Here is a 114,139-nt window from a genome sequence, read left to right as displayed (position 1 = left end):
CGGCGGCGTGTCTGTTGCGGTCCCCTTAGTTGTTCATCGAAGGCGCTCCCTGATTGCGGCCCCTTTCATAGCGGAGGCACGGCGCGCGGGCAACAATGGCAAAACGTCAGGAAGACGCCGCCATGACGCCCGCTCCAGCGTGGCAAGAACGGCCAATGCAAAGAGCGGACGGTCATGACGGCGTCCTCATCAGGTTTGCGTCGAGCGTGGATCAGGCGACATCCCAGACGCCGGTCTGCGCCGTGCGGCGGACAAAATCGGAGAAGTCGCGCGGCGGGCGACCGAGCAACTTCTCGACATCGTCACTCACGCTTTCATTGCGCCCGTCCAGAACCTCGGTGAACAATTCGCGCATGAGGGCCACAAGCGGCTCCTCAAGCCCCTGCTGGCGCGCGCCTTCCACGAAAACGTCGACGGGGATCTGAATGAAGTGGATGTCGCGCCCGCAGGCCTGCCCGATCTCGCTCACCATATCGTCAAAGCGCATGGAGCGCGGACCTGTGAGCGTGTACGCCCTGCCCGCATGACCTGGCTGCGTGAGCGTGACGAAGGCCACGTCGGCGATATCCTCAACGTCGATGAAGGGCTCGCGCACGTCGCCGACGGGCAAGGCGAGTTCGCCGGCCAGGATCGCATCGAGAAAAAAGGCTTCGCTAAAATTCTGGAAGAACCAGTCCGCGCGCAGGATCGTCCAGTCGGCCCCGCTCTGCATCAGGAGCTGCTCTGCGTGCTCGGCTCCTTCTTCGCCCCGGCCCGACAGAAGCACCAGCCGCTTTAAGCCTTTCTCCAGCGCGCGCTTCGCAAACGCATCGACCGTCTCGGCAGCGCCCGGCACCGCGAGGTCCGGATAATAGCTGACATAGGCGGCGCCCACGCCATCAAGCGCTGCATCCCATGTCTCCGGCTTTTCCCAATCGAACGGGATCTCACTGCTGCGCGAGACGGCGCGGACGGGAATGCCCGCCTCGCTGAGCCGCGCCGCAACGCGGCGACCGGTCTTGCCCGTGCCGCCGGTCACGAGAATGGGTCGGGCTGTGTCGATCTGCTGGTCTGTCATGCTGGCCTCCATAAAGTGATAAACTCTCACATTTGCAAATGTGATAAATCCTCATATTATTGATGTCAACAGCAATGTGAGCATCCCTCACAAAAGGATTTCGATGTCTGAGACGGAAACCGGCCACGGCGCCAGCATTCGCAAGAGGCCCATGCAGAAACGCGCTCAGGAGCGCGTGGAGCGCATTCTTGCGGTGGCGACACAGATGATTGCGGAAGCAGGAAGTGATCAGCTCAGGATGAGCGATGTGGCCGCGCGGGCGGGCATCTCCATCGGCTCGCTCTACCAGTATTTCCCGGACAAGGCCGCCATCGTCCGCACGCTGGCCGAGCACTACAACGAGGCGGGCCGGGATTGTATCTGTCAGGGGCTTGATGGCGTCTCCAGCCCGAGCGAGCTGGAACAGGCTTTCACGGAGCTGATCGACGAGTATTACGCGATGTTCCTCTCGGAGCCCGTGATGCGGGACATCTGGTCGGGCACGCAGGCCGACAAGGCGCTTTGCGATCTGGATCTGGAAGATGCGCGCGCGAATGCGCAGGAACTGGCTGCCGCGATGCTGCGCGCCAAGCCAGCGCGCGACCCGGACGCCACGGCCTCCACCGCCCTTCTGATCATCCATCTGGGCGAGGCGACCATGCGGCTGGCGATCCAGATGCCTGAAGCGGAAGGCCGCCGTCTGGTGGACGATTACAAGCGCATGGCGCTGCGCGAACTGCTCGATTAAACGCGCCGGACCTCCAGCATCCGCGCACCGACGGATGAAGCGCGGCGGCCAATCGCCCGAAAACAAAAAAGCCCCGGTCGAACCGGGGCTTTTTCTTTGATTACCGCCTATTCGGCAGGTTTTGGCTTCTTCTTGAACAATCCGGCCAGATTGTCCCAGAGCTCGATCTTCGCGCCCTGGCGCTTCATGATCACGCCCTGCTGGACGATGGAGAGGAAGTTGTTCCATGCCCAGTAGATCACCAGACCGGCCGGGAACGTGGCCAGCATGAAGGTGAAGATCACCGGCATCCAGTTGAAGATCATGGCCTGCGTCGGATCCGGCGGCGTCGGGTTCATGCGCATCTGCAGGAACATGGTGACACCCATGATCAGCGGCCAGACGCCGATCATCAGGAAGGCCGGGACGTCGTAAGGCAGCAGACCGAACAGGTTGAAGATCGACGTCGGATCGGGAGCCGAAAGGTCCTGAATCCAGCCGAAGAACGGTGCGTGACGCATTTCGATGGTGACGTAGAGCACCTTGTAGAGCGAGAAGAACACCGGAATCTGGATCAGGATCGGCCAGCAGCCGGCCAGCGGATTGATCTTCTCTTTCTTGTAGAGCTCCATCATCGCCTGCTGCTGCTTCATCTTGTCATCCGCATATTTCTCGCGGATTTCGAGCATGGCAGGCTGAACCTTCTTCATGTTCGCCATGGACTTGTAGGACTTGTTGGCGAGCGGGAAGAAGATGAGCTTGACGACAACCGTGGTGGCCAGGATGGCCAGGCCGAAATTGCCGAGCAGTTTGTACAGCCAGTCGATGAGGAAGAACATCGGCTTGGTGAGGAAGTAGAACCAGCCCCAGTCGATCAGAAGCTCGAACTGGCGCACGCCATCGGCCGTCTCGTAGGCGTCGACAACATTGACCTCTTTCGCACCGGCGAAAACCATCAGCTCAGAGGTGACCGAAGCGCCATCGGCGACCACGATCTCGTCGGTCAGATAATCGGCCTGGTAGCGCGGGGTGGTGTCGCCGGAATAGGTGTAGCGCGGCTGGAAGTCCTGACCGGTACGGGGGATCATCGTGACCGCCCAGTACTTGTCGGTGATGCCGAGCCAGCCATCGGACGACTTGCCGGGCGTGATGCGCTTTTCTTCCTCGACGTCGGAATAATCGATTTCCTGCAGGCCTTCCTCGCCGGTCACGCCGATGAGGCCCTCATGCAGAATGTAGATGCCGGAGGTCGCGGGCGTGCCGATGCGGGTGGTGCGGCCATAATTGCGCAGCGCAACCGGAGCGCCGGAAGCATTCTCCACCGCGTCCGACACGGTGAACATGTAATTGCCATCGACCGAGAAGGTACGATTGAAGGTCAGGCCCTTGTCGTTGGTGAAGGAGACCGTGACAGGCGTATCGGGGGTGAGAACCTCGCCCTCGGTGATGGTCCACTGGGTGGACGGACCCGGCAGCGCGCCAGCGGCTTCCGAACCCACATAGCCGGTCTCGACATAATAGCCGTCAGGACCGGTCGAGGGGTTGAGAAGCTGGATGTTCGGCGAATCCTTGTCGACCGTGACCCGGTAATCCTTGAGGAGCAGGTCGTCGAGACGTGCGCCGGTCAGATTGATGGAGCCCGAAATGCGCGGCGTGTTGATCTCCACGCGCTCGCTGCCGGCAATCGCCGTCTCGCGGTCGGCAGGCACGGCCGCCTGACCGGCAGTTCCCGGCACCGCACCGGCTCCGCTGGTCGGGGTGGGAATATCGCTGTTCTCACCGTTGGATTGCGCAAGGGCCTGTGCGGCTTCCGCGGCCTGCTGCGTTTCGATCTGCGCGATCTCGCGCTCCGACTCAATGCGCGGGTTCATGTAGAACACCTGCCAGAGCGTCAGGATCACCACGGAGAGCGCGATCGTGATGAGAAAATTGCGATTGTTATCCATCAAGGTCCTTGCCCTTTCCGCGCCGGTTCTCGGTTTCTCCGATACGGCGGGAAAGCTCGTCTTTCAGGGAGGCGAACGGTGCATCAAGCACAGAACGCCGCGCCACGATCACATAATCCTTGCCGGCGGCCATGTCGTGGACCGCGTGGAGGCGGCAGGCTTCTTTGAGCCGCCGGCGCACGCGGTTTCGAACAACCGCGTTGCCGACTTTTTTCGTTACCGTAATGCCCAGCCGCGGCGGATTTTCATCCCCACGATCAAGCACTTCCAGCAAAAAAAGCCGCCCGCGCCGTTTTTCACCGCGACGGACAGCCAGAAATTCGGCGCGCTTTTTAAGACGCGCCGGGGGTGGGACGGCTGGCCGGTCCGTCATCTTTCCGGCCTCGCCTCCGAACCTTATGCGGACAGCCGCTTGCGACCACGGCTGCGACGCGCTGCAATAACGCGGCGACCGCCCTTTGTGGCCATGCGGGCGCGGAATCCGTGCCGACGCTTACGAACGATCTTGGAAGGCTGATATGTACGCTTCATTTATTTAATACCGCGGAGTGCGGCCCTTCTTTATTCTGTTTCTTTGAACAGGAGCTTCGCTTTTTCGGGCATGTCCGAAGGCGTGACAACACGCCGCCAGACGCAAGGCCCAAGCGTGGCGGGCTTATAGGATTATGGATGCGTTGAGTCAATCAAAACGGCGCTTCACAGGCATTACCGCGTCAAACGGTCCCCATGTGAAATGCGGGACGGGGCTTCATTCCACCGGGATCTTCCCTGCAACCGCCCTCTCGGAGGCGTGAGAACTGCCGGCCATTCCTTCTGCGACACCGGCCCGGTCTGCGGCGCTGCGGTTCTGGCTCATCTTGTTCTTGCCCTCAAGACCGGTGATGGGAAGCCGCAGCCCGATGATCCCGCGCAGCTGCCCCCTGAGGAAGGGTGCGGGCGCATCCGACACCGACCAGACCTCCGGCCGTTCGGCCTCATGCAGATTGGTCAGCCGCTCCACCACATCGCGAAGCCGCGCCTCATCATCGAAGAATTCGATCGGGCCGCGCGCGTGAACCGCACTGTAGTTCCAGGTGGGAACGACCTTTCCATGCTCCTTCTTGGAAGCATACCAAGAGGGCGAGACATAGGCGTCAGGCCCCATGAAAATCGCCAGCGCATCACTCAACGGTGCATCCTTCCACTGCGCATTGGCGCGCGCGAAATGGCCGTAAAGCGTGCCAAAAGGACCTTCGGTTTCGTCAAGGAACAGGGGAAGAGGACTGGCATGCAGCCCGTTGGCCCCGAAAGTGACGACATTGGCGAGCCGCGCCGCACGCATCAGACCGTGAAGCGATGCGAGTTCTTCAACGCGAAAGGCGGGCGGACAATACATCAAGGCTCATCTCCTCCGGGAATGAACCAGACATAGAACGCTTCGCCATCGCGCAAAAGAACCGCGGCCACCTTGCACAACCGGAAAGCCACTGTGGCGTAACAGGCTGCAGAGAGATTAGCGGCGGCGCTCCATGCCCTGCCGGAACTGCTCGAAGATGTTTTCGACGCCACGCTCATAATCGTCGCGCGTCTGGCGTCCGGTCTCGAACATCTGGCCGAACAGATCGTCATAGGGATTGCGCGGACGCCCGCTCGGATTGGGCTCGGGTTCCGGTTCGCGGCGGGTCTGCGATGCGCCCTGACCGCCCCTCAGGAACTGATCGAAAATATCGCCAAGCGGGTTGTTGCCCTGCCCGCCGGAGGGAGCGCTGCGCCCGGAAGAACCGCCTGCGCCACCACCGAACATGCCCTCAAGGATCTGCCCGAACGGATTGTCTGAAGGGCTCATGCCCGAAGGCGCGCGGCTGCGCGACTGCGTGGAACCCGGCTGCTGCCCCATCTGGCGCATCATCTGCTCCATCAGGTCACCCAGCATACCGCCACCGCCGGCCTGCGTCTGCGCCTGGCGCGGCTGCGCGCCGGGCATCTGGCCCGTCGACTGTTTGAACAGACCACCCATGATCATGGAGGCGAGCACCGGCAGCATCTGCTTGATCATGTCTTCGCCAAGCCCGGTCGCCTGTGCGGCGTGGCTGGCCACGGCGCGGCTCACATCCTTGGAGCCGAAGAGATGGCCAAGAATGCCATTGCCCTCGGTCATGCCCTGCGCGCTGAAGGCGCTTGCCGCATCCTCGAAATATTTGGCGTGCTGGCCCGACGCCAGCGCGCCAAGGAAATTGCCCGCGCCATAGGGGTCGGCGGCGTTGCGCTTCAGCCCCTGACTGAAAGCCGGCAGAAGCGCTTCCATGGCCTGCTGGGCCTGATCCTGCGAAATGCCGAACTGCCGGGCGAACTGGTCCACGCCCTGTCCCTGACCGGCATTGTTGAGCATCTCGAACAGCGGAAGCATGGGCATCTCCTTAGTAATCCCGCCAGTCCCATCCCAAGGGTGACAGGCGGATAGCAAACCATTGTTTCAGGAAGATAACCCGACAAGCGCGCTTTGTCTTTGCCGACCCGAAAAGCCGGTCCGAAAAAACGCCGGTCCGGGCAGGCTTAGTAGGCCTGCTCGAGGAACACCGGTTCGATGGAGCGGTCCCAGCGCGTGTTGAACGCGTTGGCGAGCTCCTGCGCGCTCGTGGTGCCGCGGGCCACGATCTCATCAAGCGGGCTGAGGAAGCTCGCCTCGTCATAGCCTTCCGGATTGAGACATTTGCGGGCGGAAAGCCCCTTGCGCGAAATGGCCAGAACCTCGCGCGCAACCTCGCGCAGGTCGTGATTGCGGAAACGCATGGCAAGACCTTCCGTCGGCACGGCGTTGCGCATCACCTCGATCTCCTCGAACGACCAGTCCGAAGTCAGATCATGGGCGGCGTCGAGCGCGGCCTGATCGTAGAGCAGACCGACCCAGAAGGCCGGGAGCGCGCAGATGCGCCGCCACGGGCCGCCATCGGCGCCGCGCATTTCCAGGAAACGCTTGAGGCGCACATCCGGGAACAGGGTGGAAAGATGGTTCGACCAGTCGCCAATGGTGGGCAGGCCGTCGGTCACCTCATCCTTCAGCGCGCCATTCATGAACTGGCGGAAGGTGACATGCGTACAGTCGTGATAGCGGCCGTCGCGGATGATGAAATACATCGGCACGTCGAGCGCCCACTCGACGTAATCGGCAAATCCGAAATTATCGGAGAACACGAAGGGCAGAAGGCCCGAACGCTGATTGTCGGTGTCGCGCCAGATCTCGCCGCGCCATGACTGGTAGCCGTTCAGCCGGCCTTCGGTGAACGGAGAATTGGCGAACAGCGCCGTGGAAAGCGGCTGCAGGCGCTGCGCGACCTGCATCTTGCGACGCATGTCGGCTTCGGTCTCGAAGTCGAGGTTAACCTGAATTGTGCAGGTGCGGTACATCATGTCGAGGCCCTGTGTGCCGACCTTCGGCATGTAGGCGGTCATGATCTTGTAGCGCGATTTGGGCATCTGCGGCGTTTCGGCCAGCGTCCATTTGGGACTGCCGCCGAGACCGAGGAAGCGAATGCCGAGCGGCTCTGCGATCTCGCGCAGCTGCGCCAGATGGGCATTGCCCTCGCGGCAGGTCTGGTGGAGCGTCTCCAGCGGTGCGCCGGACAATTCGAACTGTCCGCCCGGCTCCAGCGAGATGGCGCCCTGCCCCGTTGGCTCGACAAGGCCGATGATGTTCCCGTCATCATTGATCGGGTCCCATCCGAGAACGCGCTGCATGCCTTCCAGAACGGCCTTGATGCCGCGCTCGCCCTCATAGGGAACGGGGCGATTGCCATCGACATAGAAGGGGAATTTTTCGTGCTCGGTGCCGATGCGCCATTTCTCGCGCGGCTTGCAGCCCTTCGCGAGATCGTCGGCAAGTTCTTCGACCCGCTCGATCGGCCGATTGTCGGTGGTGTCACGGGCCATAACTGCTCTCCTGGCAAACCATCAGCGATCTGATGGACCATGCTGACAATCCGCTTCAAGTAAAAAGTGCTGACAGGAGCGTCAACCTCTCTTCACAAGCGCTTTACTACTCCACTCACTCCCAGTCGCCAACGCTCGCCTGAATGACGGCGAGCGCGGCAACGGCTGCCGTGTCGGCGCGCAGAATGCGCGGGCCGAGCGGAATGGATGTGACGAAGGGCAAAGCGCGCAATTGGGCGCGTTCCGCGTCGGAAAACCCGCCTTCCGGCCCCACAAGCAGCGCAAGCTTCTTCTCGGTGACGCCCGAAAGCGCCTGCATGGGATTGTTGGTCGCCGCATCCTCATCGCAGAAAATGAGACGCCGTTCGGGATCCCAGTCGGCAAGAAGCCGGTCGAGTTTCACCGGCTCCAGCACCTCGGGCACGGCCAAAATGCCGCACTGCTCGGAAGCCTCCATCACATTGGCCTCGAGGCGCTGCGTTCCGGGTTTGGCCACCTGGGTGTGCTGGGTGATGACCGGCTGGAGACGCCCTGCCCCCATTTCCACGGCCTTCTGCACCAGATAATCGAGCCGCCCCTTCTTCAGGGGAGCGAAACAATAAAGCAGGTCGGGCAGCGGGGTTTGCGGCCGGGCCTGTTTCGTCATGCGCAGGCGCACCGACTTGCGGCCGGCTTCAATGAGCTCCGCATGCCATTCGCCATCGCGGCCATTGAAGACGAGAACCTCGGCTCCCTCGCGCAGGCGCAGAACATGGCTGAGATAGTGGGCCTGTTCCCGGCTGGTTTCCACCTCGGCGTCGGGGGCGAGTGCGGCATCGATGAACAGCCGCTGCAATTTGTAATTCGCACGCATGGCGGTCTGATGGTGGATCGGCGATGCCGCGTCAAGAGGCGATGGCCTCGTGCCAGACCGGCGCGTAACCGGCCTCAAGCGCCGAAATGCTCAAACGCGGCGTCAGCAGCTGGACGACGGGTGGCAGGCTTTCGAGGGTGCGGGCCGCGCCATATCCCGCGAAGCCCCATTCGTGAAGAACACCGGAACGCAGCGCATGGGCTCTTTCACCAATGGCGATCATTGCCCCGTCGGGCAGCTTTGCGACCTGCGATGCGGAGAGCTCCACGGGTGTTCCGGTGACGGCATAGCGCTGCGCATGCAGGATGGCGTCCGCCTCCGGTGCTTTCATCTGCGGAGACCGGCTGGCCTCGCGCGCGCAGTTCATGAAGCGCGTGGCGGGCTCCCTGCGGCAATGGAAGCAGGGCCGATGGCCTGCCGCCAGCGCCGTGACCTCATCGAGAAAGAAGAGCTCGGTCCAGCCCGCCCCGCCGGAGGGCCCGTTGCGGCCCATCACCTCGCGATGCCGCCCCCTGAAACTGCACTGACAGATGATCCACGCTTTGGTTGTCCAGCGGCGGCGCAGGAGCGTCTTTGTGTCAGGATCATGAATCACCCCACGATTGCCGGTGAAGAGGCCGCGCGCATGGGTTGCAATCAATTGCCCGAATGGATTAACGCGATTCTGCAGACTCATTCGGTTTTCCACCAATTTCGGGACCTGTCATAAAGTATGTGGGTATTGGCGTATAATTTGTTTCAATCTTAAGCTGTTTTCGTTTATAGCAGCCTCCGCAGCATGGGGAGCTGCTTTTTGTTGACCTTCAAGGGGACTTTGGCCGGATGACAATCGGGCGTGCAACTGTCGTGTTTCTGATTACCGTTTCAGCGTTCACACTGATTGGAGCAAGACTCCTTTCGGCAGGCGCCACCGGCGACCACCATCCCGTGGATGGCTACGGCATCTCCACCGCCGTCGACTAGACTTCAATCTGAACGCAGCCAAACAGCGCGCTCAGTCGTGATCCCACAGGCCGCCTTCCTCAACAGGCGGCCTCGATCAGCACTTTCTCCCGACCTTCCATTCTGAGAGCCGTCAACCGACCGGTGTGCCATGCGCCCGTGTCGAGATTGACCCGGTTGCTGCAAATCTCCGGCGCGCGCACCGGCGTGTGCCCGTGTACAATGAGCTTGGGGTGCAGCCCCTCATGCGCGTGAAATGCACGCCTGATCCAGGTGAGGTCGTCGGGCGTCTGCTCTTCCAGCGGAACGCCCGGACGAATGCCGGCGTGGCAGAAGAAGAAATCACCGAACGAAACGGAATATGGCAGGGTCGCGAGCAAGGCCCTGTGCCGCTGCGGCACCGCGCGCACCAGGGCCGCATGCCCCGGCTCCATCGCTTCGCGTGAGGTCAGATCGATTTCCACGCCATAGGACAGCGCTGTCTCGAACCCGCCATGGCAGGAGAAGAGACCGAACGGATCGGGGTTCGACAGGAACTCGAGGAACCCCACATCATGATTGCCGGCAAGCGCGATGACACGCGGGTCGCTCTCGCGCAGATTGGCGAGATATTCGAGCACCCCGCGCGAATTGGAGCCGCGATCCACGTAATCGCCCAGATAGATGATGCGCCAGTCGGCAGGCCTGTCATGGAGAATTTCCTCCATGAGCCGCGCATGCATCGCGGCCAGCAGATCATGCCGGCCGTGAATGTCGCCCACCGCATAGAGGCGCATGCCCTCCGGCGTCGAAGCCTCATTGCAGGAGACCCCGACCGCCATGGATCACCCGTCGACGACGATGATGTGCAGGGCGCGCGGACCGTGCGCGCCAAGCAGCATGGTCTGCTCGATATCGCCCGACCGCGATGGCCCGGTGATGAGATTGAGAACCCTGGGCATTTCACCTCTGCCGTATTTGCGCCGCACGCGGGAAATCACAGTTTCAAGATCGCCGGCAATGTCCTTCGCATCAACGACGATGACATGGTGATCGGGCACAAAATTGACCGTCGTGGGATTATCCTTGCCCGAAGGCAGGGCAAGCGTGCCGCTTTCCGCAATGCCGGCGAGTGCGTGGCTGACGCCCACTTCATCCTGCGGCTCGGCGCGCCCGTGCTTCACCTCAAGGGACTTCTGGCTCGCCCAGTCCATGCGTTTGAGGCGCTTGTCGTCGCCCATGCGCACGCTGGGCGCAAGGTTCCTGGAGCGCAGATAATGGGTGACGGCTTTCGGCACGTCATCGGCGCTGCCGACCCGCTCGACGGTAGCCGTCACGGCCTCGGCCATGCTGCAGAACAGGGCAATCCGCGCCTCGCCTTCCAGCTGGCCGCGCGCCGGGATCAACCCGCGGGGCGGCTTGGCGAGGCGTTTTTCAACGGCTTCGCGCCGCGTATGATCGCTGGCGGAAACAGACGCTGCCGAACGCAGCTTGCCCAAAATGGCTTCGCGCGCACTCATACCGCGCTCCTTTCAGATTTTCCGGCCTCGCGGTCGCGCCATTGCTGCATGAATGTGCGGCTTTCGGGCGCCGGCAGATCGCGGTGCCGCGTCCAGCCGCCCGCAAAGGGCAGCGAACGGAACCAGCCGCGCCGTCCGGCAAACCCCGAAAGCGTCGGGATCGCCATCGACGTGGCCAGACGATAGAGCTTCGGACGGCGGGCGAAGAACGCCCAGAAGCCGAGGCCGAAGCGCTGCGCCGCCGGGTTGAGCCCCCGCTCGAACTCGCGCTCGCGCCAGTTGCGCATCATGCGCGGCAGCGGGATGTGCATCGGGCAGACGGATTCGCAGCGCCCGCAGAAGGTCGAGGCGTTGGGCAGATGCCCCGCCTTGTCGACGCCCACAAGCGAGGGCGTGAGCACCGAGCCCATCGGCCCCGGATAGACCCAGCCATACGCATGGCCGCCAACCGCGTGATAGACCGGACAATGGTTCATGCACGCGCCGCAGCGAATGCAGCGCAGCATCTCATGGAACTCCGTGCCGAGCATGGAGGAGCGCCCATTGTCGAGCAGGATGACGTGATACTCGTCCGGCCCGTCGGGATCGTCCGGGCGGCGCGGCCCGGTGGAGAGCGTGGTGTAGACGCTCATGTCCTGACCGGTGGCCGAGCGGGCCAGCACGCGCAGGATCTGGCTTGCATCCTCCAGCGTCGGCACCACCTTCTCGATGGAGGCGACGACGATGTGAATGCGCGGCAGCGTCTGTGTCAGATCGCCATTGCCCTCATTGGTGACAATGATCGACGTGCCGGTTTCGGCCACCAGGAAATTGGCGCCCGTGATGCCGACATCGGCCTGAAAATACTGCGGCCGCAGAATGTTTCGCGCCTCGCCGAGCAGGGATTCGGGCTGCGACAGGTCGCGCTCTGGCGGAAGCTCTGTGTGAACGCGGCGGAAATCCTCTTCCACCTGTTCCTTGTTCAAATGCAGCGCCGGGCCAATGATGTGGCTCGGATGCTCGCCGCGAAGCTGGATGATGTATTCGCCCAGATCGGTTTCGACCGGGCGCACGCCTTCCTTTTCGAGGAAATCGTTGAGCGCGATCTCCTCCGTGATCATCGACTTGCCCTTGGTTACCGTGCGCGCACCGGCCGCCCGGCAGATACTGAGCACCGCCTGGCGCGCATCCTCGGCCGTTTCGGCCCAGTGCACCCGACCGCCCGACGCAATCACCTTGCGCTCATAGGCTTCCAGATAAAGGTCGAGATGTTCGAGCGTGTGATCCTTGATCGCGCGCGCCGAGGAGCGCAGCTCGTCGAACTCAGGCAGTGCGTCGACCGCCTTCCTGCGCTTGGAGACAAAGCCGACCTTGGCCTTGCCCATGGCGCGCTGCAACTGCTCGTCGGCCATTGCCTTGCGCGCTTTTTCCTTGAACTGCGGAGACTGTACCTCCATCAGCGTCCTCCCCCGCCGATTGCCGGCTTGTCGGTCATGCCGGCCAGAACCTCGGCCACGTGACGAACCTCAACCTTGCTGCCCTGACGGTGCAGCTTGCCTGCCATGTTCATGAGACAGCCCAGATCGCCCGCGAGCAGCGTGCCCGCCTCGGCTCCCTCGATGCTGGCCGTCTTTTCCTCAACGATCTTGTTGGAGATGTCGGGATATTTGACGCAGAACGTGCCGCCGAAGCCGCAGCAGACATCGGGGTTCTGCATCTCCTTCAGTTCCAGCCCCTCAATGGAAGACAGAAGCTGGCGCGGCTGCGTGCGGATGCCAAGCTCGCGCAGACCCGAACAGGAATCGTGATAGGTGACGCTGCCCTCATGGCTGACCGGCACCGACGCGACGCCCAGCACATCGACCAGAAAGCTCACCAGCTCATGCACCCGGCCCGAAAAGGCTTCGGCCCGCGCCTCGAAGGGCGTGCCCTTGAGCAGCGCGGGATAATGCTTCTTGAGCATGCCGGCGCAGGAGCCCGAAGGCGCGACCACATAATCGAAATCTTCGAAGGCCTCGATGGTCTGGCGCGCAATGGCGGCTGCGTCTTCCCTGTCGCCGGAATTATAGGCCGGCTGGCCGCAGCAGGTTTGCGCCATGGGCACCTCGACGGTGCAGCCGGCGTCTTCCAGCAGCTTCACGGCGGCAAAGCCGACGCTGGGCCTGAACAGGTCCACCAGGCAGGTGACGAACAGGCCGACGCGCTTCGGTGAGGTGCTTTCTTCTTTCAACGGTTCTTCTTTCGCTGGCTTGAATTGTTCGGCAGGGCCGGTTGGCTTGCTCATTGTTCCGCAACCTCTCCGCCGCGCTGATGGAGACGCAGCCGCGAGATGCGCTGCCAGTCGCCCGATCGCTCGGCCTGAAAGGTGGCTTTTTCGACGAAATCGATATGCGCGACCGCAGCCGCACGCGCTGCCTCGGGATTTCCCGCGACAATTGCGTCATGGATCGCCCGGTGCTGGGCAAGCAGCGTGTTGCGCGCATCCGGCAGTTCGTAAATGCGGGCGCGGTTCAGAAACACGCCATCCGACAGAAGCCGGTAGCAGGCGCGCAGCGTGTGCAGGAGCACGATGTTGTGCGCACACTCGCCCACCGCATTGTGAAACTCGACATCGCAGGCCGCTTCCGCCTCGAAATCCTCAGAAGCATGCGCCGCATCCATGCGCTTCATGATGGCCTGCAGGAGAACCAGATCCTCCGGCGTCGCGCGCCGCGCCGCAAACTCGGCGGCGACGGCCTCCATCTCACGGCGATATTCCAGATAATCGGCGGTCGCCTTGCGATGGGTGGCGATGAGTTCGCGCACCGGCGTGGTGAAAACCTGCCCGATAATGTCGGCCACATAGGTGCCGCCGCCATGGCGGGTGAGGATCAGGCCGCGCTCTTCAAGCATCTTCAGTGCTTCACGCAGGATCGGACGCGACACGTCGAGCTGACGCGCAAGATCGCGCTCGCCCGGCAGCCTGTCGCCATCGCGCAGAACGCCTTCGAGGATCAGCGTCTCGATCTGCCGGATGACGCCATCCGCCGTGCGGGCATGCTCAATTCTGGAAAAAACTGCTTCCACCGGCCCTTGCCGCTCTCGTATGCCGTTTTCGTCTGCCGTTCTCGGCGCTCAAACGCTTTCGTGAGACGGAGAATAACGCAAGCCCGCCAAACTGGTCAATTTCTTTGTCCAATAATTAGACTATCAGCCAATGGCATTCGCGCATTGCGCCCTGTGCAAAGCCGGTAGCATACTTGCGAAAGGTCCATCCTGATGCAGACGGCAAGGCGCAATGAGCCAAAAAAATGGGGAACAGCTTGTCGCGATAGGCGCAGACAAGACAAGGCAAGACAAGACCGGGAAAGACAGGACTGGGGAATCGTCGCTCGAAACACTGGTGACCGGCAGTGTTCTGGGCTTTCCCGCCCATGACGGGCGCGCTGGCGCGCTGGGCGAAGTGCATGCGCGCCCGCACGCGCTTCTGGAAGCTCCGCGGCTGATAATCCAGCTCTCCTTCATGACCGAAGGCGGCTCGGCGGTGGATCAGGCCGTGCTGGCCGATCTGTCGCGCCGGCTTGGCGTGGCCCCGCCACAGACCAATGCGCGCCACCACGCCATGAAGTGGGGCAAGGGCACGCTGCGCTGGGAGCGCCACACGGAATTTTCGAGCTATCAGTGGGATTGCCCGATTTCGCCGCGCACCGGCAAGCCGCTTGAGGAATCCCCCTTCGGCAACGGCTTCAGCCCGCCCGGCACGGCCATTTCCGGCACGCGCGTGGAGATCCGCAAATGGACGAGCGCGACGGAAAAGCTGGTCAGCGCCTTCGATCCGGCAAGCCTTGGCTATTCGGTGGTGGAAGGCGGACGCGCTGCCGTGGCCACGGATTTCCGGCAGGATGGCGACGGGCTGACCCGCATCCTGATCCTCGAAAAGGATCTCGCCCCGGCCCGTATCGGCGCGCTCTCGCAGCGCCTGATCGACATCGAGACCTATCGCACGCTCGCCATGCTTGGCCTGCCGCTGGCGCAATCGCTGTCGCCGCGCCTGCGCCGCATGGAAGACCAGCTGGCCGCGCTGACCGCGCGCATGCGCCAGCGCGACAGGCATGACAGCCAGGAGCTTCTGGGCGAACTGACGGAACTTGCAGCCGAGCTGGAAGCGGACGCCGCGGCCAGCCTCTATCGCTTTGGCGCAAGCCGCGCCTATCACGGCATTGTCGAGGAGCGGCTCGAGACACTGAGCGAAGCCCCCATGGCCGGCTACGAAACCTGGGCCGCCTTTTTGCAGCGCCGCGTTGCGCCCGCCATGCGCACCTGCCGCTCGGTGGAAGAGCGCCAGGCCAATCTTTCGCGCAAGCTGACGCGCGCCGCAAACCTGCTCAGAAGCTGGGTGGACGTGGAAGTCGAGCGCCAGAACCGCGATCTGCTCGCCTCCATGAACCGCCGTGCGCAATTGCAGCTTCGCCTGCAGCAGACGGTGGAAGGCCTCTCCGTGGCTGCCATCTCCTATTATGTGGTGGGGCTGGTCGGCTATGTGGCCAAGGGCGCAAAGCCCGCGCTCCCCGGCATTTCGAGCGAGGTCATCACCGCCGCCGCCGTTCCCGTGGCCGTTTTGTGCATCTGGCTTCTGGTGCGGCGCATCCGCCGCCACCACGCCCGCGAGGACGCCAGCATCGGCACCGAGGCGGATTGACGCAGGCACGCTTTCCAAGCAGCATTTACAGAACCATCAACACACTGGTAAATTGATTGAACCAGTGAGGGAGTTCTGATGTCCGGCCTGAAAATGCCGCAGGCGAATGCGGCAACCCTGAAGAAGCGTGCGGAAATCATTGCCGACATGCGCATCATCGTGCCCGGCGAGGGCGTGGTGGATGCACAGAACGAAATGCGCGCCTTCGAGAGCGACGGGCTGACCGCCTATCGCCAGATGCCGCTTGTCGTTGTCCTGCCCGAAACGACGGCGCAGGTGTCGCGCATCCTGAAATATTGCCATGAGCGCGATATCCGCGTCGTACCGCGCGGCTCGGGCACCTCGCTTTCCGGTGGGGCGCTGCCGCTTGAAGACGCGGTGCTTCTGGTGATGAGCCGTTTCAACCGCATTCTCGACATCGATTACGCCAACCGCGCCGTGGTTGCGCAGCCGGGCGTCACCAATCTGGGCATCACCCACGCGGTCGAGCAGGCGGGCTTTTATTATGCGCCGGACCCCTCTTCGCAGATCGCCTGCTCCATCGGCGGCAATGTGGCGGAGAATTCCGGCGGCGTTCACTGCCTGAAATACGGTTTGACCGCCAACAATGTTCTGGGCATCGAGATGGTGCTGATGAATGGCGACGTGATCCGGCTCGGCGGCAAGCATCTGGATGCCGAGGGCTATGACCTGCTTGGCCTGATGACCGGCTCGGAAGGCCTGCTAGGCGTCGTGACCGAGGTGACCGTGCGCATCCTCCAGAAGCCGGAGACGGCGCGCGCGCTTCTGATCGGCTTTCCCTCAAGCGAGGAAGCGGGCCAGTGCGTGGCGGAGATCATCGGTGCGGGTATCATTCCAGGCGGGATGGAGATGATGGACGGCCCGGCCATCCGCGCCGCCGAGGACTTTGTTCAAGCGGGCTACCCGCTCGATGTTGAAGCGCTTCTGATCGTCGAGCTTGATGGACCGCAGGCAGAAGTCGACCACCTGATCGACCGGGTGGAAACGATTGCCCGCCAGAACGGCGCGACCACCAGCCGCGCCTCCACGTCCGACGAGGAACGCGCCGTGTTCTGGGCCGGGCGCAAGGCCGCCTTCCCGGCGGTGGGCCGCATCTCGCCTGATTATTACTGCATGGACGGCACGATCCCCCGCAAGCAATTGCCACGGGTTCTGGCGGGCATGCGCGCGCTGTCTGAAAAATACGGGCTGCGCGTCGCCAATGTGTTCCATGCCGGCGACGGCAATCTTCATCCGCTCATTCTCTATGACGCCAACAGGCCGGGCGAACTGGAGAAGGCCGAGGATTTCGGCGCGGACATTCTGCGTCTCTGCGTCGAGGTGGGCGGGGTTCTGACCGGAGAGCACGGCGTCGGCGTGGAGAAGCGCGACCTGATGCCGGAAATGTTCACCGAAGATGACCTGAACCAGCAGATCCGCGTGAAATGCGCGTTCGATCCGGGCCACCTTCTGAACCCGGGCAAGGTGTTTCCGCAATTGCACCGCTGCGCCGAGCTTGGCCGCATGCACATTCATCGCGGCCAGATGCCGTTTCCGGAACTGGAGCGGTTCTGAGCATGGCCTTCATGGAATTGTTTGACGCAGGCGCCGGCATCCGGCCCTGCCCGGCCCTTTTCGGGAGTGTGTCGCCGTGACCGTTTTTCTGCCCAACACTGCCGAAGAGGTTCTGGAGACGGTGCGCTGGGCCGTTTCGGAAGAAGCGCCGCTTGAGGTGGTCGGCCATGGATCGAAACGCGGCATCGGCCAGCCGGTGCAGACGGCGCACACGCTCGACCTGTCGAGGCTGACGGGCGTGACGCTTTACGAGCCGGAAGAGCTGGTGCTCTCGGCGCGCGCCGGCACGCCCGTTGCCGAGATCGAGGCGCTGCTTCGCGAGCACAATCAGGAACTCGCCTTCGAGCCCATGGATTACGGTCCGCTTTTTGGCGGAGAACCGGGACGCGGCACGCTGGGCGGACTGCTTGCGGCCAATCTTGCCGGTCCGCGCCGCCTCAAGGCGGGCGCCGCGCGCGACCACGTGCTTGGCGTTCATGCGGTTTCGGGCCGTGGCGAGGGCTTCAAATCGGGCGGGCGCGTGGTGAAGAACGTGACCGGCTACGACCTCTCCAAGGGGCTCGCCGGCTCCTGGGGCACGCTGGCGGTGGCAACCGACATCACCATGAAAGTTCTGCCGGCTGCCGAAACGGAAACGACCTTCTGCATCGCCGGGCTGGACGATGCGGCGGCGACGCAGGCCATGGCCATCGCCATGGGGTCGAGCGCCGAGGTTTCGGGCGCTGCCCATCTGCCAGAAGGCGTGGTGGGCCGCTTCATTGATGGCGGGTTTTCCGGAGGCGGGCAGACCGTGCTGCGGGTGGAAGGGTTCGGCCCTTCGGTTGCCTATCGCATCGACCTTCTGTCGCGGCTTCTGGGCAACCATGGAAGCGCCGAGACGCTCGATGAAGCTGCTTCGCGCAGGCTGTGGCGCGAAATCCGCGACGGCCATCCCTTTGCCGACGGCTCGCCGGCCCCGGTCTGGCGCGTTTCGGTCACGCCGTCGCGCGGGCATGAGTTGGTGGACGCCTTCCGGCGCGCTGCCGGCGCCAATGTCTATTATGACTGGCAGGGTGGCCTGATCTGGATGCGCATGGAAGCGGCCCCCGAAGCGGAGATCCTGCGCAAGATGATCGCTCATCTGGGTGGGGGCCATGCAACGCTGGTGCGCGCGCCGCTTGCAATACGCGCTGCGACGCCGGTTTTCGAGCCTCAGCCGGCCCCGCTTGCCGCCCTTTCAGCGCGCCTGAAAGAACAGTTCGATCCTCAGAAAATCCTCAACCCCGGTCGCATGGATTTCACCTGAACCCGTGATAGATTGCCGCCGAAACGCAACGAGGGCGAAAAACATGAGCGATATGCAACCACAACAGAATGAAGGCCGCAAATCAGATGGCTGGCTCGAGCCGGGGCCAACCAATGTGCAGGTTATCTACATTCTCTATCTTGTCGGCTTCGTGATCGGCATCTCCACCCTGGTGGGCATCGTGCTTGCCTATCTGAACCGCGGCAAGGCAACCGGCTGGGTGGAAACCCACTACACCTGGGCCATCCGCACCTTCTGGATCGGCCTGCTCTTCGGCTTCGTTTCCGCGCTGCTGATGGTGATCGGCATCGGCTTCCTGCTGATGATTGCGGTCGCAATCTGGGCCGTGGTGCGCTGCGTCATCGGCCTGCAGGCGGTGGGCCGCAACGAACCGATCAAGAACCCGCAAAGCTGGCTGATCTAGATCGCCCCTGCGTCCATCCGGACGCATACTAGATCGCCAGGCGTCCATCCGGACGCATAAAGGACGATCCAAACCATGGAGAGAGCATCGGAATAGCCGAAAACCGGTTTCCACTTTTCGGTCTGATGCTCCAGAAGGCGCGCCGTGCAGACCAATTTCACCCCTGAGCAGCTTTCCGATCCGCATGTCGCGGAGGCGGAATCGATTCTGCGCAAATGCGTGCATTGCGGCTTCTGCACGGCCACCTGCCCGACCTATGTCACGCTCGGCAATGAGCTCGACAGTCCGCGCGGGCGCATCTACCTGATCAAGGACATGCTGGAAAATGGCCGGGCGGCCGACCGGGAAATCGTCACCCATGTCGACCGCTGCCTTTCGTGCCTTGCCTGCATGACCACCTGCCCTTCGGGCGTGAACTACATGCATCTGGTGGATCACGCCCGGACGCATATCGAAAAGACCTATCGCCGGCCTTTGTTCGACCGGCTGACCCGCTCCCTTCTGGCGCAGGTCCTGCCCTATCCCGCACGCTTCCGCGCGGCGCTGAAGCTCGCCCGCGTCGGGCGTCCCTTTGCGGGCCTCTTTCGCAGGCTTCCGGGCATGAAGCCTGTCGCGGCCATGCTCGACCTGGCTCCGGGAAGCCTGCCGCAGGCAAAAGATGAACACGTGACCGTTTCGGGAGAGAAGCGTGGCCGCATCGCACTTCTGACCGGCTGCGCGCAATCCGTGCTTGATCCCGGCATCAACGCAGCAACGGCCCGGCTGCTCTCACGCCTCGGCGTCGAGACGGTGCAGAACCCCGAAGGCGAAGGCTGCTGCGGCGCGCTGGTGCACCATATGGGCAAGGAAGACGCAGCGCTTGAAGCGGCGCGGCGCAATGTCGACGCCTGGATGCGCGAGATCGAAGGCGGCGGGCTTGATGCGATCGTCATCACCGCGTCCGGCTGCGGCACCACCGTCAAGGATTACGGCCACATGCTGCGGCTTGATCCGGACTATGCTGACAAGGCAGCCCACGTGGCCGCACTTGCCATGGACATCACCGAATATCTTGCAACGCTCGACCTGCCGGAGCCGATGATCGCGCCCGGCATCACGGTCGCCTATCACTCCGCCTGCTCCATGCAGCATGGGCAAAAAATTACCCGCCAGCCGCGCGAACTCCTGCGCAATGCCGGCTTTGTGGTGCACGAGCCGCGCGAGGGGCATCTGTGCTGCGGTTCGGCGGGCACCTACAACATTCTCCAGCCGGAGATCGCCGCGAAACTGCGTGACCGCAAGGTCTCGAACATCGAGGCCACCGGCGCGTCCGTGATCGCCACCGGCAATATCGGCTGCATGACCCAGATCGGCTCCGGCACCGACACGCCCATCGCGCATACGGTGGAGCTTCTGGACTGGGCCTATGGCGGCCCGAAACCGGCCGGCATTCGCGATGTCAGCGCGCCAGCGGCAGAGACATCGGCAGAGACATCGGCAGAGACTGGGGCCGAGACTGGGGCAATGACTGCCGCTGAATGAGAAAAGGGCGATGCTCCCCCAAGCACCGCCCTTCTCCATGAGCCCGGCAGTCCCCTTGCCAGGCGTCCCCCATTCCTGAGGAGCATCGGAGCAGTCCGATGCTCTAGATCGCCGTGCGTCCATTTGGACGCACTAAGGACGATCTACATTTTTACTGGAGCATCGGAGCAATCCGATGCTCTGCCGGTCAGATAACCACCACTTTGGCGCCGACCGGAATGCTCTCGTAAAGCTCGATCACATCCTCATTGCGCATGCGGATGCAGCCGGATGAAACGGCGCGGCCGATGGTCCACGGCGCGTTGGTGCCGTGAATGCGGTAAAGCGTCGATCCGAGATAGAGCGCGCGCGCGCCCAGCGGGTTGGCCGGTCCGCCCTTCATATGCGCTGGCAGGATGCGCCCCTTCGCCCGCTCACGGGCGATCATTTCGGCAGGCGGCCGCCAGTCCGGCCACTGACGCTTCTGGGAAACGGTTTCCGTTCCCGTCCAGCCAAAGCCTTCCTTGCCCACGCCGACGCCATAGCGCTTCGCCTTCCCGCCCTTCATGACGAGATAGAGAAAGCGCTGCTTGGTATCGACCACGATCGTGCCCGGCGCCTGGCTGGTGCGATAGTCGACGATCTGGGGCAGCCATTTCGGATCGCTCATGCGCCAGGCGCGCTCGCTGGCCCGCGGCGTGTAGGCGACCTGCTGCCCGGGAGCCGCCTGTACGCTGGGCGCGGGCACGACGACACGCTGCCGGTTCGCCTGATAATCGCGGCGGGCATTGGAGCGGCGCGGCGTGTTGCGCGCACGCTGATAGGTCCGATACTCCTGTGCCTGATGTGAGCGCTGGGCGGTCTGAACAGGTGCGCGACGCAACTGCATGACCCAGGGCGCGGAAAGATCAGGACTGACGAGAACCGGCGGCGGCTCCACATAACGGTCCTGGGCATGCGCCCCCCAGGAAAACAGCAGCGCGACAGCAATGCCTGCCGCAGACATCATCGACTTCATGACAAGTTTCTCTCTACCATTCGTCTTTGACTAACGTATCCACATCGTTTGCAGGAAACGGGTGGCGGCGATGAGCAAGCACAACCTAGGCGCTTGTTCGTGTCAGGATGCTGACTCCAAGCAGCAACCGAATGGTGAATCCAGGTCCGTAAAATGCCATGTTTCGTGAAAACCATTTGGCGTGGTTACCGGCACGTTCAGAATGCTGGTGAACTTTGCGTTAAACCGGGCTGATTTCACATTAACCAAAGGATTTCGAGGCAGATGAGCGAAGAGAAGACGGGATTGATCCAGAGCGCCGACGGCAAGACCCGCTGCTTCTGGCCAGGCGAACTGCCCGACTATCTGGAGTATCACGACCGCGAATGGGGTCGTCCCGTGAGCAACGACCACCGCCTGTTCGAAAAGATCTGCCTCGAAGGTTTCCAGTCCGGCCTGTCCTGGCTGACCATCCTGCGCAAACGCGAGAATTTTCGTGAAGCCTTCGACGGGTTCGACTTCGAGCGCGTTGCCCGCTTTACGGAAAAGGATGTGGAACGGCTTCTGGGCAATGCCGGCATTGTGCGCCACGGCGGCAAGATCCGCTCCACCATCAACAATGCGCAGCGCGCCATTGAAGTGTGCGAGAAGGAAGGATCGCTTGCCCGTTATTTCTGGAGCTTTGAGCCGCAGCCGGATGAACGCCCCGACCTCGTCGACTACAAGACGCTCATCGCCAATCCCAAGACCGAGATCTCGACGCGGATTTCCAAAGATCTCAAGAAAAGAGGCTGGTCCTTTGTCGGCCCGACCACGGTCTACGCCTTCATGCAGGCGATGGGGCTCGTCAACGATCACATAGAGGGCTGCGCCTGCCGCGCAGAGGTGGAAAAGGAGCGGCAGGCCTTCCGCAGGCCCGTCTGAAGCGCGATCCCTGCCTGCCAGCCTCCGATAAAGACGGGCGAGCGCAAAAATTGTGTCGCTCAGCCTGATCGAAAATCTTGACTCACCAGCAGGCGCTTACTATCTCAAAGCCGCGTTAGCACTCTCCAAGAGGGAGTGCTAATGACGTGTCCGGCACCCGCCGGACGGAGGAAAAGCCTAATTCATCATCCGAATCAAGGGTTCAGAGAACATGGCCAACACGAACTTTCGCCCGCTTCATGACCGTGTGGTCGTCCGCCGGGTAGAGTCTGAAGAAAAGACCGCAGGTGGCATCATCATCCCGGACACCGCCAAGGAAAAGCCGCAGGAAGGCGAGATCGTCGCTGTCGGTTCCGGTGCGCGTGACGAGGCTGGCAAGCTGGTCGCGCTGGACGTCAAGGCAGGCGACCGCGTCCTGTTCGGCAAGTGGTCCGGCACCGAAGTGAAGCTCAATGGCGAGGATCTCCTGATCATGAAGGAATCCGACATCATGGGCATCATCGGCTAACCCACGCCACCAGATCGAAACGGTAACAGAGTTTCTCCAGAAGCTCAGGAGCTAGAGAAATATGGCTGCAAAAGAAGTAAAGTTCGCCCGCGACGCGCGTGAGCGCATGCTCAAGGGCGTGAACATCCTCGCCGACGCTGTGAAGGTGACCCTCGGCCCGAAAGGCCGCAACGTTGTCATCGACAAGTCCTTCGGCGCACCGCGCATCACCAAGGACGGCGTGACGGTTGCCAAGGAAATCGAGCTTGAGGACAAGTTCGAGAACATGGGCGCACAGATGGTGCGCGAAGTCGCTTCCAAGACCAACGACATCGCTGGTGACGGCACGACGACCGCTACGGTTCTCGCTCAGGCAATCGTTCAGGAAGGCGCCAAGGCAGTTGCCGCCGGCATGAACCCGATGGACCTGAAGCGCGGTATCGACAAGGCCGTTGCCGAAGTCGTCGAGTACCTCTCTTCCTCCACGAAGAAGATCAACACCTCCGGTGAAGTTGCCCAGGTCGGCACCATCTCCGCAAACGGTGAAGCAGAGATCGGCGAGATGATCGCCGAGGCCATGCAGAAGGTCGGCAACGAGGGTGTCATCACCGTCGAGGAAGCCAAGACCGCCGAGACCGAGCTTGAAGTGGTCGAGGGCATGCAGTTCGACCGCGGCTACCTCTCCCCGTACTTCGTTACGAACCCGGAGAAGATGATTGCCGAGCTCGAGGATGCATACATCCTGCTCCACGAGAAGAAGCTCTCCAACCTGCAGGCCATGCTGCCGGTTCTGGAATCGGTCGTTCAGTCGTCCAAGCCGCTCATCATCATTGCTGAAGACGTGGAAGGCGAGGCTCTGGCCACGCTCGTCGTCAACAAGCTGCGCGGCGGCCTGAAGATCGCTGCTGTGAAGGCTCCGGGCTTCGGCGACCGCCGCAAGGCCATGCTCGAGGACATCGCGATCCTCACCGGCGGCCAGGTCATCTCCGAAGACCTCGGCATCAAGCTTGAGAACGTCACGCTCGACATGCTCGGCCGCGCGAAGAAGGTTGCGATCTCCAAGGAGAACACGACCATCGTTGACGGTGCAGGTCAGAAGGCTGAGATCGAAGGCCGCGTTGCCCAGATCAAGGCACAGATCGAAGAGACCTCTTCCGATTACGACCGCGAGAAGCTGCAGGAACGCCTTGCGAAGCTCGCAGGCGGCGTTGCCGTGATCCGCGTCGGCGGCTCGACCGAGGTCGAGGTGAAGGAGCGCAAGGACCGCGTCGACGACGCGCTCAACGCGACCCGCGCTGCAGTCGAGGAAGGCATCGTCCCCGGTGGCGGCACCGCGCTTCTGCGTGCATCCGCTCAGATCAAGGCGAAGGGCGACAACCCGGACCAGGACGCTGGCATCAACATCGTGCGCCGCGCCGTTCAGGCTCCGGTTCGCCAGATTGCTGCCAACGCAGGCGCCGAGTCCTCCATCGTTGCCGGCAAGATCCTCGAGAACGAGGGTGTTACCTTCGGCTACAACGCCCAGACCGGTGAGTATGGCGACATGATCGCCATGGGCATCGTCGACCCGATGAAGGTTGTCCGCACCGCGCTGCAGGACGCCGCTTCGGTTGCCGGCCTGCTCGTCACCACCGAGGCCATGGTTGCCGAGCTGCCCAAGAAGGACGCTCCGGCAATGCCCGGCGGCGACATGGGCGGTATGGGCGGTATGGGCGGCATGGGCTTCTAAGCCAGTCGCACATCGCTACGACAAAAGAGGGCGCTCCTTTCGGGGCGCCCTTCTTTGTTTGGGACAGTCTTTTTGGGGGGTGCTCAGGGCACCGCCGCCAGAAGCACGAAACAGGCGAAGATCACCAGATGCACCGCCCCCTGCATGATCGTCGTGCGGCCCGTGGCGAGCGTCAGTGTTCCGACGAAGAGCGTCAGAACCAGAAGCACGATGTGCTCGGGCTCAAGCCCCAGCGTGATCGGCTTGCCCAGGAACATCGACATGACGGCGATGGTGGGGATCGACAGGCCCACACTGGCGATGGCCGAACCGGTGGCGACATTGAGACTGGTCTGAAGACGGTTTGAGGCTGCCGCGCGCAGCGCCGTCACCCCTTCGGGCAGCAGCACCAGAACGGCGATGATCAGGCCGACAAACGCCTCTGCCAGACCGAGCCCCCGCACGCCCTGCTCCAGCGGGTGCGCCAGCGCCTCTGCAAGCACGATCACCATCAGCAGGGAAAGCGCGAGCATGATGCCGGCGACGGCAGTCTGCCGCCCCGTGGGACGGCTGTGCATCACCTCGTCCACCACGGCAATGTCGACAAAGTCGCCCCGGTGCCGGACCGTCTGCACGAACAGGAAGACGCCATAGAGCACCAGAGAGACGACCGTGACGAAGGCGAGCTGCACGGTCGAGTAATACGGCCCCTTCACCGCCAGCGTGAAGTCGGGTAGGATCAGCGTCAGCGTGGCCAGCGTGCCAACGACGCTGAACGCGGCAACCGCCCCCTGGCTCTGGAAGGACTGCTCGTGATGACGCAATCCGCCAATGAGCAGGCACAGCCCCACCACGCCGTTGAGCACGGTTATCACCGTGGCGAACACCGTGTCACGCGCCACCGTGCTGTCACCCTCCGAGGGCGAAAGCATCATCGAAATGATGAGCGACGCCTCGATGACGGTCACTGCCACGGCCAGAACGACGGAGCCGAAGGGCTGACCGAGACGCAGCGACAGGATCTCTGCGAAATGGACCGATGAGAAAACGGTCGCGATCAGCAGAACGGCTGCCGGAAGGATGAAGTAAAAGCCGCTCTCGCCGATCAGGTGAAAATGTGCCGCAGTCGCCAGAAGGGCGGCAGCCACGGGAGGTCCGGCGGTTCGCCAGAACCGGGAATGATGCTGGTCTTTCAAAACGTCGTCCCCAAGCAACTCATTATGAAACAAAACGAAATTCCGCCTCGCCGGGCGAGACCTTATGGCGCGTGATAATTCATCGCCGGAAAGAAGAGCAATGGACAGTTTGTCAAAATGGCGGTCGATAGCGCACGGCCTGACCGCCAGCCCATTGCCAAATCCCCTCGCCCGCGCCATTAAACGGCAGCACTTTTCGGGCAGAGCCGGATCAGCACCGCTGCCCCCTTCCCGACGCGCGAATTGACAATGGAGCACGATCGCATGTCCAAGACCCGTACCGAGACAGATACATTCGGCCCGCTTGAGGTCGCCGCCGACCGCTATTGGGGCGCGCAGACGCAGCGGTCGCTGGGCAACTTCAAGATCGGCACCGAGAAAATGCCGGTGCCGCTCGTGCATGCGCTCGGCATCGTCAAGCAGGCAGCCGCCGAAGCCAACATCGAAAACGGCAAGCTCGACCCCAAGCTGGGCGAAGCCATGGTTCAGGCAGCCCGCGAAGTGGTCGAGGGCAAGCTCGATGATCATTTCCCGCTGTCCGTCTGGCAGACCGGTTCCGGCACCCAGTCGAACATGAACACCAATGAGGTGATCTCCAACCGCGCCATCGAGATCCTGGGCGGCGAGATGGGCTCCAAGAAGCCTGTCCACCCCAATGATCACGTCAATATGGGTCAGTCCTCCAACGACACCTTCCCCACCGCCATGCACATTGCTGCGGGACGCGAGGCAGCGGAGAAGCTTCTGCCGGCGCTGCAGTATCTGACCGAAGCGCTCGACGAGAAGGCGAAGGCCTTTGACGGCATCGTCAAGATCGGCCGCACACACACCCAGGACGCCACCCCGCTGACGCTGGGCCAGGAGTTCTCGGGCTATGTGGCGGCGCTGAAATACGGCGCACGCCGGATCGAGGAGAGCCTCGCCGACGTCTACGCGCTGGCGCAGGGCGGCACTGCCGTCGGCACCGGCCTCAACGCACCCGTCGGCTTTGACAAGGCGTTTGCCGAAAAGGTCGCCAAGATCACCGGCCTGCCCTTCCGCACCGCCGAGAACAAGTTCGAGGCGCTGGCAAGCCATGGCGCGCTGAACGCTTTCCACGGCATGCTGAATGCGCTGGCAGCCGATCTCTTCAAGATCGCCAACGACATCCGCTTCCTGGGCTCCGGCCCGCGTTCGGGCCTTGGCGAACTGAAGCTGCCGGAAAACGAACCCGGCTCCTCCATCATGCCCGGCAAGGTGAACCCGACCCAGGCCGAGGCGCTGACCATGGTCGCCACGCAGGTGATGGGCAACCAGACCACCGTCAGCATCGCCGCAAGCCAGGGCCATTTCGAGCTCAACGTGTTCAAGCCGGTCGTGGCCAATGCCGTTCTGCAGTCGATCCGCATTCTCACCGACGCCATGCAGTCCTTCGCAGACAATTGCGTGAAGGGCATCGAGGCCGACGAGACCCGCATTGACGACCTGATGCAGCGTTCGCTCATGCTGGTCACCGCGCTGGCTCCGGCCATCGGTTATGACAATGCGGCGGCCATCGCCAAGTCGGCCCACAAGCACGGCACCACGCTGCGCGAGGAAGCGCTCAAGAGCGGCCTCGTTTCCGAGGACGACTATGAGCGTCTCGTGCGCCCGGAACTGATGATCGCGCCGGCCTGATCGCCGCCGATCGCTTAAGCTCTCTCACCGGCCTGAAAACAAAGAATTTTCGGGCCGGTGACCCGCAATGAGATCACGGCGCTCGCGCTCATTGTCGTCTATTTTGAGAACACAGCGTCACCACTGGGGCAGTTTTTCTACACAATCGCGTCGCGTATATCAGCGTCAACGCATCGTTTGAAAAACACGGAACCCCAGCAATGTCCCAGAACGCAATCATCCTCATCGGCCGTATCCTGATTTCGGTCATCTTCATCATGTCCGGCTTCGGCAAGATCACCGATATCGGCGGCACTGCCGGTTATTTCGGCGCGGTCGGCCTGCCGCTGCCCGTCGTCACCGCCTGGCTCGTCGCCCTTCTCGAACTCGTTGGCGGCCTCGCCATTCTGGTCGGCTTTCAGGCCCGCATCGCCGCCCTGCTTCTGGCGGTCTTCTCCATTGCTTCCGGTCTGGTCGCGCATTTCGACTTCTCCGACCAGATGCAGACCATCATGTTCATGAAGAACCTCTCCATGGCCGGTGGCCTGCTTCTTCTGACCGCTTTCGGCTCCGGCGCTCTGTCGCTGGAACGCGCCAGGGCCTGAACCGGCTACAATCCGCATCTCAGGGAGCCCGCTTTCGAGCGGGCTCTTTTGTTTTTGCCGTTATCCCGGTCTCTTCACGGTTCGGTGAGACCGGCGCGAGATCATCTCAAAAGGCAGTGAGACTGTGTATCTTGCGTTGCACAGACCGGTCTCAACACGCATGTACGGCCATACGCCGCACAAAATGCGTAAGCCCCGCGGAGATCGAAAGATGACGGTGATGCAGACGACAGCGAATGACAGGAACGAGAAACCAAAGCGCTCCCTGCTGAAGCGCCTGGCTCCGCTGTTTGTCGTGGCCGGCGGTCTTCTGGCCGGCTATGCGCTGGGGCTGCACGAATATCTCTCGCTCACCTTCCTTTCGGAGAGCCGTGACGTTCTGCGCGGTTTCGTGGCGCAGAACCCGGTTCTGGCGCCGCTCGGCTTTGCCGTTCTCTATGCGCTCGCCGTCGCCTTCTCCTTTCCCGCCGCGTCCATTCTGACCCTCTTTGCGGGTTTTCTCTTCGGCTGGCTTCTGGGCGGGGCGCTGGTTGCGGTTGCCGCCACGATTGGCGCGTCCGCCGTGTTTCTGGCCGCGCGCGGCGCGCTCTCCGGCGTTCTCGCGCAAAAGATCGGCGGGCGCGTCTCGCGCATGGCCAGGGGGTTTGAGGACGACGCCTTCAATTATCTTCTGGTGCTGCGGCTCGCGCCGATTTTTCCCTTCTGGGTGGTGAATATCGCGCCTGCATTGTTCAACGTCTCGTTGCGCACCTATGCAACGGCAACGTTTCTGGGCATTCTGCCGGGCACCTTCGCCTATGCCTATCTGGGCCACGGACTGGACAGCGTTCTGGTCGCCGCAGCTGAAGCCGGGCGGGAAGTGACGCTCGGCGATCTGGTAACGCCGCAGCTAACCCTCGCCTTTGGCGCACTGGCGCTGGTCGCCGCGATCCCGGTCGTGGTGAAGAAACTGCGCCGCTCGCCCGACGCCTGACTGCCCTGAACAAGCAAGAGACTGCCTGAATGACCCTCCTCACTCCCGATATCTGCGTCATTGGCGCCGGCTCCGGTGGCCTGAGCGTTGCGGCAGCCGCTGCCGCCTTCGGCGTGCCGGTCGTGCTGATCGAGCGCGGCAAGATGGGCGGCGACTGTCTCAACTATGGCTGCGTGCCCTCCAAGGCGCTGATCGCCGCGGGAAAGCAGGCCCATCTGATGGGCAATGGCGCGGCCTTTGGCATCGCGCCGGCCGAGGCGGAGGTGAATTTCCGTCAGGTGATGCAGCATGTGGAGGCGACCATCGCCGCCATTGAGCCAAACGATTCCGTCGAGCGCTTCACCGCGCTCGGCGTTCAGGTGATCCAGGAAGAGGCGCGCTTCAAGGACGCCCGCACGGTCACCGCCGGCGATTACGAGATCCGCGCCCGGCGCTTCGTGATCGCGACGGGCTCGTCGCCGCTCGTCCCGCCAATCCCCGGTCTGGAGGATGTGCCCTTCCTCACCAATGAAACGATCTTCTCGCAAACCCGCAAACCATCCCACCTGATCATCATTGGCGGCGGCCCCATCGGCATGGAGCTGGCGCAGGCGCACAGGCGTCTGGGCTGCAAGGTGACGGTGGTGGAAGCGCTTTCCGCCCTCGGCAAGGACGACCCGGAGCTCACGGCCTTCGCGCTCGCCAGGATACGCGAAGAAGGCGTGACCGTGCTGGAACACACCAGGGTCACGCAGGTGAGCAAGCGCGGCCGCACGGGCGTGCGCGTTCATATCGAAGACGCCGATGGCGCGCGCACCATCAATGGCTCACACCTGCTGATCGCCGCCGGACGCACGCCCAACATCGATGCGCTCGACCTCGACAGGGCCGGCATCACGCATGACCGGCGCGGCATCACGGTTTCCGACAAGCTGCGCACGAAGAACCGCCGGGTCTACGCCATTGGCGATGTGGCGGGCGGGCTGCAGTTCACCCATGTGGCCGGCTATCATGCGGGTCTGGTGCTGCGCGCCCTGCTGTTTCGCCTCAATGCGCAAGAGAACCGGACCATCATCCCCTGGGCGACCTATACGGACCCCGAAATCGCCCATGTGGGACTGAGCGAAGAGGAAGCGCGCAAGCACCACCGCAGGATCAGCATTCTGCGCTGGCCCTATTCGGAAAACGACCGCGCCCAGACGGAGCGCAAGACCGAAGGCCTGATCAAACTTGTCACCGACCGCAAGGGCCGCATTCTCGGCGCGTCGATTGCCGGGGCCAATGCGAGCGAGATGATCAGTTTCTGGGCGCTCGCCATCTCGCAAAAGCTCGGCGTGCGCGATGTGGCGGGCTATATCGCCCCCTACCCGACCATGACCGAGATTGGCAAACGCGCGGCGATCACGTATTTCACGGAGACGACACGCAAGCCTCTGGTGCGCGCTCTGGTGCGGTTTCTGCGTCGGTTCGGCTGATCAGCCTTGAGAGCGCCCACGACCAACAAAGCCGCATCCGGCCCGGAGAGACGCTGAGCGATGGCAGAGAAAATGGCGGGCGATACCGGCGAAAAGCCGCGCGAGACCGACACGGTGCCGCTGACGCGCGGCCTCTCCACCAAGCTTCTGGTTCTCACCATCCTTTTCGTGATGATCGCCGAAGTGCTGATCTTCATCCCTTCGGTCGCCAATTTCGGCATGCAGTGGATGATGCAGCGGCTCGAGAACGCGGCCTCCGTGAGCATCATCCTGATGGAAGGCGAAGACGAAAAACTCGCCCCGCCCATCCGCGACGAGCTGTTGATGGCCACCGGCGTGAAAGCCATCGCCGTGCGTGATGCGGATGTCTCCCGCATTCTCGTCGTGACCGACATGCCGCCCATGGTGGACGAACATATCGACCTTGACGCCATCACGCCGACGGCCGCCATCGCACAGACCTTCTCCACCCTTTTCTTCGGCGGCGACCGTGTGTTCCGCATCTACGGAACCGTGGGCGACACGGGCAAAATCTTCGAGATCCTGATACCCGATGCCGGCTTGCGCGACGCCATGCTCACCTATGCGCGCAATGTGGCGTTTCTCTCGCTGATCATCTCGCTCTTCACGGCCACACTGGTCTTCTACGCGATCAACCGGATCATGATCCGCCCGATCCGCGCGATGACGCAGTCCATGCTCTCCTTCGCCGCAACGCCGGACGATCCGCGTCGCGTCATCTCGCCGGAAGAACGCGGCGACGAGATCGGCGTTGCAGAACGCGAGCTGGCGCGCATGCAGTCGGCGCTTCAGAAAACGCTGGGCGAACAGAAGCGGCTTGCCGATCTGGGACTGGCCGTCTCCAAGATCAACCACGACATGCGCAACATGCTGGCCTCGGCCCATCTGATGTCTGACAGGCTGAGCACGGTGGATGATCCGGCGGTGAAGATGCTGACGCCGCGCCTGCTGCGCACGCTCGACCGCGCCGTGATCTACACGGAAGGCGTTCTCAACTATGGCCGCACGCAGGAAGCCCCGCCGACCCGCCGCCGTCTGCGGCTGCATGCGCTGGTGGACGAGGTGCAGAGCGTGCTGCCGCTCGAAACCGATGACCGAATCGAATTCGTGAATGCGGTGCCGGAGGATTTCGAGATCAACGCCGATTCGGAACATCTCTTCCGCGTGCTGGCGAATCTCTGCCGCAACGCGATTCAGGCGATGGCGGGCGACAGCGAACCATCCGTCATCAAGCGCCTGACGGTCGCTGCCGACCGGGAGGACCACACGGCGCGAATCCATGTGACCGACACCGGCCCCGGCCTGCCGCAAAAAGCACGCGAAAACCTGTTTGCGCCCTTCCGCGGCTCCGCAAAAAGCGGGGGGACCGGGCTTGGCCTGGCAATTGCACAGGAATTGGTGCGGGCGCATGGCGGCGCGCTGGAGCTTGTGGAAAGCACTGGCGGACATACGGTTTTCGCGATCAGCATCCCCGATCAGCCGCGTCTGGGCTGACCTTAAATGACGCTAATTGGACAAGCTGTGCAGATATCCAGAAAATTCCTTCGATAGCGCTTGCAATTCTACGCCGCACTCGCTAGTTAACCGCGGTCGGCGGCAGCGAACACTGCTTCGACAGTCGCCAAGGCGGCACGCGCCCGTAGCTCAGCTGGATAGAGCACCAGACTACGAATCTGGGGGTCAGAGGTTCGAATCCTTTCGGGCGCGCCATTTCCTTGAGAAATCGATACACGACTAAGTGCCGCGCAGCATTGCGCTGGACAGTCCGTCTGTTCGATTGTTCGCCTCCCCAATCCGCACAAAACACCCCGCTTCGCATCGCGAAAGCACGGCCTGTCTTTTGAGACTGGAAACAAGGCGCTCTTACCGCCCTACAGCGCGCAATCAGGGGAGCGTGCGAACAAAGTCGCGCCACTCCCCTGACCGGCTCTCAGAGGCGCCCTGTGCGGGCGTTACGCGGCTGCGGGGGCTGCCTGCCCCTTCGCACCCACATCTTTCTTCTCCATGAAACCATCGATCTGGTCGAAGGCCGCGCAGATGTTCGAAGCGAAGGCCATGAACGGGTCGCCATTCACTTCATCCTTCACGATGCCGGCGCAGCCGTCCGGTTTGCTTCCAGCGATTCTGGCTGCGAGCGCATCGACAATGGCTTCCTGATTCTCGGCCACCGTATATCTGGCTGACCATGCGCCGATACCGTCGCAGACGCGCTCCGCACCCGTTACGAGCGGGTACCATGCAGCGGCCTCGGGGCCCGCCGGGGCGGGTTCGAGCATGGCTGCGTTGATCTTCTTGCGCATCGCGGCAAGCGCCACATAGGCCTGCCGTTTTTTTGCGCCGATCTGGGGATCGGGCTGCGAAGCGTTCACAGGCTTCAGGGCGAGAAGATAGGCGGCGATCTTTTCCCGCGCGCTCTGGAAGCTGCGCTCCAGCTCATGCGAATGCGTGCGCGGCCAGATGAAGTAGCCGAACACAAGAATGATCGCTCCGCCAATCAGCGTGTCTACCAGCCGCTGCAGACCGTAATCGGTTGTGCCAGCGCCCGGCGACGTGATGTCGATGAGGATCAGCACCATCGGCGTGGCCACAAATGTCGCCATCCAGTAGGCGCGCTGCGCCGCCCACGGAAGAATGCCTGCAAGAACCGCCAGAACGCAGACCAGCGCGATGCCTTTCGGGAACAGGGCAAAGGCAGCAACCCCGACCAGTACGCCCAGAACCGTTCCGATGACACGGTGGACGGACCGGACGAAGATGGAACCCAGATCGGGCCTCAGAACGATGATGACCGTGAGGGGCGTCCAGTACCAGTGATTGCCATCGTTCACCCAGCGGGTGGCGAACGCGATGCAGACGCACAGCGCCAGAACGGCAGCGGACCTGATGGCCTCGTGATCGAACTTCAAAGCCTCCGCGAACCCGACGCGCTTCGACACGGAAACCGCGCCCGAAGCCACGTGTGGCGGCGCGATTTTTTCTGAAGAGCCTGCGCTCCAGTACATCGCGGTGAAGTGCTCTACCGAACGGCTTAGCAGCGTATCGGCGAATGCGCCGTCGGCGGCCGGTGCAGGTTTTTCATCGCGCACCAGCGCTGCGAGACGCTTGAGTTCATGCGCAGCCTGCTCAAGGTTATCCGGCTTGTTCGACGCCAGCGTCGCGGTGAAAATGCGGCTGAGCCCCTGAAGAACGGACGACTCCCAATCGAGATGCGCCGAAGGCCGCCCATGCTGATGATAGCGGCCGGAAAGCAGGCTGGCGAAGCCCGTGGACATCTTGTCCGTGATCGTCCGGCGAATGGTTTCCTCTTCGGCGGCTTCGGCATTTTTGGAACGCGCCAGCGCAAGCCTCGAAAGCCCTTCAAGCAGGTTGGCGACCAGAACGATGAAGGGACGCTTGCGGAAGAAAAGCGCCTCCACGCCGAGCAGAACGGCGTAGAAGCCGCAGCCCGCGAGGAAATAGGCAGCCGGCTTCCAGAAAGGCGCAATCGCGGGAAGCGCGATAGCGATACAGCCCATGAGCAGCGCCTGAACCAGAGCGGAAGCGAGAACCGATCCGTAAGAGCCGATGAGCCCGACCACAAACGCCACCACGGTCATTGCGGCGACGACAAAGGCCCAGTCGAGATGCCCCACATAGCCCAGAAAAAAGCCAAGCGCTCCGATCGGCGCGATGATCGCAACCTCGCGGAACCGTTCGATATAGGGGCTGTCCTTCTCTCCCAGACACAGGCCTAGAGCGCCAAGCGACATGACCATGAAGGAGCCGGCGGAGCCCGACATGATCCCCGCCAGAATTGGCAGGGCCACGGACAGGGCGGCCCTCAGGCAGCGCCCGATGGGCCAGTGCGCCGGCTTCAGGCGCGTCAACTCACGAAGCCAGGAGTTTGGCCGGGTCTGCGCCGCGTGCGATCGTGTCGACATTTCTGGATTCCCGTGCGTTTCAATGCATTTGGCAGCGAAGGCGCGCGGGATAAAAACCGAAGACGACGCCCTTCCTGCAGCGGAGACAGTTCAAGCGAAGATCGACTCAGCTCTTTGAAGGCGTCGTGTCTTTCTTGGTGATGAAATAGGGCAGATGCGCCTGGAGGACGTAGATCAGCACGGCCGCAGCCCAGCTGAACATGAGAATGCCGCTGGCCGCCGCCATCGGACCGACAAGCCGGGTTTCGCTCATCTGGGAGGCGTCGCCGAAGCCGAGCGTGGTGTAGCTGACCAGCGCGGAATAGAAGCCATTGCCGAAATTATCGACCAGGCCGAGCCAATAGAAGAGCAGCCCCCATACCGTGACGGATGCAAACAGCGCGACCGAAAGAATCAAATACATGATCGTCAGGGAGAACGATAAAAACAGGTTCCCTTTTTCATCAAAATCCGACTTCAGCGCATAAACCACCTTGGCGATGATGATCGTCGCCAAAAGATGGATGAACATCGAAATGAGGCTGACGATAAAACCGACCGTAAAATCAAAAACCATGGATTGAAATACCTTATATTAAAATACAACCATCAATATAACCCATCTATATGTTATTATTCATAGAATAAGAATTTCAAGTGAATTCCATGGGAAAGTAACAGCCGGCGCACTGATTTCCCCGAAAATCACCCCGGGACCACCGGCTTTCAGGCGTTTTCGGCAGGCGTTTTCGGCAGGCGTTCCCGGCAGGCGTTTAACCGGCTGATTTTCTGGCTTCGCGCGTGATGCGCTCCAGTTCCTGCGCCAGAATGTCATAGACAAGCCGGATGCGTTTGCTGGTGCGCAGTTCGCGGTGGGTGACGAGCCAGACCGGAAAGCGCACGGCCTCGAGCGCGGGGAACAGCTCGACGATGCCAGAGGCGCGCTCGGCGATCTCGCGGCTCATCAGGCTGACGCCCTGCCCGCGCCGCACCAGCTCCCAGATGACCACCGAGTTCTTTGAGACCAGCCGAAAATCCTCCGCGCCAATCTCGGCTCCCACGCCCCTCAGGAATGCGGCGAAACGCTCCGCATCTTCGTAGCCGACGAACGCGTGCGGCGCGATGCCTGACACCGCACCGGGATGACCATGTGCGGCAACCCAGCTCTCGGAAGCATAAAAATGCGCCGTGCTTTCACAGACGAGCCGCCCGATCAGGCCATCCTCTTGCGGCCGCACATGGCGGATCGCGATATCCGCCTCCCGCCGCCGCAGATCGCTCAGACTGTCGCTTGAGATGACGGCAATGGTGATCTGCGGCGCTTCACGGCGAATGCGCTCCATGATTTCGGGCAGGATATAGGCGGCATAGGTGTCGGTCGCTGAAATGCTGACACGCCCGGCCACCTCTTCCGCCCGCCCCGAAGCGGCGACACGCATGGCGAGCGCGGCCTCGCCCATGGCGCGCACATGCTCCAGCAGGCTTTCGCCCGTTTCCGTCAGAACCAGCTTCTTGCCGACCCGCTCGAACAGGGTGACGCCCAGATCCGCCTCAAGCTGCGCAACCTGTCTGGAAAGCGTGGGCTGCGTGAGCCCCAATTCACGGGCCGCAGCGGAAAGAGAGCCTGTCTCCGCCGTGGCGAGAAAGGCGCGGGCGCGGTTCCAGTCAATATTCGTCATGCAAATATGTATATTGGATCTGCAGTGTTCCGCAATTTTCAATTTTTGCGCATATGATAGGGAACGCGCCAAAGGAGACGATCATGTTTCGCACTGCCGACAATGCGCGTTTTTGGGATCGCATCGCACGCAAATACGCCAGCGACCCCATTTCAGACATGGGTGGATATGAACGGACGCTGGAGCGTGTGCGCCATTATCTGCGGCCTGGCGACCGGGTGCTGGAGTTTGGTTGCGGCACGGGCACCACGGCGCTCAAACTCGCGCCTTCGGTTGAAAGCCTGCTGGCGACCGACATTTCCAGCGAGATGATCGCGATTGCGCGTGAGAAGGCCCACAGCGAAGGCATCGGGAATGTGACATTCGAGGTGGCCGCACCTGAAAGCGCGGACTGGCCGGCGGAAAGCTTCGACGCCGTGCTTGGCTTCAATGTCCTGCATCTTCTGGAAGACAGCGGCCGCGCGCTGGGCAACATCCGCCATGCGCTGAAACCGGGCGGGCTCCTCCTCACCAAGACGCCGTGCCTCAAAGACATGAACCCGGTCTTTCGCGTCGTCGTGCCGCTCATGCAGATGGTTGGCAAGGCCCCGCATGTGGACTTCCTGTCTGCTGCGGAGGTCGAAAAGCTGCTGAAAAGGGCTGGCTTCGAGGTCATCGAATGCGCCTATCATGCATCTAACGGCCGTGACGCCCGACCCTTCATCGTGGGGCGCAGGCTTTAGAACAGGGCTTATTTCTGGACCACCCGCCCCCAACCGGCTAACCATCCCGTTTGAGAGAGTGTGGCGGGGCCGGCGATCATGAACCTTGTGCACAAGACCGACAGCCAGAACACGGCCGGATCAGACCCGGATCGCGGTGTCCGCACGGACATTGGCGGTTACAGGCTGAACAGCCTGCATCTGGGCGCTGACAACGCCGACCTTCCGCCCGTCGTCTTCATCCACGGGGCGAGCGCCAGCCTGCTCGACCCGCTCTATTCTTTCCGCACTGCGCTCGAAGGGCGCGCACGCCTTCTCTTCATCGACCGGCCCGGCCACGGAAAATCCGACTGCGGGCCGGAAAGCCTCATCCTGCCGGACGGACAGGCCGAGGCAATTGCGGCGCTGATGACCGCACGCGGCATCGAGAAGGCAATCATGGTCGGCCATTCCTATGGCGGTGCGGTCGCTGCCGCCATGGCGCTGAACCACCCGGACAGGCTCCTTGGAACCGTCTTTCTTTCGCCGGCTCTCTATCCGTGGCCGGGCGGGATTGCCTGGTATTATCACGCAGCCGGAAACCCGCATCTGGGCAGCCTGTTCAGCAGGCTCATCGTGCCGCTGGCCGGACGGCTTTCGATCGGCAGCGCCGCGCGCGGCGTCTTTGCGCCCAACCCGATGCCGGACGACTATCTGCACGCCACCCGCGCCCATGAAGCAATTGAGCCGACAGCGTTCCGGCACAATGCCCGCGAAATATGCGCCCTGCTTGCCTGGACCGAACGCACCCACGCCCGCTACCGCACCATCAAGACGCCATCCGTCATCATTACCGGTGCAATAGACGATGTGGTCTCGCCCGACATTCATTCAGAGGCCCTCGCCCGCGACCTGCCCAGCGCGGAACTGCTGCGCGTGGAAGGGCTTGGCCACAAGCCCGATTATCACGCGACGGATCTGGTGGTTGCCGCCATCGAAAAACTCGCCGGCCAGACGCGCGACCTGAACACCCTGAAAACGGAAGTCGAGCAGCGGCTTTAAAACCCTCCTCCATCCCCTTTCCCGTTTTGCACAGCGCTGTCAGCAAACTGACATGCTTGCGTAGCGTGGCTGTCATCTGAGCCGGCTATTCGGATCGCGTTCACTCAAACGACGGTCCGCCCCCATGGTCAGCGCGTTCTTCATTTCAGCCCTGGTAATACGTAGTACCGTCTCCACACCGGTGGAGGACTGAGCGATGTCGCGGCGCAAATCCGGCACGGCAACCTCCCATGACGTGGCGCGCGTGGCGAATGTTTCGCAGGCGCTGGTCAGCCGCGCCTTCACCGGCAATGGCCGCATTGCGCCGGAAACCCGCGAACGCATCCTGAAGGCGGCTGAACAGGTTGGCTGGCAGCCCAATGCGCTTGCCCGCTCCATGGTCACGGGCGACGCCCCGCTGGTCGCCGTCATCACCACCCGCCTCAATTTCGACTGGCGCGCGCAGGTTCTCTCCCGGCTTCTGAAGGCCATTCAGGAATGGCATCTGAAACCACTTCTCTTTTATGCCGAGAGCGACGCAGAAGTTGACCGGCTGCTTGAAGAGGCGCTGAGCTGGCGGGCGCGCGGCGTCATCGTGACCGCCGGTGTCGTGCGCGAAAACCGCGCCGCCGCGATCATCGAGAAAGGCCAGTTTCTGGTCGCGCTTAACCGCCCGGCCAATCATGAAAAGGGCTTTTCCGTCGCCACCGACAATCCGCTTGGCGGGCGCATGGCAGCCGGGCTCTTTGTTGAAGAAGGCCGCAGGCGGCTTCTGGTTCTGGGTGGTCCGCAGGGAAGCTGGGCGCCCTCGCTGCGCGCCGAAGGTTTTTCCGAGGCAGCGCGCGAAGCAGGGCTGCACGCCGCCATCTGGAACAATGACGCCATGTCCACCGAGGCAGGCCGCGCCTGCGCAGAGCGTCTGCTCGCCCTGCCGGGCAACGAACAGCCCGACGCCGTCTTCGCCACCAACGACGCCATGGCGCTCGGGTTTCTGGATGGCCTGCGCGGCCACCGTTCGATCCCCGACGACATTGCGCTCATCGGCTTCGACAACCTGCCCGCCGCCGACTGGCCGCCCTATCGCCTCACCACCTTCGAGCAGCCGCTCGAGGAAATGATGCGCCGCCTGATCGCCCATGTCGACGTCCATGGCGATGGGCATTCGGGCGGTCAGGCAGAAGACCAGCAACCACAGGAAGAGAGCGAGCCACGCGCCCGCCTCATCCACTGCAAACCCAAACTCATCACACGCATGACTGCCGGAAAGACAGAATGACCCTGAATGCCCCCTCCCGCCTCGCCCTTGGTAAGACGCTTGCAGAAAAGGCGGGCCGCATCGCGCTCGACTATTTCCGCGCGCCCGATCTGAAAACAGACAGCAAGGGCCCGGGCGACGTGGTGACGGAAGCCGATTTCGCGGTCGAGCGCATGCTGCGCGCGGCCATTCTCGAAGCGTTTCCGGAAGACGCGATCATCGGCGAGGAGCTGGGCGGCAAGGCCGTGGCCAAGGGCTACACCTGGCTTGCCGACCCCATCGACGGCACGGTGAACTTTGCCCGTCGCCTTTCCTATTTCTGCGTCTCGCTCGCGCTTTTGAAGGACGGCCAGCCCATCGCCGCCTGGGTGTTCGATCCGGTAACGGACGAGCTTTTCTGGGCAGACGAAGAACATGGCGCGCGCCTTGGCGACACGCCCATCGCCTGCTCGCGCAATGACAGCATGGTGGATGCGGTGGTCGGCCTCGGCTTTTCGGGCCGGCACGAACCGGAGCTTTACCGTAACTGCGTCGCAGCGCTCAGCGACCACGATGTGGAGTTCCGTCGCCTCGGCGCGGGCGCGCTGTGCCTGGCCCATGTCGCCGCCGGTCGCCTCGACGCCTATGTCGAGCCGCACATGAACCCGTGGGATGCCGTGGGCGGCCTGTTCATCGCCGCCACGGCCGGCGCTGTCACGAAAGATTATCTGGGCGCGAATGGTCTGGAGCATGGCGCTCCGGTCTTCGCCGCCTCGCCGGCAACGGCAGAAAGATTGCTGGCAATCCTGCCAGCGATGGAATCCGGCACCCCGCAGCATCGGCAAAATGACACGCGGAGTGCCGGAGAAGCCGCGACCTAGGTCGCGCCCTCAACCCCTTGCGGAGAAGACACCAATGAAGGCTCTCACTGCTGCAATCGCCGCCACCCTCATGAGCACCGCCGCCTATGCGGTCACGCCCATCGGGTCGGAAGAATTCAACATCCAGCCGGGCTTCGAACTGGCCGAACTGACGTCTGAAAATTTTTATGACGTCATCGTTCCCCAGGCCAAGGAAGAAGGCAAGCTGACTTTCTTCGACTTCACCAACTCTTTCGGCCCGCTCTTCACCGACCGCCTTCTGCCGGCGTTCGAGGAAGAATACGGCATCACGGTGAACTACATTCGCGGCAACAACGAAGCTGCCGTGCAGCAGCTCATCGCCGCCAACAATTCGGGTGTGGCCGCGCCGGCCGACGTCTACTTCGTCGGCTCCAGCACGACCGGCCTGCTCCTGCGCGAGAATGTCATGGCCAACGTGCCGCTCGCCGATCTTCTGCCGAATGCGGATGGCTTCAATCAGGACATCGCGCGGGTTTCCGGCGGCGTGGACCACGGCGGCGCCTATGTGCCTTTCCACCGCAACCAGACCAGCATCATCTATGACACGCGCACCGTTTCGGGCGATGACGTGCCGACGACCGCCGACGCTCTGCTCGCCTGGGCGGAAGCAAATCCGGGCAAGTTCGTCGTCACCTCGCCGGCCGGCGGCGGTTCGGGCAACGGCTTCATGCAGTCCGTCGCCTACGCCAAGGTGGAAGGCGATGGCTGCCGCGCCGAGTTCTCCAACTTCTCCATGACCGAGGACGAAGCCAAGGCCTATGTCGAGGGCGCGTGCCTGAACCCGGTCTGGGATTACTACAAGAAGCTCATCCCGGTTGCCGAGATCACCAATGGCAACTCCGACACGCTGAACCTCGTCGCCAATGGCGCGGGCGCGATCGGCACCGCATGGGAAGACATGGCCTATGACTTCATCGGCCGCGGCCTCCTGCCGCCGACCGTGCGTCAGCAGATCATCGAATCCGGCCAGGTGGGCGGCGGCGACGGCATGTTCCTGCCGGTCGGCAGCGAGCATCCGGCGGCGGCCCTGCTGTTCCTCGACTTCATGAGCCAGCATGACATCCAGCTCGAGAAGCTTGGCGTCAACGGGTCGCGTTCGGCACGCACGGACATCGATCCGGGCAAGAGCTTCACCGAAGAGCAGGCCGCACGCCTGATCCCGACCAACGAGTTCGCCGAGCGCGCGCTTCCCAGCCTGCCCGCGCCGCTTCGTGCAGCCATGCGCGACTACATCGTCGCCAATCTGCTGCGCGCCACCAACTAACCTTCGCACACCATTCGGGCGGCGCTGCCTCGCGGCGCCGCCCATGCGTCAGGATGCATCGTCATGGACACGACACTTTCCATTCGCCGCTTGACCAAGCAGTTCGACAACACCCGCGCACTGAAAGGGATCGACCTTGAAGTGCCGGCCGGCCGCTTCGTCACGCTTCTGGGCCCATCGGGCTGCGGCAAGACCACTCTCTTGCGTTCCATTGCGGGCATCACCGACCCGACCACGGGCGAAATCTGGCTCGCCGACAGGCGCATCGACGCGCTTGCGCCGGAGAACCGCAATTTCGGCATGGTCTTCCAGACCTACGCCCTGTTCCCGCATATGAGCGTGGAAAAGAACGTCGCGTTCGGGCTCGAAATGCGCAATGTCGCAAAGCCCGAAATCGCCACCCGCGTGGCTGCCGCGCTTGAGCTGGTCGGCCTTGGCCAGCATGCCCGCCGCCTGCCACGCCAGCTTTCCGGCGGCCAGCAGCAGCGTGTGGCGCTGGCGCGCGCCATCGTCATCGAGCCGGATGTGCTCCTGTTCGACGAGCCGCTTTCCAATCTCGACGCCAAGCTGCGCGACAGCCTGCGCGAAGACCTGCGCACCATGCAGCGCAAGCTGGGCACCACGTCGATCTACGTGACGCACGACCAGTCGGAAGCCATGGCGCTGGCCGACGAGATCGTGGTGATGAAGGATGGCGAGATTGTCGAACGCGGCACGCCTGTCGACCTCTACCGCCGCCCGCGCTTCCGCTTCACCGCCGAGTTCCTTGGCCTCACCAACGTCATCGAGGCCGACATTTCCGGCAGCGAGTGCCGCCTGCCCTGGGGCGCGGTGCGCAAGATCGAAAACCCGGCCGAACGCGCCGCAGAAGGCATCGCGATCCGCCCCGAGGACATCGGCATCGACGCCGCCAGCGGCGAGGCCGATGGCGTGGTCGAACAGTCCATGTTCCTGGGCGCATCCACCCATTACTGGGTATCCGCCGCCGGGCAGGAACTGCGCGTCATCACCGCAGGCGGGCAGTCCGACATTCTGGCCACCGGCCAGCCGGTCAAGCTCACCCCGCCGCCGGCCCTTCATCTTCTGAAGACGTTCGAGCCCGTGGAGGCGATGGCATGAAGCCGGTTCGCCTGACAACGATCCTTCTGTGCCTGCTGCCGGGCGTTGGCTATCTCCTCGTGTTCTTCGGCATGCCGCTCGTACGCGTGGTGGTGAACAGCTTTTCCGGGCGCGGGGCCGATGCGGCAAGCTTCACGCTCGACCCGTGGATCACGCTTTTGACCACGCCGGTCTATCTGGATGGCCTGCGCTTTTCCGTCTGGCTCGCCATCGCGCCGACCGCGCTCAGCCTGCTCATCGCGTTGCCGCTTTCGGCCCTGATGCAGGCCAATGAGACGAGCCGCAAATTCTTCGGCTCGCTCTACCGCATTCCGCTGGTGGTTCCCGGCATCGTGGCGGCGTTTCTCGTGCTCGTCATGCTGGACCGTGGCGGCATGGCAAGCCGCATCCTGACCCCGCTCGGCATCACCCTGCCGCGGCTGGTGCGCGACGAATGGGGCCTTGGCGCGATCATCGCGTCGTCGTGGAAGAACATCCCGTTCATGACGCTGATCATTTCCGGCTCCATGGCCGCGATCAGCAAGGATGTGCTCTCCGCCGCCCGCACCCTTGGCGCAAGCCGCCTCACCATTCTGTGGCGCATCCAGCTGCCGCTGGCGCAGCCCGGCATCACCGCCGCCGTTCTCCTGACCTTCATCAGTTCGCTCGGCTCCTTTGTCGTGCCGAACCTGCTTGGCCCCAGCTATCCGCTGCCGCTCAGCGTGCACATGTACACGGAAGGCTTCACCAAGGGGAACTGGCCGCTCGTCTACGCGATGGGAACGCTGCTCAGCATCGTCGCCGTGGGCGTGCTCCTCACCTACTACGCAATCATCGGCTCGCTCAGCCAGTCGGACGCGCAAAAGCGCGCGGGAGCCTGAACCATGGCGATCAGCATGAGACATTCCCAACGCACCCAGCTCTGGGTTTCCCTCGGCCTTTACGGCTATCTTTTCCTGACGCTGTTCCTGCCGCTCGGCGTGATTGCGCTCTGGGCCTTCTATGACCCGGCAGTGGGCTGGTTTCCGCCCGACATCATTCCCCGCTCCTTCTCGCTTTCGGCGTGGGGCGACGTGCTGTCGGACCGGCACATCCTGCCCTCCGCCCTGCTCAGCTTCTTCGTCTCGACCGTGGTGACGCTGCTCACCGCCACGCTGGCCTTTCCCACGGCCTGGGCGCTGGCGCAGTTTCCCTTCCGCCTGAAGCGCGCGGTCGAGGTGTTCGTGCTGGCCCCGATGATCGTGCCGGGCATCGTCGTGGCCGTCAGCCTTGGCGAGATCTTCTTCGGCATGGGGCTTGCCGGCACGGTGCAGGGCATCATTCTGGTGCAGACCGTCGGCACGCTGCCGCTGATGATCCGCATTCTCACGGCGACGCTCGAGGGCATTCCCAACGAGCTGATCCTCGCGGCCCGCACGCTGGGTGCGGCACCCCGTGTTGCGGTGATGCGGATTGCGCTGCCGCTCGCCTGGCCCGGCTTTCTTGCCGGCGGCCTCTTGAACTTCATCGCCTCGTTCGAGGAGTTCGAGAAAAGCTTCATGGTCGGTGCGCCCAAGGTGCAGACGCTGGCCGTGCGCCTGTGGAGCTATCTGGGCGGCGAGATCCTGGTTATGCCGACCGCCGCTGCCGTCACCTTCCTGCTTCTGGTGCCCATGCTGATCATCTTCTTCATCGCCGAACGGCTGATGAAGGAAGACGTGATGGCTGCGGGCCTCGGAAAACTCTAGATCGCCACGCATCCCACCGGACGCACAAATGACGATCTGGGCTTCTTATGGAGCATCGGAACAAGCCGAAAACCGGATTCCACTTTTCGGTCCGATGCTCGAACGCCAACAAGGACATTCAATCATGGCATTCTCCTTCCACATCGGTGAAACCGGCCCGCTGCACCTTTGCGGCCATCGCGGCAACTCCATCGCCGCGCCCGAAAACACCTTCGCAGCATTGCGCTCCTGCCACGCCGAGGGCGGCCGCAGCTGCGAGATCGACACGGTTCTGACCAGCGATGGCGAGATCATCGTGCTGCACGATCTCTCGGTCGACCGCACCAGCGACGGCACGGGCCCGGCCCGCACCCTGACGGCGGCGGAAATCGCAAAACTCGACGCCGGTTCCTGGTTCGGACCGGAGTTTGCCGGTGAGCGCATTCCCACCCTGACCGATTTCCTGATGCTTGCCCGTGAGCTCGACATGGGTCTGGAAATCGAGGTCAAGGAGAAGGTCGACCTCGACGGCTATATCCGCGAGCTGAAGAAGATCGCCGCCGACCCGGCAAACCTCGAACGCATGATGATGATCTCCTTCGACCATGCGAGCCTCAAGCGCATCAAGGAAGAGATTCCGGGCATCCTGACCGGCGGCATCGCCCATGAGCGCTATGGCGACCCGCTTGCCGTGGTGAAGTCTGCCAATCTCGACGAGCTGTGCATCGACCTGGCCGTCTTCGATCTGGACGATGCGCGCCGCCTGAAGGCGGAAGGCATCGCCATTCGCTGCCACGCCTATGCGCCGAAGAAATTCGAGGCAGCGCTGCGCGAAGGGCTCGACTGGACCGAAACGCTGAAGACCGCCTTTGCCGAGCGCCTGATCGACACGCTGTCGGGCGATGACGTGGCATGGCTGCGCCGCTTCGTCGAGGAAAACAGCTAAGGCGCTCTGCCTTCTGGCGACACACATGAAAAAGGCCCGCAACCGGATCGGCTGCGGGCCTTTTTCATATTCTGGAAGCGCGCGCGCTTTACTTGCGCAGCTCGCCTTCGATCTTGTCGAGCGCCTCGGCCTTGCCCATGCCCGTCAGGAAGGCGAGCGTCACGATGGACGGCACGTCGAGATCCGACGGTAACTGCGTGGTGGAAACGATCAGATCGACGCCGGTAAGTTCCGAACGGACTTCCGTTGCCTTGCACTGGCGCGGCTCGATGGTGATGCCGCGCTCCTTCATGGCCTCGGTCACGGCATTCGCGACCACCGTGGAGGTGGCGATGCCGGTGCCGCAGGCGAAAAGAACGGTTTTCTTGCTCATGGACTTCTCCCTACCAATGGAGTCTGAACCGCATCATCGCGTCATGGAGACGATGATGCGGTTCAGGGACTTTTTCTCAAAACAGTTCCGGAAGGGAAACCGGTTCCCGTTCTCCTAAAACTGCCTTACTTCAAAACCGCAGCGACATCATCGACCGACGATGCCTGCATGAGGCCAGAAATAGCCTCTTCGCTCTGGATCGTCGCCATGATTTCCTGAAGCATCTCGATCTGGCGATCCTTGTCGTTGAGCGCCATCAGGAAAACCAGGCCCACCTCGACCGGCTCGTCCGGGTCTTCCATATTGGCGAAGGCGACCGGCTTCTTGAGCGTCGCCAGTGCGATGCCCGGCTTCAGAACATGTTCCGGATCCGTGTGCGGCACCGCGACATTCACCGCGTGGCCGAGCGGCAGACCGGTCGGCATCGAGGCTTCGCGGGCGAGAACCGCATCGGCAAAACTGTCCTTCACATAACCGGCAGCCTGAAGTTTTTCCGCCAGCAGTCGGATGACAGCCTCGCGGCTGTCGGTGTCGACCCCGAGGACAATCGCCTCGGGATCGATGTGGTTCATAAGGGCTTCAGCCATTCACTAACCTATTAGCCTTCCTGTGCAGTGTCGTCTTCCGCACCAGCAGCCCGTTCCCAGGCCTGCGTGTTGCGGCGGTAGAGCCAGAAGCACGCCGCGATGAGCGCGGCAAGCAGACCCAGCCCGGCAACGCCGAGATCGCGGATCGCTGCGATGACCACGTAGGAGATCCACAGGAAGCCGTCGACCACCGAGGTGATCTGAACCGCGTTCTCGGGCATCTCGAAGCCGGAATCGATTGCAGCGCTGGTGAACAGCGGCGCAAGCGCGTTGGCCACGTAGAAACCGACGGCCAGCGTGACCGTGCCGACGATGACCATGCGGAACACATTGCCGCGCATGAGCGGCGCCGCCATCGCGACGAGGAACGGAATGACCGCAAGGTCGGCGAACAGGATCACGCGGTTGCCCGGCAGGATCACCGAAAGGGCGATGGCGATGGGCACCAGGATGAGCGACGACGAGATCGCGGCCGGGTGGCCGATGAGGATCGCCGAATCGAGACCGACCAGCAGTTCGCGGTCGCCCGTGCGCTTGCGCACGAATTCCTGTGCGGCTTCCGAAACCGGCAGCAGGCCCTCCATCAGGATCTTCACCATGCGCGGCAGAAGCAGCATCACGGCGGCGAGCGTCATGCCCGTCTGCAGAACCTTGGAGAGAACCGTGCCGAAATCGCCGGCATTGTAATAACCGATGGCGCCGAGCACGAGGCCGATGACCAGACCCAGAACGACCGGCTCGCCGAACACGCCGAAGCGCCGCTCGATGGTTTCGGTCGAGATGTTGATCTTGTTGACGCCCGGGATGCGCTCGATGATCCAGTTCACGACGATGGCGATCGGCAGGATCTGCGCGGATGCCAGATGCGGCACCGAAACGCCGGGAATGCCGTAGAATTTCTGCACCGCACGCGCCGACCAGTCGGCGAAGAGCAGCGACAGGGCGGCCATCAGCGCGGTGATGACGAGGCCGTAGCCGAGGCTGCCCGTGGCGGCGACGGCGAGCGAACCGATGAACGCGAAGTGCCAGAAATTCCAGACGTCGACATTCAGCGTGCGGGTCATGCGCGTGAGAAGCAGCACGATGTTGACGGCGATGCCGATGGGAATGACCCAGAGACCGACCGACGAACCAAACGCGATTGCGGCAGCCGAAGGCCAGCCCACATCAACGATATCGCGCTGGATACCCGTGTTGGTGACGATGGCCTGCGCAACATCCCCGATGGAGCCCAGCATGAGGCCGAGCACGAGATTGATGCCGATGAAAGCCACGCCGATGGTGACGGCAGCGCGAAACGCCTTGCCGACCTTGGCCCCCAGAACAACGGCGATGACAAAGATGACGATGGGCAACAGAACCGTTGCGCCGAGTGTGTCCACAGCCGTTTTGAGGCCGCTCAGAAATGCGTCCATTTTCCTCCCCCTGAAACACTGCTCATAACCATTCCCGGAAAGAACATTTGTTTATCTAAATAGACGTAAGTTTATGACTTGACCTCAGCCGGCTGTCAATCGGGGATTCCCGGCCCCAAAATGCGTTTTTCCGGAAAAAATGCACCCTGTGATTTCCGCATAAGCTGCACTCCGTCGCATATTTCAATCACAAGATGAATACACGGAATGGACGGGGCGATGCAGCTCTTTCAGCATGAAATACCCTTTCTGACCTCCCACGCGGCAACGCCCGCGCCACCTCCGTAAATCAGCCTTGAGAATTCACTTCGCACCGCGTGCGAAGTGTGCCGCCAAAGCCGGCCCTCCCGCCCCCCGGGCCGGCCTCTCCCAAAGTCTTGCCTCACTTCCTGGAAGTGTCGGCGAGGCTTTGGGACCCAATTTCTCAAAAGCGCAACCGCCTCGTACGGCTGCCTGATCCAGGGGTCCGAAAGTGCCCGCAAAACCGCTAACCGACCACCATTCCATTGAAGTGCTTCTCGATGAGATGGCGCAACAGGGCCACTCCAGTGCGGAAGTGGATATTCTGATGGTGCGGCAGGGACCGGTTGACCTCGACCTTCTCCAGGATTGCAAACGCAATCACCCCTTTTTCGGACCGAAGCTCGTCATGAAAGAGCGCATCAAGCGTCTCCGGCTGAAACTTCAGGGCTAGGGTCAGGACCCTGGCGCACTCTCCTGCCTTGCCGGCACGAATGCGGGCATCGCGCCGAAGGATCACGCTCCTTCCGGTGCGTTCTTTGCGTTCGAGAGGCTCGCTTTTGCTGAACAGTCTCACGCCACTCCGCAGGAGCCAGTGAAAAGAAAAGGACGCCATAGAAAGCGGCCGTGCCTCTCTGCAAGTCCGCAAGAGAGACGCGGCCTGATCTTGCTCCGCCTATTCTTCCGGGCTGCGCGCGGCGACCCTCGCCCCTGCCTGATAATGGGCGAGCACACCTTCATACCCAAACAGGGATGCCGCGACCCGCGACGCGATGGCGTCGGCCAGATCTCCCTTCGCGTCGGGAACCAGCATTTCTTCCATCCGGGCGGAAACCTGCACTTCACGCGAGTCCGAATCCAGCAGGTGCCAGTAGATCCGAACTTCACCGGACTCGACCTGCACACTGGTCAGCAGCTCATAAACATTGCTGCCTGCTCCATATGTCTCGCGAACGCGGGCGCTTACCGCATCGAGCTTTTCCTCCGGACGCACCCCGACCGAGCGAATTCCCTCCTCCCGGCCGACCTTCAGCCACAGCGCGTCGTTCAGCATGTTCGCGAGTTGGGTGGCGTCCGCACTGGAAGGATTTGCACGAGCGCTGTCGAGCAACAGGACAGCGCCGCCACCTCCGGATTTGCCCGGCTGCCCGAGCCAGACCGGTGCATATGTCGACACGGCTAGAGCCGCTGCGGCAAGCAGTGCTGCACCGGCGACCAGAGAGGGGCCTTTGTTGAAGCCCCGGGACAGATTGCTCATGAAGGCGGATGTCGATGAGCGCTTGTCGAATGTTGGAACATAGGCGCCGAGCGGAATGGCAATCTGGACGACATCGCCCTGCCCGGCCTCGGCATAATACTCCCTGAGCGACTTGCGCAATTGCCCCGCGGCAATGCGGACGATGGGATCGACGGTTGCATCGAAATTGGCGTCGCGCCCGAACACATCAACTGCAATGGTGAAAGCCTTGATCCTGTCGGCGCGCCCTGCCACCGTTTCCTCGACCACGAAACGCAGAAACCGCTTGTTGCGGTCGGACGCTCGAAACTCCGGATTCTCAAGAAGGCGCTCCAGGGCGAGAAGGCGCTCGTCATTCGCCTGCTTTTCGCTCGAGGCCTCCCTGGTCAGCGCCACCTCTTTTCCTGTCGCCCGAGCCCCAGCTTCATTGGTATTTTTTTTCTGCAGCATCATCTCTCGCTTTTCGCAAGTTTCGAGAGCAATTGCGGCGCCGGCGTCTAAGCCAGGCACCATCCTCTCCTGTCATTGTTTCAACCGTCGCGACAAACAGGCAGCAGGGCTGCCCGGCGTAAACGGTGCGTAACGATATCGGCGTGCTGCGTGCCACAAAGTTGGCATGACTGTTCGAGTTGCCGTGGCAGGCATGGCAATTCATGCGCTGGCCAGCAGTGTTACGCATTGGAAAACGCACTACGCATTCGACGCCTGCCACCGTGAGAGTCTTCGGGACTCTCCCAATGGCCTGCCCGGATCATGAACACCTCGAATTAAGCCCCGGAGACTGGACCGAACTCCGACACGCAAAGCTGTGCGGTAACAAAACACCGCCATGGCTCGCCCGTCGCCGATGATTCTCAAAATCCGCACCGCGCGGCTTATGAACAAGTAAGCCACCACACGCGAACGCTACGCCGTAAGGCAGCGTGCGCTTACGGTGTTCCTGTGGAAACCGTTAGGTATACTGCATTTATGGATTTGATGATGACTGGTGCTGCCGGAGAGATTCGAACTCTCGACCTCTCCCTTACCAAGGGAGTGCTCTACCCCTGAGCTACGGCAGCATGCCATAAGGCGGAAACGCCGGGGTGACGGATGATGCGTCTGCGTTTCGCTCACCACGAACAGAACTGCGTCTGTCTCTGTGATGCGGCGGACTTCTGCCACAATGAAAAGCATTGCGCAAGCGCACATTCGCATTCAATTGCACAGTTTGATAGAAGCTTGTGAAATTTGCCGCCAAAGCCGGCCCAAACGGCGCTCTCTGCGCGCCCTGAGAAAGCCATAGAAAGGCGGTTTCAACTGACATGGAGCCTCATGTGAGCAAAGCCGATAAACAGAATCCGCCCGCCGTCGGCAGCAAGGGCGATGAAGAACGCAAGAATCGCCTCGCAGCGCAATTGCGCGCCAACCTCGCCCGCCGCAAGGCCCAGGCGCGCTCGCGCCGTCAGGGCGAGGCAGACCAACGCCCCGAGGGCCTGCAATCGAGCCCGGCGGAATCGGAAGAATAACGGCGTTTCACGACGCATTCCCCGCCTTGCGCAGCGCGCGGCCATGTTTTAGGACCAATTTAAACGAATACGTCTTGCGGCAAACGCTTCGCGGCGTCGCATGCTCCAATTCCGCCGCGATCAAGCATTCCTTTACGATACCGCAAGGCAATCGGCGTATTCAGGCAAGTCGGGGCTGGCAGATCGCTGCCGGCAAATCGGGGACAGCCCACGATCAGACCATGTCGGAACAAGCGCCCGGAAAGTGAGAACGGATGGACCGCATACGCATAACCGGTGGTAACGAGCTGAATGGCACGTTGCCGATTTCGGGCGCCAAGAACGCAGCGCTGCCGCTGATGATCGCGTCGCTTTTGACAGACGACACGCTCACGCTGGACAATGTTCCGCATCTGGCCGACGTCGAAAGCCTGATCCGCATTCTCGGCAATCACGGTGTCGACTATTCGGTGAACGGTCGCCGCGAGAACCAGCAAAAGGGCTATTCGCGCACCATTCATTTCACCGCCCGCAGCATCGTTGACACCACGGCTCCCTACGAGCTCGTCTCGAAGATGCGCGCGAGCTTCTGGGTGATCGGACCGCTTCTGGCGCGCATGGGCGTGGCCCGCGTCTCGCTGCCCGGCGGCTGCGCCATCGGCACCCGCCCTGTTGACCTCTTCATCGACGGACTGCGCGCTCTGGGCGCGGAGATCGAGATCGAGCAGGGTTACGTGAACGCGAAGGCCAAGAACGGCCTCATCGGCAACCGCTATGTGTTTCCAAAGATTTCGGTCGGCGCAACGCATGTGCTGATGATGGCCGCAGCACTCGCCAAGGGCGAGACGGTGCTGGAGAATTCCGCGCGCGAGCCAGAAATCGTCAATCTGGCCGACTGCCTCAACGCCATGGGCGCGAAGATTTCTGGCGCCGGCACGGACACCATCACCATTGAAGGCGTGACCAGCCTTTCGGGTGCGCGCCATCGCGTGATCCCCGACCGCATCGAGACCGGCACCTACGCCATGGCCGTTGCCATGACTGGCGGCGACGTGATGCTCGAGGGCGCGCAGGCAGACCTTCTGGAAGCCGTGCTCGACACGCTGGAACAGACCGGCGCAGAGATCACCCGCACCAACAGCGGCATCCGCGTGCGCCGCAATGGCGCCGGCATCAACCCGGTCGACATCACCACACAGCCCTTTCCCGGCTTCCCCACCGATCTGCAGGCGCAGTTCATGGGCCTGATGACCATGGCCAAGGGGCGCTCGCACATCACCGAGACGATTTTCGAAAACCGCTTCATGCACGTGCAGGAGCTGGCGCGCCTGGGCGCGAATATCTCGCTTTCGGGCCAGACCGCGGTAGTGGACGGCGTTTCGGAGCTGCGCGGGGCGCCGGTGATGGCCACCGATCTGCGCGCTTCGGTATCGCTGGTCATCGCTGCCCTTGCGGCACAGGGCCAGACAGAGGTAAACCGCGTCTATCATCTGGATCGCGGCTTTGAGCGGCTGGAAGAAAAACTCTCCGCCTGTGGCGCAGTGATCGAGCGTATTTCAAGCTGAACCTGAGTGGCGCGTTAACATGGATTTTCTCAAGCTCGTAGCGCTCGACGATGTCGATCTCGGCATACTTTCGGCGCACCTGCAGGACGCGGTCGTCAAGGTTGGCGATCTTGCATTCGAGCCGTCGAACCGGCGCTTTGCAGCGGCCTTCAACCGCTTTGTCTGGGAAAACGAGACCAAGCGCAGCTTCCTGAGACAGTCCCCGCATGAGCGCCGCCGCAGCGTTCTTCACTTCGACCGGGTCCAGTCCGTGCGCACGGCAGGGATCGACCGCAACAGGCCGAACGACGTTCTCTCGCTTCTGGCGATCAACTTCGTCCCCACGCAGGAACCGTCGGGGGTGGTCGAACTGATCTTCTCCGGCGATGCCGCGCTGCGCCTTGATGTCGAGTGTATCGAGGCGCGGCTCACCGATCTCGGCGCGGCGTGGGAAACGCCAAGCCGACCAAGCCACGACGTCTGACATGGCTTGTCCGGACTCCGACACGGCACGTCTGATCGATGTCGAACTCGATGAGTCCGTTGGCCGCGGGACGCCCGATGTCGAGCATGAACGGGCGGTCGCGATCTTCGACCTGGTCGAGGAAAACTGCTTCCGGCCCGTCGGCGACAAGAAGGACGGCCCCTACAAGCTGAAACTCTCTCTTGTCGATTCCCGCCTGGTCTTCGCGATCTCCCGTGAAAATGACGAGGCCGTGGTGACCCATATTCTGTCGCTCACCCCCTTCCGGCGCATCGTGAAAGACTATTTCATGATCTGCGAAAGCTATTACGATGCCATTCGCAGCGCCACGCCCAGCCAGATCGAGGCTATCGACATGGGCCGGCGCGGTCTGCACAATGAGGGATCGCAAACCCTGATGGATCGCCTGAAAGACAAGATCGAGGTCGACTTCGACACCGCCCGGCGGCTCTTCACCCTGGTTTGCGTGCTGCATTGGCGGGGCTGAGGCGCGTCATGTGCACCTGCCACGGCAGGGTGCAGTCATGAGCCCCGGCGTCGCGGAGAAACAGCGTGCGCCGCAATCGGTGTTGTTTCTGTGCGGCATGAACGCCATTCGCTCTCCCATGGCCGAGGCGCTGGCGCGGCAAAGCCTGCCAGCCGGCGTGTTTCTGGCGTCTGCCGGCCTTCGCGCCGGCGAGCGCGACCCCTTTGTCGATGCTGTGCTGGACGAGAAGGGCCTTTCGCTGGGCACGCGCCAGCCGCAGTCCATCGAAGAGCTGGCGGACACCAATTTCGATCTGATCATCACCCTGTCGCCCGAGGCGCATCACCGCGCTCTCGACATGACGCGAACCATCGCGGCTGACGTGGAATACTGGCCGACGATGGACCCCACCGTGGTCAGCGGCACACGCGACCAGATCGTCGCCGCCTACCGCGATGTGCGCGACCGTCTGGCCGCATCCATCGCCCAGCGCTTCGAAACGTGAAACAATTCCGACACAAATTCACGTTTGCCGGGGTTTGGCTTGTTCACAAAGGGTGATGAATGGGCTAGGTTCCGCGCCAAATTCCGGTCGTCGGCCGGAAATATCCTAAAAGAGCCGAAGGTAACGGATGCCAAAGGAAGAAGTCCTGGAGTTTCCAGGCGTGGTCACAGAACTGCTGCCCAACGCAATGTTTCGCGTGAAGCTGGAAAATGAACACGAGATCATCGCCCACACCGCTGGACGCATGCGCAAGAACCGCATCCGCGTTCTGACAGGTGACAAGGTGCTCGTCGAGATGACGCCCTACGACCTGACCAAGGGCCGCATCACCTACCGCTTCAAGTAAGCCGTCTGACGCGGTCGGTGACATTGCAATGAGCGCACTGCAGAAACTCGTGCTGGCCTCTGGCTCGCCCCGCCGCGTCGAACTCCTGCAGCAGGCAGGCATCGAGCCGGACCGCCTTGCGCCTGCCGATATCGACGAAACGCCGCTAAAGAGCGAACATCCCCGCTCGCTTGCCCGCCGTCTGGCGCTTGGCAAGGCGGAGAAGGCGCATGAGCGCCTGACGCAGGATGGCGAGGCGGAAGGTCATTACCTGCTGGCCGCAGACACGGTCGTGTCGGTTGGCCGCCGGATCCTGCCCAAGGCCGAAATGGTGGACGAGGCATCCAACTGCCTGCAGCTGCTCTCGGGCCGCGCCCACCGGGTCTACACCGGGCTTTGCCTCATCACGCCTTCGGGAAAGGTGCGCCAGCGCATCGTCGAGACGCGCGTACGCTTCAAGCGCCTGTCGCATGAGGAACTGGAAAGCTATCTCGCTTCGGGCGAGTGGCGCGGCAAGGCCGGCGGCTACGCCATTCAGGGGCTCGCAGGCACGTTTGTCGTCAAACTGGTCGGCTCCTACACCAATGTGGTCGGCCTGCCCCTCTATGAAACGGTCAACCTTCTGGTCGCCGAGGGCTACAAGGTACACTTCAACTGGCTGTCCGGACTGGGAGCGCGCTGAGATGGATCAGGACCAGAAAGAAAAGGTCACGCCGCTGCGCCCCAAGCGTCCCTGCCCGGAATGCGGCAAGGAATCGCTGCGCGCGCACTATCCCTTCTGCTCCAAGCGTTGCAAGAACGTCGACCTCAATCGCTGGCTGTCGGGCAGCTATGTCCTTCCGGGTCGCCCGCTCGATCAGGACGACGACGACACCGCCTGAAGTCTCCACGCATAAAAAAGCCCGGTCCAGAGGACCGGGCAAGTGGCAGGCTGCCGGGGGGAACCGGCATGCGGGAGTCAGGCCTGCTTGGGATCAGAAAAACGCTCGAAACTCACGATTTGTGTCCGGCTGCGCCATGAATGGCCGCCATGCGCGCCCGCTCGTGAGCGACGGTCTGTAACTGTCGCGTCATCTGGGCGCGTGGCACACTGAGCGCGGCGGTATCAACATCACAACGCGTCAGCCCGATATCGGCAAGCTGCCAGTCGGACATTTCCGAGAGCTGACGCGCGGCGCGGCGCGCGCTCAAGAGGCCCGTGAATTTGGCGCATAGCGACACCGTGAGCGCACGCACCACGCCAGCCGGCTGCGGGACAGCGGTTACGGCGAGAGCATCGGTGTGTGCGCGTGGCATCGAACAAATCCTTCATATCGGCGGTGACACTGGGAAACGGCTTGCCCTGACAGGGTTTGGCCAGGGGGTTGGCCAGGGGGGTGAGAAGGGACGGGCAGGCCATTTCCGAAGACAGCGCGATAGTGTCAAAGGCTTATTGATTAGTCGAACGAATGTTTCTAATCTTTATCATCAGCTTCAATGATGGATTGATCCATGGCCGCCCCACTCGACCTCGACCAGCTCGCAACCTTCATCGCGATTGCCGATACGGGAAGTTTTACGCGGGCCGCCGAAGAGGTGCACCGCACCCAGTCTGCCGTGTCCATGCAGATGCGCCGGCTGGAAGAGCGGATCGGCAAGACGCTGTTTCAGAAGGACGGCAGAACCAATCGTCTGACGGAGGATGGCGAGCGCCTCCTGGCCTATGCGCGCCGCATGCTGCGGCTGAACCGCGAGACGCTGGCCGCTTTTGATGACGCCAGCCTGGAAGGCCATATCCGCATCGGCACACCCGATGATTACGCCGACCGCTTCCTGCCGGAGATCATGGCGCGTTTTTCGCGTTCCAACCCGCGTGTCGAGCTCTCGGTCGCCTGCGAACCGACATCCAATCTGGTCGAGCACATCCGCAAGGGAACGCTTGATCTGGCGCTTGTCACGCATGATGATTCCAGAGGCGGATCGGAGCCGGTGCGCCGCGAACCGATCCTGTGGGTCAGCTCGGCCAATCACACGGTCCATGAACGCGAGGTTCTGCCCATGGCGTTTGGGCGGCCGAACTGCCTGTGGCGGCGCACGGCCTGCGCAGCCCTCGAAGAGGAGGGCCGCGACTATCGCGTCCTCTTCACCAGCTTCTCGGCCACCGTCATCGCCACGGCGGTTCTGTCGGGGCTCGCCATCTCGGTTCTGCCCGAATGCGCCCTGCGCCCCGGCATGCGCGTTCTGGGAGAGGCCGATGGCTTCAAGGCGCTGCCCGACTGCCATATCGGTCTGATGCGCGGCCACACCGGGCAGGCCGAGATCATCGACGCGCTGGCGCGCCACATCTCCGAGAGCCTGGACAATCTCTCTGTCCCCGCCTTTCTGGAAGAAAACGGCAGCTATGATTTCAACGCTGCGTTCCTGAATTCGCGCAACAAACGCCTGCGCCCCGGCCATTTGCTGAATGGCTGGTGAGGCGGGCGACGGGGCACGGCAGATGGCGCGGGCTTGACCCCGTGGACCCGGAACGTCTCAATCGGAAATTATGGAAAAGATACGCCCAGCCGATTCGCAGAGCAATGTTGCGGAATTCTCCGTCAGTGAGATTTCGGGTGCGCTGAAGCGCACCGTGGAAGACAGGTTCGGGCATGTGCGCGTGCGCGGCGAGGTGTCCGGCTATCGCGGGCCCCATTCATCCGGCCACGCCTATTTCGCACTCAAGGACGACCGCTCCCGGCTTGAAGCCGTGATCTGGCGCGGCGTCTTCTCCAAGCTCAAATTCCTGCCGCAGGAAGGGCTTGAGATCATCGTCACCGGCAAGCTCACCACCTATCCGGGCTCGTCGAAATACCAGATCGTCATCGAAAGCGTGGAGCCGGCCGGCGCCGGGGCGCTGATGGCGCTTCTGGAAGAACGCAAGAAGAAGCTCGCCGCAGAAGGGCTCTTCGAGGACAGCCGCAAGAAGCCCATCCCCTTCATGCCGCGTGTCATCGGCGTCGTCACGTCCCCCACGGGCGCGGTGATCCGCGACATCATCCACCGCATCTCCGACCGGTTTCCGGTTCATGTGCTCGTCTGGCCCGTTCGTGTGCAGGGCGAGACCACGGGCGATGAAGTGTCCAACGCCGTGGCCGGCTTCAACGCCCTGCCCGAAGGCGGACCACTGCCGCGCCCCGACCTCGTGATCGTTGCGCGCGGCGGCGGCAGTCTGGAAGACCTGTGGGGCTTCAACGACGAAGCCGTGGTGCGTGCTGTCGCGGCCTCGGACATTCCGGTCATCTCCGCCGTCGGCCATGAAACCGACTGGACGCTGATCGATCTCGTGGCGGACCGCCGCGCGCCCACACCGACGGGCGCCGCCGAGATGGCCGTGCCGGTGAAGGCCGATCTGGAAGCCTCCGTTGCCCGGCTTTCCGCGAGGCTGAAAGGCGCGGTCTCACGGGAAGGCGACCGCAAGCGGCAGGCGCTGCAGGCGCTGTCACGCGCCCTGCCCTCGCCCGACCAGCTTCTGGCCCTGCCGCGCCGCCGCTTCGATGAGGCCGCTGGCCGGCTCGGCCGCGCGCTCACCGCCGCGACGCAGCGCAAGCGACTGACCTTCAATGGCGTGCGGCTGTCACCAGCCACGCTGGAGCGCCGTCTGAGCGAGGTGCGACGACGCACCGCAGCCTCCGGCGAACGTCTGCCAGGCGTCTTCCTCGCCCTTGTGCGCGCCCAGCGCACGCGCTTCGACCGCGATGCCGCGCGCGTCTCCCCGACGGCGCTCCGGCAGCGCATCGTGCATTGGCGCGACCGCCTTGCACAGGCCGAACGCCGGGCCGACACACAGGTCGCCATGCAGCTCAAACAGGGTCACGCAAGCGCCGATCAGGCCATGCGTCTGGCGAAGTCCCTGTCGCACGAAGGCGTTCTGGAGCGCGGGTTTGCGCTGGTTCGCGGGCCTGACGACCTTCCCATCAAGCGGGCGCGCAACATCCAGCCCGGCCTTGAGCTCCAGATACAGTTTGCCGACGGGACCACCCGCGCGGTTGCCGCCAGCGACGGCCGCAAGGTCGCAGCCAGCCCGAAGAAACCCAAACCCTCGGACAAAGGTCCGAAGGATCAGGGGAGCCTCTTCTAGTTCGCCCTGCGTTCATTCGGACGCACGGGGAATGCTCCGGTGCGCGGTTGAAAAATCGGTGACGGGTGCTTCTGGCACACCACCTCTTTTACCGCATTGAAACCTTGTCTACCTAGCGTCCCGAGAGAGCAAGGATAATGCAATGAGTACAGCGCTTCTGATTTCCGGCGTCTTGCAGAATTTGGGTATCGCCGCAATTGCCGCGCTGTTTTACGACATCGTTCTGCGTCGCAGCCCCAATGACGCAACGCGCCACGCATTGATCGCCGTGGTGTTTGCCGCCGGTGCGGTGGGCTCCATGTCGCTGCCGGTTCAGGTGGCGCCCGGCCTCATCTTCGATCTGCGCAACTCCTTCGTAATTCTCGCCATGAGCTTCGGCGGCTGGCTCACGCTCGGTCTCACCACCGTTGCAGCCATCGCTTTCCGCCTGTGGATCGGCGGGGCGGGTGCGATCGCCGGCGCGATCGGCATTCTGGTTTGCGCAGGCGCAGGCCTTGCCTTCGCCATGCTCTTCAAGCGCGAGCGCATCAGCCTTCCGACATTCGGCCTTCTCGGCGCGGTCTCCGGCCTGTCGCTGCTCTCCATGTTCGTTCTGCCATACGAGACGGCAATCGCGCTTCTCTCCAATGTCGGCCCGGTCATGCTGCTCATGAACGTGCTCGGCACCATGCTCGTCGGCGGCATTGTCGAGCGCCAGCGCCAGCAATATGAGCGCGAGAACACGCTGACGCGCGAAGCATCCACCGACGCACTGACCCGCCTCGCCAACCGGCGCGTGTTCGACATGCGCGGCCCCAACATCATGGATTCCGCCATGCGACGGGGCGAGGCCTGCACATTGATGCTGATCGACATCGATCACTTCAAGCAGATCAACGATGTCCACGGCCATGATGTGGGCGACAAAGTGCTCAAGCATCTGGCCGCGCTGGTGCGCGCCAATGTGCGCCAGAGCGACCTTGTGGCGCGTTTCGGCGGCGAAGAGATTGCGCTCGTCCTGCCGATGCATGACGCCAATCGCGGTTTCAACCTCGGTGAGCGCCTGCGCAAGGCCGTCGAAGCCACGCCCTATCTGCACGAGGACGGCGCGGAAATCCGGATCAGCGTGAGCATTGGCGTCTACGCCAACAATGGCGAAGATGCTGCCGAGCCCTTTTCAGCCGCATTCAAGCGCGCCGACATGGCGCTCTACCGGGCAAAATCTGCCGGCCGCAACCGCGTCGAAATCGCCATCGCGGCATAGGACCGGAGCCGCTTCACTTCTGACGCGGATTGCGCCAGCGTTGCAGGAGTTCGGCCTCAATGCCCTTGAAGCCGAAATAGAAGAGCACGATCAAAAACCCTTTCGCGAGAATGGAAAGGAACTGCAGGAGACCGCCATCGGCGATCCCCATCAGGCCGTGCCTGAGCAGAAAATCCAGATTGGCCATAGCCACATTGATGAGCTGAAACGACAGAAATGCCGTCAGAAACGCGCACAGCGCCATGACCATGAACAGAAACAGCCAGTGATAGCGTGACAGTCGAAACAGATCTCTCACTCGACTTCCCCGAGCGCCCGAAACCATGCTCCAAGGATAGGCCGCCGGGCCCGATGCGCAAGCCTGCCCGGTTAACGGCGCTCATGCAAAAGGGCGGCGAACAGAAGCTCACCGCCCTTTGCCATTTCATTGGTGTGTCCGCTCAGGCCGTTTTCACGTCCGAGGGATAGCCGGCCGCGTCGAGCGCCTGAATGACGGCGGCATCGGCGCTCTGGCTGTCGATCTGAACCGTCTTCGTTTCCAGGTCGACATTGACCGCTGCATTCGAATCCACGCTCTTGACCGCTTCGGTCACCGCTTTTGCGCAATGCCCGCACGTCATGTCAGGCACATTCAACGTCACCATTTGCTGCTCCTTCAGGTGAAGATCGTCTCGATTCGATGAAGCTAATCCTTCCAGTAACCGGAAGGTCAATCGCCTTTCGCCCTCACGCTTGACCTTCCACCAGATGGAACCTCTACCCTGCAAAGGCCGATACAGGAGAAGACATCATGATGAACGACTTCATGGGCACGGGAATGATGGGGTTCGGCGGTCTCTGGATGCTGCTGATTGGTGTTCTGGTCATTCTGGCGATCGCCGCGCTGGTCAAGTATCTGATGAAGTAGTGCGCGCGGCGTCACCTGAAGCACCGCGCTCAGCTCACGGTAAACTGCCCCATCATGCCGGCGTCCTCGTGTTCGAGAATGTGGCAGTGATACATGAAGGGCGTGTCCCTGCTCGCCGGGTGATCGAACCGCACCAGCAGCTCTGTTTCGCCATCGACAAGAACCGTGTCTTTCCAGCCCTGGTCTTCCGGCCCCGGTTCGCGTCCGTTGACGCTGACCACCTGAAACGACACGCCATGGACGTGAAACGGGTGCGTGAGCATGTTCGTGGTCACGATCCAGCGTTCCGTCGTCCCGCGTTCCACTTCCTCATTGATCACCCCCATCTCGAAGGGGCGGCCATTGATGGAGAAGCCCCCCATCATTCCACTGCCCCCCATGCCTCTGCCGCCCATGCCACCCCCCATGCCGCCGCCCATACCCATATCGAGCGAGAAGCGGCGCGTTGCGGCAGTTTTTGCCGGGTCATGATCCGGACGGATGCCGCCGAGATTGTCTGGCAGACGCTTGATCGAGCCTTCAAGACGCTCATCGACAGTGAACGGAAGAACCGGGAACTGCCGCAGCCCCGTGACCCTGTCCACCATGCCAAGCGCGCGTCCCATCATGCCGCCCATGCCTGAATTGGGATCGCCATCGCTCGCAAGCGTCATCGCCCGACCGTCGGAGAAATCGACAAGGATCTCGGCCCGTTCGCCCGGCGACAGGCGCAGTGTCTCCAAAGCCGCGGGTACCGGCAGATAGCCGCCATCCGTCGCAACCAGATGCATGGGCCGCCCGTCATCACAGAAGAGCGAATAGATCCGCGCATTCGACGCATTGATCAGCCGCAGGCGGACGATGGATTTCGGCACCACGGCCACCGGATCGAGCTGCCCGTTGATGAGCATCGTGTCGCCTGTCATGCCATGCATGATGTCCATCATGGAGCTTGCATAGGCGAGTTCGCCATCCTGCGTGAAGCGCCGGTCCTGCAAAAGGAGCGTCAGATCATCGACTCCATAGGTGGACGGCAGGCCGCGCTCGTCATCCAGACCATCGGTGACGTGGATTGCGCCGGCAAGCCCGGCATAGACATCACGCGCCGTGCGGCCATGGATATGGGTGTGGAAGAACGCGGTGCAGGGCGACTGGTCGATCTCCATGTCGGGAACCCACTCGCCACCGGGCTCCACGGGCAGATGCGGGCCGCCATCATGCTCTCCGGGCACAAGAAGGCCATGCCAGTGCGCACTGACGGGGATCGGTAGCGTGTTGCCCACCCTGGCCTCCAGCGGCCCCTTCTTCATGCGCACGACGGGTCCGAGATAGGACTGGTTGAAGCCGATGGTCTGGGCGCTCAGCCCGCCGCCGAAATCCGTCTGCCCGGTCTGCGCCACCACCTCGAAACGACCGGTCTCAGTCGTGTCGATCAGCGTCGGCATGCGCAGCGGCGCGCGGTCTGCGGCAAGGGCTGCGGCGGGTGGCAATGAGGGTCGCAGCACGATGCCGGCAGCGCCTATCGCAGCCAGCGCGGTTGCACCTGTGAGAAAGTGACGTCGTTTCATCGTGTTCGCTCCTGCGCGGAACGCGCGTTCAGTTCGTCGTGGCCCTCGCGTATCTCATCGGGCCAGGTGCTCTTGATGTAGGACAGCACCGCAACGATCTCCTCATCCGACAGAATGCCATCATAGACCGGCATTGCCGAAACGTAATCGTCGAGATTGGCTGCCGCAGCCACACCGTGTTTCGTTATCGCGAAAAGCAGCGTGTCATTGTGGTGCCAGGTGTGCCCGGTTTCGTCATGGGGTGGCGCGGGCATGGAGCCATCCGGCATGGGCGTGTGCCAGTCCGCGGTCTCGCCTTCAAGGTCTGCGCCGTGACACGAGGCGCAATTGGCCGCGTAGATTTCCCTGCCGCGTGCAACGAGCTGCCGGTCATCGGGCTTCAGGAGTGCGGCGTCATCCGCCGCCCCTTCCACCAGCACCAGCCAGAGCGCCGCCGATAGAGCGACCGCGAAAGCGACGCCCAGAACGACTAAGACCGAGCCTGCACGCATGCCTGCCTCGCCTGAACGGGAAAACCGGAGCCGCCGCCATCATACGGTGCCTGCGAAGACAGGACCGTCACGGCGACGGTCATGCCTGCTGCCGGAGCGCAATGCGCCCCGGCCCGAATGCCCGGCAAGGTCATTTCTTGCCGGTTTCGAGGAAGACGCCCGGCTGGGTGTCGGCATATCCGTCGAATGTGTAGACCGTGTATTCGGCCTCAGGGTCGTATCCCATGCCAAGCGAGCCCATCGGCATGCCCGGAACGGCGATGCCCTTCACATCCGGCTTCTCGGACACGAGCTTTTCCACCGCCTCGATCGGCACGTGACCTTCGAGCACATATTTGCGCTCGTCGCCGATCACCGCCGTGTGACAGGCCCCCATGGCGTCAGGCACACCAGCCTGTTTCTTGACGTTGGAGAGGTCTTCAAGGTCGGTCACCTTCATCGTGTAGCCGGCCTCTTCCATGGCCTCGACCCACACTTCACAGCAGCCGCACCACGGCGTCTTGTAGACGGTGATGGTCTTGTCGCTCTCTGCCGGGGCGGCATGGGCCGCGCCAAGGAGCGTTGAAAGGGCAAGTGCGGCGGCAGGCATCTGCTTCAGGATGGCGTTCTTCATTGTGGTTCTCTTTCGAATGATCTCGGGGGAGAGCCGCGACAGGAACTGAAATCGTCCAGGGGGCCAGAATGCGCGCCACCGGGGCCGCTCTTGCGCGACCGGGTTCAGGTGGCGGGCTCATGCCCGAAGGCAGCGCCAAGGCGCACACCTTTCTGGAGACCGATATCCTCTCTCGACTGATTGAAATGCGCCGGATACCGGCGCTGAAAGCGATCAGGCGAGGATGGGCGGTCGAAAGAGACGTAAGGGGACGGGCTGATGAAGCGTCACGGTCGGCATGCTGGCAAGCGGAGAAACCGTGGCATGGAACTGCTGCACCTGGAAAGGCGCGATGTAATGGCAATCCATTGCGCAATTCATCTCGAAGGGCATCGCGCCATCGCTGGCCGGCCCGCAGCAATCCATCATCGAAGAATCAGCGGGATGCGCGGCCGTTTCCGTGGCGGCGACCGAATCAGCCGCAAACGCCGTCTGCATTGCAGGAAGCGCGCCCGCAAAGGCGAAAACGATCAGAAGCAGGACGGCCAGAAACCTTCTCATGAAGCGTTATGTATCGCGCCATGGCCGGGAAATCCATAAAAACCGGGCGCCTGCGACACCGAAACCGGGTCTGGAGGCGTTCAATGTTGCGCCCGACGCGCGCAACACCGCTATCCGCAAAAGCGGAATGCGTGGTTTCGGGCAATGCTGTGAAATGAAGAGAAATGGTACGGTTGGGTGGATTCGAACCACCGACCTCAGGAGCCACAATCCTGCGCTCTAACCAACTGAGCTACAACCGCACACGTGACCGGTGACCGGCGTTCGCGTCAATACGGGCAATTGATCGCTTTTTCAAGCCAAAAGAACAAAAGAAAAAAAGACCGGGGGGAGGATCCCGGTCTTTTTTCACAAGAGACCGAAGGGAGGAGGTTTCGGTCCCACTCGGCAGCAAGCGGGAGGAGGTGCTTTCTGCCGGACTACTCAGAGCGCTAACGCCTCAGGCGACGCGCAGTTCCTTGACGGCCTTCTCGAACACGTCCTTCATGGGCTTCGCCATGGTTTCAGCAGATTTCTGCGACGTGGTCTGGAAGTCCTTCATCTGGTCGACGGCCACTTCCATGCGCTTGCGCATGAAGTTGCTCTGCATTTCGACCAGCTCGGCGAAGGAGCGTACGCCAGCCAGCGCCTCAAGATGGGCGAGATTGGCTTCCGTGCCCTCGCGCAGCGCGGCAATCGACTTGGAGGTCAGCTCGTTGCCGGCGGTCTTTGCGCTCTCGAAAGTGGCTTCGAAAGCCTTCTGGGTCTCTTCCGCGCTCGACTTCATGCGGGAATAGGCCTCTTTCGTCTGCTCGGCGCTCTTTTCGGCGAAAGCGCGGAACTGCTCGCTCGCCTGCGTCGCATCAAACGTCGGGAATTCAACGGTCCCAGTGTCCTTCTGCGTGGTCTTGGTCATATCCGCGATCCTTTGGTTCTCGTTCATGGTGGCCTCTCCTTGGATGGCGCTCACCGATAATTCATGACCGGTATATAGCATCGATCTTTGTGCATTGCAACATCTTTGCTGCACTGCAACATGCTCATCGCTATAACCGTCGCTGCAATTAACCAATCGCGGAGAATTCGCAGCATCGGGGCCTTAGAGTTTGTGGACCTCGCGGCCACATGCTTTTATTAATAAGGCGTTAACATCGTTATCGGGATGCCGCGTTCTGCGGTTGAGGATGGCAGCCCGATGCTGTTTGAAACGATGCGGTTCTCCCGGCCAGCGATTCCCGGCCGGGCGCATACAGGATAATTGTTGGCTCGTTTGAATGGCGTCTGTCTCATACTCCTTCGTTGACATTGCGGTGCTGGACCGGGTGCGTGAGCGCTTCGCAGCGGGCGATGCGCTGCTCGTCCTGTCGCGCGCGCTCGACACCGTGATCTGGGCGAACGGCCCCGGCGCGGCCCTGATCGGCTATCGCAACATCGAAGAGGCCATCGGGGCCGAGAGCAATCTTTCAGCAACGACCCGCCGGCAGATCTCCGCCACGCCCGGCTTCCCCCGCATTTCGGGAGAACGCACGGTTGGCACGCGGCTTGGCCGCGGCATGCGCGCGCCGGTCGTCAATCTGGAAGCATCCACGATTTCCCTGCCCGGCGGCGAGCAGGCCATTCTTCTGGCCCTCAAGGCCACATCCATGCGCATGCGCGACGATGCCTTCCGCGCCACGGCGGCGGTTGAGGGTTTCGATGCCGCAGACCAGTTTGCGGCGCTCGTCGATGAGAACGGCCTCGTCGCAGCCTCCTCCAGCGGCTTCCAGAAACTCGGCATCGAGCGCGAGACCCTGCGCGCGCTCGTTGACGAAGTGCGCGACGAGACGGATCGCCTGGTCAAGCGCATGGTCGAAGGCGGCGCGCGCCAACGCCCCGCCGCCATTGCCAAGCTGACCGACGAGCCGGCATGGCACCTTCTGGTCGTGGTGGACGAACAGAACGCACCGCTTCAGGAAGCGCCTGCTGCTCCGACTGTGACGACCACGCCCGACGACGCCCCCTCCCCGCTCATGGAAGAGCCGGCTGCGGATGCCCCGGCGGCGCAGACCACAGCGCATGACGATGCGCCGGAAGAAACACAGGCGACCGAAACGGAAGCCACACCTGCACCATCTGCGCCCTCTGCCGCGCAGAAAGACAACGTCGCCTCCACCATGGAGATGGTAGAACCCGAAGCGCAGGAGCCCACAAAGACGCCGCAGCGCGAGCGCCCGAAGGGAACCGTGCGTTTTGCCTGGCGCACCGATTCGGAAGGCCGCTTCACCGCCCTGTCCGATGCCTTTGCCGAGGCCATCGGGCCGGCGGCAGCCGATGTGATGGGACGACGCTTCCGCGATGTTTCCAATGCCTTTGGCCTCGATCCCGATGGCCGCATCGCGACCCTTCTGGAGCGCCGCGACACCTGGTCCGGCCGCACCGTCATGTGGCCGCTGGAAGGCACGGACCTGAAAATTCCAGTCGACCTTGCAGCCCTGCCGATCTATGGCCGCGGCCGCGTGTTCGAAGGCTTTCACGGCTTTGGCCTTGCCCGCATGGGCGATGCCGTAACCGACCCCGAGGGCATCGGGCTGGTGCTCATTCCCGGCGCGCCGCTTCCGACCCGTCCTGTGGAGAGTGCCCAAACGCCGCCTGCACCGGAAGCCGGAAGCAGCGAAACCGCGCTGCCGGAGACACCGGAAGCCGAGGAAGAGCCAGTCGTTGAAGCACCCTTTGACGCTGACTTGCACGACGCCCCTGCGGACGAGACGCAAGAGCCCGCTGATGCGGAAACCGAAGGCGAGCCGGAAGCACCCGTCAAGATCATCAATCTCTCGGAGCACCGCACCGCGCCTGCGAAGGAAAACGGACTTTCGCCGAGCGAAGCAACGGCCTTCCGCGAGATCGGCGCACGTCTGCGCGAAAACAGCGAGCAGACTTCCGATGCCGGCAAGGTCGCGGCATCTGAGACGACAGACGAAGCACCTGTTGAAGACCAGCCCGCCGCCCCCGCCGTAAAAGGCACGGTAACGGAAGACAGCGCGCCGGAAGGAGAAGCGCCGTCACACGAAGCCGAAGAGGCAGCACCCGACGATATCTCTGCAGAAACAAACGAGCCGGTAGCGGAAAGCTCCGCTGAGGACGAAACGCCGGTTGAGGACGTTCACGCGCCTGAGCCTGAACTGACGGCAGACGACGGGGCATCGTCTTCGGGCGAAGCCGCGCATCCCGAGACGACCGAAGCAGTGGAAGCAGTCGAAGGAGCCGAAGCCCGGGCGGCGGCAGAAGAAGCGGCGACGCCCGTTTCCACCGCCCCGGTTGTGCCCTCGGCCTTCTTCGAAAAAGCCGCCGATGACCGGGAAGAGACCAGCCTCCTGGCCGGTCTCCCGTTGCCGATCCTCATCCATGCCGGCGACACGCTGCACTTTGCCAATCGCGCCTTCTTCGACCTGACCGGCTATGCCGATCTGACCACGCTTGAAGAAAACGGCGGCATTGGAGCTCTCTTCCCCGAGAGCTACGAGGTTTCACACACGCCGGCAGACGCGCAGGCACTCACGCTCAAGACGGCGCAGGGCGTCGAGCACGATGTGCATGCACATCTGCAATCCGTGCCATGGCGCACGGGCAAGGCCCTTCTGCTCGCCCTGCAACCGGTGGAAGCCGAAACGACAGAGCCTGCGCTGGAAGCCGTCGCCGCACCGCTTTTGAGTGAAGCTCCGGAGGAGACCGGACAGACTGCTGAATTGCAGATGCATCTGGCCGAAATGCGCGCCATCGTCGACACGGCGACCGACGGCGTTGTCATCATCGACAATGACGGCCATGTGCGCTCCACGAACCAGCCGGCCGAAGCGCTGTTCGGCTTCGATGGTGAGGATGTGGCGGGCAAGCCCTTCACGGCCCTCTTTGCCATAGAGAGCCAGAACGCCGTGCGCGCGCATCTGGAAAGCCTTTCCGACAATGGCGTTGCGAGCGTTCTGAACGACGGGCTGGAAGTCATCGGCCGTGAAGCGCAGGGACGCTTCATCCCGCTGTTCATGACCATTGGCCGCCTGCCGCACGAAAGCGGTTTCTGCGCGGTTCTGCGCGACATCACCCAGTGGAAGCGCGCCGCCGAGGAACTGACCCAGGCGCGCGCCGAGGCCGAACGCGCCTCCTCCCAGAAGACCGAGTTTCTTGCCCGCGTCAGCCATGAGATCCGCACGCCGCTCAACGCCATCATCGGCTTTTCCGAGCTGATGATGGACGAGAAATTCGGCCCCATCGGCAATGACCGCTATCGCGACTATCTTCGGGACATCAACCGGTCCGGCAATCACGTGCTTGATCTGGTCAACGATCTGCTGGACATCTCCAAGATCGAGGCCGGCGAGCAGGAAATGCACTATGAGGCCGTCTCGCTGAACGACATTCTGGGTGAGACCGTCGCCATGATGCAGCCGCAGGCCAACCGCGAGCGCGTCATCATCCGTTCGAGCTTCGCCTCCAACCTGCCCGATGTGGTGGCCGATCCGCGCAGCGTGCGTCAGATCGCCCTGAACCTGCTCTCCAACGCGGTTCGCTACACCGCCGCCGGCGGCCAGGTGATCGTTTCCACCGCCTACAGCGCGGATGGAGCCGTCGTCATGCGGGTGCGCGACACCGGCATCGGCATGAACCCGGCGGAAGTCGAGGAAGCGCTGAAACCCTTCAAGCAAATCAACAGCTTGAAGCGCAAGCGCGGTGACGGAACCGGGCTCGGCCTGCCGCTGACCCGTGCCATGGTGGAAGCCAACCGCGCCGCCTTTGCGATCCATTCGGTTCCCGGCGAAGGCACGCTTGTCGAGGTTTCGTTTCCGCCGACGCGCGTTCTCGCCGATTAGGCCTGCCCGCCCGGAAAATTCGGAAAACATGATAACCGTAGTTTAGAATACTTCTAAACTTATGATATTGCTTGCATTTTCCTTGACGGTCGCGAAAATTTTTACGACAAGCCTCCTCGCTGGATGGTCAAACCCGGCACTTTCCATGGGACCTTGAACCCCACAGGCTAGGAGACAGAAATGCTGACCAAGAAATTACTCGCAGCCCGCGCAGGTCTCGCCGCGCTTGTTGCTACCGGATCGCTCGCCGCCACGCTTCCTGCCGCACAGGCCGAAGGCACGGTGAACATCTATTCCTACCGCCAGCCCTTCCTCATTCAGCCGCTGCTCGACGCCTTCACCGAGAAGACCGGCATCGACACCGAAGTCCTGTTCCTCAACAAGGGGCTTGAAGACCGCATCGCAGCCGAGGGTTCCAACTCCCCCGCCGACGTGATCCTCACCGTGGATATCGGCCGCCTGATGAACGCCAAGGAAAAGGGCATCACCCAGTCCGTCGAGGACGAGACGGTGAATTCCGAAATTCCCTCCGAGTTCCGCGATCCGGAAGGCAACTGGTTCGGCGTCACCACGCGCGGCCGCGTGATTTATGCTTCCAAGGACCGCGTCGAGCAGGACACGATCACCTATGAAGAGCTCGCCGATCCCAAGTGGAAGGGCAAGATCTGCATGCGCAGTGGCCAGCACAACTACAACATCGCGCTGTTCGCCTCGATGATCGCCCATCACGGCGAGGAGAAGGCCGAGGAGTGGATGAAGGGCCTGAAGGCCAATCTGGCCCGCAAGCCGAACGGCAATGATCGCGGACAGGCGCAGGCCATCTTTGCCGGCGAGTGCGATCTCGGCATCGGCAACACCTACTATGTCGGCATCATGATGAACAACGACAAGGAGCCGGAGCAGAAGGAATGGGCCGATTCGCTCAAGGTCCTGTTCCCCAATTCCGGTGACCGCGGCACGCATGTGAACATTTCCGGCATGGCCATGGCCAAGCACGCACCGAACCGCGAGCAGGCTCTTGAGCTGATGCGCTTCCTGGGCAGCTCCGAGGCACAGGCGATCTACGCCGAGACCAACTATGAATATCCGGTCCTGCCGGGCGCGGAAGTCTCTGAAACGGTCCAGTCTTTCGGCGAAATCAAGCCGGATAGCCTGCCGCTCGCAGAGATCGCCAAGCACCGCAAGGCAGCCTCCGAGATGGTCGACCGCGTCGGCCTCGACGATGGCCCGGCCAGCTGATCTTTCCATGAACCGCAAAGCCGGGCCTTGTTCGAGGCCCGGCTTTTTGCTTTCTGCCGGAACGAGTAGCATATTCGAGTTCCGGTACACGGCGTCATGACATCTTATCACACACCGACAGCCCCGCTTCGCGAACGCCGCTTCCCCCGCATCCGGGGCGAGCGTCACGGCTTTGCGCTTGCCGGCAGCGTTGTCATCGCGCTTGCCGTTCTCCTGCCGATCGCCACGATCCTCTATGTGGCTCTGACCGGCTCCGGCGAGGCGTGGCCGCATCTTCTGCGCTATGTGCTTCCCCAGTCGCTCGGCACCACGCTTGCGCTGCTCGGTCTCGTGGCGCTTGGCACATCCGTCATCGGCGTCGGGTCCGCATGGCTGGTGGTCGGCTATGATTTTCCACTGCGCCGGCTTCTTGCCTGGGCGCTGGTCCTGCCGCTCGCCGTTCCCACCTATCTCGCGGCCTACGCCTTCGGCGAGTTCTTCCATTATGTCGGGCCGTTGCAGACGGCCGTGCGCAGCATTTTCGGCTTCACCAGCGCACGTGATTACTGGTTTCCGGACATCCGCTCCACCTGGGGCGCGGCGCTGGTGGTGACCTCCGTCACCTTTCCCTACGTCTATCTGACAGCCCGCGTCGTGTTCCTCATGCAGGGGCGCAACATCGCCGATGTGGCGCGCACGCTCGGCGCGCGGCCCTCGCGCGTGTTCTTCCGCGTTCTCCTGCCGGTGGCGCGCCCCGCCATCATCGCCGGCCTGGCTCTGGTCATGATGGAAACGCTGAACGATATCGGCGCGGTGGAATATCTGGGTGTGCGCACGCTCACCCTCTCCGTCTATTCCACCTGGCTCAACCGGGGCAGCCTGGAGGGCGCAGCCCAGATTGCGGCTGTCATGCTGATCATCGTCTTCCTGCTGCTGACGGCAGAGCAGTGGGCACGGCGCAAACAGCGCTTCCACAGTGCCCGCGCCACACAGATGCATGTGCGCCCGCCGCGTGTTCCGCTCGCCGGCGCACGGGGCTGGCTGGCAACCTTCGCGCTGTCGCTTCCCATCTTGTCCGGCTTCGGCGTACCGCTCTTCATTTTCGGCGGTTATGTCTCCCGCCGCCTCTACCAGTTCGCCGAACCGCAGATCCTTCAGGCTTTCCTCACCAGCGTTGCGGTTGCAGGCGTGACGGCCCTCCTCACGGTCTTCATCGCGCTTCTTCTGCTCAATGCGATGCGCCTCTCCCGCTCGGGCTACACGATGGTTCTGGTGCGTCTTGCCTCCGTCGGCTACGCCCTGCCGGGCACGATCCTCGGTCTCGGCCTGCTCCTCTCTCTCGCCGCCATCGACAACACGGTCGACGGCGTTGTGCGCAGCTATACCGGTCTTTCGACCGGGCTCCTGCTCACCGGCACCGCCGCCTCCATCGTGATTGCCTGCACGATCCGCTTTCTGGCGCTCGCCGAAAGCGCGATCCGATCCGGCCTTGAAAAGCTGCCGCCCAATCTGGATCAGGCTGCCCGCAGCCTTGGCAAGACGGCAAACCAGAGCGCCTTCACCGTGCTCCTGCCGCTCCTGAAGCCGGCCATCCTGACCGCCGCCATTCTTGTCTTTGTCGACACGGTGAAGGAGCTTTCGGCGACCATCCTGCTGCGGCCCTTCGGCTTTCACACGCTGGCCACCCATGTTTATGAAAACGCCTCGCGCGGCGCGGTGGAAGATGGCGCGGTGGCCGCGCTGCTGATCATCGCAACGGCAATCGTTCCGGTCATTCTTCTGTCCGGCCCGCTCATGCGCGACCGCAACGCCTGACCGCAAAAAGTCACGAAACACAGGCCAAAAAAAAGCGCCCGAAAGGGCGCTTGAAGGATCTTGTATGCTGTCAAAAACGGGGCTTGGCGAACATCTGTCTAACAGTCGGACCCTGTGTCCGGCTCGTCAAGTTAGCCGACACTATCGCGGCTATCTCTTAACAGAACCTTACCTGGTTACCGACAAGTTTACGCTTCTGTACCACCTGTGAATTCTCGGTAAATATCGGCTTTACCGATCCTTAACCATGCGCCCGCCCTTCAGCTGCGAAGAGCGGGAATATCCCGGTAGAGATCGAGCGCCTCGGGATTGGCGAGCGCCTCCTTGTTCTTCACCTCGCGGCCATGCACGATGTCCCGCACCGCGAGCTCGGTGATCTTGCCCGACTTGGTGCGCGGAATGTCGCTCACGGCCACGATGCGCGCCGGCACGTGGCGCGGGCTTGCGCCGGTCCGGATCTTGGTGCGGATCGTCTTTTCCAGCGCCGCGTCCAGCTCCACGCCCTCTGCCAGCCGAACGAACAGCACGACGCGCACATCGTCTTCCCAGTCCTGGCCGATGCAGATCGCCTCGAGGATTTCTGGCAGCTGCTCCACCTGATTGTAGATCTCCGCCGTGCCGATCCGCACGCCGCCCGGATTGAGCGTTGCGTCGGAACGGCCATGGATCACGATGCCGCCATGCTCCGTCCACTCGGCGAAGTCGCCATGGCACCACACATTGTCGAACCGGTCGAAATAGGCTGCGTGGTATTTCTCATCCTTCGGATCGTTCCAGAAACCGAGGGGCATGGCCGGAAAGGCGCGCGTGCAGACAAGCTCGCCCTTGCCTTCGACAAGCGGCTTGCCCTCGTCGTCCCAGACCTCGACAGCCATGCCAAGGCCGGCTGCCTGGATCTCGCCAACCCAGACCGGGAGCGTCGGCACGCCGAGCACAAAACAGGACACGATGTCCGTGCCGCCGGAGATCGACGCCAGGTGCACGTCCTTCTTGATCCCCTCATAGACGAAGGAGAAGTTCTCCGGCGCCAGCGGCGAGCCGGTCGAGGAGACCGTGCGAACGGTCGACAGGTCGTGGCTTTCCATCGGCTTCAGATCCGCCTTGCGGACCGCATCGATGAACTTGGCCGACGTGCCGAAATAGGTCATGCCCTCGGCATCGGCATAGTCGAACAGGACATTGCCATCGGGATGGAAGGGCGAGCCGTCATAGAGCAGAAGCGTGACTTCCGACGCCAGGCCGCTCATCAGCCAGTTCCACATCATCCAGCCGCAGGTGGTGAAGTAGAAAAGCCGGTCGCCCGGCGCCAGCCCGGCATGAAGACGATGCTCTTTCATGTGCTGAAGCAGCGTGCCGCCAGCCGAATGCACGATGCATTTGGGAATGCCCGTCGTGCCCGACGAAAACAGGATGTAGAGCGGATGCGAGAAGGGCAGACGCTCGAATGAAACCGGCGCAGCCTCATAGGCTGCAATCGCATCGCTGAACGCGTCCGCCCGGTCGATTTTTGCGGCGGCTTCCGTAGCGTTGCCCAGATAGTCCACGATCAGCGCCTGCTTCACGCTCGGCAGTTTTTCGAGCACGGCAGCCGTCTTTTCCGACACGTCGAACGATTTGCCGCCATACCAGTAGCCATCCGGCGCGATGAAGATCGTCGGTTCGATCTGGCCGAACCGGTCGAGAACGCCCTGCGCACCGAAATCGGGAGAGCAGGAAGACCACACCGCCCCCAGAGAGCTTGCCGCCAGCATGGCTGCCAGCGTCTCGGGCATATTCGGCATCATCGCCGCAACACGGTCTCCGGCCTTAAGGCCGCGATCCCGGAAGAGCTGCTGGAGCTTTGAGACCAGATTGCGCAGCTCGTCCCAGGAGAGACGGCGCTCATCCTTGTCTTCGCCGCGAAACACCACCGCATCACCGTCACCGCTCTTGCGCAGGAGATTTTCGGCAAAGTTCAGCGTCGCGTCGGGAAAGAAGGAAGCCCCCGGCATCCGGTCGCCATCGACCAGTACGCGCTCGCCCCTGTCGCCGATCACGCCGCAGAAATCCCACAGCAGCGACCAGAACCCCTCACGATCCTCGACCGACCAGGCATGCAGGGCCGCATAGTCGGGCAGGCGCTTTCCGGTCAGCGCTTCGGCGCGCTCCGCGAAAGCCGTAATCGGAGCTTCCTTCGTGCGGGTTTCGGATGGCGTCCAAAGCGGCTCGGCTGCACTCATGCTTTCCTCCTAAAGGCCTTTTCGGCAATCGCACCCCTTATGCATTTCCGCTCGTCCTGCGGCAATGGTCTCGTTTGAAACAGCGAGGCGACCCGGCCGTTTCCTTCCGTTTGCGGCATAAACCGGCAGAAAGCGGTGCAATATCCGGCAGACGCGCGACAAATCCTTGAATTGCCATACGCCATGTTTAAACCCGTAAGGAGTTGTGAGGTCGCGGTTTGTCGGCCTGATTGCGTCGTGCTTGACGCCAACCTGTGATAACAGCGTTTTGCACTGGCATCGGGCGTTTCAAACCGGTGCGCAAAGCGCCAGGGATGAGGTTCCATGCCCTCGCCGGCAGTAAAGAAAAGCATTTGGGCACTGGCCATTGCCGCTTTGATCGCGGTGGTGGTGATCCTGTGCCTGCCAATCCTGGCCTCAACCCAGATCGTCCGCGACAGCGTCGCCCAGCAGGTGAGCGCGTGGAGTGGATACCGCGTGCGGCTCGACGATGCGCCTGAAATCCGCGTCTGGCCCTCCTTCAAGGCCGTTCTGAACGATGTCGTCCTGTCCAACTGGAATGGCGACGGGCAACCCGCCGTCATGGAAGCAGAGCGGGTCGAGATCGACCTTTCGGCGCTGGCCGCCCTGCGCGGCGAAGTGGTGTTCACCAAGATCCGCCTCGTGCGCCCCGTGGTGCGGCTCGATGAGAGCGGCGGCGTCATGCGCATTCCGGCCATTCCGAAGTGGGGCAAGCTTGCTCAATCGGTCGAGGCAACGCGCGGCCTGATCCAGGCAAATCCCGCAGAGCCCGACACAAGCGCCCTGCCGAACGACAGTTTCGCAACGGTGGAAATCGTGGACGGGCGCGTCATCGTGCTCAACGGCGTCAATCGCCCGCCGGTCTTGAGCAGCGTCACGGGAACGCTCAACTGGCCAGCCCTCGACCGCTCCGCAACGCTCTCCGCCAAGGGCATCTGGCATGGCGAGAGCATCGCCGTGGAAGCCTCCAGCGAAGAACCGCTGATCATGCTCGCCGGCGGCAAGACCAATGTTTCCCTCTCGGTCAACAGCGCCCCGCTGACGCTCTCCTTCAAGGGACAGGCGGACATTGTCGGCAACGCCTTCCTGCATGGCACGCTGGAAAGCGCGGCCCCTTCCCTGCAGCGCGTTCTCGAATGGACGCTGCTTGAGGACTGGCCCGGCAGCACCATCAAGGCAGCCAAACTGAAAAGCACCATTACCGGCGACGCCACGCGGGTAAAGTTCGAGAATGCCGAATTCAATCTCGGCGACAGCAGCGCCCGGGGTGTGTTCGACATCGCCTTCACCGACCCGCACCCCACCGTTTCCGGCACGCTGGCTTTCAATGCGCTGGATCTGGGCGTGCTTCTGAACACGCTGGCGCCGGAGCCAGACACAGCCGCCCCACCGGCCGCCCCCCCGGCCGCTCCGTGGGCGCGTGACCTGAACTTTGACCTGCGCCTTTCGGCAAATGAAGCCACGGCAGGTTCCGTCTCGATGACCGATATTGCCGCCACCGCGCAGGTTCGCGACGGGCTGGTGAGCCTCGACATTTCCGACGCCACCGCCTTTGGCGGCATGCTGCAGCTCGGCATTCGCCTCGACAGGGTGGAAGGCCACGATCAGGCAGAGCTTCGCATCACGGCTGAAAACCTCAATGGCGGGGCAATGGCCGAGAAGCTGCACCTCACCAGCTTCATGCCCCGGGCCCCCGGCTCCTTCTCCGTTTTCCTGAAAGGGAAAGGCGAGACGCTGGATGAAATCCTTGAGACCTCCGACGGCTCCATTTCAGCCAGTTTCGGCGAAGGCACCGTGCCCGGTCTCAACCTGGAATCCTTCCGCGAGCACAATGACAAGGGCTCCTTCTTCCCGCTGACCGAGATCGCCGATGGCGAACTGGCCATCGACGGGGCGGAACTCAAGGCAACCCTTGCCGGCGGCATCGCATGGATCGACACCGCCGAGGCGAAGCTGGAGACGGGCGAGACCATCACGCTGGGCGGGCTCATTCCCTTCGCCGGTCGCGGCATCGCCCTTTCCGGCAGCATCTTGCCGCCCGAAGGCGACAAGCCGGTTGATGAGAACGGCGAAGAGGCTTCTGAGGAAAGTGATCCCCGCGAGACCTTCTTCATCGGCGGCTCGTGGAACGCCCCGTTCATCGCACCGTTTCTGATCGAGTAGATCGCAGAGGACAAAGGCTCCCGACGCATCTGCTGCGGTGGCCCTGCGTAGCGAGCGGGATATCTTCCCGCTCGACTGATCATCTCACATGAAAGAGACAGGCCTGCTTCATGCGGGCCTCCGGCGTATGCCTAGGCTGTGATGCGCGCGGCGGCCTGCTCGTCGCGGCGGCGCTGCACTTCCTGCCGCTTGGTGATGACGGAGGCGATGATAACGCCGGTCGCCACAATGCCGATCAGGATGGTGCAGACCGCATTGATTTCAGGCGTCACGCCCAGCCTGACCTGGCTATAGATCTTCATTGGCAGCGTGGTTGCACCCGGACCGGAGGTGAAGCTTGCGATCACCAGATCGTCGAGCGACAGGGTGAACGCCAGCATCCAGCCGGAAACCACAGCCGGCATGATGACCGGCAGCGTGACCTGAAAGAACGCCTTGAGCGGCGTTGCGCCGAGATCGAGCGCGGCCTCTTCCAGAGACTGGTCGAAGCTCATCAGCCGCGACTGCACCACCACCGCCACGAAACACATGGAAAAGGTGATATGCGCGATGGTGACGGTGAAGAATCCACGGTCGAAATTGATCGCCACGAAGAGCAGCAGCAGCGACAGGCCGGTGATGACTTCCGGCATCACCAGCGGCGCGAACACCATGCCCGAGAAGAGCAGCCGCCCGCGAAAGCGCGTGTAGCGGGTGAGCGCGATGGCTCCCATCGTGCCGAGCACGGTCGCGACCGTGGCCGAAAGGAAGGCGACACGCGCCGTCACCCATGCCGCGTCCATCAGGCCGCGATTGGAAAACAGCTCCACATACCATTTGGTCGAGAAGCCGGACCAGACGGTGACAAGCCGCGACTCGTTGAACGAGTAGACCACCAGAAGCACGATCGGCAGGTACAGAAAGGCAAAGCCCAGCACCAGCGACACGATGTTGAAACGTCCCCAGCTTCCAGCCATCTCTACCTCCCCGCCTCACGCGAGCGCGCCTGCGACCGCTGGAACAGCATGATCGGCACGATCAGGATCAGAAGCAGGATCACCGCCACCGCCGACGATACGGGCCAGTCGCGATTGTTGAAGAACTCGGTCCACAGCGTCTTGCCGATCATTAGCGTCTGCGAACCGCCCAGAAGATCGGGAATGACGAACTCGCCCACCGCCGGAATGAACACCAGCATGCAGCCGGCAACGACGCCCGGCAGCGAGAGCGGGAACGTCACCTTCCAGAACGCCGATGTGCGCGAGCAGCCAAGGTCGCGCGCAGCCTCGATCAGCGATTCGTCCATTTTCTCCAGCGTCGAGTAGAGCGGCAGCACCATGAACGGCAGGTAGGAATAGACGATGCCGATATAGATGGCGGTCGTGGTGTTGAGGATGATCAGGGGCTCGTCGATAAGGCCGGTGAACATCAGGAACTGATTGAGCAGCCCCTCGGGCTTCAGAATGCCGATCCACGCATAGACGCGGATCAGGAAGCTGGTCCAGAACGGCAGGATCACCAGCATCAGGAGCGTCGGGCGGATCGCGGCCGGCGCGCGCGCCATGCCGTAGGCAATGGGATAGCCCACGGCCAGCGTGATCAGCGTCGAGACGCCGGCGATCCAGATGCTCGACAGATAGGCGTTCGTGTAGAGCGGATCGTCCAGCAGCCAGAAATAGTTGCCGAAGGACAGCGTGCGCACCTTCTCGATCAACCCCGAAATGCCGTCCGCCAGATCGAAGGCCGGCATATAGGGCGGCATGGAGAGCGCCGGTTCCGACAGCGAGATCTTGAAGACAATCAGGAACGGCGCAAGGAAGAAGACGAGCAGCCACAGATAGGGAACGGCAATGACCAGACGGGCCGCGATGGCGGAGAGGAAACGAGCCATCGCCGCCTACCGCGTCAGCACCACACCGGCATCCGCCGGGAAGGACACCCAAGCCCGGTCATGCCAGGTCAGAACGTCTTCCACCGCACGCCGCCGGTTGATGCTGCTGGCCTTGACGATGCGCCCGTCATCGAGCTTCACATGGTGGATGGTCATGTCGCCGAGATAGGCGATGTCCCAGACCTCGCCTTCCACCGCGTTCACCGCGCCATCCGGGCGATTGCGCGAAATGTCGATCTTTTCGGGCCGGACGGCGAACCAGACGGTCGCCCCCTGTTCGGCGCCCGCCCCGTTCATGACGGAAAGTTCGAAGCCGGATGCGTCGGCGATCCGCACCTTCTCCCGGTCGGCCGCCGTCACCGTTCCCTCGAACATGTTGATCGAGCCGACGAAGTCGGCAACGAAGCGCGAATTCGGCGCTTCATAGATTTCAGCCGGCGTTGCCACCTGGATGACCTTGCCCTTGTCCATCACCGCGATGCGGTCGGCCATGGTCATCGCCTCTTCCTGATCGTGCGTGACGACCATGAAGGTGAGGCCGAGATCATATTGCAGATCGATCAGCTCGAACTGGGTTTCCTCGCGCAGCTTCTTGTCGAGCGCGCCCAGCGGCTCATCCAGAAGCAGGAGCTTTGGCCGTTTTGCAAGCGAGCGGGCAAGCGCCACGCGCTGCCGCTGACCGCCGGAAAGCTGATGCGGCTTGCGCTTGGCGAAGGGCTCCAGCTTGACCAGTTTGAGCATCGCCGCCACGCGGTCGGCGATCTCGTCCGCCGGCATCCGGTCCTGCTTCAGGCCGAAGGCGATGTTCTTCTCCACCGTCATGTGGGGGAACAGCGCATAGGACTGGAACATCATGTTGACCGGCCGCTTGTGCGGCGGAATGCCGGAAAGGTCCTGCCCGTCGAGGAGGATGCGGCCCGAAGTGGGCTGCTCGAACCCCGCAAGCATGCGCAGGAGCGTGGTCTTGCCACACCCCGACGCGCCCAGGAGCGCGAAGAACTCGCGCTCATAGGTGTTTAGCGACAGGTCATCGACCGCCGTGAAGTCACCGAACGTCTTGGTCACGTTCTCGAAAGAGATATAGGGCTTCGCCTGGGGGTCGGCCCAGGGCGCGAAGCTGCGACGTGTGCTGCCGAGCGACTTCATCGGCGGTCCCCTGCCCTGTAGCGCCTTACTGGCCGGTCACAACCTTGGTCCACATGCGCGTGACCTGACGCTGCGTGCGCATGTCGTAGGGCAGCGGAGCCTTGAGCTTGGCCATGGTCGCCTCATCCGGATAGACAGCCGGATCGCCGACCACCTCTTCGTCCATTTCCGCCTGGGCAGCCTTGTTGCCATTGGCGTAGACGACGTAATTGGAAGCCTTGGCGATCACGTCGGGACGCATGATGTAGTTGAGGAATTCATGTGCCTCGTCGACATGCTTGGCATCGGCGGGAATGGCCATCTGGTCGAACCACAGCATCGCGCCCTCTTTCGGGATCGCATAGCCGACCTCGACGCCCTGATCGGCCTCCGCCGCACGGTCACGGGCCTGGAACACATCACCCGAATAGCCAAGCGCCAGGCAGATGTCGCCATTGGCCAGACCGTTGATGTATTCCGACGAATGGAACTTGCGCACAAAGGGGCGAACCGCCATCAGCAGTTCCTCGGCCTTTGCGAGTTCTTCAGCCGAAGGCGTGTTCGGCTCAAGACCCAGATAGATTAGTGCGGAGCGCACGACCTCACTGGCGGAATCGAGCATGTAGATGCCGCAGTCCTTGAACTTCGCCGCCAGTTCCGGCGTGAACATCACATCCCAGGTGTCGATCTTGGAAGTGCCGAGGATTTCTTCGGCCTTGCCGACATTGTAGCCGACGCCGGTGGTGCCCCACATGTAGTTGATGGAGTATTCGTTGCCCGGATCGTAGACCGCAACCTGCTCGTTGATCATGTCCCACATGTTGGAGAGGTTGGGCAGCTTGTCCTTGTCGAGCTTCTGGAACACGCCGGCGCTGATCTGACGTCCGAGGAACTCGCCCGACGGCACCACAACGTCATAGCCCGAACCGCCAGCCAGCAGCTTGGTCTCAAGAATTTCGTTGGAATCATAGACGTCGTAGACGACCTTGATGCCCGTTTCCTTGGTGAAATCCTCAAGGATGGAATCGTCGATATAGTCCGACCAGTTGTAGACATTGACGACGCGGTCCTGCGCGCCGGCAGCCGTGGAAACGGCAATCGCGGCGAGTGAGACGCAGGAAGCAAGAAGGGTCTTACGAAGCATGAAATCTCTCCCTTGGGGACTGTGTTTGCCGCGGTTCAAATCACCGCCGGCACCCGCATATTTGGGTTCAACCCTATTGTCGTTTCCAAAATGCGACAAGCGGGATTTTTCTGTTTCAGCTCAAAGATAAGTGGTGCGTTCGAGGGGCGTGATCTCGCTCCAGAAGGCGATGATTTCCGCCCGCTTCAAATCACGATAGACCTTTGCCAGAAGCGGCCCCAGCGCGCGCTCCATGAAGCCGCTTCTGGAGGCGAGCTGCAACGCGTCATCCATGTCGTCGGGCAGCTCACGGCCAAGATCCGCCGTCTCGTCATAGGCGCTTCCCTCGACCGGCGGCGGCGGCTTCGCGCCACTCTCCATGCCCTCCATCATGCCCTGAATGATGGCGGCCATCACCAGATAGGGATTGGCGTCCGCGCCGGAGATGCGATGCTCCACCCGGCGGTTCTCCTCATTGGAAACCGGAATGCGCAGCGCCACAGAGCGGTTGTTCTCCGCCCACACCGCATGGGTCGGCGCGTAGGAGCCGGGCGTGATCCGGCGGAACCCGTTCCAGGTGTTGATGTAGAGAATGAGCGATTCCGGCATGGTGTCGATGAGCCCCGCCACCGCTGAAAGCAGCCGCGCCTGCCCCTCATCCCCCGCAAACACGTTTCGCCCCTCACCATCCAGCATGGAGGTGTGCACATGCATGCCATTGCCCGCATAATCGATGAAGGGCTTGGCCATGAAGGTGGCCGTCAGCCCGTGCGCACGTGCGCAGCCCATCACGATCCGCCGCAGGAGGATCACATCGTCAGCGGCCCGGAGCGGATCGGAGCGATGCTTGAGATTGACCTCGAACTGGCCGGGCGCCGCCTCCTTGATGATCGTGTCGATGGGCAGGTTCTGCGCGTCCGCCGCATCGCGGATCATGTCGAACAGCGCGGCGTTCTCGGCGAGATCGTCGAGCCCGTACATGCGCAGACGATCCGGCCCCTCGCCCGCCCCCAGCGGCGTCGACATGCCGGCGGCATCCTGCTTCTCGGGGTCGAGCAGATAGAATTCGAGCTCGAAGGCCGCCACGGGGAAGAAGCCGCGCGCATTGGCCTCGGCCACCTTGTGCTTCAGCACCTGGCGCGAATCCGCCATGAAAGGCTCACCCTCGGGGGTGAATGTCTGCAGGAGCACCTGCGCCGTCTTGCGCCTCGCCCATGGCACGATGGAAAGCGATCCGCGCGTTGCGCGGCAGTAGCCGTCCTTGTCGCCGGTTTCGATGTGCAGGCCCGTCTCCTCCACCTCGCGCCCCCAGACATCGAGCCCGTGCAGCGACATGGGAAAGTTCACGCCCTCCTGAAACGCCTTCTTGAGGCTATCGCCCGGCGCCCACTTGCCGCGAATGACGCCATTGGGATCGACAATCAGGAATTCCACGGCCTCAAGGTCGGGATGCTCCTCCACGAAGGCGCGATATTCGGCCTCGTGCTCGGGCGAAATGAAATCCCCCATCGCCTCCGCTCCGTCTGTTGAAATTCCTCCCCCGGACGCTGGCGCTATGGGAGAACTGTGCTTACGGTCGTGGTCGGTGACGCTTTCGGGACGATTCAAGATTGACCTGCATCTTCGTTGCGGATGACGAAGCGTGCGCCGCAAATTTGGGCCTTGTCAATGGCGGGAGAGCGCCGGTCGGCACGCTTGCAGGGCATCTGATCGAGGGGAGAAGGCAATGAAAGCAGCATGGTATGAGCGCAATGGCGCAGCCCGCGACGTGCTCGAACTGGGCGACATGCCGACGCCCACGCCCGGTCCCGGCGAAGTGCGCGTGCGGCTTGCCACCTCCGGCGTGAACCCGTCGGACGTGAAGGCGCGGCGCGGCCGGCCGCTCAATGCCGAACGCATCATCCCCCACAGCGATGGCGCTGGCGAGATCGACGCCGTCGGCCCCGGCGTGGACCATGGCCGCGTCGGCCAGCGCGTCTGGATCTGGAATGGCCAGTGGCGACGCCCCTTCGGCACCGCCGCCGAGATGATCACGCTGCCGGAAGCGCAGGCCGTGCCGCTTCCAGCCAATGTGGATTTCGCCGCCGGCGCATGTCTCGGCATTCCCGCCCTCACCGCCATTCATGCCGTCAATCTGTTCGGCGATGTGCGTGGCAAGACGCTGATCGTCATCGGTGCGGGCGCTTCGGTCGGCCATTATGTCACCCAGATCGCCAAGGCGCGCGGCGCGCGTGTCATCGCCACCGCATCTGCCTCCCGCGCCGCCCATGCACGCGCTGCCGGCGCGGACTTCGTGATCGACTACAAGGCCAAGGACGTGGCCGCCACCGTGAAGGGCCTCACCGCCGGCAAGGGCGCGGACGGCCTGATCGACATGGATCTCTATTCCACCACCTCGATCATCTCCAATGGCGCGCTCGCGCCGCACGGCAAGATCGTTTGCTACGGCTCCAGCATGCAGGGCGACATCCCGGTTTCCTTCCCGACCCTGTTATGGAACAGCCTCACCCTGCAGGTCTTCGTGGTCTACGAACTACTTTCCAAAGACCGGGAAACGGCCATCGCCCAGCTCACCACGATGCTTGAAAAGAACAGCCTGAAACACGCGATCGGCGAACGCTTCGCCCTGCGCGACATCGTTGCAGCCCACGAAGCGGTGGAACGCGGCGACATCATCGGCAATGTGATTCTGGACATCGCCTGACACGCATCGCGCTCTACTGAAAATCGAAAGCGCTCAGCCCCGTCACCATCTCGTCGAGGCCCAGCGGCCGCGTGACCGGCGGTTCGGCGCGGGCGAGACAGCCGGCCCGCTCGCACAGGCGGCACGCCGGCCCGACCGGTGTGAGCGCGTGCGTGGGCGCAGCCCCTGCCTTGCCCGGCGCACCCGGCAGCGCATCGCCATAGACGACACCGTCACGAAAGCCGAGATCACACCCCAGAAGAAGCGCCGTGCGGCGCGGGCGCTCCGCAAACGAGCCCTGCGGCCCTTCCAGCGTGCGCGCCATCGTCAGGAATTCAGCGCCGTCGGGCATCTCCACCGCCTCGACGAGGATCTGACCCGGCTGGGCGAAGGCGGCGTGAACGGCAAGTTTTGGACAGCCGCCGCCGAAACGCGCCTGCGGAAAGCCCTGCGCGCCCGCCTTGCGGAAGCGGTTTCCCGCGTGATCCACTTCGAGCATGAAGAACGGCACGCCCGATGCGCCCGGGCGGGCCAGCGTGGTGAGCCGGTTGGCCGCCTGCTCGAACGAAACGCCGAAACGCGATTTCAGCACGTCCACATCGTAGCGCGCGCGCTCGGCTGCGGACAGGAAGGCCTGATAGGGCATCATCAGCGCATGCGCCGCATAGCGCCCGAGTTCGAACCGGGCCAGCCGGCGCGCCTCATTGCTTGAGAGCTTCAGCGCCTCGATCTCCGCTGCAATCGCCACCGACATGCGCAGAAGACACGCCTCCATGGCGATTTCGCGCAGCTGATCGGCCGGTGAAAGCCGCTCTGAGATGAAGAGGCGCTGCGAATGCCGGTCATAGCGCCGCCGCCAGTTCGGCATGGTCGCCACCGGCAGCACCCGCACCACGATGCCGTGCTCCTGTTTCAGCCAGCCCCGGATCGCGCCGGAAAGATCATCCCCCGGCCCCATAAGCCCCATCTGCCCCATGAGCTTGTGAAAGCTCTCCGCCTCTTCCTCTATGGCCGGGAAATGGTTGCCATGCCGCTCAAAGGTCTCGCGCACCTCGTCCATCGGCAGACGCGTTGCCGAAATGGCGGTGGTGCGCCCTTCCCGCGCCAGCATTTCGGAGAGGTCGGACATGCGGTCGGCCTGTTCGCGATAGGCGCGGTAGAGCTTGACCAGCGCCGCAGCCGCATTGGGGGCGGCTTCCGCCACATCCACAAGCTCCTGCTCGCCCGGCAGCTCGCCCACCAGAAGCGGATCGGAAAACACTTCGCGAAGCGCGGCAAGCGACAGGCCGGTCTCGCCCTGCAACTCGTCGGGATCGACCTTGTAGACCGAGGCCAGCTTGAGAATGAGCGACACGGTGAGCGGCCGCTGGTTGCGCTCGATCAGGTTCAGATAGGAGGGCGAAATGCCCAGCCCCTCGGCCATGGCCGTCTGGGTCAGCCCCTTGGCGGTGCGTACCCGCCTGATACGGGCTCCGGCGAATATCTTCTGATTGGCCATGGTCGGCCCCCTTGTTTTCTGCGTCCCCGGCGAGGCGCGACCGTTCCGGCATGGATCCCCGGGTCAAGCCCGGGGATGACGAAGCGGGACCGCTATGAAGCCAACCGGCGCCGACGATGGATCATGAGAACCATAGCCAACTGGATCAACGCCTGCGCCCGTGCCTGCGCCCGTGCCCTTGTCTGCGTCTGTGCCCGTATCCACGCCTGAGCCTGAGCCGCCCCCGTCTTGTCCTTCGTCCCCATCGTCATCCTTGGGCCTGACCCAAGGTTCCATGCCTGAACGACCACGAAGCCATCCTGCTCTGACGGCAAAGAAGGCGAACCAGATCCACCCAAATCAAAGCCTGCTCCCTCCCCATCGTCATCCTCGGGCTTGACCCGAGGATCCATGCCTGAACGGCCACCATTTTACACGCCTTTACAAAACGACCTCACAAACTCGTCCTTACATCTTTTACAAATTTACACGCCCACCCTGTCAAAATCCAGACATGCTGACACGAAAATGCCCCACAAAACCCGGTTTTCTCTCCGCTTTCGCTGCGGCGCAATGTAAATCCTGTAACGAAAGCGGGGCACAGAAGCATCACGCCAGACAGCCCCTACCGCGAAACAGATCCTGTACGGAGGCAATAATGACGGATTTTTACAACCTTGTTCCCAGCGCTGCGGAAGGTCGCTTCGATGGCATCGAACGCCCCTACACGCCGCAGGATGTGCAGCGGCTGCGCGGCTCGGTTACCGTCCGTCACACGCTGGCCGAGGAAGGCGCAAAGCGCCTCTGGAAGCTCATCCACGAAGAGGACTTCGTCAACGCGCTCGGCGCGCTCTCGGGCAATCAGGCCATGCAGATGGTCCGCGCCGGCCTGAAGGCGATCTACCTCTCCGGCTGGCAGGTCGCCGCCGACGCCAACACCGCTTCGGCCATGTATCCGGACCAGTCGCTCTACCCGGCCAATGCCGGCCCGGAGCTCGCCAAGCGCATCAACCGCACGCTTCAGCGCGCTGACCAGATCGAGACTGCGGAAGGCAATGGCCTTTCGGTCGACACATGGTTCGCTCCGATCGTGGCGGATGCGGAAGCCGGCTTCGGCGGCCCGCTCAACGCCTTCGAGCTGATGAAGGCCTATATCGAGGCGGGCGCTGCCGGCGTCCACTTCGAGGACCAGCTCGCATCGGAAAAGAAGTGCGGCCATCTGGGCGGCAAGGTTCTGATCCCCACCGCGCAGCATATCCGCAATCTGGATGCCGCGCGTCTTGCAGCCGACGTCATGGGCGTGCCGAGCCTGGTCATCGCCCGCACGGATGCGGAGGCCGCCAAGCTGCTCACCTCCGATATCGACGAGCGCGACCAGCCCTTCGTCGATTACGAGGCAGGCCGCACGGTCGAGGGCTTCTACCGGGTGAAGAACGGGCTCGACGCCTGCATTGCCCGCGCTGTCGCCTATGCCCCGCACACGGATTTGATCTGGTGCGAAACGTCTAAGCCGGATCTGGAGCAGGCGCGCAAATTCGCCGAGGGCGTGCACAAGGCGCATCCGGGCAAGCTGCTCGCCTACAACTGCTCGCCGTCCTTCAACTGGAAGAAGAACCTGGACGACGCCACCATCGCCAAATTCCAGCGCGAGCTGGGCGCCATGGGCTACAAGTTCCAGTTCATCACGCTGGCCGGGTTCCATCAGCTCAACTTCGGCATGTTCGAGCTGGCCCGCGGCTACAAGGACCGGCAGATGGCGGCCTATTCGGAGTTGCAGGAAGCGGAGTTCGCCGCAGAGGCCAACGGCTACACGGCCACAAAGCACCAGCGCGAAGTCGGCACCGGCTACTTCGACGCCGTATCCATGGCCATCACTGGCGGCCAGTCTTCGACCACCGCCATGAAGGAATCCACCGAATCTGACCAGTTCCGCCCAGCAGCGGAATAACACCAACGGCAAATCGCCGGGAAAGGAGAACGGAAATGACACCGAACACCCGCGTCAAGGAACGTGCAGAAGAGCAGGCAAGCGCCATGTCTTCCGACCAGCAGGCCATCATCCGCATGGTGGCAAACGACCTGCACCGCCTCAACCAGTCGGTCATGAAAGCGGTCGATTCCGGTGTGTCCGTCGAACTGGTCCGCTCGGCGCGTCATCATGGTGGAGAAGGCAACTGGGGAGATCTGTTGGTGCCTGTCATCGTCACCAACCGTCTGGCTGGCTCCTGACACCAGCCTGATTGATCTCCCGTCAAGCGCCCGCGCACTGTCTCCTGCGCGGGCGTTTTTTCTTGAATAGAAAACGGTCATTCGATCTTGTGATCAAACAATACAAATATCTGAAATCCCAATCTAATTTCCGGTTATTTCTTGAAACAAACTGGTTTTACCAACAAGAAACAGGCACATAACAATTCTGACTTATTTGTAACTTGACATTTCAACCGCGGTGACATTCATTCCCGTCATATTTCAACCGGGCATTGAATTTCTTATTCTAACCGTGGGCGAAGACATGATGGCAGACAGACCTGTAACCGATCAGCCGACCATCGATGCATGCGAGGCGGTCTCCAACAGCTGCGTTGCAGATCTGTCCCAGGCACTGGTTGTCGCCTCATCCCCGGTGAACAGGATTGTGCTCTCGCGCATCGCGCAGCGTGCCTATCTGAAGGCCAATGCGCTCGAACCCGCCGAGGCAACGCGCATCCTGTCTGCCCCGACACCGCTCTCCCGGCCCGGCGTGGTGATTGTCGACATCGACGCGCAGACACGCGCCACCAGCGAACTGTTCACCCATCTGGAAAGCCACCGCCGCGCCTCCCCGCGCGGCCTGCCGCTCGTCATCACCATTGTCGCCTCGCGCCACAAGGACACGCTGGCCGAATCACCTGTGGACGCCCGGGTCGTGCGCCCGGTCACGCCCGAGGCATTGCAGCCGGTCATCGACCGTCTTGTTGCGGGTGTGCAATCCTGACGCGGGGCCTTCCCTTCCCTTCACGCCCACGTCTATACTCACGCATCCAACCAACGATCCCTGGTGTTTGATGCCTGACAGGAAAAAGCTAACCCGCCGCAACGGTCGAGGTAACTCCGTTCGTGCGCCCGCATTTCTGAAAAACCTTCGCGGTGTGAAGGACTGGAAGCAGGTTTCCGCCTGGCTGGAATGGCGCGGCATCGAAGACATCGAGTGCATCACGCCCGATCAGGCCGGTGTTGCGCGCGGCAAGATGATGCCATCGAAGAAGTTTACGTCCAACACCTCACTGGCGCTGCCTTCGGCTGTCTTCATGACAACGATCTCCGGCGAATATCCCGAAGATGGCGGTGACTTCGTCTACCCGGAGGATGACGGCGACCTGAAGCTTCTGCCCGATCTCTCCACGCTCTCTTCCGTTCCGTGGGAAAGCGACCCGACGGCGCAGGTCATCTGCGACCTCGTCCATCAGGATGGGCGTGATGTCGCCTTCAGCCCGCGCAACGTTTTGAAGCGCGTCGTCGCCGAATATGCGAAGCATGGGCTCAAGCCCATCGTCGCGCCGGAAATCGAGTTCTATCTGGTCGACAAGAATCCCGACCCGGACTACCCACTCACCCCCCCGGTCGGCCGCTCCGGTCGCCCCATTGGCGGCGGTCAGGGCTATTCCATCGCCGGCGTGAACGAGTTCGACGAACTGATCGACGACATCTACCACTTCTCCGAGGCGCAGGGCCTGGAGATCGACACGCTGATCCACGAGGAAGGCGCCGGCCAGCTCGAGATCAACCTGCGTCATGGCGACCCGATCGAGCTTGCCGATCAGGTGTTCATGTTCAAGCGCACCATTCGCGAAGCGGCGCTCAAGCACGACACCTACGCCACCTTCATGGCCAAGCCGATCCAGAACCAGCCCGGCTCCGCCATGCATATTCACCAGTCGGTGGTGTCGCTCGAGACCGGTCACAACGTCTTCTCCGACGAGAATGGCGAAGAGACGGAGATGTTCCGCCACTTCATCGGTGGCCTGCAGCGGCACATTCCCAATGCGCTCATCATGCTTGCGCCCTATGTGAACTCCTATCGCCGCTTGACGCAGGGAACGGCGGTGCCCGTCAACACGCGCTGGGGCTATGACAACCGCACCACCGCCTTCCGTGTGCCGCGCTCCGACCCGGCGGCGCGCCGCGTGGAAAACCGCATCCCCTCGTCCGACGCCAATCCCTATCTGGCGCTGGCTGCCTCGCTTGCCTGTGGTCTCGTCGGCATTCTGGAAAAGAGCACGCCCGATGCGCCGGCCGGCAAGGCGGTCAATCAGGATGAGATCGAGCTGCCACGTGGCCTTCTGGAAGCCGTCGCCCTGTTCGAGGACGACGAGCCACTGAAGGAAATGCTGGGCGCACCCTTTGTCTCGACCTTTGCCGCCATCAAGCGGGCCGAGTTTGAGACCTTCATGAAGGTCATCAGCCCCTGGGAACGGGAATATCTGCTTCTGAACGTCTAGAGCGTCTCCGCTTTTCGTTGAACCGCGAAAACGCCCTGAATTATTGATTTTGCGCAATTCCGGACGGAAAGAGGGGTGCGTCCATGCCCTATCAGTCGCCCATATCGCCCGGCTTCTCCTGGTATGAAGCAACCGTCGGCGAGCGCCCGCAATACCCGTCGCTCGATGGCGACCGACGGGCCGATGTCGCCATTGTCGGCGGTGGCTTCACCGGCCTGTCGGCGGCCGCCCATCTGGCGAAGGCGGGCGTCAATGTGGTTCTGATCGAGGCGCACCGCTTTGGCGATGGCGCATCCGGGCGCAATGGCGGCCAGCTCGGCACCGGTCAGCGCGCCTGGGCCGAGGAGCTGGAGGCCGAGCTTGGCTTCACCCGCGCCAAAGCCCTGTTTGATCTGGCCGAGGAAGCCAAGACCCACCTCATCGATTTCGCCGCCGCCAACCGCATCGAGATCGACTATCGTCCGGGCCAGATTTCAGCCGTCCACAAGCCCCGCTATCTGGACGAATACCGCCGGCATGCCGACATCATGCGTGACCGGTTCGACTATCCGCATATCACCTACATGGATGCGACCGAGACCGCAGAGCGGCTTGGCTCGACGCGCTATTTCGGCGGCATCCGCGACACCGGCACCGGTCACATCCATCCGCTGAAACTCGTGGTCGGCACGGCGCGTGTGGCCCGTGAGGCGGGCGCGCATCTCTTTGAAGGCACGCCTGCGCTGAATATCAGCTCCGATGCCGGCGGTGTGCGCATCGAAACGCCTTCGGGAACCATCACCGCCGAGAAGTGCCTCATCGCCACCAACGCCTATGGCGGCGATCTGGAGCCGGAGAGTGCGGCCCATGTCATGCCCATCGGCTCCTTCATCGGCGCAACACCGCCGCTTGGCGATGACAGTCCCGTGCTGCCCGGCGGCGAGTCGGTCGACGATTCCCGTTTCGTGGTGCGCTATTTCCGGCGCGAGCCGAATGGCAGCCTGCTTTTCGGCGGACGCGAGATCTACGCGCCCGGCGAAGACAAGGCGATCCACCACCACATCCGCCGCCAGATTGCCGAACTCTACCCCGCGCTCAAGGATGTCGAACTCACCCATGCATGGGGTGGTTATGTGGGCATAACCATGCCCAGACGGCCCTTTGTGCGCGAGGTCATGCCCAATGTGATCTCAGCTGCCGGCTGGTCCGGCCATGGCGTGATGCTGTCGAACTTCGCCGGCAAGCTCTATGCGGAAACCGTCTGCGGAAACCGCGACCGGCTGCGCCTGTTCGAAGAACTGAAGATCCCGCCCTTCCCCGGCGGCCGCCATCTGCGCCCGTTCCTGATGTTCCTGGCGCTCAACTGGTACGCCCTGCGCGACCGGATTTGAGGGCGAAGAGACACGCTGCATTGACGTTATGCGTGGTTCGACAAGCTCACCATGAGGGTGGGGCGCGGCTGCAAGAACTATCTGCAACCCCGCGGAGCCATATTTTCCTACAGGGTCACACATCCCTCATGGTGAGCTTGTGGAACCACGCAAAACGCTCCTGCCACAAAATCGGACACGACCGAAATCATCAGGTGAACCGAACCGCTTCAGCCCCGTCCTACAACGGCCAGAAGAACAGGATCGCCGGCACGGAAACCGCGATAATGAGGATTTCCAGCGGCAGGCCCATGCGCCAGTAATCGCCGAAGCGATAGCCACCCGGCCCCATGATGATGGTGTTGTTCTTGTGGCCGATGGGCGTCAGGAACGCACAGGAAGCGGCCACCGCTACGCCCATCAAAAACGGATCGGGCGAGACGTTGAGCCCCTGCGCAACGGAAAGGCCGACCGGCGCTGCAATCAGCGCTGTCGCCACATTGTTCAGGAAGTCGGACAGCGTCATGGTGACAACCATCAGGATCGCCAGGATCGCCCATGCCGGCAGCGAGCCGGTCAGCGAGAGAATGGAATCCGCAATCAGCTTCGTGCCACCGGATTCCTCAAGCGCCAGCCCGAGCGGAATGAGCGAGGCCAGAAGCACGATCACCGGCCATTCCACCGATTCATAGACTTCGCGCGCGCCGACCACATTGAACAGCGCATAGATGGCGACCGCGCCCGCAAGCGCGATGGCAAGCGGCACGAAGCCCATCACCGAGATGGCCACGGCAATCGCAAACACGGCCACGGCGAACAGCGCCTTGCCGCGCTGGATCACGTTATGGCTCTTTTCCGCCAGCGGCAGAACGCCCAGCCAGTCAGCGGCGTCGGCAACGCGGCTTTCCGGCCCAAGAAGCAGGACCACATCACCCGCCCGGATCGGCAGCTTGCGCACCCGCTCGCGAAACCGCCTGCCCTGCCGCGACACGCCCAGAAGCGTCACGCCGCGGCGGTAGAGCAGCCGCAGGTCAAGCGCCGTGCGCCCGACCATGCGGGCATTGTCCGGCACAATGGCCTCGACCAGAACCAGAGACTTGCCGCGAATGCCGCCATGCTCTTCCGAGCCCGGCGTATCGAGTTCCGCAGCGCCGATGAACGCCTCGATGGATTTCGGATCGCCCTCGAGAATGAGCTGATCGCTCTTGCGAAGCTCTTCGCCAGCGGAAAAACCGGGCAGACGCTTGCCGCGCCGCACCAGTCCGAGCACGGTCACATCGTGCTCATCGGCCAGCGGATAGAGATCGCTCACCGGCCCGTCGATGAATTTGGATTTCTCCTTCACACCCGCTTCCACGACGAAGAGGCCCGCCTCGCCGTCATCTCCGGCAACCGCCTGCCCGGTTTCGGGGATCAGCCGCCAGCCAACCAGCGTCACGAAGGCGATGCCAACCACGGCGCAGACGAGGCCTACCGGTGAAAAGTCGAACATGGAGAAGGATTCGCCAAGCGCGCGCCCGCGAAACTCGGCGATGACGATGTTTGGCGGCGTGCCGATCAGCGTGATCATGCCGCCCAGAATGGTCGCGAAGGAAAGCGACATCAGCGATCTGGAAACAGGCCGCTTCGCCTTCTTCGCAGCCTCGATATCGAGGGTCATCAGCATGACCAGTGCGGCGACATTGTTGATCACCGCCGAAAGGCCGGCGCCAATCACCGACATGAACCCGATATGGGTTGAGAGAGAGCGTCCCGAAGACAGGACGAAACGCGCGATCAGCTCCACCGCGCCCGCATTCATCATGGCGCGCGAGACGATCAGCACCAGCGCAATGATGACGACGGCCTCATGGCCGAAGCCGATGAAGGCGTCATGCGCATCGACGACGCCGGCAGCCACCGCGATGATCAGCGCGGCAAAGGCAACAAGATCATAGCGAATACGACCCCAGACAAGAAAGGCAAACACGACACCCAGCAGACAGAAGAGAAAGATCTGCTCGTAGGTCATGCGCTTGCCCTTTTCATGCCGACCGCCGGACAATCGCCGGCGGCCTGAAATTGTTCTGTCCGGTTATAGGTAATTCCGTGCTCCAAGTCAGGTTCCCGGAGAAACGGAATTCCTAAAACCGTTCAAAGGCAGGGCTGCGTCAGATGCAGCGGCCGCCGTCCACTTCCAGCGCAACGCCGGTGATGAACTCGGCTTCCGACGAAGCCAGCCAGAGCGCTGCATTGGCAATGTCGAGCGGCGTGGAAAGCCGGCCAAGCGGGATGGAAGAGCGGAACTGCGCGCGCTTCTCGGGCGTGTCTTCGCCCATGAACTGGCCGAGCATGCCGGTTTCGCCGGCCACCGGGCACAGGCAGTTCACGCGGATGTTCTTCGGCGCAAGCTCAACCGCCATCGACTTGGTCGCGGTGATCGCCCAGCCCTTGGATGCGTTGTACCAGGTGAGACCCGGACGCGGACGCAGGCCTGCCGTCGAAGCGGTGGTGATGATAGAGCCGCCGCCGAGCTTCTCCATGACCGGCACAACGGCCAGCGTGGAATGATAGATCGCCTTCATGTTCACTGCGCCGATGAGATCGAACGTCTCTTCGTCAACTTCCATGAGGGAGGTGTTGCGGTGCGTGTAGCCGGCATTATTGATCATGATGTCCAGACGGCCATGCGCCTGCATGGCGGCGTCCACCATCGCGTCCACATCGGCTTTCATGGAAACGTCTGCGGTAACCGGCAGCGCTGCTTCACCAATCTCTGCGGCAACCCGCTCTGCGCCCTTCGCGTTCAGGTCGGCAACGATGACCTTCGCGCCTTCCTCGGCGAAACGCTTCGCCATGCCTTCACCGAAACCGGATGCTGCGCCGGTGATGATGGCAACCTTGCCTTCAAGTCGAGCCATTTCGAAAATTCCTGTAATTGTTAGCCGTGGTTGAAAACGATTGTCTTGGTCGCGGACATGTCGAACAGGGCTTCAAAACCCTTCTCGCGTCCGTGGCCGGATTTCTTGAAGCCGCCGAAGGGCAGCTCCACGCCGCCGCCTGCGCCATAGCCGTTCACGAAAACCTGGCCGGCGCGCACGCGCTTGGCGACCCGGTGCTGGCGCGCGCCGTCGCGCGTCCACACACCGGCCACCAGACCGAACTCCGTGTCATTGGCGAGCCGGATGGCGTCTGCCTCGTCCTCGAACGGGAACAGCGAAAGCACCGGCCCAAAAACCTCTTCCTGAGCGAGCGCTGCCTGCGGATCAACCGCGCCGAACAGCGCCGGCGGCTGATAGTAACCGCCCTTAGGCGCGTCCGGATGCACCGTGCCCTGTGCGAGCAGCGGAATGCCGGCTTCCTGCGCTGCGGCGATGAAACCTGCAACCTTGTCGCGCTGCGCCACATTGACGAGCGGCCCGATGTCGAGATCCGCATCATGCGGGCCCGCAACCAGCTTGGAGAAGCGCTCGGCCAGCGCCGTCGCCACCTGCTCGTAGATCGGCTTCTCGATCAGAACGCGGCTGCCGGCAGAGCAGGTCTGCCCGCCATTCTGGATGATGGCGTTCACCAGAACGGGAAGCGCTGCCTCGATATCCGCATCGGCGAACACGATCTGCGGGGACTTGCCGCCCAGCTCCATCGTCACGCCGCGATTGTTCACCGCCGCTGCCTGCTGGATCGCGGTGCCGGTGATCGGCGAACCGGTGAAGGTCACGTAATCGACCAGCGGATGCGAGGAAAGAGCCGCACCAGCGCTGCGGCCATAACCGGTGATGACGTTAAACACGCCAGCCGGGAAACCGGCCTCAAGCGCCAGCTCGGCCATGCGAAGCGTCGTCAGCGAAGCGTCTTCCGCCGGCTTCACCACCAGCGTGTTGCCCATGGCCAGCGCCGCGCCGATGACGCGCGCCAGAATCTGCATCGGGTAGTTCCAGGGCGTGATGCCCGCCACCACGCCATGCGGCTCGCGCAGCGTCAGCGCCGTGTAGCCATCGAGAAACGGGATCGTGTCGCCGTGGATCTTGTCAGCCGCGCCGCCATAGAACTCGAAATAGCGCATCGTGGCGGTCACGTCCGCCGTGCCCTGACGGATCGGCTTGCCGGTGTCGCGCGATTCGAGCGCAGCCAGCTCCTCGCCATTCTTCTCCACCAGATGGAAAAGACGCGTCAGGCAGCGCCCGCGCTCCACGGCCGGCATGCGGCTCCACGGGCCTTCGTCAAACGCCTTGCGCGCCGACTTCACCGCCAGCTCCACATCGGCTTCGGTGGAAGCCGGGATCGAAGCGAAGACTGCGCCGTCGGACGGGCTGCGAACGTCGATGCGTTCTCCCGAGAGCGAATCGACCGAACGCCCGTCGATGAACTGCATGAAAGCGCGGCCCTCAGCCACGCTGCGCGAAAAATGGGTTCCCATCCCTGCCGCTCCGGTTTGTAATGTCTGTATGCGAGCCTGTGCTCGCGAAGGAAACATGGGAAAACCCGCCATGCGATGCTGTGTCAAGGCACAAATGGGCGCACCGGCTTGGCTCAGCCCGACAGACGCGCTGCCGCGCAATCGCATCTGGCTTTTTTAAATCGATTAGACTATAGCAACGGCAACTTGGTATGAGGCTAGGGCAATTCCAGGAAAAGCGGGAACCGGTTTTCCGTCCGGAATTGCGCAAGAACAATCAATGAGAGCGTTTTCGCGGTTCAACGAAAAGCGGAAACGCGCGAGCGGAGAAACCATGACCAGCCAGACAATTCCGGTCGAGCCTTTCGATCTCGTGGTGTTCGGGGCCACGGGCGATCTCTCCGAACGAAAGCTGCTTCCGGCGCTCTATCAGCGCCAGCGGGCAGGTCAGTTCACCGACCCCACGCGCATCATCGGTTCATCCCGCTCGAAACTGTCCGACGAGGACTTCCGCACCTTCGCCGAAAAGGCCATCCGCGAGCATGTCGCCAAGAGCGATATCGAGCCGCAGGAGCTGACGCATTTTCTGGCCCGCCTGTCCTACGTGCCGGCGGACGCGAAATCGGGTGACGGCTTTGCCGACCTGAAAACCGAGATCGGCGACAGCGACAGTGTGCGCGCCTTCTACATGGCCGTCGCACCCAGCCTGTTCGATGACATTGTCGGCCAGATCGACAAGCACGGCCTGTCCACCGACACGGCCCGCGTGATCGTCGAAAAGCCCATCGGCCGTTCGCTCGCCTCCGCCCATGAGCTGAACGACGCCGTGGCGCGCGTGTTCGACGAGCACAACGTCTTCCGCATCGACCACTATCTCGGCAAGGAGACGGTGCAGAACCTGATGGCGCTGCGCTTTGCCAATGCGCTCTATGAGCCGCTCTGGAACTCCGCCCATATCGACCATGTGCAAATCACCGTGGCCGAGACCGTGGGGCTTGAAGGGCGCGCGGGCTATTACGACAAGGCCGGCGCGCTGCGTGACATGGTCCAGAACCACATGCTCCAGCTTCTCTGCCTCGTGGCGATGGAAGCGCCGGCCTCCATGGAAGCCGACACGGTGCGCGACGAGAAACTGAAGGTCCTGCGCGCCCTGAAGCCGATCACCTCCAATGCCGCAGAGAGCGTGACCGTGCGCGGGCAATACCGCGCCGGCGCGTCCAATGGCGGCGCGGTGAAGGGCTACACGGAAGAACTTGAAAGCGGCGAGAGCAACACCGAGACCTTCGTCGCCATCAAGGCGGAGATCGAGAACTGGCGCTGGGCCGGCGTGCCCTTCTACCTGCGCACCGGCAAGCGGCTCGCCACCCGCGTTTCGGAAATCGTGATCCAGTTCAAGCCGATCCCCCATTCCATCTTTGAAGATGGCACGGGCAAGGTGTTCGCCAACCAGCTCGTCATCCGCCTGCAGCCGGATGAAGGCGTGAAGCAGTGGATGATGATCAAGGACCCCGGCCCCGGCGGCATGCGCCTGCGCCATGTGCCGCTCGACATGAGCTTTGCCGAATCATTCAATGTCCGCAATCCGGACGCCTATGAGCGCCTCATCATGGATGTCATCCGCGGCAACCAGACGCTGTTCATGCGCCGCGACGAGGTCGAGGCCGCATGGCGCTGGATCGACCCGATCCTCGCCGCCTGGGAAGACAACCAGCAGCCCGCACAGGGCTACACCGCCGGCACCTGGGGGCCGTCCTCTTCCATCGCGCTTATCGAGCGCGACGGACGCACCTGGCATGAGAGTGTCTGAGCATGGCGAATTGCGAGTGGCATGAATTCGCCTCCTCAGAGGCGCTGGCCAGGAACCTGTCAGAGACGGTTGCCAAAAAACTGGCCTTGGCCGTGAAGGAGCGGGGCCACGCGGCGATTGCCGTTTCCGGCGGTCGCACGCCCGCGCAGTTCTTCGATCAGCTGTCGCGATGCGACATCCCGTGGGACAAGGTCACCGTCACGCTGGTGGACGAACGTTTCGTGCCGGCCGATTCACCGCGCTCCAACGCCCGTCTGGTCGCCCGGCATCTCCTGCAGAACAAGGCTGCCCGCGCCGCCTTTGTCGGCCTCTACCAGCGAGCCGACGAAATGGAAGAGGCCGCCAGCCAGTCGGCAAAGGCGATTGCCGCACTGCCCCGACCGCTCGACGTGGTCGTGCTCGGCATGGGCAATGACCGGCACACCGCCTCCTTCTTCCCCGATGCCCCGACCATCGAAGCGCTTCTTGAGCCAACGGAAGGGCCGGACGTTTTACCGGTCGCGTCGAAGGCGGCGGGCGAACCCCGCCTGACGCTTTCCATGAACCGGCTCGCAGGCGCACGCTTCCTCGCCGTCCACATCGAGGGCGCCGACAAGAAGGAAACGCTGGAAGCAGCGCTCTCCGTCTCACCCGGCCCGGCATCCCCCATCGGTGCGGTGCTGGCCGAGACGAAAGAACCCGCCCACATCTTCTGGGCTCCCGCAGGCCAGGCGTAAAACGCCGGCCCGCCGCGCCCCGCGCTCCTTCCGCGTGGGGCCAACTGCAAGACAGGACGCCATGCCATGACCGCAAGACCCGAAATCGAAGCCGTCACAGCCCGCATCCGCGAGCGCTCACGCGCCAGCCGCGAAGCCTATCTGGAACGCGTCGACCACGCTGCCGGACAGGCCGTTCATCGCGGCGTCCTTTCCTGCGGCAACCTCGCCCACGGCTTTGCCGCCTGCGGACCGGCAGACAAGGCGGCCCTTTCCGGCGACCGGGTGCCCAATATCGGCATCATCACCGCCTATAACGACATGCTCTCGGCGCATCAGCCCTTCGAGCCATTTCCCAAGATGATCAAGGACGCCGCGCGTGAAGCCGGCGGCGTGGCGCAGGTTGCCGGCGGCGTGCCCGCCATGTGCGATGGCGTCACCCAGGGCCAGCCCGGCATGGAACTGTCGCTCTTTTCGCGCGATGTCATCGCCATGTCGGCTGCCGTCGGCCTGTCGCACAACATGTTTGACGCGGCCGTCTATCTCGGCGTCTGCGACAAGATCGTGCCGGGCCTGGTCATCGCCGCCCTCACCTTCGGCCACCTGCCTGCGATCTTCATTCCCGCCGGACCCATGACCTCCGGCCTGCCCAATGACGAGAAGGCCCGCATCCGTCAGCTCTACGCCGAAGGCAAGGTGGACCGTGCGGCGCTGCTGGAAGCCGAGTCCAAATCCTATCACGGCCCCGGCACCTGCACCTTCTACGGCACGGCCAACTCGAACCAGATGCTGATGGAGATCATGGGCCTGCACACGCCGGGTTCCTCCTTCGTCAATCCCAACACGCCGCTGCGCGATGCCCTGACGAAGGAAGCCGCAAAGCGCGCGCTCGCCATCACCGCGCTCGGCAACGAGTTCACGCCCGTTGGCCGCATGATCGACGAGCGCTCCATCGTCAACGGCGTGGTCGGCCTCAACGCCACGGGCGGCTCGACCAACCACACCATGCATCTGGTCGCCATGGCGGCAGCCGCAGGCATCCGGCTCACCTGGGACGACATCGCCGAGATTTCGGACCACGTGCCGCTCGTTGCCCGCGTTTATCCCAACGGGCTTGCCGACGTGAACCATTTCCACGCCGCAGGCGGCATGGGCTACATGATCCGCGAACTGCTCGATGACGGCTATCTGCACGAGGATGTGCGCACCATCTGGGGTGAGGGTCTGCGCCCCTACACGGTCGAGGCCAAGCTCGCCGACAATGGTTCGGTCGTGCGCCTCTCCGCACCCGCCACCAGCGGCAACGACAAGGTGCTCACCACCGCCGCCAAACCCTTCCAGCAGACCGGTGGCATCCGGGTTCTGTCGGGCAATCTCGGCAAGTCGATCATCAAGGTTTCCGCCGTCAAGCCGGAGCACCGCGTGATCGAGGCCCCGGCGCTGGTCTTCCATTCGCAGGAAGAAATGCAGACAGCCTTCAAGGAAGGCAGGCTCGACCGCGATTTCATCGCCGTCATCCGCTTCCAGGGCCCAAAGGCCAACGGCATGCCGGAACTGCACAAGCTCACGCCGGCGCTCGGCGTGCTTCAGGATCGCGGACATCGCATCGCGCTGGTCACCGACGGGCGCATGTCGGGTGCATCCGGCAAGGTGCCGGCGGCCATCCACGTCACGCCCGAAGCGCTCGACGGCGGCATGATCGGCAAGCTGCGCGATGGCGACCCGATGCGCCTCGACGCAGACAAGGGCACGCTTGAAGCGCTGGTCGACGCCGAAGAGTTCGCCGCACGCGAAAGCGCCGCACCCGACCTCTCGGGCAACCAGTACGGCATGGGCCGCGAGCTATTTGCCGGCTTCCGGCAGCTCGCCGGCCGTGCCGATCAGGGTGCAGCCGTATTCTGAGCTGGAACAAACTGCGGTAGCCGTGCATTCTTCCTCTGATCGGAGGGAGTGTGAACGGCTACTGGTTCCTCTTCAGGCGGCTCACGCGAGCCCTGTGGTTTCTGCCGGCGCTGTTCTGCGTCTCGGCGGTCATCGTCATTGTCCTTGCCTATCTTTCGGCAGACCTGCTGCCCGAAAGTCTGGATGAAAGCGCGCTTCCCATAACCGTTTCGGGAGAAGCGCTGCGCAACATTCTGGGCATCGTCGCTTCCAGCATGCTGGCGGTCGCCGTCTTCGCGCTTTCAACGCTGGTCAACCTGCTCACCAGCGCCGCGCAGACAGGCTCGCCCCGCGCCGTGCCGCTTTTCTCCGGCAATCGCGCCGCCCGCACCACCATCTCCGTTTTCATCGGCGCGTTTCTCTTTTCCATCATCGGCATAATCGGCCTGTCGAGCGGCATCTACACGCTTGGCGGACGGCTCATCCTCTTCGCCGCCACCGTCATCGTGGTCTTTGCCGTTGTCTGGGCGCTGATCCGCTGGGTACGCGAAATCTCGGTTGTCGGACGCGTCGTGGAGATGACCAGCCGGCTTGAAGAGACAACACGGGAAGCCCTCACCCGCCTTGGCCGCGACGGGCGCTATGGCTGCACCGCCGCCACGCTCTCCTCCAGTCCGTCAGGGCGAACCGTAAGCGCCGGGGCGGTCGGCTTCGTCCAGCATTTCGACCCGCATGCGCTGCAGGAACTGGCGGAGGCCAGCGATCTCACAATCCATGTTCTCGTCCGCCCCGGCGATTATGTGGACCACGCCACCGCGCTTGCCGTCGTCAGCGGCGAGGCGGACGATGCCTGCCTTGAAGCGGTCCATGACGACTTCATCATCGGTGAGGAGCGCACCTTCGATTCCGATCCGGGATTCGGCTTCCTCGTTCTGGCCGATGTCGCCCGCCGGGCGCTTTCCCCCGGCGTCAACGACCCTTCCACCGCAATCCACGTTCTCACCGTGCAGACCCGGCTTCTTGCCGACTGGGCGCTGACGGACAAGGAGGCGGACAGCGATAACGACGAGCCGCCCTACCCCAAGGTGACCTTTGCGCCCGTGAAGCCCTCCGCTCTTTTGGATGCAGCCTTCCGGCCCATATCCTACGAAGCCGCCTCCGGCGCGCCCGATGTCGGACTGGCGCTGTTGCGTGGCCTGTCCTCGCTTGCGCGTGTCGCGCCGGGAGCCTTCCGCGACGCCGCCACGGCGCTGGCCGCAGACTTCACCGCCCGCGCGACCTCATACGCCTCCCACGCACCCGATGTGGCTGCACTGCGTAAAGCCGCTGCCGAAATCGGTGGCGTTGTTTCGGAAGCCGAGCGCCCTCGCCCTTCGACAGGCTCAGGATGAGGGCTACTGAGAGGGCGCAGTTGCTTCAAGCTCTATGCCCGCTTTTTAGTCAGCACGGGAGCCTCATTCCGAGGTTTCTTGGGCGTGTGTAGTCAAGTTCTCAACTGTGTGGGTATGAAGGGAGAACCGGCACCGCAGTAGCCCTCATCCTGAGCTTGTCGAAGGGCGGGGGCGCTTGGCTCCACCTCTATGCCTCCGACCACCCCTCAATAACCAGCGCGGCGCTCTTCCGATGGCGGGCGCCCGAATTGCTGGCGATAACTCTGCGCGAAATAGGAATGCGAGGTGAAGCCCGTTGCAATCGCCACATCAAGGATCGGCATGTTGGTCTGCCGCAGAAGCTCGCGCGCCCGCTCCAGCCTGAGCCGCATGTAGTAGCGCCCCGGTGTCATCCCCAGATGCCGCAGGAAGAGCCGCTCGACCTGGCGCACGGAAAGGCTCGCCGTGCCGGCAAGCTGCGCCGCCGAATAAGGCTCATCCAGATTGTCGGCCATCAACTCGACGATCTTCTTCAGCTTCTCCGACTTGCCTGTCAGGTCGCGCTCCGGCCCCGTGCGCTGCCGGTCGCCGGCGGAGCGGATGCGCTCGTGCTGAAACTGGTTGGCGACGTCATTGGCAAGATCCGCGCCAAGGTCCGTCCGCACGATTTCCAGCATCAGGTCGATGGAAGTCGTCACGCCCGCGCAGGTATAACGCCGGCGGTCGATCTCATAGACATTGCCCGTGCATTCGATATCGGGAAAGCGCTCCATGAAGGAGGCCCGGTTCTCCCAGTGGATCGTGCAGCGATGGCCGGCAAGCTGCCCGGCCTCGGCAAGCAGATAGGAGCCCGCCGCCAGCGCACCCAGCGCAGCACCGCGCCGGCCAAGGCTGCGCAATGCGGCAAGCACCACGCTCTTGCCGGGAAACTCGGTGGTGAGCCCCACGCAAACGAAGAGAATATCGACAGGCGGAAGATCGGCGACTGCGTAATCGATCTTGATCGGCAGTCCGTTGGACGCCATCACCGCCTCGCCATCAGCCGAAACGGTCACCCAGCTATAGACGTCACGCCCGAGCAGGCGGTTGGCCGAGCGCACCGTGTCGATGGCCGCTGCCAGAGAAAACATCGAAAACTTGTCGACCAGCAAAAATGCGAAATGCCGTCGGTCCTGCCGCGCCTCGCCCATGGGCAATTGTTCTAAAACAGGCTTGTCTGGCAGGAGAGGCATGGCAGATGGTCCCGATCAGAAAGAGGCTAGAAAGCCGGTGGTTCAAGCCCCGCGGTGCGGAACGCGGAAGTGAGCGTGTTGGCCATCAGCATGGCGATGGTCATCGGCCCCACGCCGCCCGGCACCGGGGTGATAGCGCCGGCGCGCTCCTTTGCTTCGGCAAAGGCCACATCGCCCACCAGCCGCGTCTTGCCCTCGCCCTTTTCCGGCGCGGGAATGCGGTTGATGCCCACATCGATCACGGTCGCGCCGGGCTTCACCCAGTCGCCCCGAACCATTTCCGGCCGTCCCACTGCGGCAACGAGAATGTCGGCCGTCGCGGCCAGCGCCGGCAGATCCTTCGTGCGGCTGTGCGCAACGGTCACCGTGGCGTTGGCGGCCAGAAGCAGGTTCGCCATCGGCTTGCCCACAATGTTGGAGCGCCCGATCACCACTGCCGAGAGGCCGGAGAGGTCCCTGCCGCGCACCCGCTCAAGCATCAGCATCGCGCCCGCCGGCGTGCAGGGCACGAAGGCGCTGTCCAGCGCACCGGTTCCAAGCCTGCCGACATTGATGAAATGAAAACCGTCGACATCCTTGTCCGGGTCGATGGTCTGGATGATGCGCGCTTCATCGATGTGCCCGGGCAGCGGCAGCTGCACCAGAATGCCGTGGATCGCCGGATCGGCGTTGAGTTCCTCGACCAGCGCCACCAGCGCGTCTTCCGACGTTTCTGCCGGCAGCGAATGCTGAACCGAATGGAAGCCGCATTCCTTGGCGCGGCGCGACTTGGACGCCACATAAACCTGGCTTGCCGGATCTTCGCCGACGATCACCACCGCCAGCCCCGGCGTCACGCCGTGTTCGGCGAGCGTCGCAGTCTGCGTCTTGACCTTCGCAACCACATCCTCTGCGATCGCTTTTCCGTCGATGATATCGGCCATGTCTTTCCCCGGTCAGGCGTCAGTGCGTGCGGCCTCCCGGTCCACGCCAAGGCGCTCGCATCGGGATCGCACTCCAGCCCGCATAATGGGGAAAACGCAGAACCGCAATCCCGGCTTCGCGTCGTTTGGCGACGTTATTGGGAAAGAAGGCGAATTTGTCTGGAACGCGCCCGCCGTTCGGCAGCGTCAGGCAAGACCACCTGACGCCGGAAACGTCTAGTACCGGAACCGGTTTGCCCGGCGCACGGCCAGTGCATCGACCTCGCGACGCACGGCTTTCAGACGATGGTGGATTTCGCTGAAGCGGTCGTCGCCATCGTCTTCTTCATGAAACGGCTCGCCAGCACTCTGCGGACCTGCCGCAAATCCAGCCTGCGCCATCGGCGGCACCTGCTGCCAGACGGGATAGGCCGGCATCATCGGCATGTTGATTCCCGGCTGGCCCATCCCCGGCTGACCCATCACAGGCTGCCCCATCACTGGCTGAAACGGCGCCATTGCAGGCATCATGCCGGGCTGCATCGCAAGCTGTGGCGCATATTGCGGCTGTGGCTGGGGCTGGGGCTGAACCTGGGGCTGCGAAGCTGCCGACGCCCGCACCCGGTGCCGTAGCTCCGCATACCGATCGGCAAGATCATCGATCTCATCGTCCATATGCGCCGTAAACGCATGGTCGAGATCATCTTCATCCTCACGCGCGTCCACACCGGCCATTGCATAGCGCTCACCCGAACGCGGACGCCATTCGCCAGAATGCCGGTCTGATGCAGCATCCCGCAGCCGGTCGTCGGACGCGTGCCGCCAGGATCCGCCACCGGGCGGTGTCGGGTCAGGCTCCGGGTCATGATCGTCATAACCCTGGCTGCCTTCGCCGCCTTCGTCTTCCTCGGCCTGACGCTCGGCCATGTTTTCGCGCAGGCTCTGGATCGCCCCGCCGGCAGCGCCAATGCCCACGCCGAACAGGAAGCCAAGGATCATGCCCGCCATCGCGATCGACGAACGCGACGGGCCGATCGGATCGAGCGGCGGCACGGCCTGCGAAATCACGCTCACATTGGCGGTGTTCAGGCGTTCCTGCTGACCGGTCTCACGGGCGCGCAGGAGCAGCGATTCGTACACCGAGCGCTTCGCATTCGCCTCGCGCTCAAGCTCGCGAAGCGTCACCTGCTCCGATGCCAGCTTGCCCTTCTGAACCTTCAGCCGCGCGAGCTGGCCGGCCAGATCCTGCTCAAGCTGAACGGCGCGCTGCAATTCCACCTGGTTGGATGCCGTCACCCGCCGCAATTCGCGTGCGATCTCCTCACGCGCGCCGGAGAGTTCCGCTTCCACGGCAAGCCGCTCCGGATGACGCGGGCCGAAGCGCACGGCCAGCCTGCCCGCCTGCTGCCGCAGGCTCGCATACTGCGCCAGAAGCTCGGTCATGACGGGCGAAGAGATCTGCTCCGGCAGTGCGCCGCCCAGAACCTCGTCCACGTTCAGCTCACGCGCGGCCGCTGCACGCGCATTCAGCTCCGATGTGCGCGCCTTGGCGTTCGAAAGCTGGTCGTTGAGACGCAGGATCTCCTCATCGGTGATCAGACGCCCCTGCGCATCCACGATGTCGTTCTTCGCCTTGAAATCGGCCACGGCCCGTTCGGCCTCTTCCACTTCGGCCCGAAGCGAGGTGAGCTGCTCGGTGATCTCGCGATTGGCGCGGCCCGCCGTTGCAGACTGAAGCTCGCCAAAGGTCGACAGGAACACATCGCGCGTGGTCGTCGCGATCAGCGAGGATTTCTCGGGATCCTCCGTCTCGGCGCCAATGGTGATGATGAAGGTCTTGGCGTTACGGCTCACATCCAGCGCATCTGCGAGGTTCTCGACCGCAATGGAGTGCCGCGCCGTGCCGCCATCCTCATCGCCGCTGCTGAGCAGCGCCGAGATGAGCGCGCGCGGGCTCAACAGCAGGCTCACAATGGAACTGCCACCCGAACCGTTGAATTCCGGGTCATCCGCCAGATCCAGTTCGTCCACCACCCGCGCCAGCACATTGCCGGAGGTCATGATGGCCACCTGGTTTTCGATAAGCGCCAGCGTCGCATCCGAGGGCAGACCGCCCGGCGTCAGATCGCGTTCCACCAGCTGCAGATTGCGCGGATCGAAGATGAGCTGCGTTGCCGCGTAATACATTTTAGGCGTCGACAGCGCGACCATCACGCCAAGAACCGCACCGATGATCGTCGTCAGAAGAATGAGCCACTTGGCGCGAAAGATCCCGCTGATCACGCGCACGGGATCGATCAATGGCCGCCAGAGCCGCTCATCCGCATCACGCTTTCCGGTCTGCCTGCGCCGGTGCTGCATGGGCTCGCGATAGGCTTCGGGCTCTTCGTCAATCACGGTTCGCCGCACGGCCACATCGCGCTCGTCGCGCATCGGCGCACGCGCGGGCTCTGCGGTCTGCGCCCCGCGCTGCGGGGCCTCCGGCAGCGGAAACATCCTGTCGAGCAGGCGCTTGTGGAGCGGGGCCTTTTTCGGTGCGGTGCGCGCTTTCCGAACCGGCTCCTCGACCCGGCGCGCAGGCTGTGTGCGCTTCGGGGAAACGTCGTCCCGCGCGCGGTCACCCGCCTCGGCACGACGCAGATAGGCATCCGCCGAGGCTGCCCGCTCCCGGCGCGCCTCGCGCATTTCCGCATCCCTGTCAGAGCGCGTCAATGACGAACGGTCCGCAAGATCTTCCTGCGTTGTCGCAAGATCTTCCTGCGTTGTCGCACGATCATCACGCGGTGGCTGCATCGACAAAAGCGAGCGCGGGCGCCCGTCTTCCCTTGACCGTTTCCTGTTGGGATTTTCGGCGTCGAACATCGTGTGTGCAGCTTCCGCAAATGATGATGAAGCGGGCACATCAGCCCGCGATTATGTTAACCCAAGCTAAAGAGGCACAGGTAACAAACAGTTAACGGTAAGCTCTGCGTAAGTGTTTTTTGCCCCTGCGTCAGCCAGCAGAACAGCGCATTAAGTTTTATTGCTTATGCTCGCCGCAGAACCGGCATTTCAGGCTCAGAATTCAGGGGCGCCCCATCTCGCTACGCGACATCATCACCAGCCAGCGCCAGGTGCTGCGGGACTACCTCGCCACGATCAGCGGATCGGCGGGCAGGCTCGTCTTTTCGCTCGCCTATTTCGTGATTCTGGCCAACAGCCTGTCCATCGCCGATTTCGGTCTTTTCGCCACCGCCTCCGCCGCCGGCGTGATGGTCGGTCGCATTCTGGCGCTTGGCTTCACCGCCACGCTCTACCGCATCGCCACCGTCAAGCCGCGCCTGCTCGGCACATACGCAGCCGGTTTCCTCGTGCTGACGGTCGCTTCCCTGCCGCTCATCGCACTGGCGAGCGTGGCGCTCTATCTGGTGTTCTTTGCGGGCGACATGAAGGTTCTGCCCTTTGCGCTCGTCATCGCGTCCGACGCCATTGCCTGGCGGCTCACCGAAACGGTGATTGTGGTCAACAATGGCCTCAACCGTTTCGGCCGCGCCGCCGTCATTCTCATCGTCAGCGTCGGCATCCGCGCGCTGGCGGCCCTCCTGTTCACATTCCACGCGAGCAGCGACCTCCTCACCTGGACCGTTTTCTATCTCGCGGCAAACAGCGCGGCGCTCGTCTTCGCGCTCCTGTTCTACTGCCCCCGCCAGCGCCTGCGCCTGCAGAGCGCGCTCTACTGGCGTCGCCTTCCCGACGCGCTCTACGTGGCCGGCGCAGAAGTGCTGTTCTATCTGCAGATGGAGCTCGACAAGCTTCTGGTTCTTGCCCTTGGCAACCCGCAACTTGCCGGCATCTACGCCATCATCATGCGGCTGGTGGACCTGACCGCGATCCCCATCCGCTCCTTCTCCATGCTGCTCGTCCAGCGCATGATGCGCGCACCGGAAATGCTCAACCGCTGGAAACTGCGTCTTGGCATTGAGGGCGCGATCTTCGCCGTGTCCACGCTGGCGCTGGCGTCGCTGGCGGTGATCCTGCTGTTTTACCCCACGCTGCTGGGGCGCAATGTGGCCGAGGCAGCACCTCTGGTCATTCTGGCGCTTGCGGTTCCGGGCCTGCGCAACCTGACCGAATATCAGGCGGACCTGCTCTTTGCCCGCGGCCAGACCTTCATTCGCGCGGTCAATCTCGGCGTTCTGGCCCTGGGCAAGGCTGCACTTCTCTCGCTGGTTCTGAAAAACTTCACCGAAACACGGGACATCATTCTGTCGCTCAACGCGGTCTTCGCGGTGCTTTACGTGCTGTCGATGGTACTCACCTATCGCGCTCTGGCCAGACCGGCCAAACGCGTCTGATACTGACCCTAACCGATCACACGGCGCAGCGGTTCCAGGCTCGTCTCGGTGAAGGACTGAATGCCGATGGCCACCTGATAGGGCTCCATCCCGGCAATGAAACGCTCAATGCCGGTTTCATCCAGCTCCGGCCCCAGCCAGTAGATGTGGCAGAGCGCGCGGTCGTCGTGGAAGTGTCCTTCCCCGTTCAAAACCTCATCCACATAGCGGCCATAGAGAATGCACTCCGAGAAACGGCGGTCGCTCGCCACCACATTGATCCACGGCCTGCCGTGAACCGTCTCGATACGCCTGAGCATGTCCAGCACGGTTTCGCGTCGCCATGCGATCAGTGTGGTGATGTAGTCATGGTCGCTGGTCTGCCCGGCAGGAAGGTCAAGCGCCCTGCCCGCATTGGCCAGCCAGTCGCGGTGCCCCATGTCCATCAGCGAATGCATGCCGCCGCTTTTGCGGTATAGCCGCATCTGGCCATCGCGCCAGAAGTCGCCGCAGTCGAACGGCTTCAGGAACACGACGTCGGAATCGCAATAGACAAGCGCGTCTTCCGTCGCCTTTTCGGCAAAGGCGATGCGCCGCAATTGCTGCACATGCCATCCGCGCAGCGGCGCAAGCCGCGTGCTCAACCAGACATGGCGGCGAAAAAGACTGGTCGGATCGCGCACCGCATGCAGCCATGATGGCAAGAGATCGCGCTCGTCAACCACCACCCGGCGGTCCGTTTCCAGTGCGCGAAAACGCTCGACATCATGACTGGCGACAAGCAGGTAATGGCGTGTGTAGCCGGTCACATACCGGTCCATACTCTCACACAACAGCCTGCATCGCTCGAAATCACCGGCATAGCTGGGCGTAACGATTGCGGCGTTCTGCTGCGCTCCCATGCCTAGCCTCCGCCTGCCTTGCCGCTCAGCTTCTGACCAAGCACCCGCAGGAGAAACAGCGGATTGCCCACCACATAGCGCCGCCACAGACGACGCGGCTCAAGCCCCAGCCGGAACAGCCATTCAAGCCGCAGCCGGCGCATCCACAGCGGCGCGCGCGGCACCGCGCCGCTTAGAAAATCAAGAAGCGCCCCCACGGCAATCGGCACGGTGCAATGCTCGCCCCCAAGCTTTTCGGCAATCCACAATTCCTGGCGCGGAACGCCCATGGCCACAAGCAGCACGTCCGGGCGGATTTCCTCCAGCCTGTCGAGGATGGCCTTCTCTTCCGCACCGTCAAAATAACCGTCATGCAGGAAGACGAATTCGTGTTGCGGCGCATGCTCTGCAAGCTTCTCGGCTGCGGCAAGCGCGTTGTCGCGCCGCGCGCCAAGCAGGCCGACCGTCAGCCGGTCCTTCTGCCGCCTGAGGAATTCCGGCACGAAATCGGTGCCGTTCAGATTGTCGGGAAACGGCTCGCCGTAGAGCATCTTTGAAGCGATATCGACACCAACGCCATCCGCCAGCACCAGAAAGTCTGGCAGGACCTGGCGAAAGCGCGCGTCCGCAACGGCCACATTGGCGTTGTGCGCATTGAGGAACGTCACCTGCGTGAAGCGCCGTTCGGCAATGCTTTCGGCCAGCATCGCAATTGCCGCGTCACGGCCAATTGCCGTCACATCCGTTCCCAGAATGTCGCGCCGCTCGGGCACCGGTGTGATCTTGTTCGGCGCATCCACGTTCATGCGGCCTCGTTCTGCCGGCCAAAGCCAGACTGCTGAAGCCCGTGAAGCACGGCCTTGTCGAGCGCGTTGCGCTGCTCCTCATGGAATGTCCGCCCGTCAAGATCGACAGGCGATCCGGCGGCACGCACCAGCGCGTCTGCAAAGGCGCGCGGCTCGTCGGCAAGGGTGCAGTTCTCCGGCTTGTAGGAAATGCCGCGCAGCGCGCTCTGCGTGGCGACGCTCGGCAGGCCCAGCTCAAAGGTCTCGATCGTCTTCAGCTGCACGCCGGTTCCGGCACGGCTGATAAGCGGGACCACCTTGCCCGACCGCACAAACTCCACCGCGTCGGGAACACGCCCGACAAAGGCGATGCGGGGGTGTTCCTGCGCCAGGCTCGCCGGCGCGTCACCGGCCACCGCAATGTGAAAGTCGTCAGGCAGGTGCGGCACAACCTGTTCCAGAAACCAGTCGAGCCCGATGCGATTGGGCGCCCAGCTCCACGTGCCGATCAGCGCCGCGTCGTAATCCGTCCTGCGTTCATCGCCCGTCACCTCCACCGGCGCATGCGCCACCAGCGGCAGAACTGCCGAGCGCCGGTCATCCGCCACGCCCAGAACCTGCCGGTCATCCTCGGAAAGCGTGTAGATGAAATGCGCATCGGCGCACAATTGCGCTTCCAGCGTTTTCAGAAGCTTCGCCTCACGGCCAAACATGAAACGCGCAATGGGGCTGCGTGCGGCGCGCGCGCTCTGCTCGGCGGAAACATACTCCACATTGTGCGCCACATAGATGTTCGGCAAATGGGCGAAAATCTCGCGGAATGCGCCTGCAAACTGCACGGAATTGAAGATGACGCCATCCACCGGACCAAGGCCGTCGAGTGCGGCGCGAACCTGCGCCGGCGAGGCAAGCAGCATCTTGGCGGACGAGAACGTCATGTTGCGCGTCATTGCACGGGCAAGCCATCGCAGCTTCTGAAGACCGCCCGCCGCTTCGGTGCGCGGGTCCATTTCACCCAGAACGACCGTGTCGTCGGCAATGTTGCGCGCCTCACGTCCCTGCCAGGCAAAGCCCATGACGGAGACCCGGCACCCCGCGCGCGACAGCGCGCCGAGGATTGCCGCATTGGCAATCTCGTAGCCACTCTTGGGCGTCCCGTCGGGAACGATGGATGTCGCAAAGACCAGATGCATGCACTTTTCCTGTTTGGAACGTTCTGTCAAACAGCAATGAACTCTTCATTAAGGGAGAAGCCGGGGAAACACTTTTGGCGGGCATAACACCATTTCCCTGCCGCAAAAACCTGCCGCACTTAACGCCGCCTTAATTGCCGCCACCGCTTATAGAGCGCGAAACAAGGGGGCATTGGCGGGATCGTGACGCAGGACAGGGCAGACAAGTCGGTTTCAACCGTCGCGCGAACGCCATCGCTGAGCGTGCAGGAGATCGAGTGCGTTGTCACCGTTCCCACCTTCAAGCGCCCCGATCAGCTTCTCGACACGCTCCATTCGCTTGCCGCCCAGAAAACCGCGCGCCCCTTTGCCATCATCGTGATGGAAAACGAGGCCGAAGCACACGAAGGCGCAGACGCAGCCGCGCCGCTCTTTGCCGATGGCACGTTCAACGGCATTGTCATCATCGCCCATCAGCGCGGCAATTGCTGCGCCTACAATGCCGGCTGGGAAACCGCGCTGGCTGAATTTCCGGCCTTTCGCTATCTCGCCGTCATTGACGATGACGAACTCGCCTCTCCGCACTGGCTTGAAAACCTCTGCGCCACGGCGGAGAAATTCGACGCCGATATCGTTGGCGGCCCGCAGGTGCCGGCCTTTGAAAAGCCTGCGCATGAGCGCTGGGCGACCCACCCGGTCTTCGCCCCGCCCTATGATGAAACAGGCCCCGTTGCAGCGCTCTACTCCTCCGGCAATCTTCTTGTGACGCGCCGCGTTCTGGAAGCAATGCCGCGCCCCTTCCTCGATCTTCGGTTCAACTTCATGGGCGGCGGCGATTCCGATTTTCTCAGCCGTGCGCGCCAGAAAGGATTTCGCCTTGCATGGTCGGCGGAAGCAGAAACGCAGGAGATCGTGCCGGCACGCCGGGTCGAACGCGACTGGATCCGCGCCCGTGCGCTGCGCAACGGCGTCATCTCCACACTGGTGGAAAAGAAGAAACGGGCAGACGAAGGCTTCGGCCGGCTGCGTGTCTTCGCCAAGAGCCTCGCGCTTCTGGCCCTCTCCCCGCTGCGTGGAGCCGCCCGGCTTGCAAAGACCGGCTCCATCTCCACCGCCATGTATCCCGTCTATGTCGGTCTTGGCCGCGTCATGGCCGAATTCGGCTACGCGAACGAGCAGTATCGCGAGCCGGAAAAAAACTGACGGCCTTTCCCGCCAACAAAACGCTTCGCCGCTGTCGACTTCCCTTCGGTGATTGTGTATCGGTCCCGCTCCCCTGACCGATCCACATCCCCCAAGGACATAAGCTATGCGAGCGCTGAGCGGCGGCATCGACTTCGGCACGTCGAATTCAACAGCCGGTTTCATGGAAAACGGCCAGCCACGGCTCATCGAGCTGGAGCGTGGCGAGGTCACCATGCCGAGCGCGGTGTTCTTCAATTTCGAGGACAACCGCACCTATTTCGGCCGTAGCGCCATTTCCTGCTACACGGAAAATGCCGAAGGCCGGCTTCTGCGCGCCCTGAAAAGCGTTCTCGGATCGTCGCTGATCCACGAGAAAACGCGCATCAAGGCGCATTCCATCGCCTTTTCCGACATTATCGGCTCGTTCCTGCATTTTCTGAAGGACAGCCTCGAAACCAATCTCGGCGGACCGGTCGACAACATCGTGCTCGGCCGACCGGTGCAGTTCGTCGATGACAATCCGGAAGCCGACCGCCGCGCGCAGGACGAGCTTGAAAAAGCGGCCCAGCGGCGTGGCTTCAAACACATCGAGTTTCAGTTCGAACCCATTGCCGCCGCCCTCGATTACGAGCAGCAGGTGAGCGGCGAGGAACTGGCGCTGATCGTCGATATCGGCGGCGGCACGTCCGACTTTTCCGTCGTGCGCGTCTCCTCGGAACGCGCGAAGCAGGCCGACCGCAAGGACGACATTCTTGCCAGCCACGGCGTGCATATCGGCGGCACGGATTTCGACCGCCTCCTGAGCATCGCCCATCTGATGCCGGAACTCGGCTACCGCACGCTCACCAAGGACGGCAAGCGCCAGCTCCCCGCCGGATATTACATCGACCTTGCCACCTGGCAGCGCATCCACATGCTCTACACCAACAAGGCGATGACCGATCTCAGGCAGATCCGCTACGAAGCGGCCCAGCCCGAACTGGTGGAGCGTATGATCGACGTGGTTTCAAACCGGCAGGGTCATGCGGCCGTGGCCGAGGTGGAACGGGCGAAGATCGCGCTGACCGACCTGACGGAGAGCGCCATCGAGCTTCCGCTCACCGAGGAGAAGCTGCATCTGCCCGTCACGCGCGACGAGCTGAACGACGCCATTCGCGTCACCGTCGAGCGCGTTCAGAAGGCCGTCAGCGAAACCCTCGTCAATGCCGGTATCGGGCCTGAGCGGATCACCGCGCTGTTCCTCACCGGCGGTTCGTCTGCCATCCCGCTCCTGCGCGAAAGCGTTCTGGGCATGCTGCCGGCCGCTTCCGTGGTCGAGGGCGACATGTTCGGCTCCGTCGGACGCGGCCTGGCCCTGGACGCCGGGCGCAGGTTCGGCGCCTGAGCCCACTCGTTCGGACCGGGGCGCCAAAACGCCCCGGCCCACATCCTTCTGTTGCATTCGCCGTCCGCACGCGGCATTCCTCTCCCATCATCAAGGGAGAAGTTTCATGGGCAAATCGGTCATTCTCGTCGGCTGCGGAAACATGGGTTACGCCATGCTGAAAGGCTGGATCGCGGCAGGCAAGCTCGCCTCCGGCGACGCCACCGTGATCGAGCCGAATGCGGACCTGCGCGCCCGCGCCGCAGCACTCGGCGTGACGGTTACCGACAGCGTTGACACGCTGGAGCAAGGCGCAGACATGATCGTGTTCGCCGTCAAGCCGCAGGTCATTCGCGACATCGCCCCCGCCTATGCCCGCTTCGCCGACAAGGCCACCTTCGTCAGCGTTCTCGCCGGCACCGGAACGGCCACATTCGAGGAAATTCTCGGCCGTCATGCCGCGGTTATGCGCTGCATGCCCAACACGCCCGCCGCCATCGGCAAGGGCATGATGGTGCTGTTCTCCAACCGCAATGTGAGCGACGGGGCAAAAGCCTTCGCCGGGGAACTGCTTGCCACCAGCGGCGCGGTCACCACCATCGACAATGAAGAGCTGATGGACGCCGTCACCGCCGTTTCCGGCTCCGGCCCGGCCTATATCTTCCACTTCATCGAATGCCTGACGGCTGCCGGCGAGAAGGCCGGCCTGCCGAAGGAAACCGCAAAGCTTCTCGCCATGCAGACGGTCTATGGCGCGGCCTGCCTTGCCAAAGAAAGCGATGACGAGCCCGGCAAGCTGCGCGAGCAGGTGACAAGCCCGAACGGCACCACCGCCGCCGCGCTCTCCGTCTTCATGGATGAGAACCGCCTTCTCGATCTGGTAAGCGACGCCGTCGACGCCGCCAAGAAGCGCTCCATCGAACTGGGAAAGTAGAGGATCGGCGCAGGCCCCTCATCCGCCTGCCGGCACCTTCTCCCCGCCAGCGGGGAGAAGGAAGAAAACCGCCAGCTTCAAGGCCCCCAAGCAACCCGCAAGGCACCGCCTCACCTTCTCATCTCAAACGGGGAGAAGGGGATATTGAAGGTGACACGCCTTCCGGTTACGACGCGTTTCCTTCTCCCCGCACGCGGGGAGAAGGTGCCGGCAGGCGGATGAGGGGCGAGCACCCCACGCCATCACCCTTCGCCGAACACCATCGCATCCTGCCGCGCCCTGAGCGCCACCAGCCGCGAAGCCGCGTCGGGCGCAACATTCGCATAGGTCAGAAGCGCGCCCTTCTTCACCGGGGCCGTCACCGTGCCGCCCTCAAGCAGCCCGCATGGCACGGCCTTCACCGTACGCGCCTCTTCCGCCGTCATGATCCACGAGCGGTAGGAATATTCGCCGATCGCGTCGAGCCGGTCGCCGGGCTTCAGATCCTTCTTCGCCACCGCACAGACTTCCGCAACCGGCCTGTCGAGCGGCACCATGTCCGCCTTGTTGTAGAGCACGGCGCGCGCGCAGGTGAGCGGCACTTCCAGCGAGGTCAGGTGATAGGGCCGGAAGAAGGTGTAATACGGCCCCTCCCCGAGCTTCAGATCGTTCATGCGCTCGCGCAGGCGCGGATGGTCCATCTCCGCCACCACGAACACGCCCGGCGCAACACCCTTGCCCACCGTGAAGTCGACACAGCCCTTCTTCGAGAGCACGCCGCCATCGGCAATCGGGCAGAGAACGCTGGAAAGCTCCTCGCGGCTTGCCGCCGGGCCATGCATGCCCGGCTTGTCCGGCACGAGGCCCGTGGCATTGGCGATGGCCGCCATCTCCACCATCGTCTTGGAGCCGTCGACGAACTCGACCAGCATGCGCACATTCATGTTGCGCCGTTCCGCCTCCTCGGCGTAGTCGTCCGGCACCGCGTCGATGTTGAGCGGATTGTTCTTGCCCTTGCCGGCGGCAACGATATCGTGCCCCATGGCCGAGACGAACTCGATCAGCTCCTTGCAGGAAGACGGCTCGTCGCCCGCGCCCAGCGAATAGGTCACGCCCAGCCGCGCCGCCTCACGCTTCAGATAAGCGCCGATGGTCACGTCGGCCTCGACATTCATCATGACGAGATGCTTGCCCGCCTCCATGGCCGAAAGCCCGATCTCCGCGCCCACCGCCGGCTTGCCCGTGGCGTCGATCACCACGTCCACCAGATCGTTTTCGGAAACCAGCCGGGAATCGCCCGAAAGCGCCGTCTTGCCGGCGCGGATCGCGTCGCTGATCGCGCCTGCCGTTTCAGCCTCCACCGCGCTCCCGGCAGCGCGTCCGGCAATCTCGATGGCCTTTGCCGCGCGTTCGGGCCGCGTGTCGGCAATGGCCGCCACCTCGATGCCCTTCATGCGCGCCACCTGCGTGACGATGTCCGTGCCCATCTCGCCGCAGCCGATCAGGCCGATGCGCACCGGCCGCCCCTCTTCCGCCCGCTGCTCAAGATCGCGCGCGAGACCCGTAAGCGCCACATTCGTCATCCGATGTCCTCCTCGTTTGGCGACCGAGATAGAAGCGGCCCGGCGCGGTATGTCAACCGCTCTTCACCTGCACCGGAACCGGACTGTTTTTCTTGATATCTTTCAGAACGAGGTTGGTGCGCACATTGGCGATGCCAGGCAGGCGGAACAGGAAATCCTCCAGAAACCGGTTATAGGCCGCCAGGTCGCGGCACACGACGCGCAGATGGTAATCCGCCTCTCCCGTCGTGGAGTAGCAGTCGAGCACTTCGGGCCGCCGCCGCGTCTCGGCGATGAACGTGTCCACATGCCGGTGGTCATGCCGCGTCAGCGACACATGCACGATGGCCTGAAAACCGAGCCCCGCCTTCTCCACGTCCAGCAGAGCCGCATATTGCGTGATCAGCCCCGCCTCCTCCAGCGCCTTCACCCGCCGCCAG

General features: G+C 62.8%; 102 protein-coding genes and 3 tRNA genes (1 of these 105 cut by a window edge). 53 read left to right on the top strand and 52 right to left on the bottom strand.

The window, feature by feature from the left end; translation table 11 throughout:
- Window positions 1-211 precede the first annotated feature (211 nt).
- Complete coding sequence (locus tag ACRTG1_RS06800; RefSeq protein WP_432515956.1) at window positions 212-1,057, bottom strand: NAD(P)H-binding protein; 846 nt, start codon at window positions 1,055-1,057, stop codon at window positions 212-214.
- Between the two features lie 151 nt (window positions 1,058-1,208).
- On the opposite strand from ACRTG1_RS06800, the gene ACRTG1_RS06795 reads away from it, so the two are divergent.
- Window positions 1,209-1,784 carry a TetR/AcrR family transcriptional regulator gene (locus ACRTG1_RS06795; RefSeq protein ID WP_432515955.1) on the top strand — a complete coding sequence of 192 codons (576 nt, stop codon included), beginning with the start codon at window positions 1,209-1,211 and terminating at the stop codon, window positions 1,782-1,784.
- A gap of 107 nt (window positions 1,785-1,891) precedes the next feature.
- Here the strand turns inward: ACRTG1_RS06795 and yidC are convergent, their stop codons facing one another.
- The 13 genes from yidC to ACRTG1_RS06730 form a co-directional block, all read right to left on the bottom strand.
- Window positions 1,892-3,709, bottom strand: coding sequence for a membrane protein insertase YidC (yidC, locus tag ACRTG1_RS06790; RefSeq protein WP_206544800.1), 1,818 nt, complete (start codon window positions 3,707-3,709; stop codon window positions 1,892-1,894).
- Entirely contained in the window at window positions 3,702-4,082 is a 381-nt protein-coding gene (gene rnpA, locus ACRTG1_RS06785) for a ribonuclease P protein component (protein WP_113154294.1), read from the bottom strand. The genes yidC and rnpA overlap by 8 nt, the downstream gene beginning before the upstream one ends.
- 23 nt (window positions 4,083-4,105) lie before the next feature.
- On the bottom strand, window positions 4,106-4,240 hold the full coding sequence (rpmH, locus tag ACRTG1_RS06780; protein ID WP_206544691.1) for a 50S ribosomal protein L34: 135 nt from the start codon (window positions 4,238-4,240) through the stop codon (window positions 4,106-4,108).
- A 217-nt stretch (window positions 4,241-4,457) separates the two neighbouring features.
- Window positions 4,458-5,084: an FMN-binding negative transcriptional regulator gene (locus ACRTG1_RS06775; RefSeq protein WP_206554408.1), complete on the bottom strand. Its 627-nt coding sequence runs from the start codon at window positions 5,082-5,084 to the stop codon at window positions 4,458-4,460.
- 117 nt (window positions 5,085-5,201) lie between these two features.
- A complete protein-coding gene (locus ACRTG1_RS06770) occupies window positions 5,202-6,095 on the bottom strand; it encodes a DUF937 domain-containing protein (RefSeq protein WP_432515954.1) in 894 nt (297 codons plus the stop codon).
- A gap of 146 nt (window positions 6,096-6,241) precedes the next feature.
- Entirely contained in the window at window positions 6,242-7,615 is a 1,374-nt protein-coding gene (locus ACRTG1_RS06765; protein ID WP_297562435.1) for a glutamate--cysteine ligase, read from the bottom strand.
- A gap of 115 nt (window positions 7,616-7,730) precedes the next feature.
- Window positions 7,731-8,468, bottom strand: coding sequence for a 16S rRNA (uracil(1498)-N(3))-methyltransferase (locus tag ACRTG1_RS06760; RefSeq protein WP_206544799.1), 738 nt, complete (start codon window positions 8,466-8,468; stop codon window positions 7,731-7,733).
- 31 nt (window positions 8,469-8,499) lie between these two features.
- Window positions 8,500-9,144 carry a hypothetical protein gene (locus ACRTG1_RS06755; RefSeq protein WP_432515953.1) on the bottom strand — a complete coding sequence of 215 codons (645 nt, stop codon included), beginning with the start codon at window positions 9,142-9,144 and terminating at the stop codon, window positions 8,500-8,502.
- 346 nt (window positions 9,145-9,490) lie between these two features.
- Entirely contained in the window at window positions 9,491-10,231 is a 741-nt protein-coding gene (locus ACRTG1_RS06750; RefSeq protein ID WP_432515952.1) for a metallophosphoesterase family protein, read from the bottom strand.
- Between the two features lie 3 nt (window positions 10,232-10,234).
- Window positions 10,235-10,909, bottom strand: coding sequence for a LutC/YkgG family protein (locus tag ACRTG1_RS06745; protein ID WP_317089184.1), 675 nt, complete (start codon window positions 10,907-10,909; stop codon window positions 10,235-10,237).
- Window positions 10,906-12,345 carry a LutB/LldF family L-lactate oxidation iron-sulfur protein gene (locus ACRTG1_RS06740; protein WP_432515951.1) on the bottom strand — a complete coding sequence of 480 codons (1,440 nt, stop codon included), beginning with the start codon at window positions 12,343-12,345 and terminating at the stop codon, window positions 10,906-10,908. Before ACRTG1_RS06740 ends, ACRTG1_RS06745 begins: the two co-directional genes overlap by 4 nt.
- Window positions 12,345-13,118, bottom strand: coding sequence for a (Fe-S)-binding protein (locus tag ACRTG1_RS06735; protein ID WP_297562426.1), 774 nt, complete (start codon window positions 13,116-13,118; stop codon window positions 12,345-12,347). The genes ACRTG1_RS06740 and ACRTG1_RS06735 overlap by 1 nt, the downstream gene beginning before the upstream one ends.
- 50 nt (window positions 13,119-13,168) lie before the next feature.
- The gene (locus ACRTG1_RS06730; RefSeq protein WP_206544682.1) at window positions 13,169-13,954 is read right to left on the bottom strand and encodes an FCD domain-containing protein; all 786 of its coding nucleotides are present in this window, start codon (window positions 13,952-13,954) and stop codon (window positions 13,169-13,171) included.
- Between the two features lie 211 nt (window positions 13,955-14,165).
- Between ACRTG1_RS06730 and ACRTG1_RS06725 the strand changes: the two genes are divergently transcribed.
- The 5 genes from ACRTG1_RS06725 (at window position 14,166) to glcF (ending at window position 20,371) form a co-directional block, all read left to right on the top strand.
- A complete protein-coding gene (locus tag ACRTG1_RS06725; RefSeq protein ID WP_224873267.1) occupies window positions 14,166-15,566 on the top strand; it encodes a DUF3422 family protein in 1,401 nt (466 codons plus the stop codon).
- Between the two features lie 78 nt (window positions 15,567-15,644).
- Window positions 15,645-17,141: an FAD-linked oxidase C-terminal domain-containing protein gene (locus tag ACRTG1_RS06720; protein WP_206993864.1), complete on the top strand. Its 1,497-nt coding sequence runs from the start codon at window positions 15,645-15,647 to the stop codon at window positions 17,139-17,141.
- Window positions 17,142-17,217: 76 nt separating this feature from the next.
- Entirely contained in the window at window positions 17,218-18,426 is a 1,209-nt protein-coding gene (gene glcE, locus ACRTG1_RS06715) for a glycolate oxidase subunit GlcE (RefSeq protein WP_432515950.1), read from the top strand.
- Window positions 18,427-18,469: 43 nt separating this feature from the next.
- On the top strand, window positions 18,470-18,850 hold the full coding sequence (locus ACRTG1_RS06710; protein ID WP_113154282.1) for a DUF4870 family protein: 381 nt from the start codon (window positions 18,470-18,472) through the stop codon (window positions 18,848-18,850).
- 144 nt (window positions 18,851-18,994) lie between these two features.
- Entirely contained in the window at window positions 18,995-20,371 is a 1,377-nt protein-coding gene (glcF, locus tag ACRTG1_RS06705) for a glycolate oxidase subunit GlcF (RefSeq protein WP_432515949.1), read from the top strand.
- A 187-nt stretch (window positions 20,372-20,558) separates the two neighbouring features.
- Here glcF and ACRTG1_RS06700 read toward each other — a convergent pair whose 3' ends face one another.
- On the bottom strand, window positions 20,559-21,368 hold the full coding sequence (locus ACRTG1_RS06700) for a L,D-transpeptidase (RefSeq protein ID WP_113154280.1): 810 nt from the start codon (window positions 21,366-21,368) through the stop codon (window positions 20,559-20,561).
- A 264-nt stretch (window positions 21,369-21,632) separates the two neighbouring features.
- On the opposite strand from ACRTG1_RS06700, the gene ACRTG1_RS06695 reads away from it, so the two are divergent.
- From ACRTG1_RS06695 to groL, 3 genes are all read left to right on the top strand, one after another.
- A complete protein-coding gene (locus ACRTG1_RS06695; protein WP_206544679.1) occupies window positions 21,633-22,271 on the top strand; it encodes a DNA-3-methyladenine glycosylase I in 639 nt (212 codons plus the stop codon).
- Window positions 22,272-22,482: 211 nt separating this feature from the next.
- A complete protein-coding gene (gene groES, locus ACRTG1_RS06690) occupies window positions 22,483-22,779 on the top strand; it encodes a co-chaperone GroES (protein ID WP_113154278.1) in 297 nt (98 codons plus the stop codon).
- Window positions 22,780-22,840: 61 nt separating this feature from the next.
- The gene (gene groL / locus ACRTG1_RS06685) at window positions 22,841-24,487 is read left to right on the top strand and encodes a chaperonin GroEL (RefSeq protein WP_206544678.1); all 1,647 of its coding nucleotides are present in this window, start codon (window positions 22,841-22,843) and stop codon (window positions 24,485-24,487) included.
- Window positions 24,488-24,570: 83 nt separating this feature from the next.
- Here the strand turns inward: groL and ACRTG1_RS06680 are convergent, their stop codons facing one another.
- Window positions 24,571-25,614: a calcium:proton antiporter gene (locus ACRTG1_RS06680; protein ID WP_432515948.1), complete on the bottom strand. Its 1,044-nt coding sequence runs from the start codon at window positions 25,612-25,614 to the stop codon at window positions 24,571-24,573.
- Between the two features lie 312 nt (window positions 25,615-25,926).
- Between ACRTG1_RS06680 and fumC the strand changes: the two genes are divergently transcribed.
- The 6 genes from fumC to ACRTG1_RS06650 all read left to right on the top strand — a co-directional run bounded on the left by fumC (window position 25,927) and on the right by ACRTG1_RS06650 (window position 32,060).
- Window positions 25,927-27,318, top strand: coding sequence for a class II fumarate hydratase (gene fumC / locus ACRTG1_RS06675; protein ID WP_206544676.1), 1,392 nt, complete (start codon window positions 25,927-25,929; stop codon window positions 27,316-27,318).
- Window positions 27,319-27,518: 200 nt separating this feature from the next.
- The gene (locus tag ACRTG1_RS06670) at window positions 27,519-27,902 is read left to right on the top strand and encodes a DoxX family protein (protein ID WP_113154275.1); all 384 of its coding nucleotides are present in this window, start codon (window positions 27,519-27,521) and stop codon (window positions 27,900-27,902) included.
- 211 nt (window positions 27,903-28,113) lie between these two features.
- A complete protein-coding gene (locus tag ACRTG1_RS06665) occupies window positions 28,114-28,875 on the top strand; it encodes a TVP38/TMEM64 family protein (RefSeq protein ID WP_206547118.1) in 762 nt (253 codons plus the stop codon).
- 29 nt (window positions 28,876-28,904) lie between these two features.
- Complete coding sequence (locus ACRTG1_RS06660; protein ID WP_432515947.1) at window positions 28,905-30,329, top strand: dihydrolipoyl dehydrogenase family protein; 1,425 nt, start codon at window positions 28,905-28,907, stop codon at window positions 30,327-30,329.
- Window positions 30,330-30,389: 60 nt separating this feature from the next.
- Window positions 30,390-31,844, top strand: a complete 1,455-nt coding sequence (locus ACRTG1_RS06655; RefSeq protein ID WP_113154272.1) for a sensor histidine kinase — start codon at window positions 30,390-30,392, stop codon at window positions 31,842-31,844.
- Between the two features lie 139 nt (window positions 31,845-31,983).
- Window positions 31,984-32,060 (top strand) — tRNA-Arg (locus ACRTG1_RS06650).
- A gap of 242 nt (window positions 32,061-32,302) precedes the next feature.
- Here the strand turns inward: ACRTG1_RS06650 and ACRTG1_RS06645 are convergent.
- From ACRTG1_RS06645 to ACRTG1_RS06635, 3 genes are all read right to left on the bottom strand, one after another.
- The gene (locus ACRTG1_RS06645) at window positions 32,303-34,270 is read right to left on the bottom strand and encodes an FUSC family protein (RefSeq protein WP_432515946.1); all 1,968 of its coding nucleotides are present in this window, start codon (window positions 34,268-34,270) and stop codon (window positions 32,303-32,305) included.
- Window positions 34,271-34,376: 106 nt separating this feature from the next.
- Window positions 34,377-34,826, bottom strand: coding sequence for an ion channel (locus tag ACRTG1_RS06640; protein WP_113154270.1), 450 nt, complete (start codon window positions 34,824-34,826; stop codon window positions 34,377-34,379).
- A 196-nt stretch (window positions 34,827-35,022) separates the two neighbouring features.
- Window positions 35,023-35,928, bottom strand: a complete 906-nt coding sequence (locus ACRTG1_RS06635; protein WP_283801713.1) for a LysR family transcriptional regulator — start codon at window positions 35,926-35,928, stop codon at window positions 35,023-35,025.
- Between the two features lie 83 nt (window positions 35,929-36,011).
- Between ACRTG1_RS06635 and ACRTG1_RS06630 the strand changes: the two genes are divergently transcribed.
- The 9 genes from ACRTG1_RS06630 to ACRTG1_RS06590 all read left to right on the top strand — a co-directional run bounded on the left by ACRTG1_RS06630 (window position 36,012) and on the right by ACRTG1_RS06590 (window position 44,799).
- Window positions 36,012-36,650, top strand: a complete 639-nt coding sequence (locus ACRTG1_RS06630) for a class I SAM-dependent methyltransferase (protein WP_420507039.1) — start codon at window positions 36,012-36,014, stop codon at window positions 36,648-36,650.
- Window positions 36,651-36,728: 78 nt separating this feature from the next.
- Complete coding sequence (locus ACRTG1_RS06625) at window positions 36,729-37,670, top strand: alpha/beta fold hydrolase (protein WP_432515945.1); 942 nt, start codon at window positions 36,729-36,731, stop codon at window positions 37,668-37,670.
- 196 nt (window positions 37,671-37,866) lie between these two features.
- Window positions 37,867-38,925, top strand: coding sequence for a LacI family DNA-binding transcriptional regulator (locus ACRTG1_RS06620; protein WP_432515944.1), 1,059 nt, complete (start codon window positions 37,867-37,869; stop codon window positions 38,923-38,925).
- On the top strand, window positions 38,922-39,764 hold the full coding sequence (locus ACRTG1_RS06615; RefSeq protein ID WP_113154266.1) for an inositol monophosphatase family protein: 843 nt from the start codon (window positions 38,922-38,924) through the stop codon (window positions 39,762-39,764). Before ACRTG1_RS06620 ends, ACRTG1_RS06615 begins: the two co-directional genes overlap by 4 nt.
- Window positions 39,765-39,798: 34 nt before the next feature.
- Window positions 39,799-41,049 carry an extracellular solute-binding protein gene (locus tag ACRTG1_RS06610; RefSeq protein WP_432515943.1) on the top strand — a complete coding sequence of 417 codons (1,251 nt, stop codon included), beginning with the start codon at window positions 39,799-39,801 and terminating at the stop codon, window positions 41,047-41,049.
- Between the two features lie 63 nt (window positions 41,050-41,112).
- Window positions 41,113-42,168, top strand: coding sequence for an ABC transporter ATP-binding protein (locus ACRTG1_RS06605; RefSeq protein WP_206544658.1), 1,056 nt, complete (start codon window positions 41,113-41,115; stop codon window positions 42,166-42,168).
- A complete protein-coding gene (locus ACRTG1_RS06600; protein ID WP_206544657.1) occupies window positions 42,165-43,028 on the top strand; it encodes an ABC transporter permease in 864 nt (287 codons plus the stop codon). Before ACRTG1_RS06605 ends, ACRTG1_RS06600 begins: the two co-directional genes overlap by 4 nt.
- A gap of 15 nt (window positions 43,029-43,043) precedes the next feature.
- Entirely contained in the window at window positions 43,044-43,874 is an 831-nt protein-coding gene (locus ACRTG1_RS06595; RefSeq protein ID WP_432515942.1) for an ABC transporter permease, read from the top strand.
- A 124-nt stretch (window positions 43,875-43,998) separates the two neighbouring features.
- Window positions 43,999-44,799, top strand: a complete 801-nt coding sequence (locus tag ACRTG1_RS06590; protein ID WP_206544656.1) for a glycerophosphodiester phosphodiesterase family protein — start codon at window positions 43,999-44,001, stop codon at window positions 44,797-44,799.
- A gap of 88 nt (window positions 44,800-44,887) precedes the next feature.
- On the opposite strand, the gene ACRTG1_RS06585 is transcribed toward ACRTG1_RS06590, so the two are convergent.
- The 6 genes from ACRTG1_RS06585 to ACRTG1_RS06560 all read right to left on the bottom strand — a co-directional run bounded on the left by ACRTG1_RS06585 (window position 44,888) and on the right by ACRTG1_RS06560 (window position 49,712).
- Window positions 44,888-45,172: a PTS sugar transporter subunit IIB gene (locus ACRTG1_RS06585; protein ID WP_113154261.1), complete on the bottom strand. Its 285-nt coding sequence runs from the start codon at window positions 45,170-45,172 to the stop codon at window positions 44,888-44,890.
- 125 nt (window positions 45,173-45,297) lie between these two features.
- A complete protein-coding gene (locus ACRTG1_RS06580) occupies window positions 45,298-45,759 on the bottom strand; it encodes a PTS sugar transporter subunit IIA (RefSeq protein WP_113154260.1) in 462 nt (153 codons plus the stop codon).
- Window positions 45,760-45,770: 11 nt separating this feature from the next.
- Entirely contained in the window at window positions 45,771-47,174 is a 1,404-nt protein-coding gene (locus tag ACRTG1_RS06575; protein ID WP_432515941.1) for a PTS galactitol transporter subunit IIC, read from the bottom strand.
- A 487-nt stretch (window positions 47,175-47,661) separates the two neighbouring features.
- Entirely contained in the window at window positions 47,662-47,991 is a 330-nt protein-coding gene (locus tag ACRTG1_RS06570; protein WP_432515940.1) for a hypothetical protein, read from the bottom strand.
- A 99-nt stretch (window positions 47,992-48,090) separates the two neighbouring features.
- A complete protein-coding gene (locus ACRTG1_RS06565) occupies window positions 48,091-49,104 on the bottom strand; it encodes a hypothetical protein (RefSeq protein ID WP_432515939.1) in 1,014 nt (337 codons plus the stop codon).
- A 533-nt stretch (window positions 49,105-49,637) separates the two neighbouring features.
- Window positions 49,638-49,712: transfer RNA gene (locus ACRTG1_RS06560), tRNA-Thr, on the bottom strand.
- A gap of 243 nt (window positions 49,713-49,955) precedes the next feature.
- Between ACRTG1_RS06560 and ACRTG1_RS06555 the strand changes: the two genes are divergently transcribed.
- From ACRTG1_RS06555 to yacG, 8 genes are all read left to right on the top strand, one after another.
- A complete protein-coding gene (locus tag ACRTG1_RS06555) occupies window positions 49,956-50,159 on the top strand; it encodes a hypothetical protein (protein ID WP_206544653.1) in 204 nt (67 codons plus the stop codon).
- 254 nt (window positions 50,160-50,413) lie between these two features.
- A complete protein-coding gene (gene murA / locus ACRTG1_RS06550; RefSeq protein WP_113154255.1) occupies window positions 50,414-51,703 on the top strand; it encodes a UDP-N-acetylglucosamine 1-carboxyvinyltransferase in 1,290 nt (429 codons plus the stop codon).
- Window positions 51,704-51,722: 19 nt separating this feature from the next.
- On the top strand, window positions 51,723-52,166 hold the full coding sequence (locus ACRTG1_RS06545) for a DUF2948 family protein (protein ID WP_206544652.1): 444 nt from the start codon (window positions 51,723-51,725) through the stop codon (window positions 52,164-52,166).
- Between the two features lies 1 nt (window position 52,167).
- Window positions 52,168-52,653, top strand: a complete 486-nt coding sequence (locus tag ACRTG1_RS06540) for a UPF0262 family protein (protein ID WP_113154253.1) — start codon at window positions 52,168-52,170, stop codon at window positions 52,651-52,653.
- Between the two features lie 37 nt (window positions 52,654-52,690).
- Window positions 52,691-53,137, top strand: coding sequence for a low molecular weight phosphatase family protein (locus tag ACRTG1_RS06535; RefSeq protein WP_206544651.1), 447 nt, complete (start codon window positions 52,691-52,693; stop codon window positions 53,135-53,137).
- 127 nt (window positions 53,138-53,264) lie between these two features.
- Window positions 53,265-53,483: a translation initiation factor IF-1 gene (gene infA / locus ACRTG1_RS06530; RefSeq protein ID WP_006200926.1), complete on the top strand. Its 219-nt coding sequence runs from the start codon at window positions 53,265-53,267 to the stop codon at window positions 53,481-53,483.
- A 28-nt stretch (window positions 53,484-53,511) separates the two neighbouring features.
- Complete coding sequence (locus ACRTG1_RS06525) at window positions 53,512-54,144, top strand: Maf-like protein (RefSeq protein WP_113154251.1); 633 nt, start codon at window positions 53,512-53,514, stop codon at window positions 54,142-54,144.
- A gap of 1 nt (window position 54,145) precedes the next feature.
- Window positions 54,146-54,343, top strand: coding sequence for a DNA gyrase inhibitor YacG (gene yacG, locus ACRTG1_RS06520; RefSeq protein ID WP_113154250.1), 198 nt, complete (start codon window positions 54,146-54,148; stop codon window positions 54,341-54,343).
- 112 nt (window positions 54,344-54,455) lie between these two features.
- Here yacG and ACRTG1_RS06515 read toward each other — a convergent pair whose 3' ends face one another.
- On the bottom strand, window positions 54,456-54,758 hold the full coding sequence (locus ACRTG1_RS06515; RefSeq protein WP_297562116.1) for a DUF1127 domain-containing protein: 303 nt from the start codon (window positions 54,756-54,758) through the stop codon (window positions 54,456-54,458).
- Window positions 54,759-54,953: 195 nt separating this feature from the next.
- On the opposite strand from ACRTG1_RS06515, the gene ACRTG1_RS06510 reads away from it, so the two are divergent.
- The 3 genes from ACRTG1_RS06510 to ACRTG1_RS06500 all read left to right on the top strand — a co-directional run bounded on the left by ACRTG1_RS06510 (window position 54,954) and on the right by ACRTG1_RS06500 (window position 58,801).
- Entirely contained in the window at window positions 54,954-55,916 is a 963-nt protein-coding gene (locus ACRTG1_RS06510; protein ID WP_113154248.1) for a LysR substrate-binding domain-containing protein, read from the top strand.
- A gap of 70 nt (window positions 55,917-55,986) precedes the next feature.
- Window positions 55,987-57,558 (top strand): exodeoxyribonuclease VII large subunit, encoded by a 1,572-nt coding sequence (xseA, locus tag ACRTG1_RS06505; protein ID WP_432515938.1) that lies wholly within the window; start codon window positions 55,987-55,989, stop codon window positions 57,556-57,558.
- A 142-nt stretch (window positions 57,559-57,700) separates the two neighbouring features.
- Complete coding sequence (locus ACRTG1_RS06500; RefSeq protein WP_113154246.1) at window positions 57,701-58,801, top strand: GGDEF domain-containing protein; 1,101 nt, start codon at window positions 57,701-57,703, stop codon at window positions 58,799-58,801.
- Window positions 58,802-58,814: 13 nt separating this feature from the next.
- Here ACRTG1_RS06500 and ACRTG1_RS06495 read toward each other — a convergent pair whose 3' ends face one another.
- From ACRTG1_RS06495 to ACRTG1_RS06460, 8 genes are all read right to left on the bottom strand, one after another.
- Window positions 58,815-59,099, bottom strand: coding sequence for a hypothetical protein (locus tag ACRTG1_RS06495; protein WP_113154245.1), 285 nt, complete (start codon window positions 59,097-59,099; stop codon window positions 58,815-58,817).
- A gap of 142 nt (window positions 59,100-59,241) precedes the next feature.
- The gene (locus ACRTG1_RS06490; RefSeq protein WP_222473803.1) at window positions 59,242-59,514 is read right to left on the bottom strand and encodes a heavy-metal-associated domain-containing protein; all 273 of its coding nucleotides are present in this window, start codon (window positions 59,512-59,514) and stop codon (window positions 59,242-59,244) included.
- A gap of 223 nt (window positions 59,515-59,737) precedes the next feature.
- Window positions 59,738-61,255: a multicopper oxidase family protein gene (locus ACRTG1_RS06485; protein ID WP_432515937.1), complete on the bottom strand. Its 1,518-nt coding sequence runs from the start codon at window positions 61,253-61,255 to the stop codon at window positions 59,738-59,740.
- Window positions 61,252-61,746: a c-type cytochrome gene (locus ACRTG1_RS06480; RefSeq protein ID WP_432515936.1), complete on the bottom strand. Its 495-nt coding sequence runs from the start codon at window positions 61,744-61,746 to the stop codon at window positions 61,252-61,254. Before ACRTG1_RS06480 ends, ACRTG1_RS06485 begins: the two co-directional genes overlap by 4 nt.
- A 130-nt stretch (window positions 61,747-61,876) precedes the next feature.
- Complete coding sequence (locus ACRTG1_RS06475; RefSeq protein WP_432515935.1) at window positions 61,877-62,359, bottom strand: DUF411 domain-containing protein; 483 nt, start codon at window positions 62,357-62,359, stop codon at window positions 61,877-61,879.
- A 213-nt stretch (window positions 62,360-62,572) separates the two neighbouring features.
- Window positions 62,573-62,899: a hypothetical protein gene (locus ACRTG1_RS06470; RefSeq protein WP_206544645.1), complete on the bottom strand. Its 327-nt coding sequence runs from the start codon at window positions 62,897-62,899 to the stop codon at window positions 62,573-62,575.
- Window positions 62,900-63,064: 165 nt separating this feature from the next.
- Window positions 63,065-63,141, bottom strand: a tRNA-His gene (locus ACRTG1_RS06465).
- 197 nt (window positions 63,142-63,338) lie between these two features.
- Window positions 63,339-63,794: a phasin gene (locus ACRTG1_RS06460; protein WP_432516005.1), complete on the bottom strand. Its 456-nt coding sequence runs from the start codon at window positions 63,792-63,794 to the stop codon at window positions 63,339-63,341.
- 358 nt (window positions 63,795-64,152) lie between these two features.
- Here ACRTG1_RS06460 and ACRTG1_RS06455 point away from each other — a divergent pair, with 358 nt between their 5' ends.
- The 3 genes from ACRTG1_RS06455 to ACRTG1_RS06445 all read left to right on the top strand — a co-directional run bounded on the left by ACRTG1_RS06455 (window position 64,153) and on the right by ACRTG1_RS06445 (window position 70,752).
- A complete protein-coding gene (locus ACRTG1_RS06455) occupies window positions 64,153-67,719 on the top strand; it encodes a histidine kinase dimerization/phospho-acceptor domain-containing protein (protein ID WP_432515934.1) in 3,567 nt (1,188 codons plus the stop codon).
- 180 nt (window positions 67,720-67,899) lie between these two features.
- Entirely contained in the window at window positions 67,900-68,958 is a 1,059-nt protein-coding gene (locus ACRTG1_RS06450) for a Fe(3+) ABC transporter substrate-binding protein (protein WP_432515933.1), read from the top strand.
- A 96-nt stretch (window positions 68,959-69,054) separates the two neighbouring features.
- On the top strand, window positions 69,055-70,752 hold the full coding sequence (locus ACRTG1_RS06445) for an ABC transporter permease (RefSeq protein ID WP_206544642.1): 1,698 nt from the start codon (window positions 69,055-69,057) through the stop codon (window positions 70,750-70,752).
- A 260-nt stretch (window positions 70,753-71,012) separates the two neighbouring features.
- Here ACRTG1_RS06445 and ACRTG1_RS06440 read toward each other — a convergent pair whose 3' ends face one another.
- Window positions 71,013-72,971 (bottom strand): acetoacetate--CoA ligase, encoded by a 1,959-nt coding sequence (locus ACRTG1_RS06440; RefSeq protein WP_206993892.1) that lies wholly within the window; start codon window positions 72,969-72,971, stop codon window positions 71,013-71,015.
- 324 nt (window positions 72,972-73,295) lie between these two features.
- Between ACRTG1_RS06440 and ACRTG1_RS06435 the strand changes: the two genes are divergently transcribed.
- A complete protein-coding gene (locus ACRTG1_RS06435) occupies window positions 73,296-75,155 on the top strand; it encodes an AsmA family protein (RefSeq protein WP_432515932.1) in 1,860 nt (619 codons plus the stop codon).
- Window positions 75,156-75,286: 131 nt separating this feature from the next.
- On the opposite strand, the gene ACRTG1_RS06430 is transcribed toward ACRTG1_RS06435, so the two are convergent.
- The 5 genes from ACRTG1_RS06430 to ACRTG1_RS06410 form a co-directional block, all read right to left on the bottom strand.
- Complete coding sequence (locus ACRTG1_RS06430) at window positions 75,287-76,111, bottom strand: ABC transporter permease (RefSeq protein ID WP_113154234.1); 825 nt, start codon at window positions 76,109-76,111, stop codon at window positions 75,287-75,289.
- A gap of 2 nt (window positions 76,112-76,113) precedes the next feature.
- Window positions 76,114-77,025, bottom strand: coding sequence for an ABC transporter permease subunit (locus ACRTG1_RS06425; RefSeq protein ID WP_206546988.1), 912 nt, complete (start codon window positions 77,023-77,025; stop codon window positions 76,114-76,116).
- Window positions 77,026-77,031: 6 nt separating this feature from the next.
- Window positions 77,032-78,171 carry an ABC transporter ATP-binding protein gene (locus ACRTG1_RS06420; RefSeq protein WP_113154232.1) on the bottom strand — a complete coding sequence of 380 codons (1,140 nt, stop codon included), beginning with the start codon at window positions 78,169-78,171 and terminating at the stop codon, window positions 77,032-77,034.
- 25 nt (window positions 78,172-78,196) lie between these two features.
- Window positions 78,197-79,294, bottom strand: a complete 1,098-nt coding sequence (locus ACRTG1_RS06415) for a polyamine ABC transporter substrate-binding protein (protein WP_113154231.1) — start codon at window positions 79,292-79,294, stop codon at window positions 78,197-78,199.
- A 120-nt stretch (window positions 79,295-79,414) separates the two neighbouring features.
- Window positions 79,415-80,782: a glutamine synthetase family protein gene (locus tag ACRTG1_RS06410; protein ID WP_222512253.1), complete on the bottom strand. Its 1,368-nt coding sequence runs from the start codon at window positions 80,780-80,782 to the stop codon at window positions 79,415-79,417.
- 217 nt (window positions 80,783-80,999) lie between these two features.
- On the opposite strand from ACRTG1_RS06410, the gene ACRTG1_RS06405 reads away from it, so the two are divergent.
- Entirely contained in the window at window positions 81,000-81,977 is a 978-nt protein-coding gene (locus ACRTG1_RS06405) for an NADPH:quinone reductase (protein ID WP_113154229.1), read from the top strand.
- Window positions 81,978-81,990: 13 nt separating this feature from the next.
- Here ACRTG1_RS06405 and ACRTG1_RS06400 read toward each other — a convergent pair whose 3' ends face one another.
- Window positions 81,991-83,454 (bottom strand): helix-turn-helix domain-containing protein, encoded by a 1,464-nt coding sequence (locus tag ACRTG1_RS06400; RefSeq protein WP_113154228.1) that lies wholly within the window; start codon window positions 83,452-83,454, stop codon window positions 81,991-81,993.
- Window positions 83,455-84,091: 637 nt separating this feature from the next.
- Between ACRTG1_RS06400 and aceA the strand changes: the two genes are divergently transcribed.
- The 5 genes from aceA to ACRTG1_RS06375 all read left to right on the top strand — a co-directional run bounded on the left by aceA (window position 84,092) and on the right by ACRTG1_RS06375 (window position 89,284).
- Window positions 84,092-85,381 carry an isocitrate lyase gene (aceA, locus tag ACRTG1_RS06395; RefSeq protein ID WP_113154227.1) on the top strand — a complete coding sequence of 430 codons (1,290 nt, stop codon included), beginning with the start codon at window positions 84,092-84,094 and terminating at the stop codon, window positions 85,379-85,381.
- 35 nt (window positions 85,382-85,416) lie between these two features.
- The gene (locus ACRTG1_RS06390; protein ID WP_113154226.1) at window positions 85,417-85,662 is read left to right on the top strand and encodes an SMc00767 family acetate metabolism repressor; all 246 of its coding nucleotides are present in this window, start codon (window positions 85,417-85,419) and stop codon (window positions 85,660-85,662) included.
- 289 nt (window positions 85,663-85,951) lie between these two features.
- Window positions 85,952-86,410, top strand: coding sequence for a response regulator (locus tag ACRTG1_RS06385; protein ID WP_210344126.1), 459 nt, complete (start codon window positions 85,952-85,954; stop codon window positions 86,408-86,410).
- 70 nt (window positions 86,411-86,480) lie between these two features.
- On the top strand, window positions 86,481-87,914 hold the full coding sequence (locus tag ACRTG1_RS06380) for a glutamine synthetase family protein (RefSeq protein WP_113154224.1): 1,434 nt from the start codon (window positions 86,481-86,483) through the stop codon (window positions 87,912-87,914).
- A gap of 83 nt (window positions 87,915-87,997) precedes the next feature.
- A complete protein-coding gene (locus tag ACRTG1_RS06375; RefSeq protein ID WP_432515931.1) occupies window positions 87,998-89,284 on the top strand; it encodes an NAD(P)/FAD-dependent oxidoreductase in 1,287 nt (428 codons plus the stop codon).
- 220 nt (window positions 89,285-89,504) lie between these two features.
- On the opposite strand, the gene ACRTG1_RS06370 is transcribed toward ACRTG1_RS06375, so the two are convergent.
- From ACRTG1_RS06370 to ACRTG1_RS06360, 3 genes are all read right to left on the bottom strand, one after another.
- Window positions 89,505-91,274: an SLC13 family permease gene (locus tag ACRTG1_RS06370; RefSeq protein WP_206554767.1), complete on the bottom strand. Its 1,770-nt coding sequence runs from the start codon at window positions 91,272-91,274 to the stop codon at window positions 89,505-89,507.
- Window positions 91,275-91,413: 139 nt separating this feature from the next.
- Window positions 91,414-92,163 (bottom strand): SDR family oxidoreductase, encoded by a 750-nt coding sequence (locus ACRTG1_RS06365; RefSeq protein ID WP_113154221.1) that lies wholly within the window; start codon window positions 92,161-92,163, stop codon window positions 91,414-91,416.
- A gap of 20 nt (window positions 92,164-92,183) precedes the next feature.
- On the bottom strand, window positions 92,184-93,659 hold the full coding sequence (locus ACRTG1_RS06360; protein WP_432515930.1) for an aldehyde dehydrogenase family protein: 1,476 nt from the start codon (window positions 93,657-93,659) through the stop codon (window positions 92,184-92,186).
- A gap of 313 nt (window positions 93,660-93,972) precedes the next feature.
- Between ACRTG1_RS06360 and zwf the strand changes: the two genes are divergently transcribed.
- The 4 genes from zwf to ACRTG1_RS06340 all read left to right on the top strand — a co-directional run bounded on the left by zwf (window position 93,973) and on the right by ACRTG1_RS06340 (window position 99,412).
- Window positions 93,973-95,445 (top strand): glucose-6-phosphate dehydrogenase, encoded by a 1,473-nt coding sequence (gene zwf, locus ACRTG1_RS06355; RefSeq protein ID WP_113156179.1) that lies wholly within the window; start codon window positions 93,973-93,975, stop codon window positions 95,443-95,445.
- A 2-nt stretch (window positions 95,446-95,447) separates the two neighbouring features.
- Window positions 95,448-96,161, top strand: coding sequence for a 6-phosphogluconolactonase (gene pgl / locus ACRTG1_RS06350; protein WP_432515929.1), 714 nt, complete (start codon window positions 95,448-95,450; stop codon window positions 96,159-96,161).
- Window positions 96,162-96,227: 66 nt separating this feature from the next.
- On the top strand, window positions 96,228-98,042 hold the full coding sequence (gene edd / locus ACRTG1_RS06345; RefSeq protein ID WP_432515928.1) for a phosphogluconate dehydratase: 1,815 nt from the start codon (window positions 96,228-96,230) through the stop codon (window positions 98,040-98,042).
- A 50-nt stretch (window positions 98,043-98,092) separates the two neighbouring features.
- Window positions 98,093-99,412, top strand: a complete 1,320-nt coding sequence (locus ACRTG1_RS06340) for a DUF2254 domain-containing protein (protein WP_206554764.1) — start codon at window positions 98,093-98,095, stop codon at window positions 99,410-99,412.
- A gap of 206 nt (window positions 99,413-99,618) precedes the next feature.
- Here ACRTG1_RS06340 and ACRTG1_RS06335 read toward each other — a convergent pair whose 3' ends face one another.
- The 3 genes from ACRTG1_RS06335 to ACRTG1_RS06325 form a co-directional block, all read right to left on the bottom strand.
- Window positions 99,619-100,581, bottom strand: coding sequence for a GlxA family transcriptional regulator (locus ACRTG1_RS06335; RefSeq protein ID WP_113154216.1), 963 nt, complete (start codon window positions 100,579-100,581; stop codon window positions 99,619-99,621).
- A gap of 68 nt (window positions 100,582-100,649) precedes the next feature.
- Complete coding sequence (folD, locus tag ACRTG1_RS06330) at window positions 100,650-101,546, bottom strand: bifunctional methylenetetrahydrofolate dehydrogenase/methenyltetrahydrofolate cyclohydrolase FolD (protein WP_113154215.1); 897 nt, start codon at window positions 101,544-101,546, stop codon at window positions 100,650-100,652.
- Between the two features lie 216 nt (window positions 101,547-101,762).
- Complete coding sequence (locus ACRTG1_RS06325; protein ID WP_432515927.1) at window positions 101,763-104,387, bottom strand: GNVR domain-containing protein; 2,625 nt, start codon at window positions 104,385-104,387, stop codon at window positions 101,763-101,765.
- A gap of 251 nt (window positions 104,388-104,638) precedes the next feature.
- On the opposite strand from ACRTG1_RS06325, the gene ACRTG1_RS06320 reads away from it, so the two are divergent.
- Window positions 104,639-105,859, top strand: a complete 1,221-nt coding sequence (locus ACRTG1_RS06320) for a lipopolysaccharide biosynthesis protein (RefSeq protein WP_394855531.1) — start codon at window positions 104,639-104,641, stop codon at window positions 105,857-105,859.
- Window positions 105,860-105,867: 8 nt separating this feature from the next.
- Here the strand turns inward: ACRTG1_RS06320 and ACRTG1_RS06315 are convergent, their stop codons facing one another.
- Genes ACRTG1_RS06315 through ACRTG1_RS06305 form a run of 3 tightly spaced genes read right to left on the bottom strand, consistent with a single transcriptional unit; the run spans window position 105,868 to window position 108,697 of the window.
- Window positions 105,868-106,740, bottom strand: a complete 873-nt coding sequence (locus ACRTG1_RS06315) for a DUF6492 family protein (protein ID WP_113154213.1) — start codon at window positions 106,738-106,740, stop codon at window positions 105,868-105,870.
- A gap of 2 nt (window positions 106,741-106,742) precedes the next feature.
- Window positions 106,743-107,525 carry a WecB/TagA/CpsF family glycosyltransferase gene (locus ACRTG1_RS06310; protein ID WP_297564146.1) on the bottom strand — a complete coding sequence of 261 codons (783 nt, stop codon included), beginning with the start codon at window positions 107,523-107,525 and terminating at the stop codon, window positions 106,743-106,745.
- Window positions 107,522-108,697 (bottom strand): glycosyltransferase, encoded by a 1,176-nt coding sequence (locus ACRTG1_RS06305; protein ID WP_432515926.1) that lies wholly within the window; start codon window positions 108,695-108,697, stop codon window positions 107,522-107,524. The genes ACRTG1_RS06310 and ACRTG1_RS06305 overlap by 4 nt, the downstream gene beginning before the upstream one ends.
- A 183-nt stretch (window positions 108,698-108,880) precedes the next feature.
- Between ACRTG1_RS06305 and ACRTG1_RS06300 the strand changes: the two genes are divergently transcribed.
- The 3 genes from ACRTG1_RS06300 (at window position 108,881) to proC (ending at window position 112,158) form a co-directional block, all read left to right on the top strand.
- Window positions 108,881-109,879: a glycosyltransferase family 2 protein gene (locus ACRTG1_RS06300; protein WP_206993904.1), complete on the top strand. Its 999-nt coding sequence runs from the start codon at window positions 108,881-108,883 to the stop codon at window positions 109,877-109,879.
- A gap of 106 nt (window positions 109,880-109,985) precedes the next feature.
- Window positions 109,986-111,245 carry an Hsp70 family protein gene (locus tag ACRTG1_RS06295; RefSeq protein WP_206546975.1) on the top strand — a complete coding sequence of 420 codons (1,260 nt, stop codon included), beginning with the start codon at window positions 109,986-109,988 and terminating at the stop codon, window positions 111,243-111,245.
- Window positions 111,246-111,351: 106 nt separating this feature from the next.
- Entirely contained in the window at window positions 111,352-112,158 is an 807-nt protein-coding gene (gene proC / locus ACRTG1_RS06290) for a pyrroline-5-carboxylate reductase (protein WP_206544623.1), read from the top strand.
- A 242-nt stretch (window positions 112,159-112,400) separates the two neighbouring features.
- On the opposite strand, the gene ACRTG1_RS06285 is transcribed toward proC, so the two are convergent.
- Window positions 112,401-113,720: an NAD(P)H-dependent oxidoreductase gene (locus ACRTG1_RS06285; RefSeq protein ID WP_432515925.1), complete on the bottom strand. Its 1,320-nt coding sequence runs from the start codon at window positions 113,718-113,720 to the stop codon at window positions 112,401-112,403.
- A 52-nt stretch (window positions 113,721-113,772) separates the two neighbouring features.
- On the bottom strand, window positions 113,773-114,139 hold the 3' portion of the coding sequence (locus ACRTG1_RS06280; RefSeq protein ID WP_113154206.1) for an Lrp/AsnC family transcriptional regulator. The gene runs 113 nt beyond the window's last position; the window shows 367 of its 480 coding nt (coding positions 114-480); its start codon lies off the right edge, out of view — the gene reads right to left on this strand; its stop codon occupies window positions 113,773-113,775.

The organism is Nitratireductor sp. PBL-C9, assembly GCF_050877045.1.
GTDB classification, from domain to species: Bacteria; Pseudomonadota; Alphaproteobacteria; order Rhizobiales; family Rhizobiaceae; genus Nitratireductor; species Nitratireductor aquimarinus.
This window is presented reverse-complemented; position numbering and strand designations above follow the sequence as displayed.

Coding starts and splice junctions, on each gene's coding strand:
- ACRTG1_RS06800 (WP_432515956.1), bottom strand. CDS start 1,057: ATGACAGACCAGCAGATCGACACAGCCCGACCCATTCTCGTGACCGGC.
- ACRTG1_RS06795 (WP_432515955.1), top strand. CDS start 1,209: ATGCAGAAACGCGCTCAGGAGCGCGTGGAGCGCATTCTTGCGGTGGCG.
- yidC (WP_206544800.1), bottom strand. CDS start 3,709: ATGGATAACAATCGCAATTTTCTCATCACGATCGCGCTCTCCGTGGTG.
- rnpA (WP_113154294.1), bottom strand. CDS start 4,082: ATGACGGACCGGCCAGCCGTCCCACCCCCGGCGCGTCTTAAAAAGCGC.
- rpmH (WP_206544691.1), bottom strand. CDS start 4,240: ATGAAGCGTACATATCAGCCTTCCAAGATCGTTCGTAAGCGTCGGCAC.
- ACRTG1_RS06775 (WP_206554408.1), bottom strand. CDS start 5,084: ATGTATTGTCCGCCCGCCTTTCGCGTTGAAGAACTCGCATCGCTTCAC.
- ACRTG1_RS06770 (WP_432515954.1), bottom strand. CDS start 6,095: ATGCTTCCGCTGTTCGAGATGCTCAACAATGCCGGTCAGGGACAGGGC.
- ACRTG1_RS06765 (WP_297562435.1), bottom strand. CDS start 7,615: ATGGCCCGTGACACCACCGACAATCGGCCGATCGAGCGGGTCGAAGAA.
- ACRTG1_RS06760 (WP_206544799.1), bottom strand. CDS start 8,468: ATGCGTGCGAATTACAAATTGCAGCGGCTGTTCATCGATGCCGCACTC.
- ACRTG1_RS06755 (WP_432515953.1), bottom strand. CDS start 9,144: ATGAGTCTGCAGAATCGCGTTAATCCATTCGGGCAATTGATTGCAACC.
- ACRTG1_RS06750 (WP_432515952.1), bottom strand. CDS start 10,231: ATGGCGGTCGGGGTCTCCTGCAATGAGGCTTCGACGCCGGAGGGCATG.
- ACRTG1_RS06745 (WP_317089184.1), bottom strand. CDS start 10,909: ATGAGTGCGCGCGAAGCCATTTTGGGCAAGCTGCGTTCGGCAGCGTCT.
- ACRTG1_RS06740 (WP_432515951.1), bottom strand. CDS start 12,345: ATGGAGGTACAGTCTCCGCAGTTCAAGGAAAAAGCGCGCAAGGCAATG.
- ACRTG1_RS06725 (WP_224873267.1), top strand. CDS start 14,166: ATGAGCCAAAAAAATGGGGAACAGCTTGTCGCGATAGGCGCAGACAAG.
- ACRTG1_RS06720 (WP_206993864.1), top strand. CDS start 15,645: ATGTCCGGCCTGAAAATGCCGCAGGCGAATGCGGCAACCCTGAAGAAG.
- ACRTG1_RS06710 (WP_113154282.1), top strand. CDS start 18,470: ATGAGCGATATGCAACCACAACAGAATGAAGGCCGCAAATCAGATGGC.
- ACRTG1_RS06700 (WP_113154280.1), bottom strand. CDS start 21,368: ATGAAGTCGATGATGTCTGCGGCAGGCATTGCTGTCGCGCTGCTGTTT.
- ACRTG1_RS06695 (WP_206544679.1), top strand. CDS start 21,633: ATGAGCGAAGAGAAGACGGGATTGATCCAGAGCGCCGACGGCAAGACC.
- groES (WP_113154278.1), top strand. CDS start 22,483: ATGGCCAACACGAACTTTCGCCCGCTTCATGACCGTGTGGTCGTCCGC.
- groL (WP_206544678.1), top strand. CDS start 22,841: ATGGCTGCAAAAGAAGTAAAGTTCGCCCGCGACGCGCGTGAGCGCATG.
- fumC (WP_206544676.1), top strand. CDS start 25,927: ATGTCCAAGACCCGTACCGAGACAGATACATTCGGCCCGCTTGAGGTC.
- ACRTG1_RS06670 (WP_113154275.1), top strand. CDS start 27,519: ATGTCCCAGAACGCAATCATCCTCATCGGCCGTATCCTGATTTCGGTC.
- ACRTG1_RS06665 (WP_206547118.1), top strand. CDS start 28,114: ATGACGGTGATGCAGACGACAGCGAATGACAGGAACGAGAAACCAAAG.
- ACRTG1_RS06660 (WP_432515947.1), top strand. CDS start 28,905: ATGACCCTCCTCACTCCCGATATCTGCGTCATTGGCGCCGGCTCCGGT.
- ACRTG1_RS06655 (WP_113154272.1), top strand. CDS start 30,390: ATGGCAGAGAAAATGGCGGGCGATACCGGCGAAAAGCCGCGCGAGACC.
- ACRTG1_RS06645 (WP_432515946.1), bottom strand. CDS start 34,270: ATGTCGACACGATCGCACGCGGCGCAGACCCGGCCAAACTCCTGGCTT.
- ACRTG1_RS06640 (WP_113154270.1), bottom strand. CDS start 34,826: ATGGTTTTTGATTTTACGGTCGGTTTTATCGTCAGCCTCATTTCGATG.
- ACRTG1_RS06635 (WP_283801713.1), bottom strand. CDS start 35,928: ATGACGAATATTGACTGGAACCGCGCCCGCGCCTTTCTCGCCACGGCG.
- ACRTG1_RS06630 (WP_420507039.1), top strand. CDS start 36,012: ATGTTTCGCACTGCCGACAATGCGCGTTTTTGGGATCGCATCGCACGC.
- ACRTG1_RS06625 (WP_432515945.1), top strand. CDS start 36,729: ATGAACCTTGTGCACAAGACCGACAGCCAGAACACGGCCGGATCAGAC.
- ACRTG1_RS06620 (WP_432515944.1), top strand. CDS start 37,867: ATGTCGCGGCGCAAATCCGGCACGGCAACCTCCCATGACGTGGCGCGC.
- ACRTG1_RS06615 (WP_113154266.1), top strand. CDS start 38,922: ATGACCCTGAATGCCCCCTCCCGCCTCGCCCTTGGTAAGACGCTTGCA.
- ACRTG1_RS06610 (WP_432515943.1), top strand. CDS start 39,799: ATGAAGGCTCTCACTGCTGCAATCGCCGCCACCCTCATGAGCACCGCC.
- ACRTG1_RS06605 (WP_206544658.1), top strand. CDS start 41,113: ATGGACACGACACTTTCCATTCGCCGCTTGACCAAGCAGTTCGACAAC.
- ACRTG1_RS06600 (WP_206544657.1), top strand. CDS start 42,165: ATGAAGCCGGTTCGCCTGACAACGATCCTTCTGTGCCTGCTGCCGGGC.
- ACRTG1_RS06595 (WP_432515942.1), top strand. CDS start 43,044: ATGAGACATTCCCAACGCACCCAGCTCTGGGTTTCCCTCGGCCTTTAC.
- ACRTG1_RS06590 (WP_206544656.1), top strand. CDS start 43,999: ATGGCATTCTCCTTCCACATCGGTGAAACCGGCCCGCTGCACCTTTGC.
- ACRTG1_RS06585 (WP_113154261.1), bottom strand. CDS start 45,172: ATGAGCAAGAAAACCGTTCTTTTCGCCTGCGGCACCGGCATCGCCACC.
- ACRTG1_RS06580 (WP_113154260.1), bottom strand. CDS start 45,759: ATGGCTGAAGCCCTTATGAACCACATCGATCCCGAGGCGATTGTCCTC.
- ACRTG1_RS06575 (WP_432515941.1), bottom strand. CDS start 47,174: ATGGACGCATTTCTGAGCGGCCTCAAAACGGCTGTGGACACACTCGGC.
- ACRTG1_RS06565 (WP_432515939.1), bottom strand. CDS start 49,104: ATGATGCTGCAGAAAAAAAATACCAATGAAGCTGGGGCTCGGGCGACA.
- ACRTG1_RS06555 (WP_206544653.1), top strand. CDS start 49,956: ATGGAGCCTCATGTGAGCAAAGCCGATAAACAGAATCCGCCCGCCGTC.
- murA (WP_113154255.1), top strand. CDS start 50,414: ATGGACCGCATACGCATAACCGGTGGTAACGAGCTGAATGGCACGTTG.
- ACRTG1_RS06545 (WP_206544652.1), top strand. CDS start 51,723: ATGGATTTTCTCAAGCTCGTAGCGCTCGACGATGTCGATCTCGGCATA.
- ACRTG1_RS06540 (WP_113154253.1), top strand. CDS start 52,168: ATGGCTTGTCCGGACTCCGACACGGCACGTCTGATCGATGTCGAACTC.
- ACRTG1_RS06535 (WP_206544651.1), top strand. CDS start 52,691: ATGAGCCCCGGCGTCGCGGAGAAACAGCGTGCGCCGCAATCGGTGTTG.
- infA (WP_006200926.1), top strand. CDS start 53,265: ATGCCAAAGGAAGAAGTCCTGGAGTTTCCAGGCGTGGTCACAGAACTG.
- ACRTG1_RS06525 (WP_113154251.1), top strand. CDS start 53,512: ATGAGCGCACTGCAGAAACTCGTGCTGGCCTCTGGCTCGCCCCGCCGC.
- yacG (WP_113154250.1), top strand. CDS start 54,146: ATGGATCAGGACCAGAAAGAAAAGGTCACGCCGCTGCGCCCCAAGCGT.
- ACRTG1_RS06515 (WP_297562116.1), bottom strand. CDS start 54,758: ATGCCACGCGCACACACCGATGCTCTCGCCGTAACCGCTGTCCCGCAG.
- ACRTG1_RS06510 (WP_113154248.1), top strand. CDS start 54,954: ATGGCCGCCCCACTCGACCTCGACCAGCTCGCAACCTTCATCGCGATT.
- xseA (WP_432515938.1), top strand. CDS start 55,987: ATGGAAAAGATACGCCCAGCCGATTCGCAGAGCAATGTTGCGGAATTC.
- ACRTG1_RS06500 (WP_113154246.1), top strand. CDS start 57,701: ATGAGTACAGCGCTTCTGATTTCCGGCGTCTTGCAGAATTTGGGTATC.
- ACRTG1_RS06485 (WP_432515937.1), bottom strand. CDS start 61,255: ATGAAACGACGTCACTTTCTCACAGGTGCAACCGCGCTGGCTGCGATA.
- ACRTG1_RS06480 (WP_432515936.1), bottom strand. CDS start 61,746: ATGCGTGCAGGCTCGGTCTTAGTCGTTCTGGGCGTCGCTTTCGCGGTC.
- ACRTG1_RS06475 (WP_432515935.1), bottom strand. CDS start 62,359: ATGAAGAACGCCATCCTGAAGCAGATGCCTGCCGCCGCACTTGCCCTT.
- ACRTG1_RS06470 (WP_206544645.1), bottom strand. CDS start 62,899: ATGAGAAGGTTTCTGGCCGTCCTGCTTCTGATCGTTTTCGCCTTTGCG.
- ACRTG1_RS06460 (WP_432516005.1), bottom strand. CDS start 63,794: ATGACCAAGACCACGCAGAAGGACACTGGGACCGTTGAATTCCCGACG.
- ACRTG1_RS06455 (WP_432515934.1), top strand. CDS start 64,153: ATGGCGTCTGTCTCATACTCCTTCGTTGACATTGCGGTGCTGGACCGG.
- ACRTG1_RS06450 (WP_432515933.1), top strand. CDS start 67,900: ATGCTGACCAAGAAATTACTCGCAGCCCGCGCAGGTCTCGCCGCGCTT.
- ACRTG1_RS06445 (WP_206544642.1), top strand. CDS start 69,055: ATGACATCTTATCACACACCGACAGCCCCGCTTCGCGAACGCCGCTTC.
- ACRTG1_RS06440 (WP_206993892.1), bottom strand. CDS start 72,971: ATGAGTGCAGCCGAGCCGCTTTGGACGCCATCCGAAACCCGCACGAAG.
- ACRTG1_RS06435 (WP_432515932.1), top strand. CDS start 73,296: ATGCCCTCGCCGGCAGTAAAGAAAAGCATTTGGGCACTGGCCATTGCC.
- ACRTG1_RS06430 (WP_113154234.1), bottom strand. CDS start 76,111: ATGGCTGGAAGCTGGGGACGTTTCAACATCGTGTCGCTGGTGCTGGGC.
- ACRTG1_RS06425 (WP_206546988.1), bottom strand. CDS start 77,025: ATGGCTCGTTTCCTCTCCGCCATCGCGGCCCGTCTGGTCATTGCCGTT.
- ACRTG1_RS06420 (WP_113154232.1), bottom strand. CDS start 78,171: ATGAAGTCGCTCGGCAGCACACGTCGCAGCTTCGCGCCCTGGGCCGAC.
- ACRTG1_RS06415 (WP_113154231.1), bottom strand. CDS start 79,294: ATGCTTCGTAAGACCCTTCTTGCTTCCTGCGTCTCACTCGCCGCGATT.
- ACRTG1_RS06410 (WP_222512253.1), bottom strand. CDS start 80,782: ATGGGGGATTTCATTTCGCCCGAGCACGAGGCCGAATATCGCGCCTTC.
- ACRTG1_RS06405 (WP_113154229.1), top strand. CDS start 81,000: ATGAAAGCAGCATGGTATGAGCGCAATGGCGCAGCCCGCGACGTGCTC.
- ACRTG1_RS06400 (WP_113154228.1), bottom strand. CDS start 83,454: ATGGCCAATCAGAAGATATTCGCCGGAGCCCGTATCAGGCGGGTACGC.
- aceA (WP_113154227.1), top strand. CDS start 84,092: ATGACGGATTTTTACAACCTTGTTCCCAGCGCTGCGGAAGGTCGCTTC.
- ACRTG1_RS06390 (WP_113154226.1), top strand. CDS start 85,417: ATGACACCGAACACCCGCGTCAAGGAACGTGCAGAAGAGCAGGCAAGC.
- ACRTG1_RS06385 (WP_210344126.1), top strand. CDS start 85,952: ATGGCAGACAGACCTGTAACCGATCAGCCGACCATCGATGCATGCGAG.
- ACRTG1_RS06380 (WP_113154224.1), top strand. CDS start 86,481: ATGCCTGACAGGAAAAAGCTAACCCGCCGCAACGGTCGAGGTAACTCC.
- ACRTG1_RS06375 (WP_432515931.1), top strand. CDS start 87,998: ATGCCCTATCAGTCGCCCATATCGCCCGGCTTCTCCTGGTATGAAGCA.
- ACRTG1_RS06370 (WP_206554767.1), bottom strand. CDS start 91,274: ATGACCTACGAGCAGATCTTTCTCTTCTGTCTGCTGGGTGTCGTGTTT.
- ACRTG1_RS06365 (WP_113154221.1), bottom strand. CDS start 92,163: ATGGCTCGACTTGAAGGCAAGGTTGCCATCATCACCGGCGCAGCATCC.
- ACRTG1_RS06360 (WP_432515930.1), bottom strand. CDS start 93,659: ATGGGAACCCATTTTTCGCGCAGCGTGGCTGAGGGCCGCGCTTTCATG.
- zwf (WP_113156179.1), top strand. CDS start 93,973: ATGACCAGCCAGACAATTCCGGTCGAGCCTTTCGATCTCGTGGTGTTC.
- pgl (WP_432515929.1), top strand. CDS start 95,448: ATGGCGAATTGCGAGTGGCATGAATTCGCCTCCTCAGAGGCGCTGGCC.
- edd (WP_432515928.1), top strand. CDS start 96,228: ATGACCGCAAGACCCGAAATCGAAGCCGTCACAGCCCGCATCCGCGAG.
- ACRTG1_RS06335 (WP_113154216.1), bottom strand. CDS start 100,581: ATGGGCGAGGCGCGGCAGGACCGACGGCATTTCGCATTTTTGCTGGTC.
- folD (WP_113154215.1), bottom strand. CDS start 101,546: ATGGCCGATATCATCGACGGAAAAGCGATCGCAGAGGATGTGGTTGCG.
- ACRTG1_RS06325 (WP_432515927.1), bottom strand. CDS start 104,387: ATGTTCGACGCCGAAAATCCCAACAGGAAACGGTCAAGGGAAGACGGG.
- ACRTG1_RS06315 (WP_113154213.1), bottom strand. CDS start 106,740: ATGGGAGCGCAGCAGAACGCCGCAATCGTTACGCCCAGCTATGCCGGT.
- ACRTG1_RS06310 (WP_297564146.1), bottom strand. CDS start 107,525: ATGAACGTGGATGCGCCGAACAAGATCACACCGGTGCCCGAGCGGCGC.
- ACRTG1_RS06305 (WP_432515926.1), bottom strand. CDS start 108,697: ATGCATCTGGTCTTTGCGACATCCATCGTTCCCGACGGGACGCCCAAG.
- ACRTG1_RS06295 (WP_206546975.1), top strand. CDS start 109,986: ATGCGAGCGCTGAGCGGCGGCATCGACTTCGGCACGTCGAATTCAACA.
- proC (WP_206544623.1), top strand. CDS start 111,352: ATGGGCAAATCGGTCATTCTCGTCGGCTGCGGAAACATGGGTTACGCC.
- ACRTG1_RS06285 (WP_432515925.1), bottom strand. CDS start 113,720: ATGACGAATGTGGCGCTTACGGGTCTCGCGCGCGATCTTGAGCAGCGG.